Annotated in this window: 109 protein-coding genes and 5 tRNA genes (2 of these 114 only partly in view); 56 read left to right on the top strand and 58 right to left on the bottom strand. The window is 70.7% G+C overall.

Annotated elements, in window-relative coordinates:
* On the top strand, positions 1–6 hold the 3' end of the coding sequence (locus VIL67_RS17210; protein ID WP_332050134.1) for a spermidine synthase. 2283 nt of this gene lie to the left of the window's left edge; the window shows 6 of its 2289 coding nt (coding positions 2284–2289); the start codon falls outside the window, past its left edge; its stop codon occupies positions 4–6.
* Between the two features lie 24 nt (positions 7–30).
* Here VIL67_RS17210 and VIL67_RS17205 read toward each other — a convergent pair whose 3' ends face one another.
* On the bottom strand, positions 31–1176 hold the full coding sequence (locus VIL67_RS17205) for a bifunctional 2-C-methyl-D-erythritol 4-phosphate cytidylyltransferase/2-C-methyl-D-erythritol 2,4-cyclodiphosphate synthase (protein WP_332050133.1): 1146 nt from the start codon (positions 1174–1176) through the stop codon (positions 31–33).
* Between the two features lie 98 nt (positions 1177–1274).
* On the opposite strand from VIL67_RS17205, the gene dusB reads away from it, so the two are divergent.
* The 8 genes from dusB to hflX all read left to right on the top strand — a co-directional run bounded on the left by dusB (position 1275) and on the right by hflX (position 11059).
* Positions 1275–2282, top strand: a complete 1008-nt coding sequence (gene dusB / locus VIL67_RS17200; protein ID WP_332050132.1) for a tRNA dihydrouridine synthase DusB — start codon at positions 1275–1277, stop codon at positions 2280–2282.
* Positions 2279–3397, top strand: coding sequence for a two-component system sensor histidine kinase NtrB (locus VIL67_RS17195; RefSeq protein WP_332050131.1), 1119 nt, complete (start codon positions 2279–2281; stop codon positions 3395–3397). Before dusB ends, VIL67_RS17195 begins: the two co-directional genes overlap by 4 nt.
* Positions 3394–4818 carry a nitrogen regulation protein NR(I) gene (ntrC, locus tag VIL67_RS17190; protein WP_332050130.1) on the top strand — a complete coding sequence of 475 codons (1425 nt, stop codon included), beginning with the start codon at positions 3394–3396 and terminating at the stop codon, positions 4816–4818. Before VIL67_RS17195 ends, ntrC begins: the two co-directional genes overlap by 4 nt.
* 96 nt (positions 4819–4914) lie before the next feature.
* Positions 4915–7128, top strand: a complete 2214-nt coding sequence (locus VIL67_RS17185) for a sensor histidine kinase NtrY-like (RefSeq protein ID WP_332050129.1) — start codon at positions 4915–4917, stop codon at positions 7126–7128.
* Between the two features lie 8 nt (positions 7129–7136).
* Entirely contained in the window at positions 7137–8528 is a 1392-nt protein-coding gene (ntrX, locus tag VIL67_RS17180; protein WP_332050128.1) for a nitrogen assimilation response regulator NtrX, read from the top strand.
* Complete coding sequence (locus tag VIL67_RS17175; protein WP_332050127.1) at positions 8528–9391, top strand: D-amino-acid transaminase; 864 nt, start codon at positions 8528–8530, stop codon at positions 9389–9391. The genes ntrX and VIL67_RS17175 overlap by 1 nt, the downstream gene beginning before the upstream one ends.
* Positions 9392–9494: 103 nt before the next feature.
* Positions 9495–9740, top strand: a complete 246-nt coding sequence (gene hfq / locus VIL67_RS17170) for an RNA chaperone Hfq (RefSeq protein ID WP_332050126.1) — start codon at positions 9495–9497, stop codon at positions 9738–9740.
* Positions 9737–11059, top strand: coding sequence for a GTPase HflX (gene hflX, locus VIL67_RS17165; RefSeq protein ID WP_332050125.1), 1323 nt, complete (start codon positions 9737–9739; stop codon positions 11057–11059). The genes hfq and hflX overlap by 4 nt, the downstream gene beginning before the upstream one ends.
* On the opposite strand, the gene mazG is transcribed toward hflX, so the two are convergent.
* Both mazG and VIL67_RS17155 read right to left on the bottom strand, forming a co-directional pair.
* Positions 11056–11868 (bottom strand): nucleoside triphosphate pyrophosphohydrolase, encoded by an 813-nt coding sequence (gene mazG, locus VIL67_RS17160; RefSeq protein ID WP_332050124.1) that lies wholly within the window; start codon positions 11866–11868, stop codon positions 11056–11058. The genes hflX and mazG overlap by 4 nt on opposite strands.
* 85 nt (positions 11869–11953) lie before the next feature.
* On the bottom strand, positions 11954–12442 hold the full coding sequence (locus tag VIL67_RS17155) for a hypothetical protein (RefSeq protein WP_332050123.1): 489 nt from the start codon (positions 12440–12442) through the stop codon (positions 11954–11956).
* A 198-nt stretch (positions 12443–12640) separates the two neighbouring features.
* Here VIL67_RS17155 and VIL67_RS17150 point away from each other — a divergent pair, with 198 nt between their 5' ends.
* Genes VIL67_RS17150 through VIL67_RS17140 form a run of 3 tightly spaced genes read left to right on the top strand, consistent with a single transcriptional unit; the run spans position 12641 to position 15667 of the window.
* Positions 12641–13642: a LacI family DNA-binding transcriptional regulator gene (locus tag VIL67_RS17150; RefSeq protein ID WP_332050122.1), complete on the top strand. Its 1002-nt coding sequence runs from the start codon at positions 12641–12643 to the stop codon at positions 13640–13642.
* A gap of 55 nt (positions 13643–13697) precedes the next feature.
* Entirely contained in the window at positions 13698–14606 is a 909-nt protein-coding gene (locus tag VIL67_RS17145) for an aldo/keto reductase (protein ID WP_332050121.1), read from the top strand.
* On the top strand, positions 14603–15667 hold the full coding sequence (locus tag VIL67_RS17140) for an LLM class flavin-dependent oxidoreductase (protein ID WP_332050120.1): 1065 nt from the start codon (positions 14603–14605) through the stop codon (positions 15665–15667). The genes VIL67_RS17145 and VIL67_RS17140 overlap by 4 nt, the downstream gene beginning before the upstream one ends.
* A 3-nt stretch (positions 15668–15670) precedes the next feature.
* Here VIL67_RS17140 and VIL67_RS17135 read toward each other — a convergent pair whose 3' ends face one another.
* On the bottom strand, positions 15671–16924 hold the full coding sequence (locus tag VIL67_RS17135; protein ID WP_332050119.1) for an MFS transporter: 1254 nt from the start codon (positions 16922–16924) through the stop codon (positions 15671–15673).
* A gap of 155 nt (positions 16925–17079) precedes the next feature.
* On the opposite strand from VIL67_RS17135, the gene VIL67_RS17130 reads away from it, so the two are divergent.
* From VIL67_RS17130 to chrA, 4 genes are all read left to right on the top strand, one after another.
* A complete protein-coding gene (locus VIL67_RS17130; protein WP_332050118.1) occupies positions 17080–18168 on the top strand; it encodes a Gfo/Idh/MocA family protein in 1089 nt (362 codons plus the stop codon).
* Between the two features lie 86 nt (positions 18169–18254).
* Positions 18255–20507: a TonB-dependent receptor gene (locus VIL67_RS17125; protein ID WP_332050117.1), complete on the top strand. Its 2253-nt coding sequence runs from the start codon at positions 18255–18257 to the stop codon at positions 20505–20507.
* A gap of 22 nt (positions 20508–20529) precedes the next feature.
* A complete protein-coding gene (locus tag VIL67_RS17120; protein WP_332050116.1) occupies positions 20530–21663 on the top strand; it encodes a YeiH family protein in 1134 nt (377 codons plus the stop codon).
* 79 nt (positions 21664–21742) lie between these two features.
* Entirely contained in the window at positions 21743–23149 is a 1407-nt protein-coding gene (gene chrA, locus VIL67_RS17115; protein ID WP_332050115.1) for a chromate efflux transporter, read from the top strand.
* Positions 23150–23219: 70 nt separating this feature from the next.
* Here the strand turns inward: chrA and VIL67_RS17110 are convergent, their stop codons facing one another.
* The 8 genes from VIL67_RS17110 to VIL67_RS17075 all read right to left on the bottom strand — a co-directional run bounded on the left by VIL67_RS17110 (position 23220) and on the right by VIL67_RS17075 (position 29139).
* Positions 23220–23603, bottom strand: a complete 384-nt coding sequence (locus VIL67_RS17110) for a putative quinol monooxygenase (protein WP_332050114.1) — start codon at positions 23601–23603, stop codon at positions 23220–23222.
* 10 nt (positions 23604–23613) lie between these two features.
* Positions 23614–24231, bottom strand: coding sequence for a phosphoribosylglycinamide formyltransferase (gene purN / locus VIL67_RS17105; RefSeq protein ID WP_332050113.1), 618 nt, complete (start codon positions 24229–24231; stop codon positions 23614–23616).
* Positions 24231–25055: an MBL fold metallo-hydrolase gene (locus VIL67_RS17100; protein ID WP_332050112.1), complete on the bottom strand. Its 825-nt coding sequence runs from the start codon at positions 25053–25055 to the stop codon at positions 24231–24233. The genes purN and VIL67_RS17100 overlap by 1 nt, the downstream gene beginning before the upstream one ends.
* Positions 25052–25828: a TatD family hydrolase gene (locus VIL67_RS17095; protein WP_332050111.1), complete on the bottom strand. Its 777-nt coding sequence runs from the start codon at positions 25826–25828 to the stop codon at positions 25052–25054. Before VIL67_RS17095 ends, VIL67_RS17100 begins: the two co-directional genes overlap by 4 nt.
* 20 nt (positions 25829–25848) lie before the next feature.
* The gene (locus tag VIL67_RS17090) at positions 25849–26844 is read right to left on the bottom strand and encodes a DNA polymerase III subunit delta' (protein WP_332050110.1); all 996 of its coding nucleotides are present in this window, start codon (positions 26842–26844) and stop codon (positions 25849–25851) included.
* On the bottom strand, positions 26837–27472 hold the full coding sequence (gene tmk / locus VIL67_RS17085) for a dTMP kinase (RefSeq protein WP_332050109.1): 636 nt from the start codon (positions 27470–27472) through the stop codon (positions 26837–26839). Before tmk ends, VIL67_RS17090 begins: the two co-directional genes overlap by 8 nt.
* 31 nt (positions 27473–27503) lie before the next feature.
* Positions 27504–28490 carry a septal ring lytic transglycosylase RlpA family protein gene (locus tag VIL67_RS17080; protein WP_332050108.1) on the bottom strand — a complete coding sequence of 329 codons (987 nt, stop codon included), beginning with the start codon at positions 28488–28490 and terminating at the stop codon, positions 27504–27506.
* Positions 28491–28599: 109 nt separating this feature from the next.
* Positions 28600–29139 (bottom strand): septal ring lytic transglycosylase RlpA family protein, encoded by a 540-nt coding sequence (locus VIL67_RS17075; protein ID WP_332050107.1) that lies wholly within the window; start codon positions 29137–29139, stop codon positions 28600–28602.
* 129 nt (positions 29140–29268) lie between these two features.
* On the opposite strand from VIL67_RS17075, the gene VIL67_RS17070 reads away from it, so the two are divergent.
* The 9 genes from VIL67_RS17070 (at position 29269) to spt (ending at position 37412) form a co-directional block, all read left to right on the top strand.
* Positions 29269–29358 (top strand) — tRNA-Ser (locus VIL67_RS17070).
* A 46-nt stretch (positions 29359–29404) separates the two neighbouring features.
* Positions 29405–29980 carry a class I SAM-dependent methyltransferase gene (locus VIL67_RS17065; protein WP_332050106.1) on the top strand — a complete coding sequence of 192 codons (576 nt, stop codon included), beginning with the start codon at positions 29405–29407 and terminating at the stop codon, positions 29978–29980.
* A 117-nt stretch (positions 29981–30097) separates the two neighbouring features.
* Positions 30098–30307: a hypothetical protein gene (locus tag VIL67_RS17060; RefSeq protein ID WP_332050105.1), complete on the top strand. Its 210-nt coding sequence runs from the start codon at positions 30098–30100 to the stop codon at positions 30305–30307.
* Positions 30308–30492: 185 nt separating this feature from the next.
* The gene (locus VIL67_RS17055) at positions 30493–31737 is read left to right on the top strand and encodes a ferritin-like domain-containing protein (RefSeq protein WP_332050104.1); all 1245 of its coding nucleotides are present in this window, start codon (positions 30493–30495) and stop codon (positions 31735–31737) included.
* Positions 31738–31837: 100 nt separating this feature from the next.
* A complete protein-coding gene (locus tag VIL67_RS17050) occupies positions 31838–33208 on the top strand; it encodes a lipopolysaccharide biosynthesis protein (protein ID WP_332050103.1) in 1371 nt (456 codons plus the stop codon).
* The gene (locus VIL67_RS17045) at positions 33205–34914 is read left to right on the top strand and encodes a fatty acyl-AMP ligase (protein WP_332050102.1); all 1710 of its coding nucleotides are present in this window, start codon (positions 33205–33207) and stop codon (positions 34912–34914) included. Before VIL67_RS17050 ends, VIL67_RS17045 begins: the two co-directional genes overlap by 4 nt.
* 2 nt (positions 34915–34916) lie before the next feature.
* Positions 34917–35852, top strand: a complete 936-nt coding sequence (locus VIL67_RS17040) for an NAD-dependent epimerase/dehydratase family protein (protein WP_332050101.1) — start codon at positions 34917–34919, stop codon at positions 35850–35852.
* A gap of 84 nt (positions 35853–35936) precedes the next feature.
* Positions 35937–36185, top strand: coding sequence for an acyl carrier protein (locus tag VIL67_RS17035; RefSeq protein WP_332050100.1), 249 nt, complete (start codon positions 35937–35939; stop codon positions 36183–36185).
* Between the two features lie 12 nt (positions 36186–36197).
* Positions 36198–37412: a serine palmitoyltransferase gene (spt, locus tag VIL67_RS17030; RefSeq protein ID WP_332050099.1), complete on the top strand. Its 1215-nt coding sequence runs from the start codon at positions 36198–36200 to the stop codon at positions 37410–37412.
* On the opposite strand, the gene VIL67_RS17025 is transcribed toward spt, so the two are convergent.
* From VIL67_RS17025 to VIL67_RS17015, 3 genes are read right to left on the bottom strand one after another with little or no spacing between them, the layout of a single operon-like run.
* Positions 37409–38332: a hypothetical protein gene (locus VIL67_RS17025; protein WP_332050098.1), complete on the bottom strand. Its 924-nt coding sequence runs from the start codon at positions 38330–38332 to the stop codon at positions 37409–37411. The genes spt and VIL67_RS17025 overlap by 4 nt on opposite strands.
* Positions 38329–39237 carry a diacylglycerol/lipid kinase family protein gene (locus VIL67_RS17020; RefSeq protein WP_332050097.1) on the bottom strand — a complete coding sequence of 303 codons (909 nt, stop codon included), beginning with the start codon at positions 39235–39237 and terminating at the stop codon, positions 38329–38331. Before VIL67_RS17020 ends, VIL67_RS17025 begins: the two co-directional genes overlap by 4 nt.
* Complete coding sequence (locus VIL67_RS17015; protein WP_332050096.1) at positions 39237–40361, bottom strand: CDP-alcohol phosphatidyltransferase family protein; 1125 nt, start codon at positions 40359–40361, stop codon at positions 39237–39239. The genes VIL67_RS17020 and VIL67_RS17015 overlap by 1 nt, the downstream gene beginning before the upstream one ends.
* 71 nt (positions 40362–40432) lie before the next feature.
* Here VIL67_RS17015 and VIL67_RS17010 point away from each other — a divergent pair, with 71 nt between their 5' ends.
* The 6 genes from VIL67_RS17010 (at position 40433) to VIL67_RS16985 (ending at position 45995) form a co-directional block, all read left to right on the top strand.
* On the top strand, positions 40433–41332 hold the full coding sequence (locus VIL67_RS17010; protein WP_332050095.1) for a metallophosphoesterase family protein: 900 nt from the start codon (positions 40433–40435) through the stop codon (positions 41330–41332).
* Positions 41333–41423: 91 nt separating this feature from the next.
* Positions 41424–41855, top strand: a complete 432-nt coding sequence (locus tag VIL67_RS17005; RefSeq protein ID WP_332050094.1) for an HIT family protein — start codon at positions 41424–41426, stop codon at positions 41853–41855.
* Positions 41856–41864: 9 nt separating this feature from the next.
* Entirely contained in the window at positions 41865–43064 is a 1200-nt protein-coding gene (locus VIL67_RS17000) for an LptF/LptG family permease (RefSeq protein WP_332050093.1), read from the top strand.
* 2 nt (positions 43065–43066) lie between these two features.
* On the top strand, positions 43067–44119 hold the full coding sequence (locus VIL67_RS16995; RefSeq protein WP_332050212.1) for an LptF/LptG family permease: 1053 nt from the start codon (positions 43067–43069) through the stop codon (positions 44117–44119).
* The gene (locus VIL67_RS16990; protein ID WP_332050092.1) at positions 44119–45246 is read left to right on the top strand and encodes a dATP pyrophosphohydrolase; all 1128 of its coding nucleotides are present in this window, start codon (positions 44119–44121) and stop codon (positions 45244–45246) included. The genes VIL67_RS16995 and VIL67_RS16990 overlap by 1 nt, the downstream gene beginning before the upstream one ends.
* Positions 45243–45995, top strand: a complete 753-nt coding sequence (locus VIL67_RS16985) for a nucleotidyltransferase family protein (RefSeq protein ID WP_332050091.1) — start codon at positions 45243–45245, stop codon at positions 45993–45995. The genes VIL67_RS16990 and VIL67_RS16985 overlap by 4 nt, the downstream gene beginning before the upstream one ends.
* On the opposite strand, the gene VIL67_RS16980 is transcribed toward VIL67_RS16985, so the two are convergent.
* Positions 45992–46756 (bottom strand): phosphocholine cytidylyltransferase family protein, encoded by a 765-nt coding sequence (locus VIL67_RS16980; RefSeq protein WP_332050090.1) that lies wholly within the window; start codon positions 46754–46756, stop codon positions 45992–45994. The genes VIL67_RS16985 and VIL67_RS16980 overlap by 4 nt on opposite strands.
* A gap of 434 nt (positions 46757–47190) precedes the next feature.
* On the opposite strand from VIL67_RS16980, the gene VIL67_RS16975 reads away from it, so the two are divergent.
* On the top strand, positions 47191–49668 hold the full coding sequence (locus tag VIL67_RS16975) for a TonB-dependent receptor (RefSeq protein WP_332050089.1): 2478 nt from the start codon (positions 47191–47193) through the stop codon (positions 49666–49668).
* A gap of 9 nt (positions 49669–49677) precedes the next feature.
* Here the strand turns inward: VIL67_RS16975 and VIL67_RS16970 are convergent, their stop codons facing one another.
* From VIL67_RS16970 to VIL67_RS16960, 3 genes are all read right to left on the bottom strand, one after another.
* The gene (locus VIL67_RS16970; RefSeq protein WP_332050088.1) at positions 49678–51012 is read right to left on the bottom strand and encodes a L,D-transpeptidase scaffold domain-containing protein; all 1335 of its coding nucleotides are present in this window, start codon (positions 51010–51012) and stop codon (positions 49678–49680) included.
* Positions 51013–51116: 104 nt separating this feature from the next.
* Positions 51117–51491, bottom strand: a complete 375-nt coding sequence (locus VIL67_RS16965) for a hypothetical protein (protein ID WP_332050087.1) — start codon at positions 51489–51491, stop codon at positions 51117–51119.
* A gap of 107 nt (positions 51492–51598) precedes the next feature.
* The gene (locus VIL67_RS16960) at positions 51599–52045 is read right to left on the bottom strand and encodes a cupin domain-containing protein (RefSeq protein WP_332050086.1); all 447 of its coding nucleotides are present in this window, start codon (positions 52043–52045) and stop codon (positions 51599–51601) included.
* Positions 52046–52122: 77 nt separating this feature from the next.
* Here VIL67_RS16960 and VIL67_RS16955 point away from each other — a divergent pair, with 77 nt between their 5' ends.
* The 3 genes from VIL67_RS16955 to VIL67_RS16945 are packed head-to-tail and all read left to right on the top strand — an operon-like array spanning position 52123 to position 55122.
* Positions 52123–52599 (top strand): 2-oxoglutarate and iron-dependent oxygenase domain-containing protein, encoded by a 477-nt coding sequence (locus VIL67_RS16955; RefSeq protein ID WP_332050085.1) that lies wholly within the window; start codon positions 52123–52125, stop codon positions 52597–52599.
* Positions 52590–53120, top strand: coding sequence for a 2OG-Fe(II) oxygenase family protein (locus VIL67_RS16950; RefSeq protein ID WP_332050084.1), 531 nt, complete (start codon positions 52590–52592; stop codon positions 53118–53120). Before VIL67_RS16955 ends, VIL67_RS16950 begins: the two co-directional genes overlap by 10 nt.
* A gap of 28 nt (positions 53121–53148) precedes the next feature.
* Positions 53149–55122: a TonB-dependent receptor plug domain-containing protein gene (locus tag VIL67_RS16945; protein ID WP_332050083.1), complete on the top strand. Its 1974-nt coding sequence runs from the start codon at positions 53149–53151 to the stop codon at positions 55120–55122.
* Between the two features lie 29 nt (positions 55123–55151).
* Here the strand turns inward: VIL67_RS16945 and VIL67_RS16940 are convergent, their stop codons facing one another.
* From VIL67_RS16940 to VIL67_RS16930, 3 genes are read right to left on the bottom strand one after another with little or no spacing between them, the layout of a single operon-like run.
* Positions 55152–55691, bottom strand: a complete 540-nt coding sequence (locus tag VIL67_RS16940) for an MOSC domain-containing protein (protein ID WP_332050082.1) — start codon at positions 55689–55691, stop codon at positions 55152–55154.
* A complete protein-coding gene (gene fghA, locus VIL67_RS16935; protein ID WP_332050081.1) occupies positions 55688–56524 on the bottom strand; it encodes an S-formylglutathione hydrolase in 837 nt (278 codons plus the stop codon). The genes VIL67_RS16940 and fghA overlap by 4 nt, the downstream gene beginning before the upstream one ends.
* Entirely contained in the window at positions 56521–57630 is a 1110-nt protein-coding gene (locus VIL67_RS16930) for an S-(hydroxymethyl)glutathione dehydrogenase/class III alcohol dehydrogenase (RefSeq protein ID WP_332050080.1), read from the bottom strand. The genes fghA and VIL67_RS16930 overlap by 4 nt, the downstream gene beginning before the upstream one ends.
* A gap of 144 nt (positions 57631–57774) precedes the next feature.
* Between VIL67_RS16930 and VIL67_RS16925 the strand changes: the two genes are divergently transcribed.
* Both VIL67_RS16925 and VIL67_RS16920 read left to right on the top strand, forming a co-directional pair.
* Entirely contained in the window at positions 57775–58032 is a 258-nt protein-coding gene (locus VIL67_RS16925; protein WP_332050079.1) for a hypothetical protein, read from the top strand.
* 114 nt (positions 58033–58146) lie between these two features.
* Complete coding sequence (locus VIL67_RS16920) at positions 58147–58533, top strand: hypothetical protein (protein ID WP_332050078.1); 387 nt, start codon at positions 58147–58149, stop codon at positions 58531–58533.
* Positions 58534–58598: 65 nt separating this feature from the next.
* On the opposite strand, the gene VIL67_RS16915 is transcribed toward VIL67_RS16920, so the two are convergent.
* Positions 58599–60050 (bottom strand): MFS transporter, encoded by a 1452-nt coding sequence (locus VIL67_RS16915; RefSeq protein WP_332050077.1) that lies wholly within the window; start codon positions 60048–60050, stop codon positions 58599–58601.
* Between the two features lie 88 nt (positions 60051–60138).
* Between VIL67_RS16915 and VIL67_RS16910 the strand changes: the two genes are divergently transcribed.
* On the top strand, positions 60139–60369 hold the full coding sequence (locus VIL67_RS16910; RefSeq protein WP_332050076.1) for a sulfurtransferase TusA family protein: 231 nt from the start codon (positions 60139–60141) through the stop codon (positions 60367–60369).
* Here VIL67_RS16910 and VIL67_RS16905 read toward each other — a convergent pair.
* The 3 genes from VIL67_RS16905 to VIL67_RS16895 all read right to left on the bottom strand — a co-directional run bounded on the left by VIL67_RS16905 (position 60366) and on the right by VIL67_RS16895 (position 63461).
* A complete protein-coding gene (locus VIL67_RS16905; protein ID WP_332050075.1) occupies positions 60366–61271 on the bottom strand; it encodes a YihY/virulence factor BrkB family protein in 906 nt (301 codons plus the stop codon). The two genes, VIL67_RS16910 and VIL67_RS16905, sit on opposite strands and share 4 nt — an antisense overlap.
* A gap of 208 nt (positions 61272–61479) precedes the next feature.
* Positions 61480–62628, bottom strand: coding sequence for a CaiB/BaiF CoA transferase family protein (locus tag VIL67_RS16900; RefSeq protein ID WP_332050074.1), 1149 nt, complete (start codon positions 62626–62628; stop codon positions 61480–61482).
* 56 nt (positions 62629–62684) lie between these two features.
* Positions 62685–63461 carry an SDR family NAD(P)-dependent oxidoreductase gene (locus tag VIL67_RS16895; RefSeq protein ID WP_332050073.1) on the bottom strand — a complete coding sequence of 259 codons (777 nt, stop codon included), beginning with the start codon at positions 63459–63461 and terminating at the stop codon, positions 62685–62687.
* A gap of 123 nt (positions 63462–63584) precedes the next feature.
* On the opposite strand from VIL67_RS16895, the gene VIL67_RS16890 reads away from it, so the two are divergent.
* Positions 63585–64910 (top strand): diguanylate cyclase domain-containing protein, encoded by a 1326-nt coding sequence (locus VIL67_RS16890; RefSeq protein ID WP_332050072.1) that lies wholly within the window; start codon positions 63585–63587, stop codon positions 64908–64910.
* Between the two features lie 4 nt (positions 64911–64914).
* Here the strand turns inward: VIL67_RS16890 and VIL67_RS16885 are convergent, their stop codons facing one another.
* The 4 genes from VIL67_RS16885 to VIL67_RS16870 are packed head-to-tail and all read right to left on the bottom strand — an operon-like array spanning position 64915 to position 69496.
* Positions 64915–65265, bottom strand: coding sequence for a hypothetical protein (locus tag VIL67_RS16885; RefSeq protein ID WP_332050071.1), 351 nt, complete (start codon positions 65263–65265; stop codon positions 64915–64917).
* Between the two features lie 58 nt (positions 65266–65323).
* Complete coding sequence (locus tag VIL67_RS16880; RefSeq protein WP_332050070.1) at positions 65324–65686, bottom strand: hypothetical protein; 363 nt, start codon at positions 65684–65686, stop codon at positions 65324–65326.
* A gap of 35 nt (positions 65687–65721) precedes the next feature.
* Positions 65722–69216, bottom strand: a complete 3495-nt coding sequence (gene mfd, locus VIL67_RS16875; RefSeq protein ID WP_332050069.1) for a transcription-repair coupling factor — start codon at positions 69214–69216, stop codon at positions 65722–65724.
* Complete coding sequence (locus VIL67_RS16870; RefSeq protein ID WP_332050068.1) at positions 69206–69496, bottom strand: FAD assembly factor SdhE; 291 nt, start codon at positions 69494–69496, stop codon at positions 69206–69208. Before VIL67_RS16870 ends, mfd begins: the two co-directional genes overlap by 11 nt.
* Positions 69497–69590: 94 nt before the next feature.
* Between VIL67_RS16870 and VIL67_RS16865 the strand changes: the two genes are divergently transcribed.
* Positions 69591–70613 (top strand): S66 peptidase family protein, encoded by a 1023-nt coding sequence (locus VIL67_RS16865; RefSeq protein WP_332050067.1) that lies wholly within the window; start codon positions 69591–69593, stop codon positions 70611–70613.
* Positions 70614–70649: 36 nt separating this feature from the next.
* Complete coding sequence (gene recG, locus VIL67_RS16860; protein WP_332050066.1) at positions 70650–72725, top strand: ATP-dependent DNA helicase RecG; 2076 nt, start codon at positions 70650–70652, stop codon at positions 72723–72725.
* Positions 72726–72740: 15 nt separating this feature from the next.
* Here recG and VIL67_RS16855 read toward each other — a convergent pair whose 3' ends face one another.
* Genes VIL67_RS16855 through kdsA form a run of 5 tightly spaced genes read right to left on the bottom strand, consistent with a single transcriptional unit; the run spans position 72741 to position 78268 of the window.
* Positions 72741–73739 carry an NADP-dependent oxidoreductase gene (locus VIL67_RS16855; RefSeq protein WP_332050065.1) on the bottom strand — a complete coding sequence of 333 codons (999 nt, stop codon included), beginning with the start codon at positions 73737–73739 and terminating at the stop codon, positions 72741–72743.
* Between the two features lie 36 nt (positions 73740–73775).
* Positions 73776–74891: a DUF3089 domain-containing protein gene (locus VIL67_RS16850; protein ID WP_332050064.1), complete on the bottom strand. Its 1116-nt coding sequence runs from the start codon at positions 74889–74891 to the stop codon at positions 73776–73778.
* A 3-nt stretch (positions 74892–74894) separates the two neighbouring features.
* Positions 74895–75896: an ADP-glyceromanno-heptose 6-epimerase gene (rfaD, locus tag VIL67_RS16845; protein WP_332050063.1), complete on the bottom strand. Its 1002-nt coding sequence runs from the start codon at positions 75894–75896 to the stop codon at positions 74895–74897.
* On the bottom strand, positions 75893–77377 hold the full coding sequence (rfaE2, locus tag VIL67_RS16840) for a D-glycero-beta-D-manno-heptose 1-phosphate adenylyltransferase (protein WP_332050062.1): 1485 nt from the start codon (positions 77375–77377) through the stop codon (positions 75893–75895). Before rfaE2 ends, rfaD begins: the two co-directional genes overlap by 4 nt.
* A gap of 33 nt (positions 77378–77410) precedes the next feature.
* Positions 77411–78268, bottom strand: coding sequence for a 3-deoxy-8-phosphooctulonate synthase (kdsA, locus tag VIL67_RS16835; RefSeq protein WP_332050061.1), 858 nt, complete (start codon positions 78266–78268; stop codon positions 77411–77413).
* A 162-nt stretch (positions 78269–78430) separates the two neighbouring features.
* On the opposite strand from kdsA, the gene VIL67_RS16830 reads away from it, so the two are divergent.
* From VIL67_RS16830 to VIL67_RS16815, 4 genes are read left to right on the top strand one after another with little or no spacing between them, the layout of a single operon-like run.
* On the top strand, positions 78431–79687 hold the full coding sequence (locus tag VIL67_RS16830; RefSeq protein WP_332050060.1) for a cyclopropane-fatty-acyl-phospholipid synthase family protein: 1257 nt from the start codon (positions 78431–78433) through the stop codon (positions 79685–79687).
* 44 nt (positions 79688–79731) lie between these two features.
* Entirely contained in the window at positions 79732–80733 is a 1002-nt protein-coding gene (locus tag VIL67_RS16825; protein ID WP_332050059.1) for a cysteine synthase A, read from the top strand.
* Positions 80730–81560, top strand: coding sequence for a 3-mercaptopyruvate sulfurtransferase (gene sseA / locus VIL67_RS16820; RefSeq protein WP_332050058.1), 831 nt, complete (start codon positions 80730–80732; stop codon positions 81558–81560). The genes VIL67_RS16825 and sseA overlap by 4 nt, the downstream gene beginning before the upstream one ends.
* Positions 81561–81563: 3 nt before the next feature.
* A complete protein-coding gene (locus tag VIL67_RS16815) occupies positions 81564–82058 on the top strand; it encodes a GNAT family N-acetyltransferase (RefSeq protein ID WP_332050211.1) in 495 nt (164 codons plus the stop codon).
* On the opposite strand, the gene VIL67_RS16810 is transcribed toward VIL67_RS16815, so the two are convergent.
* On the bottom strand, positions 82055–83152 hold the full coding sequence (locus tag VIL67_RS16810) for an amino acid ABC transporter substrate-binding protein (RefSeq protein WP_332050057.1): 1098 nt from the start codon (positions 83150–83152) through the stop codon (positions 82055–82057). The two genes, VIL67_RS16815 and VIL67_RS16810, sit on opposite strands and share 4 nt — an antisense overlap.
* 83 nt (positions 83153–83235) lie before the next feature.
* Here VIL67_RS16810 and metC point away from each other — a divergent pair, with 83 nt between their 5' ends.
* The 4 genes from metC to VIL67_RS16790 all read left to right on the top strand — a co-directional run bounded on the left by metC (position 83236) and on the right by VIL67_RS16790 (position 87283).
* On the top strand, positions 83236–84399 hold the full coding sequence (gene metC / locus VIL67_RS16805) for a cystathionine beta-lyase (RefSeq protein WP_332050056.1): 1164 nt from the start codon (positions 83236–83238) through the stop codon (positions 84397–84399).
* Positions 84400–84454: 55 nt separating this feature from the next.
* The gene (locus VIL67_RS16800) at positions 84455–85459 is read left to right on the top strand and encodes an SDR family oxidoreductase (protein WP_332050055.1); all 1005 of its coding nucleotides are present in this window, start codon (positions 84455–84457) and stop codon (positions 85457–85459) included.
* Between the two features lie 25 nt (positions 85460–85484).
* Positions 85485–86345: a kinase gene (locus VIL67_RS16795; RefSeq protein ID WP_332050054.1), complete on the top strand. Its 861-nt coding sequence runs from the start codon at positions 85485–85487 to the stop codon at positions 86343–86345.
* A gap of 62 nt (positions 86346–86407) precedes the next feature.
* Positions 86408–87283: an HAD family hydrolase gene (locus tag VIL67_RS16790; protein ID WP_332050053.1), complete on the top strand. Its 876-nt coding sequence runs from the start codon at positions 86408–86410 to the stop codon at positions 87281–87283.
* Positions 87284–87292: 9 nt separating this feature from the next.
* Here the strand turns inward: VIL67_RS16790 and VIL67_RS16785 are convergent.
* The 12 genes from VIL67_RS16785 to VIL67_RS16730 form a co-directional block, all read right to left on the bottom strand.
* Positions 87293–87369, bottom strand: a tRNA-Arg gene (locus VIL67_RS16785).
* 16 nt (positions 87370–87385) lie between these two features.
* Positions 87386–87694 carry an ETC complex I subunit gene (locus tag VIL67_RS16780; RefSeq protein ID WP_332050052.1) on the bottom strand — a complete coding sequence of 103 codons (309 nt, stop codon included), beginning with the start codon at positions 87692–87694 and terminating at the stop codon, positions 87386–87388.
* Between the two features lie 29 nt (positions 87695–87723).
* Positions 87724–87800: transfer RNA gene (locus tag VIL67_RS16775), tRNA-Pro, on the bottom strand.
* A 66-nt stretch (positions 87801–87866) separates the two neighbouring features.
* Positions 87867–88304, bottom strand: coding sequence for a PaaI family thioesterase (locus VIL67_RS16770; protein ID WP_332050051.1), 438 nt, complete (start codon positions 88302–88304; stop codon positions 87867–87869).
* Positions 88297–88809 carry a DUF192 domain-containing protein gene (locus VIL67_RS16765; protein ID WP_332050050.1) on the bottom strand — a complete coding sequence of 171 codons (513 nt, stop codon included), beginning with the start codon at positions 88807–88809 and terminating at the stop codon, positions 88297–88299. The genes VIL67_RS16770 and VIL67_RS16765 overlap by 8 nt, the downstream gene beginning before the upstream one ends.
* A gap of 25 nt (positions 88810–88834) precedes the next feature.
* Positions 88835–89431: a cold-shock protein gene (locus tag VIL67_RS16760; RefSeq protein ID WP_332050049.1), complete on the bottom strand. Its 597-nt coding sequence runs from the start codon at positions 89429–89431 to the stop codon at positions 88835–88837.
* Between the two features lie 147 nt (positions 89432–89578).
* Positions 89579–89653, bottom strand: a tRNA-Glu gene (locus tag VIL67_RS16755).
* Positions 89654–89715: 62 nt separating this feature from the next.
* Positions 89716–91515, bottom strand: coding sequence for a single-stranded-DNA-specific exonuclease RecJ (gene recJ / locus VIL67_RS16750; protein WP_332050048.1), 1800 nt, complete (start codon positions 91513–91515; stop codon positions 89716–89718).
* 99 nt (positions 91516–91614) lie between these two features.
* The gene (glpX, locus tag VIL67_RS16745; RefSeq protein WP_332050047.1) at positions 91615–92568 is read right to left on the bottom strand and encodes a class II fructose-bisphosphatase; all 954 of its coding nucleotides are present in this window, start codon (positions 92566–92568) and stop codon (positions 91615–91617) included.
* Positions 92569–92612: 44 nt separating this feature from the next.
* Positions 92613–93902, bottom strand: coding sequence for a homoserine dehydrogenase (locus tag VIL67_RS16740; protein ID WP_332050210.1), 1290 nt, complete (start codon positions 93900–93902; stop codon positions 92613–92615).
* Positions 93903–94005: 103 nt separating this feature from the next.
* Positions 94006–95226 carry an LL-diaminopimelate aminotransferase gene (locus VIL67_RS16735; protein WP_332050046.1) on the bottom strand — a complete coding sequence of 407 codons (1221 nt, stop codon included), beginning with the start codon at positions 95224–95226 and terminating at the stop codon, positions 94006–94008.
* A gap of 122 nt (positions 95227–95348) precedes the next feature.
* On the bottom strand, positions 95349–95807 hold the full coding sequence (locus VIL67_RS16730) for a hypothetical protein (RefSeq protein ID WP_332050045.1): 459 nt from the start codon (positions 95805–95807) through the stop codon (positions 95349–95351).
* A gap of 78 nt (positions 95808–95885) precedes the next feature.
* On the opposite strand from VIL67_RS16730, the gene phaC reads away from it, so the two are divergent.
* On the top strand, positions 95886–97901 hold the full coding sequence (phaC, locus tag VIL67_RS16725) for a class I poly(R)-hydroxyalkanoic acid synthase (RefSeq protein ID WP_414696217.1): 2016 nt from the start codon (positions 95886–95888) through the stop codon (positions 97899–97901).
* A 332-nt stretch (positions 97902–98233) separates the two neighbouring features.
* On the opposite strand, the gene VIL67_RS16720 is transcribed toward phaC, so the two are convergent.
* Entirely contained in the window at positions 98234–98977 is a 744-nt protein-coding gene (locus VIL67_RS16720; RefSeq protein ID WP_332050044.1) for a hypothetical protein, read from the bottom strand.
* A gap of 100 nt (positions 98978–99077) precedes the next feature.
* On the opposite strand from VIL67_RS16720, the gene VIL67_RS16715 reads away from it, so the two are divergent.
* Genes VIL67_RS16715 through VIL67_RS16705 form a run of 3 tightly spaced genes read left to right on the top strand, consistent with a single transcriptional unit; the run spans position 99078 to position 100770 of the window.
* Positions 99078–99404 carry a PadR family transcriptional regulator gene (locus tag VIL67_RS16715; RefSeq protein WP_332050043.1) on the top strand — a complete coding sequence of 109 codons (327 nt, stop codon included), beginning with the start codon at positions 99078–99080 and terminating at the stop codon, positions 99402–99404.
* Positions 99401–99982: a DUF1700 domain-containing protein gene (locus tag VIL67_RS16710; protein ID WP_332050042.1), complete on the top strand. Its 582-nt coding sequence runs from the start codon at positions 99401–99403 to the stop codon at positions 99980–99982. Before VIL67_RS16715 ends, VIL67_RS16710 begins: the two co-directional genes overlap by 4 nt.
* On the top strand, positions 99979–100770 hold the full coding sequence (locus VIL67_RS16705; protein WP_332050041.1) for a GIN domain-containing protein: 792 nt from the start codon (positions 99979–99981) through the stop codon (positions 100768–100770). The genes VIL67_RS16710 and VIL67_RS16705 overlap by 4 nt, the downstream gene beginning before the upstream one ends.
* Here the strand turns inward: VIL67_RS16705 and msrB are convergent.
* The gene (gene msrB, locus VIL67_RS16700; protein WP_332050040.1) at positions 100767–101255 is read right to left on the bottom strand and encodes a peptide-methionine (R)-S-oxide reductase MsrB; all 489 of its coding nucleotides are present in this window, start codon (positions 101253–101255) and stop codon (positions 100767–100769) included. The two genes, VIL67_RS16705 and msrB, sit on opposite strands and share 4 nt — an antisense overlap.
* 96 nt (positions 101256–101351) lie before the next feature.
* Between msrB and VIL67_RS16695 the strand changes: the two genes are divergently transcribed.
* Positions 101352–103559: a S9 family peptidase gene (locus VIL67_RS16695; protein WP_332050039.1), complete on the top strand. Its 2208-nt coding sequence runs from the start codon at positions 101352–101354 to the stop codon at positions 103557–103559.
* Between the two features lie 180 nt (positions 103560–103739).
* Here the strand turns inward: VIL67_RS16695 and argC are convergent, their stop codons facing one another.
* The 4 genes from argC to VIL67_RS16675 form a co-directional block, all read right to left on the bottom strand.
* The gene (gene argC, locus VIL67_RS16690) at positions 103740–104717 is read right to left on the bottom strand and encodes an N-acetyl-gamma-glutamyl-phosphate reductase (RefSeq protein ID WP_332050038.1); all 978 of its coding nucleotides are present in this window, start codon (positions 104715–104717) and stop codon (positions 103740–103742) included.
* An 81-nt stretch (positions 104718–104798) separates the two neighbouring features.
* The gene (rpsI, locus tag VIL67_RS16685; protein ID WP_332050037.1) at positions 104799–105290 is read right to left on the bottom strand and encodes a 30S ribosomal protein S9; all 492 of its coding nucleotides are present in this window, start codon (positions 105288–105290) and stop codon (positions 104799–104801) included.
* The gene (rplM, locus tag VIL67_RS16680; protein ID WP_332050208.1) at positions 105290–105763 is read right to left on the bottom strand and encodes a 50S ribosomal protein L13; all 474 of its coding nucleotides are present in this window, start codon (positions 105761–105763) and stop codon (positions 105290–105292) included. Before rplM ends, rpsI begins: the two co-directional genes overlap by 1 nt.
* Before the next feature lie 169 nt (positions 105764–105932).
* A complete protein-coding gene (locus VIL67_RS16675) occupies positions 105933–106964 on the bottom strand; it encodes a COX15/CtaA family protein (RefSeq protein ID WP_332050036.1) in 1032 nt (343 codons plus the stop codon).
* A gap of 98 nt (positions 106965–107062) precedes the next feature.
* Between VIL67_RS16675 and VIL67_RS16670 the strand changes: the two genes are divergently transcribed.
* Positions 107063–107266: a DUF2842 domain-containing protein gene (locus VIL67_RS16670; RefSeq protein ID WP_332050035.1), complete on the top strand. Its 204-nt coding sequence runs from the start codon at positions 107063–107065 to the stop codon at positions 107264–107266.
* Between the two features lie 69 nt (positions 107267–107335).
* Positions 107336–107412 (top strand) — tRNA-Pro (locus VIL67_RS16665).
* A 29-nt stretch (positions 107413–107441) separates the two neighbouring features.
* Here the strand turns inward: VIL67_RS16665 and VIL67_RS16660 are convergent.
* The 4 genes from VIL67_RS16660 to plsX all read right to left on the bottom strand — a co-directional run.
* Positions 107442–107852 carry a MerR family transcriptional regulator gene (locus tag VIL67_RS16660; RefSeq protein ID WP_332050034.1) on the bottom strand — a complete coding sequence of 137 codons (411 nt, stop codon included), beginning with the start codon at positions 107850–107852 and terminating at the stop codon, positions 107442–107444.
* 16 nt (positions 107853–107868) lie between these two features.
* Positions 107869–108171 carry an integration host factor subunit alpha gene (locus tag VIL67_RS16655; RefSeq protein WP_332050033.1) on the bottom strand — a complete coding sequence of 101 codons (303 nt, stop codon included), beginning with the start codon at positions 108169–108171 and terminating at the stop codon, positions 107869–107871.
* Positions 108172–108273: 102 nt separating this feature from the next.
* The gene (locus VIL67_RS16650; RefSeq protein ID WP_332050032.1) at positions 108274–109254 is read right to left on the bottom strand and encodes a beta-ketoacyl-ACP synthase III; all 981 of its coding nucleotides are present in this window, start codon (positions 109252–109254) and stop codon (positions 108274–108276) included.
* Positions 109235–110120, bottom strand: the 3' portion of a protein-coding gene (gene plsX, locus VIL67_RS16645; RefSeq protein ID WP_332050031.1) for a phosphate acyltransferase PlsX. The gene runs 191 nt beyond the window's last position; 886 of the gene's 1077 nt are visible here — the last part of the coding sequence; its start codon lies off the right edge, out of view; the stop codon is at positions 109235–109237. Before plsX ends, VIL67_RS16650 begins: the two co-directional genes overlap by 20 nt.

Genomic DNA, 110120 nt, shown 5'->3' with positions numbered 1-110120 from the left:
GGGTGAACCCTGTCGAGCGTCATCCGCCGCCTAGAGCGGCGTCTCGACGGCGACGACCGCCTGGGCCATGAGGCCCTCCTCGCGACCGGTGAAGCCCATGCCCTCCGTGGTCGTGGCCTTCACGCTGACGCGGTGCACGGGGATCTCCAGGAGCTCGGCGATGCGCGCGCGCATCGCGTCCCGGTGCGGGCGGATCTTGGGCCGCTCACAGATCAAGGTCAGGTCTGCGTTGACGATGCGGCCGCCCTGGGCCCGCGCCAGCTTCACCGCGTGGATCAGGAACTGGTCGGACGACGCGCCCTTCCAGCGGGGATCGGACGGAGGGAAGTGCTCGCCGATATCGCCCGCCCCAATCGCGCCGAGCACGGCGTCGGTGAGGGCGTGCAGGCCGCAGTCGGCGTCGGAGTGGCCGACCAGGCCGACATCGTGCTCGATGCGGATGCCGCCCAGCCAGACGACCTCACCCGGCCCGAAGCGGTGGGCGTCGATGCCCTGGCCCATGCGCACGATCCGGCGCGAGGAGGCCAGCTGCTCCGCCATGAGGAAGTCCTCAGGGTAGGTCAGCTTCATCAGCATCGGGTCGCCGGGGACCATGGCCACGTGGCCGCCGGCCCGCTCCACCACGGCCGCATCGTCGGTGGGCTCCTCGCCCGCCGGCCAGCGGCGGTAGGCGGCCTTCAGCCGGCCGGCCTTGAAGGCCTGTGGGGTCTGGGCGCGCCAGAGGCCATCGCGCGGCACCGTCTCGTCGATCAGGCCCTCGCCGCGCTTCAGGGTGTCGGGGACGGGCAGGGCCGGGACGGCGCCGTCGGCGAGGTCGAGCGCCGCCAGCAGCCGATCCACATGCTCGCGGGTCACGAAGGGACGGGCCGCGTCATGGATCAGCACGGGCTGGTAGCGGCCGGCGGTGACGGCGGCCAGGCCCGCCTGGACGGAGTCCGCCCGGGTCTTTCCCCCGGTGACCGCCTTCCAGTTCTCGAGCCCGGTGAGCGCCTCGTCCACCGCGCCCAGGCGATCGCGCGCCACCACGACCACGACTTCCCGCGCTCCGGCGGCGAGGAGGCCCTCCACCGACCAGCGGATAACCGGCCGGGAGCCGAGCATGCGCCAGGCCTTGGGCTCTCCCGGCCCCGCCCGCAAACCCGCCCCCGCCGCGACGACAACCGCGGAAAAACTCATGCCGACTTCTTTAGGGCGCGCGTGAAACTTGTCCACTCCTGGGCTTTACGGCGCCGCAACATTATGCCTAAAACTTAGCCGATGTTCGTGAGTAAAAAATGAGCAACAAGCTTCGGGTAGGCAGCGTAGAGGTGGCGGGGCGCGCGTGGATTGCGCCGATGACCGGCGTTTCAGACCTGCCGTTCCGCCGCGCCGCCAGTCGCCTGGGCGCCCCCTATGTGGCGACAGAGATGGTCGCCTGCGCCGAGTTCTCGAAGGGTCGTCCCGACGTGGTGCGCCGCGCCGCCGTGGGCGAGGGTCTGCCGCTGATGGTCGTCCAGCTCGTCGGACGCGAACCGGCGCACGTGGCCGAGGGCGCCCGCCTGGCGGTGGAGGCCGGCGCGCAGATCATCGACCTGAACTTCGGCTGCCCCGCGAAAGAGGTGACCGGGGTGCTGTCCGGCTCGGCGCTGATGCGGGAGCCGGAGCTGGCGTGCCGCCTGGTGGACGCGGCCGTGAACGCGGTCGACGTGCCTGTGACCGTCAAGATGCGCCTGGGCTGGGACGAGACGTCAAAGAACGCGCCGGAGCTGGCGTTCCGCGCGCAGGAGATCGGGGCCGCGGCGGTGACCGTGCACGCCCGCACCCGCTGCCAGTTCTACAAGGGCCAGGCCCGCTGGGCCGAGGTGGCCCCGGTGAAGGATGCTGTGTCGATCCCGGTCATCGTCAACGGCGACATCGTCGACGGCGAGAGCGCCAGGGCCGCCCTGGCGGCCTCCGGGGCGGATGCGGTGATGGTCGGCCGCGGGGTCTACGGCAAGCCGTGGATCGCCGCCCAGATCGGGGCGGCGCTGGACGGGCGGGAGTTCGCCGAGCCCGACGCCGAGGCGCGGCTGGCCATCGCCCTGGCCCATTTCCGTGACAGCCTGGCCTTCTATGGGGAGCGCCTGGGGCTGCGGATCTTCCGCAAGCACCTCGCGGCCTACATCGAGAACGCGCCCTGGCCCGCCACCGCGCAGGCGAGGCGAGAGGCGCGAGCGGCGCTCTGCCGCCTGGAGGACCCCGGCGAGGTGGAGGACGGGCTGAGGGCGCTTTGGCGCGCTCCGGAACAAAGGCAGGCCGCATGACCGGCAGGACACGGACGCGGACCGGGGCGCTGGACGCCGATGCGCTGAGGGCCGCCGCCTTCGACCTGTCGCCCGACCCGGCGATGGTGGTCGATTCGGACGGCGCCCTGGTGGCGGTGAACGAGGCTGCCGAGGCGCTGTTCGGCCAGGGATTGGGCCTGCTCGCCCGCGGCCGGTTCCGCGCGGCCCTGCCGCCGGGCTCGGCGCTGGTGTCGCTGCTGAACCGGGCCCTGGAGGAGGGCGCCCGGGTCCGCGAACGCGGCGTGCAGATCAGCCTGTTCGGCCTGCCGCCGTTCGAGGCGGACGGCGCGGCCGCGCCGTTGGGCGACGGCTCGGTTCTCCTGACCCTGTCAGTGAAGCTGGGGCTCGGAGCGGAGCGAGGCCCAGCGGAAGCCGCAGGGCTGCGCTCGATCGTGGGCCTCGGCCGCATGCTGGCGCACGAGATCAAGAACCCGCTGGCCGGAATCCGCGGCGCGGCTCAGCTGCTGAAGTCCGGCGCCAAGGCCGAGGACGCGCCGCTCGCCCAGCTGATCGTCGATGAGACCGACCGGGTGCGCCGCCTGGTGGAGCGGATGGAGGCCTTCTCCGACGACCACCTGCCGTCGCTGACGCCGATCAACATCCACCAGATCCTGGACCGGGTGCGGGCGCTCGCCGCCAATGGGGTGGCGGACGGCCTGGTGCTGCGCGAGCAGTACGACCCCTCCCTGCCGCCGGTGATGGGCGACGAGGACCAGCTGATCCAAATCTTCCTGAACCTGGTGAAGAACGCCGCCGAGGCGGCCCACGCCCGCGGCGACGAGCGCGGCGAGCTCTGCATCACGACCGCCTACCGGCATGGCGTGCGGGTGCGGGCGGTGACCGGCCAGCCAGCGCGCGGCGCGCCGCTGGAGGTGCGCATCGTCGACAACGGCCCCGGCGTGCCGCCGCACCTGCGCGAGCACCTGTTCCAGCCCTTTGTCACCTCTAAGGCCAATGGCGCCGGCCTGGGTCTGGCCCTGGTGGCCAAGCTCGTCGCCGGCCACGGCGGCCTGATCGACTTCGAATCCGAGCCCGGACGCACCGTCTTCCGGGTCCTGCTCCCCATCGCCACCGAAGAGGATGTCGCCGGATGAATGCGGCCGCGAAGAAGATCCTGATCGCCGACGACGACTCCTCCATCCGCCTGGTGCTGTCGCAGGCCTTCACCCGCCTGGGCTACCAGGTGCGGGCCACGGGCAACGCCACGACCCTGCTGAAGTGGGTGTCGGACGGGGAGGGCGACCTGGTGGTGACCGACGTGGTCATGCCGGACGAGAATGTCTTCGACGTGCTGCCGCGCATCCGCAAGGAGCGGCCGAAGCTGCCCGTCATCGTGATGAGCGCGCAGAACAACCTGATCACGGCAGTGAATGCGGCCGAGGTCGGGGCCTTCGACTATGTGCCCAAGCCCTTCGATCTGGACGACATGACCTCGGCGGCGCGCCGAGCGCTGGCCAAGCCTGCCGATGCGGAGGCGTCGAAGGCGCAGGCGCGGGCGGTGCGCGACGATCGCCTGCCGTTGATCGGCCGCTCCGGGCCCATGCAGGACGTCTACCGGACCATCGCACGGCTGGTGGGGGCGGACCTGACGGTGCTGATCCTCGGTGAATCGGGCACCGGCAAGGAGCTCGTCGCCCGCGCCCTGCACGACATGGGGCGCCGTCGCGACGGCAAGTTCGTGGTCATCAACCTGGCTGCCGTGCCGCGCGAGCGGGTTGAGGCCGAGCTGTTCGGCAAACAGGACGGCGACTACGGCAAGCTGGTGGAGGCCGACGGGGGCACCCTGTTCCTGGACGAAATCGGCGACATGCCGCTCGATGCCCAGACGCGGCTGCTGCGGGTGATCGACGGCTCGGAGCCGGCGCTGAACCCGAAGACCAACCGCCGCCCGAACGTGCGAATCATCGCCGCCACCAACCGCGACTTGCGCGCCCTGATCCAGCAGGGGCTGTTCCGCGAGGATCTCTACTTCCGGCTGAACGTCGCGCCGGTGCGGCTCCCGCCGCTGCGCGACCGCGCCGACGACATCCCCGACCTGGCCCGGGCCTTCCTGCTGCGGGCCAACCGCGAAGGCCTGCCGGCGAAGACCATCGATTCGGGCGCCCTGGAGCGGCTGAAGCTGCACCCTTGGCCGGGCAATGTGCGCGAGCTGGAGAACCTGGTGCGCCGGATCTGCGCCCTCTACGCCGAGGACCTGATCACCGCGCGCATCGTCGAGCGCGAGCTCGCCGACCAGCAGCCGGTCGTCGAGGGGCAGGAGGGGCCAGCGACGCTCTCGCAACTCGTCGAACGCAAGCTCGCGACCTACTTCGCCGACCAGCCGGACGGCCTGCCGCCGGCGGGGCTCTACGACCGGGTGCTGGAGGAGGTGGAGCGGCCGCTGATCCAGCTGACCCTGGCCGCCACACGGGGCAACCAGGTGCGCGCCGCCGAGGTGCTGGGCCTGAACCGGAACACGCTGCGCAAGAAGATTCAGGACCTGGGCGTGGAGATGAGCCGAGGCGCACGGCGGTAGGCGGGACCGGGATGGCCGGGAGGTCGTTTCGACCTCTGCCGCAAAATAGCAACAATGCTGTTGAGTTTGGAGCACAGTCCCTTAGGCTCCGAACCAATGGCGTTGCTGGCCGACCACCTCCGAAACAGCGAGACGGCCGCCAGGCTCTGGCGGGCCCTGAACTCGCGGGTGGTGCTGGGGGTGGGCTACGGCCTGGCTGCCGCCCTGACCGGCGTCGCCATCCTGCTGGCGGCCTCGCCGCCTGAGACGGGGCCACTGGGTCCGGCGAGCCAGCTGATCCTCACCGTCCTGTCGCTGAACCTGGTGCTGATCCTGGCGATCACCACCATCGTGGCGCTGCGCTTCACCGCGCTCCTGAACGCCCGCGACAGCGACGCGGGCGCCAGGCTGCACCTGCGATTCGTCACCCTGTTCGCCCTGGCGGCCGTGGCCCCGGCCGTCGTGGTGGCGCTGTTCTACGGGGTCCTGGTCAACCGCGGCGTCGACAACTGGCTGGGCGAGCGGGTGCAGACGGTGGTCGAGAACTCGGCGACGGTGGCGCGCTCCTACGTCGAGGACCAGAAGCGCTACATCGGCGACCACGTGAGCCTGATGGGCGCGGACCTGAACCGCGCCGCGCCGGGCCTGCAGGAGAGCCCCGTCGCCTTCAGCCACTACCTGGCGGAGCAGGCCTCGTACCACGCCTTCCCGGCGGCCTACCTGATCGATCGGGAGGGCCGGGTCCTGGCGCGGGCGGAGAGCGCCGACGCCCCGCGGTTCGTGATCCCCCCGGAAAGCAGCTTCAAGGCCGCGGACGAGGGCGACATCTCGGTGCCGGCCTTTGATTCCCCCGACCTGATGCGAGCGGTCTACCGGCTGACGGCCTATCCCGAGGCCTACCTCTACATCGCCCACCCGGTGGAGAAGGGGATCATCAACCACCTCCTGGAGGCCGAGGCCTCTCTGGTCTCGTATCGGGAGGCGGCGCAGAACCGGCAGCGGATCCAGGCGATCTTCGCGCTCTCCTACACGGAGACCGCGCTTCTGGTGCTGGTGGGCGCGGTTTGGCTGGGGCTGGGCGCCGCCAACGCCATCTCCGGACCCGTGGCCCGGCTGGTGCAGGCCGCGGGCAAGGTGGCCAGCGGCGACCTGAGCGCCCGCGTCGACGCGGACGAAGATCCCGAAGAAATCGCCGTGTTGTCCCGTGCTTTCAACAGCATGACGCACGATCTTCAGGTTCAGCAGGAGGCGCTGAGACGGGCCGGGCGCGAGGCCGAGCGGCGCCGTCAGTTCATTGAGACCGTACTGGCCGAGGTCAGCGCGGGCGTGATCGGCCTCGACTCGAAGGGACGGATCTCGGCCGCCAATCGCCAGGCCGCCCTGCTGCTCGACCTGCCCGGCGACCATGGCCGCGGGCGCAAGCTCAGCGAGGTGGCCCCGGAAGTGGCTGCGGTGGTGGCCTCCGCCGGGCGCGGCGGCGCCGAGGAGGAGGTGGACGTGATCCGCGGGCGTGAGACGCGCCGGCTGCGGGTGCGGGCCAGCCACAGCGACGACGGCCCGGTGCTGACCTTCGACGATATCACCCGCCTGGTGACTGCCCAGCGCAACGCAGCCTGGCGCGACGTCGCGCGACGGATCGCGCACGAGATCAAGAACCCGCTGACGCCGATCCAGCTGTCGGCCGAGCGGCTGCGGAAGAAGTACCGCAAGGACATCGCCGAAGCCGAGCTGGAGACCTTCGACCGCTGCACCGACACCATCGTGCGGCAGGTGGGGGACATTGGCCGGATGGTGGACGAGTTCTCGGCCTTCGCCCGCATGCCCGCACCGAAGTTCGCCGAGCAGGACGCCGCCGAGCTGCTGCGCGCGGCGGTGTTCGCCCAGCGCGTGGCCAGTCCCGACCTGGAGGTGGAGCTCGAAGATCCGCCGGAGGTGGTGGTGCTGGCCGACGGCCGCATGCTGGGACAGGCCCTCACCAATGTGCTGAAGAACGCCGCCGAGGCGGTCGGGGCGCGCAAGACGAAATCGCCCAAGCTGAAGGGGCGGATCCTCGCGCGCCTGGTCACGGACGAGGCCGGGGTGGCATTCGAGGTCGAGGACAACGGAGTCGGGCTGCCGGCCAAGGACCGAGACCGGCTGACCGAGCCCTATGTGACGACTCGTGAGAAGGGCACAGGCTTGGGACTCGCGATCGTGAAGCGGATTTTGGAAGACCACGGCGGCGAGCTGGAGCTCACCGACGCGCGGGGCGGGCAGGGGGCGATGGCCATCCTGCGTCTGCCGGCCAGCGCGCGGGTGAAGGGACGGCCGGCCGAGGCCATGACGGCGTGAGGTGAACGATGGCGTCTGACGTTCTGGTGGTCGACGACGAAGCCGACATCCGCGATCTGGTGGCGGGCATCCTGACGGATGAGGGCTACGCCGTGCGCACGGCGAACGACTCGGAGTCGGCGCTCGCCGCCATCCGCGCACGTAAACCCGCCCTGCTGATCCTCGACATCTGGATGTCGGGCGGCGGCATGGACGGGCTCGAGCTGCTGGACATGGTCAAGGCCCTGGATCCCGACCTGCCGGTGGTGATGATCTCGGGCCACGGCAACATCGAGACGGCGGTGAGCGCGATCAAGCGGGGCGCCTACGACTTCCTGGAGAAGCCGTTCAAGTCGGACCGCCTGCTGCTGGTTATCGAACGCGCGCTGGAGGCGGCGAACCTGCGCCGGGAGAACCGGAGGCTGCGGGCACAGGCAATCACGCCGGAGGGCCTGCTTGGCCGCTCGGTGGCGGCCCAACAGCTGCGCCAGATGATCTCCAAGCTCGCCCCGGCCAACAGCCGGGTGCTGATTTCGGGCCCGCCGGGTTCGGGCAAGGAGACGGTGGCCCGGCTGATCCACGCGGCGAGCCCCAGGGCCCGTAACGAGTTCGTGGCGATCAGCGCCGCGGGCATGACGCCCGAGCGCATGGACGTGGAGCTGTTCGGCCAGGAAGGCGAGGGCGGACGGCCGGGCAAGATCGGCGTCTTCGAGCGCGCCCACTCAGGCACCCTCTACCTCGACGAAGTGGCGGACATGCCCAAGGAGACCCAGAGCCGCATCCTGCGGGTGCTGGTGGAGCAGCGCTTCCGCCGGGTGGGCGGGGACAACGACGTGCAGGTGGACGTGCGCGTGGTCTCCTCCACCTCGCGCGACCTGCGCGAGGAGATCGCCGCCGGCCGGTTCCGGGAGGACCTCTTCCACCGCTTGAACGTGGTGCCCGTGAACGTGCCCGGCCTGTCGGAGCGGCGCGAGGACATCCCGGAGCTGGTGGAGTACTTCATCCAGCGGATCTGCGAGGCCACGGGCATGCCGCGCCGGACGCTGGCCGACGATGCGTTGGCGACCCTGCAGGTCCGCGCCTGGCCCGGAAACCTGCGCCAGCTGCGCAACAACGTGGAGCGGATGCTGATCCTCGCCGCGGGCTCGCCGGCCGAGCCGATCACCGCGGACATGCTGCCGGCGGAAGCCACCGTGAACGACCAGCCGTCGTCCTTGGGCGCCGAGCGGATTATCGCCCTGCCGCTGCGCGAGGCGCGCGAGGTGTTCGAGCGGGAGTACCTGAACGCCCAGATGCTGCGCTTCTCCGGCAACATCTCGCGGACGGCCGCCTTCATCGGCATGGAGCGCTCGGCCCTGCACCGGAAGCTGAAGTCGCTGGGGCTTTCGGGCGGCCGGCAGCTGGAGGAAGAGGGCGTCTGATGGGGCGCATCTCCTACGTGAACGGGCGGTTCGTCCCGCACGGCGAGGCCGTCGTGCACATCGAGGACCGCGGCTACCAGCTCGCCGATGCGGTCTACGAAGTGTGGGCGCTGTTCGACGGCAAGCTGGCGGACGCCGAAGGACACTTCGCGCGCCTGGAGCGCAGCCTGTCCGAGCTGCGCATCCGCATGCCCATGAGCCGGGCGGCTCTGACGGTCGTGCTCAAGGAGGCCGTGCGGCGCAACCGGGTGCGCGACGGCCTGGTCTATCTGCAGGTCAGCCGGGGCGTCGCGCCGCGCGACCACGCCTTCCCCAACCCCGAGGTGCGGCCGGCCGTGGTGATCACGGTCAAGGGGCTCGACCGGACCGTAGTGGAGGCCAAGGCGGCCAGGGGGATCACGGTCGTGACCACCCCGGAGAACCGCTGGGGACGCTGCGACATCAAGACGGTGGGCCTGCTGCCCAACGCCATGGCCAAGCAGAAGGCCCGGGAGGCCGGGGCTGGCGAGGCCTGGTTCGTGGACGAGTTGGGCTTCGTGACGGAGGGCGCGTCCTCCAACGCCTGGATCGTCGGCGCGGACGGGCGCCTGCGGACGCGGGACACCAACGCCAATATCCTGCGGGGCGTCACCCGCCTGACCCTGCTGGATGTCATTCGGGACGCTGGCCTAGAGGTCGACGAGCGGCCCTTCACGCCGAAGGACGCCACCGAGGCTCAGGAGGCCTTCATCACCGGCGCCGGCAGCCTGGTCCTGCCGGTCACGGCCGTGGACGGCCAGCCGGTCGGAAAAGGTGAGGTCGGCCCGGTGGCGATGCGGTTGCGGCGTCTCTATATCGAGCGGGCGAGGGCCACGGCGATCTGACGTCGCCTTGACGATTGCGGCTGTCGCAATTTCAGGCCAGCGTGACTTTGCGTGTGTGGGCGGCGCGTGGCGGCCCGTTCAAAAACAAGAGGCGGAAAAGCCGATGAGCGACAAGAAGCAGAACCTGCAGGACACCTTCCTCAACAGCGTGCGCAAGTCCAAGACGCCGCTGACCATCTTCCTGGTGAACGGTGTCAAATTGCAGGGCGTGGTGAGCTGGTTCGACAACTTCTGCGTTCTGCTCCGTCGGGACGGGCAATCCCAGCTCGTCTACAAGCACGCGATTTCCACCATCATGCCGGCCCAGCCTGTGCAGCTGTATGAGCCGGCCGAAGACGAGCAAGATTGACCTCATCCTCCAAGTCCGTTGATCGCCAGGCGCCCGTGCAGGGCGCCGTTGTCATCCACCCGGACCGCGAAGGCCGCGGCTTCACGCGCGACGCGGAAACGCGTCTCGAGGAGGCCGTGGGCCTGGCCCTCGCCCTCGACCTCGAGGTCCGCGAGACCGCCGTCGCGCCGCTCCGAAAGCGCACGCCGGCAACCTTGTTCGGCTCCGGCAAGGTGGCCGAGCTCGGCCACCTGATGGAGGCCGTCGAGGCGGACGTCGCCGTGGTCGACGACAGCCTGACGCCCGTGCAGCAGCGTAATCTCGAGAAGGCCTGGGGCGTGAAGGTCATCGACCGCACGGGCCTGATCCTTGAGATCTTCGCCCGCCGGGCGCGCACCCGCGAAGGACGGCTGCAGGTGGAGCTGGCCCGGCTGACCTACGAGCGCTCACGGCTCGTGCGCACCTGGACCCACCTGGAGCGCCAGCGCGGCGGGTTCGGCGTTATGGGCGGCCCGGGCGAAACGCAGATCGAGACCGACCGCCGCCTGCTGGCCGAGAAGATCGGCAAGCTGAAGCGCGAGCTCGTCGAGGTGCGCCGAACGCGTACGCTGCAGCGCTCGGCGCGACGGCGCGTGCCTTACCCGACGGTGGCGCTGGTCGGCTACACCAACGCCGGCAAGTCGACGCTGTTCAACCGCCTGACGCAGGCCGAGGTGGTGGCCGAGGACATGCTGTTCGCAACCCTGGATCCGACCCTGCGGATGCTGAAGCTCCCCGACGGGCGACCGGCTATCCTGTCCGACACCGTGGGCTTCATCTCCGACCTGCCGCACGAACTGGTGGAGGCCTTCCGCGCCACGCTGGAAGAGGTGCGCGAGGCGGACGTGGTGCTGCACGTGCGCGACATCGCCAGCGAGGAGAGCGACGCTCAGGCGCAGGATGTGCGAGGCGTCCTCGAGCGGCTAGGGGTCGACATGGACGAGCGCCGCATCCTGGAGGTCTGGAACAAGGTCGACCTGCTGGAGGACGAGGCCAAGGCGCAGGTGGTCGGGGACGCCAAGCGCGCCCATCCGCCCGCCGTGCTGGTCTCGGCGGCCACGGGCGAGGGCTGCGACGTCCTGCTGCGCGAGGTGGCCGGGCTGGTGGACGAGGCTCCGCCCGTGGATGTCTATGCGCCGGCCGGCGAGGGCGCAGCGATCGCCTGGCTCTACCGCCACGGGCGAGTGCTGGAGCGCAACGACGGGAAGGACGGCAGCGTCCGCCTGGCGGTAAGCCTGACGGCGCAGGCGCTGGGGCAGTTCGAGCAGCTGTTCCCAACCGCGGAGGTGCGGGGCCACTAGGCCCTTTCGGCCGCCTTGGCTTCGTCCCAGAGCGCGTCCATCTCGGCGAGGTCGGATTGGTCGGCCGTCTTGCCCCGCTCGGCGAGCTTCTGCTCGATGAAGCGGAAGCGGCGGACAAACTTGGCGTTGGTGGCCCGCAGGGCGTCCTCGGGATCCACCTCCAGGGTGCGGGCCAGGTTGGCGACCACGAAGAGCACGTCGCCCATCTCCTGGCGGGCCTTCTCGACGTCGCCCCGCTCGAGCTCGGCCTTCAGTTCCCGGACCTCCTCGTCGAGCTTCTCCACCACGGCGGCGACGTCGGGCCAGACGAAACCGACGCCCGCCGCGCGCTTCGACAGCTTCACGGCGCGGGTGAGGGCAGGGAGTCCCACGGGCACGTCGTCGAGCAGGCTGGCGGCGCGCCCCTTCTTCTCGCGCTCGGCGGCCTTGAGCTCCTCCCAGCCGGCCTTCTGGTCGGCGACGGAGGCGTAGCTCTGCTGGCCGAACACATGCGGGTGGCGGCGGATCATCTTGTCGTTGATGGCGCGGGCCACGTCGTCGAAGGCGAAGGCGCCCTGTTCCTCAGCCATGCGGGAATGGAAGACCACCTGCAGCAGCAGGTCGCCGAGCTCCTCCTTGAGGTCGGCGAGGTCATTCCGCTCGATCGCGTCCGCCACTTCGTAGGCCTCCTCCACCGTGTACGGCGCGATGGTGGCGAAGGTCTGCTCGGTGTCCCACGGGCAGCCGGTGGCGGGGTCACGCAGCCTCGCCATGATGGCCAGCAGGCGATCGATGGGCCGCAGGTCGGCGGGCGGCGCGGGCGAGGTCATCGGCGGTCCTGTGAGCAGGCAAGCAAACGGCGCGCGGCCGGGCAGACCACGCGCCGTCTCATGTGCCGCAAGTGACGGCGGGCGCCTAGCGGCGGGCGAGCGCCTGGCCGCGGCCCAGCCGGCGGGCGAAACGGTCGAAGGCGTATTCCGCGTCGGTCCACACCCAGTTGGCGTAGGTGTTGCGGATGTCGCTCTCGTACCAGCTGTAGTTCAGCGGCGTCGTGCGCCCGTCGGCGGCGATCGCCTGGCCCTCGATCTTCGCGCCGCCGATGCCGAAGCTCTGCATGGAGAGCCCGGGGGTGTCGGTCATCTGCTTGAAGGTGGGACGGTTGGGGCGGGCGTCCACGAGGGTCAACTCGATGCGCGCGCCGTCGTAGGCGCCCGTGCGGGCGAGCTCGCGCTCGACGTCGCTGCGCAGCGCGTCCGCAAGGCGGGCGACGTCCTTCACGCCGTAGGTTCTTTCGGCCTTCTTCTGAAGGTCGGGGCTGATGGCGACGGTGACGCTGGCGGGCGCAGCGAGCGCCGCAGAGCCGCTGGCGATCAGGGCGGCGGCGGCCAGGGCGAGGGTTCGCATGGGAGTACTCCGGATGATGTACAGTAAGAACTAAACCACAGGACGCGGCGCCCGTCACGTCACGTCTGAGCGATGAATATAGGCGCCCGCTCAACCGCTGGTAAGATGTTGACGCTACTGTTGTTTTTGAGCGGCCGGTCTGCCGGACGGCGACGCTCGCCGTTGACTTCTCCGCCCCCGGCGCCGCAAGCAGGACCCATGCGCCCGACCATCAAGGACGTGTCGGCTATCGCGGGCGTCTCCATGAAGACGGTCTCGCGGGTGCTGAACAAGCAGCGGTATGTCTCGGAGGAGACCCGCGAGCGCGTCGAACGCGCGGTCGCCGAGCTGAACTTCAAGCCCAGCATGGCGGCGCGGATTTTGGCCGGGAAGCGCAGCTTCCAGATCGCCCTGATCTACGACAACCACAGCCCTCACTACATCCATCAGATCCAGACAGGGGTGTGGGCGAGGTGCATCGAGGAAGGGGTGAGGCTGCTCGCTCAGCCCTCCGACGTGGCGTCGTGCAATCTGGCGGCGGAGGTGGGCGGGCTGATCGACCAGACCCAGGTCGACGGGGTGATCCTGTCGTCCCCCGTGACCGACGCAGTGCCGGTGCTGGAGGAGCTGGAGCGCCGCGGGATCCCCTACGTACGGATCTCGCCAGGCACGGATCACGAGCGGAGCTCGTCGGTCTCCATGGACGACGTCCAGGCAGCCGACGACATGACCAGCCATCTGATTGCGCTCGGTCATCGACGGATCGGCTTCATCATCGGTCATCCGAACCATACGGCCAGCGACCTTCGGCTGTTCGGCTACCGCCGGGCCCTGGACCGGGCGAAGCTGCCGTTCGAGCCCCGCTATGTGCGGCCGGGCCTGTTCGACTTCGCTTCGGGCGAGGCGGCCGCCGACGTGCTGCTCGACCTGCCGCATCCGCCCACCGCGATATTCGCGAGCAACGACGACATGGCGGCCGGGGTGCTGACGGTGGCGCACAGACGCGGCCTCGCGCTGCCAAGGGACCTTAGTGTGGTCGGCTTCGACGACACGGCGCTCGCCAGCCAGCTCTGGCCGCCCCTGACGACCGTGCGGCAACCCACCCGGGACCTGGCCTACGCCGCGGCTGGGCTGCTGTTCGGCGCGGAGGACGAGGTCGTCCATCGCCGCCTGCCGCACGAGCTTGTGCTGCGGGCCTCCACTGCGCCGCCGAAGGTCTGAAGCGACCTTCTGTCCACCGTTGTCATGCCGACATGCGCTGGCTAGCATGGCCGCGATGACCGAGCTCCCTGCGCCGCCCGCAACGCGTCCCCTCTATCGGGGCGGCCCCGAGGTTTCGAGCCTCGCCTGGGGGATGTGGCGCTTCTCCGGAGACGACATCGCCGCCGCCGACCGTCGGGTGAGGGCGGCGCTCGACGCCGGCGTGACCCTGTTTGACACGGCGGATGTCTATGGGCCCGACAACGGCGAGCCGTTCGGCGCGGCCGAGGCCCTGCTGGGACGGGTGCTGGCCGCGGACCGGAGCTTGGCCCGGCGGATGGTGCTGGCCACCAAGGGCGGCATCAATCCGGGCACGCCCTACGATTCGAGCGCCGGCTACCTGGCCTCGGCGATCGACGCCTCGCTGCAGCGGATCGGCGTCGAGCGGGTCGACCTGTGGCAGGTGCACCGGCCCGACATCCTGACCCATCCGGCCGAGGTGGCGCGGGCGCTGGAGGACGCGCATCGCGCAGGCAAGATCGGGGCGGTGGGCGTCTCCAATTTCACCACTTGGCAGGTGGAGGCGCTGGCCGCTCACCTGACCCTGCCGGTGGTCTCCTGCCAGCCGGAGTTCTCACCACTAGCGATCGGGCCCCTGACCGACGGTGTGATGGACCAGGCGACGGCCCGCGGCATGGCCGTGCTGGCTTGGTCGCCCTTCGCCGGCGGACGGCTGGCCGAGCCGACGGACGAGCGCAGCCGGGCCGTGGCGGCGGCGCTGGACGCCAAGGCGCAGGCCTACGGCGTGTCGCGCGCGGCGGCCGCCTGCAGCTGGATCATGGTCCATCCGGCCCGCCCGATCCCGATCGTAGGGACCCAGACGCCGGCCCGCATCGCCGAAATCCCCGACGCCTACCGGCCGCGCTGGACGCGGAGCGAGTGGTACGGCGTCCTCGTCGCCGCCCGCGGAGAGCCTCTGCCATGACCCAACCGCCCTGCGAGATCAGCTGGTTCTCGGCGCTCTGCGATGACGACTACGAGTTCCTGGGCGTGCCGGATCCCAAGCTGAAGTCCAGCTGGGAGCATTGCCGCGACATCGTCCTGCAGGCGGAGTCCGGCGGCTTCGACAACATCCTGCTCCCGTCGGGCTATGAGCTCGGCGTCGACACCACCGCCTTTGCGGCCGGGATCGCGCCCATGCTGAAGCGCATGCGGCTGCTGATGGCCACCCGGATTGGCGAGATGTGGCCGCCGCAACTGGCGCGCCAGATCGCCACCATCGACCAGATGCTGGGCGGGCGGCTGACGGTGAACATCATCTCCTCTGACATGCCTGGCGAGAAGCTGGCCTCGGGGCCGCGCTACGCGCGCACGACGGAGGCGATGAGCATCCTGAAGACGCTGCTCAACGGCGAGCCGCTGGATCATGACGGCGAGTTCTGGAAGCTGAAGCTGGATCCGCCGCGCATCCGAACCGTCTCGGGCAAGGCGCCGCTGCTCTACTTCGGCGGCCTGTCGGAGGACGCCCGGGAGGCGGCGGCGAAGGGCTGCGACGTCTACCTGATGTGGCCCGACCGCAGGGAAGCCGTGGCCGAGATCATCAGCGACATGAAGACCCGGGCGGCGCGCCACGGTCGCACGCTGCGGTTCGGCTATCGCGTGCACGTCGTGGTCCGCGACACCGAGGCCGAGGCGCGGGCGGCCGCCGACCGCCTGCTCTCGAAGCTCGACGACGCGACCGGGGCGGCGATCCGGGCCAAGTCGCTGGATTCCACGTCCGCCGGCGTTCAGGCGCAGGCGGCGCTGCGAGAGAGCGCGTCCGACGACGGCTATGCGGAGGCCAATCTGTGGACCGGCATCGGGCGAGCGCGCTCCGGCTGCGGGGCGGCGATCGTGGGCGATCCCGACCAGGTGCTGGCGAAGCTGAACGAATACCGGGCCATGGGCATCGAGGCCTTCATCCTTTCCGGATACCCTCACGCGGCCGAGGCGGACCTGTTCGCCCGCCACGTCCTGCCGCGGATCGAGCACGGGCCGCTTGCCTGAGCCTCAGTGGCGGAGCGCGGGCTCCGCCGCCGCATCGTCCACCTGGGTGAGCTTCGGCAGCAGCAGCTGGATCCATCCGAGGGCCGCCAGGTACGACACGCATGCGAAGGCGAACAGCGGGGCGTAGCCAAGGCCGGCGGTGAGCACGATGCCGGCGGCCTTGATGATCCCCATGCCGCCGATGTTGCCGCAGAAGGCGCCGAAGCTCGTCACCCGCCCGACCTTTGACCGCTCCGTGACGTCGGTGATCAGGGCGAAGAGGTTGGTGGAGAAGCCCTGGTGGGCGGCCAGCACGACGGCCAGGATCGCCGCCGCCGTCCAGGGGCTGTCGGCGCCGTTGGCGAGCGGCAGGACCAGCACCATGAGGGCGCAGACCAGCATGGCTGTCTTGCGGACCCGGTTCACAGGCACGCCGCGCCTCAGGAAGTGGGTGGCGAGCGCGCCGCTCACGAGGGAGCCCAGCGCCCCGCCCGCGTAGGCCAGCGCCAGGGGAGGGCCGATCGCCACGCCCGAGAGGCCGAACTGGCGGTTCAGGAAGTCCGGCATCCAGAACAGCAGCAGCCACCAGGTGGAATCGCTGAGGATCTTCGCGCCGGCCACCGCCCAGGTGGCGCGGTCGCGCAGGATGCTGCGCGCCGGGGGCGCTCCCGCGTCCACGGGGGCGGTGGCGGGCGTGTCGTTGAAGGGAACCTTCCGGGTCATCACCACCCAGACAAGCGTCCAGACCACGCCGGCGACGCCGGCGATGACGAAGGCGCCGCGCCAGCCGAAAGGCTGCGCCAGAAAAGGGATCAGGATCGGCGCCGAGATCGCTCCGACGCTGCTCACCGCATTGATCAGGCCGAAGCCGATGGATCGCAGGTTGGACGGCAGGATGGCGGCGACGGTCTTGATCGCCGACGGGGTCCCCATGGATTCCGTCGCGCCCAGGCCGATCCGGCAGAGCGTGAACTGAGTCAGGCTGTGGGCCAGGCCGTGGAACATGGCCGCCAGGCTCCAGGTGAAGACGCCGACGGTGTTGGCCCAGCGCGTGCCGATGCGGTCCACGAGCGGGCCGGCGAACAGCAGGCCGACGGCCATCGCCCCCTGAAACCAGGCGCCGAGCGTCCCATAGTCGTTGTCGGTCCAGCCGAGCTCGGCCGCCATGTCGGGCTTAAGCACGGCGATGATCTGACGGTCGACCAGGTTTAGCACGCCCGCCACGGTGAGCAGGGCGAAGATCAGCCAGCGGTTGAAGGTCGGGGCAGGGGCGTTCATGCGGCGCGTTCCGGCCGGCTGACATCGGCGGTCATGGTTGTTCCTCCCCGGCGGCTGCGCCGCGCTTTCGTGCGCCACTTTCGGCTTGCGGGCGGCGCCTTTCGAGAGAATGCTCGAAATAGGTCAGCGCTGTCATATCGAATCTGGAGGACCTGTTGGCGGACACCGTGCGCTACGGCCTGGTCGGCACCGGCATGATGGGGGTCGAGCACATCCAGAACCTTGCCGTGACGCCCGGGGCGGTGGTCACGGCGCTCGCCGATCCGGTGGAGCGGTCGCTGGGCTGGGCCAGGAAGGCGCTCGGCCCGGCGGCGGACCGGGTGGCGGTCTTCGCCGACAGCAGGAGCCTCGCGCGCAGCGGCCTGGTGGATGCCGTGATCGTGGCCAGCCCGAACCACACCCACCGCAGCGTGCTCGAGCCGCTGTTTGAGGCCGGACTGCCGATCCTGTGCGAGAAGCCGCTCGCCACCACGATCGCGGACGCCCGCTGGATCGTCGAGCAGGCGGAGCGCGCAACCGCGCCCTTCTGGACGGCCATGGAGTACCGCTACATGCCCCCGGCGGCGGCGTTTATCGCGGACGTGCACGGCGGCCGCATCGGCGAGCTGCGGATGCTGTCGATCCGCGAGCACCGCTTCCCGTTCCTGGAAAAGGTGGGCGACTGGAACCGGTTCAGCCGCAACACCGGCGGCACCATGGTGGAGAAGTGCTGCCACTTCTTCGACCTGATGCGGCTGATCGTGCGGTCCGAGGCGGTGCGGGTCTACTGCTCCGGCGCCATGGACGTGAACCATCTTGACGAGCGCTACGGCGGGGAGACGCCGGACATCCTCGACAACAGCTATACCGTGGTGGACTTCGCCAACGGCGTCCGCGCCATGCTCGACCTCTGCATGTTCGCCGACGGCGCCGAGCAGCAGGAGGAGATCACCGCGGTGGGCGACCAGGCGCGGCTGGATGTCTTCATTCCGTCCGGCGAGCTGGTGTTCTCGCCCAGGGTCGGCTTCCGAAACCCGAAGCGCGTGGAGCGGCGGACCGTCGGCGTCGACGAGACGGCGCTGAAGGCGGGCAGCCACCATGGCTCGACCTTCTACGAACACCAGAGGTTCAACGCCGCCGTCCGGGGCGAGGGGCCTGTGGAGGTCACCGCGCGAGACGGGCTGATGGCGGTTGCCATCGGCGCGGCGGCGGAGCTCAGCGCCCGCGAGAAGCGCGTCGTCGAGATGCATGAGTTGGGAATCTAACAGAGGCTCCTGAAAATCTCTACTGCACAGCTAGGATTATGACAGCGTAAGACACAACGAGCTCGAACTCGGAAGGGGGAAACACCATGTCCAAGGCTTACCTGGCCGGCGGCGTCGCCGTCGCAGCCCTGATCGCCGCCTCGCCCGTCCTGGCGCAGGCCAGCGACCCCGCGAACGTCTCTGAAATCGTCGTCACGGCCCAGAAGCGCGAGGAGCGGCTGCAGGACGTCCCGGTGGCGGTCTCCGTCGTCTCCGGCGAGACGATCGCCGCCAGCGGCGCCGTCAATCTCGAGGGCGCACAGTACCTCGTGCCCACGCTCAACTTCCGCAAGTCGGGCACCACCATCAACCAGACGCTGTTCCTGCGCGGGGTCGGCACGTCGACCTTCTCCATCGCCGGGGAGCCGTCGATCTCCACCGTGGTCGACGGGGTGGTCTACAGCCGATCGGGCGAGGCCTTCAGCGACCTGATCGACGTGGATCGGATCGAGGTGTTGCGCGGGCCGCAGGGCACCCTGTTCGGCAAGAACACGTCCGCGGGCGTGATCAACATCGTCACCCGCAGGCCGGGCGACGAGTTCAGCGGCTACGGCGAGGCGGCCTACTTCTCCAACGGCGGCGAGTACCGCCTGCGCGGCGCCGTGGACCTGCCGCTGGCCGAGACGGTGAAGAGCCGGCTCACCGCCTTCTACGGGACCTACGACGGCAATCTGCGCAACCGGGCGACCGGTGGTCGGGTGAACGGCTACGAGCACTGGGGCGTGCGCGGGGTGGTGGTGGCGGACCCCACGCCCGACCTTTCGCTGACCCTGATCGCCGACTATCGCGAGAGCGACGACGATTGCTGCGCCGAGGTGATCGGCACCGTCCCGAACAATCTGACCGCCACCGTCCTCCCGATGCCGCGGGGGAACCGCACCCGCGAGGTCAACCAGGACCTGGTCACCCGCACGACAGAGAAGAGCGGCGGCGTCTCTCTCCAGGCCGACTGGTCCGTCGCCAGCCACGTGCTGACGTACATCGGTTCGTACCGCGAGTACGACAACACGGAGATCCGTGACGGCGACTGGCTGCCCCAGGCCTATGTGGGCTTCAACCAGCTGCACGACGTGGGGCCCCAGACCAGCGATACGATCACCCACGAACTGCGGCTGACGTCTCCGGCCGACCAGTTTCTGACCTATGTGGTGGGCGCCTACTATTCCCGGGCGGAGACCGAGCGGACCTTCACCCGCAACGATCTGGTCTGCACACTCACGCCCGCGCCGACGACCCTGACCCCGTGCACTACGGCGGGGGCGGTGATCACGCGTCCGACGGGCACGGCCACCTTCGGCTCCACGTTCAAGAATCTCGCGGCGTTCGGCCAGGCCACGGCGAACCTCACTGAACGAGTGCGGCTGATTGCGGGCCTGCGCTACACCTCGGACGAGCTGGAGGTCTTCCACCAGCGGGTCACCGCGCTCGCCGGGCCGGGCATCAACCCGAGCTTCGGTCCCTTCGAGAGCAGCACCGACAATGACAACTGGTCGGGCAGGGTAGGGGTGCAGTACGACCTCGTCCCCGAGGCCACGGCCTACGCCACCTACTCGCGGGGCTACAAGGGCCCGGCCTACAACGTCTTCTTCAACCTGACGGCCACCGGGACCAACATCATCGAGCCGGAGACGGCGGACAGCTACGAGATCGGGCTCAAGAACACCCTTCTGGACGGCCGACTGGTGCTGAACCTCGCGGCCTTCTACGCCGAGTACCACAACTTTCAGGCCAACAACCCGGACATCGTGGCGGGGGTTCTCGTCACCCGCTTCACCAACGCTGGCGAGATCTCCACCCGGGGGGCCGAGCTCGACCTGCTGTTCCGCCCGATCCAGGACCTGAACATCTCGGGCGGGGTGGCCTACACCGACGCCCACGTGGACCAGTTCCGGATCCCCACCAACGGCAACGTCACGGGCGTGGTGCCGTCCGGCACGCCCCTGGCCTTCGCACCCAAGTGGAAGGCGTCGCTGGGCTTCGACTACCGGATCCGCACCGAGGGTTCGTTCGACGTCCTGCTGGCGGCCCAGGGCGCCTACCAGTCGGACCAGATCAGCCAGCCGGACGCGGTCCTCGCCAACCGGATCAATACCGTGATCAAGGGCTATGGCCTGCTGGACCTGTCGGCGGGGATCACCGACCGTGACGATCGTTACCGCCTGACGTTGCAGGTCAAGAACGCCTTCGACAGGAGCTTCGCCTCGTCGATCGTCAGCGGCGGGCCGGGCGGCAGCTATCGCTACATCATCCCGCGCGAGGCGGACCGGTACTATGGGCTGACGGCGCGGGTGAACTTCTGATTCCTGCGAGAAGCGAGGTGGGATGGCAGGTCGGAAAGACGGAGCCAGGCCGCGCAGGGGCGGCGGGATCGCGAGCATCATCGACACCGATGCCGCCGCCGCCCACGAGGTGTTCCAGTCCTATGCGGGCATGGAAGGCCTCCCGGCCGCGCCGCCGCGGCCGCGGATCACGGCGCGGGAGTTCTTCCTCTCCGTCTATCCGGGGCTGCTGGCGGCCGCGACCATCGCGCTCGCAGCGTCCTGGCTCTCGCAGCACTACGGCGCTCCGGTGATGCTGTTCGCCCTGCTGTTCGGCATGGCCTTCCACTTCCTCCACGAGGAGGGGCGCTGCGTCGGCGGGATCGAGTTCGCGTCGAAGGCGGTTCTGCGGACGGGGGTGGCGCTTCTGGGCGCCCGGATCACCCTGGACCAGATCCTGGGGCTGGGCTGGGCGCCGATCGCCATTGTCGTGGCCGGCGTCAGCAGCACTTTGGCTCTCGGATACATGCTCGGTCGCGCCATGGGACTGACGCGCGGCTTCGGCCTGCTGTCGGGCGGCTCGGTGGGCATCTGCGGGGCCTCCGCGGCCCTCGCCATCGCCTCGGTGCTGCCGAAGACCCGGGAAAGCGAGCGCGACGTGATCCTTGTGGTGGTGGTGGTCACCGCGCTCTCCACGGTGGCGATGATCGTCTATCCGCTGCTCGTGACAGCGCTCGGGCTCGGCGAGACGCGGGGCGGTCTGTTCCTCGGCGGCACCATCCACGACGTCGCCCAGGTGGTCGGCGCCGGCTACATGATCTCGCCGGGGACAGGCGAGGTGGCGACCTATGTGAAGCTGCTGCGCGTGGCGCTGCTGCTGCCCGCCGTCTTCGCCATCGCCCTGGTGATCGCCCGCAAGGGCGAGGGGCCGGCGCAGTTGGCCGCGCCGCTGCCGCTGTTCCTGCTGGCCTTTGCAGCGCTCGTGCTGGTCAACAGCCTGGGCTTCGTGCCGGCCGCAGCCGCGGCCGCGGCGGGTGAGGCGTCGCGCTGGTGCCTGGTGGTGGCGATCTCCGCGCTCGGCATGAAGACGTCGTTCCGCGCTTTGGCCCAGGCCGGCTGGCGCCCTGTGGCGGTGATCGTGCTCGAGACGCTCTGGATTGCCGGTCTCGTTCTGGCGGGAGTCGAGCTGCTGACCTGAGAGGAGGGGGCTCGGATTGGACCCGTCCGGCGACGCCGCGGGTTTGGGTCTGCGAAGGAAAGCTGAGAGGAGGGCCGGCGTGGCTTGGGCGACGGACAACCACCAGCCGCGCCCGGAGCCGGTCAGCTTGGCGGAAGCGGCGCAGGTGTGGGCGCGCATCGCTGCGCTGAGCTTCGGCGGTCCTGCCGGGCAGATCGCAGTGATGCACCGCATCCTGGTCGAGGAGAAGCGCTGGCTGGGGGAGCGTCGCTTCCTGCACGCCCTCAACTACTGCATGCTGCTGCCCGGCCCCGAGGCGCAGCAGCTGGCGATCTATGTCGGGTGGCTGATGCACCGCACAGCCGGCGGCCTCATCGCGGGCCTGCTGTTCGTCCTGCCCGGCTTGGTCGCCATCATGGGGCTGAGCGTCGTCTACGCCTTGTTCGGGCAGGTGGGCCCTGTGGCGGCCCTCTTCTTCGGGCTCAAGGCGGCCGTCCTCGTGGTGGTGGTCCAGGCGGTGCTGAGGGTAGGTCGACGCTCCCTCAAGAACCCCCTCATGGTCAGCCTGGCCGTCGCCGCCTTCCTCGCGCTGTTTGTGTTCAAGGTGTCGTTTCCCTGGGTGATTGCGGCCGCGGGGCTGTTCGGCTTCATCGCCGCCAAGCTGGGCGTGCGCCAGGTGCTGGCCGGCGACGGGCACGGCGTCTCGGCCGGAGATCATGTCGCGGACGCGCAGACGCTGCTCGGGGAGGGGACGCCGGCCCATGCCCGGGCCAACCTGCGCTGGTCGCTCACCGTGGCGGGCGTCCTGCTGGCGCTCTGGTGGGGGCCGGTGCTCGGCCTTTTGGCCTGGCTCGGGCCGGACCACGTGTTCAGCGACATCGCCCTGTTCTTCTCGAAGATGGCGGTCGTCACCTTCGGTGGCGCCTATGCCGTCCTGGCCTATGTGGCGCAGGAGGCCGTCGGCTCCTACGGCTGGCTCGCTCCGGGGGAAATGCTCGATGGCTTAGGCATGGCCGAGACCACGCCGGGCCCGCTGATCATGGTCACCCAGTTCGTGGGGTTCATGGGGGCGTTCCGCCAGGCGGGCGGCCTGGATCCGCTCCTCGCGGGCGTGCTCGGCGGCCTTCTCACGACCTGGGTGACCTTCACGCCTTGCTTTCTCTGGATCTTCCTCGGCGCCCCGTTCGTGGAACGCCTGCGCGAGGCGCGCGCCCTCAATGCGGCCCTGGCGGCGATCAGCGCCGCCGTCGTGGGCGTGATCATGAACCTGGCGCTCTGGTTCGGGCTGCACGTGCTGTTCGCACGCATGGTCGATCTTCGTGCGCCCGGCGTTGAGCTGCAGCTGCCGGTCTTGGCGTCCTTGAACCTGCCCACAGCGGGCGTGGCGCTCTGCGCCGCCGTGGCCGCGTTTCGCTTCAAGGTCGGCATGATCCCGCTGCTGCTGAGCTGTGCGGCGGCGGGCGTTCTGTTCTATCTCGCGACCGGCGCGATCCCGGGCCGAGCCTGACAGGGGACCTCCACGGAACCGCGCCGTCGGCTGTTAGATGTTCTTCGCCTAAGGAAGATTATCGGAAATATCAGGCAGGCAGACCGTGGCCACCGACGGGCTGGGTTTCGAAGCGCTCGCCAAATCCGGCGATGATCGAACGCGCCCGAGCGATGGCCTTTTGGACGCCCGGCAGCTGCAGCGAGGCCTGATGGCTGGCCTGGCTATCCCAAACCTCGGTGACCCAGATGGCGTCCGGATGAGTTGGGTCCCGGGCGATCACGTAGCTCAGGCAGCCCGGCATGGCGCCGGTCCCGTCCATCAGGATCGCGATCAGCGCGTCGCGCTCGCCGGGCTTCGCCAGCATCTTGCCGATCAGGCCGTACATCCCGCGCGCCTCCTTCGCCTCCACAGCGCCGCCCAGCGCCACGGCCGCCATCGCGCCGACCATCAGTTCGCGCCGCTCGATATCCACGGCGGCCAGCCTAGCCGTTAACAGCCGCGTCGGGCAGCTGGAGCTCGCCAGCCTCGATCCGCCGCAGCGTCTCGACGAAGAACTGCGGCTCCAGCCCGGTCACCCGGGCCTCCAGGCTCTCGGCGGTGTCGCCGGGCCGCACCTCCACGGCGCGTCGGGCCACGACGGGCCCGCGGTCGTACTCCTCGTCGACCAGATGGATGCAGATGCCGCTGGCCGAAGCGCCGGAGGCGATCACCGCCTCGTGGACGCGACGGCCGTACATGCCGTGCCCACCGAAGTCCGGCAGCGGCCCTGGATGGATGTTGAGGATCCGCCCGCGGTAGCGTCGCAGCGTTGCTGGGCCCAGGCGGCGCAGATATCCCGACAGCACGATCAGCTCGACCCCGTGCGCCACCATCTCCGCCGCCAGGCTCTGGTCGGCGCCCTCCGGGTCGGTCTGCGTCGGAATGCACAAGCCGGCCAGGCCCGCCTCCGCAGCCCAGTGCAGCGCCGGCGCCTTACGGTTGTTGCTGACCAGCAGCCGGGCCTGAGCGGTCAGCTGGCCGGCCTTGATGGCGCCCACGATGGCGCGCGCGCTGGTGCCGTTGGCGGACGCGAGGAAACCCAGCTTGAGGCCTTGAGACATCACGGGAATTCGGCCCGCAGCTCATGTTCGAAGCGCATGCCGTCGAACGCGGGCACGACACCGTCGGGCAGCTCGCGGCGGAGCGTCTCGTAGTCCAGATCGATGTGCAGGTTGGTGAGGATCGCGAGCCGCGGCCGCGCGCGGGCGATCCATGCCAGCGTCCGTTCCACATGCGCGTGGGTCGGGTGCGGCCGGTACCTCAGGGCGTCGACGATCCAGACGTCGAGGCCGCGCAGGGCCTCGAACGCCGCATCATCCAGATCGACCACGTCGCTGGAATAGGCGACGTCGCCGAACCGGTAGCCCACCGAGCGGATCTCCCCGTGGTCCTGGTCGAAGGTGGTCACCGGGATGACGCCGGAAGGCCCCCTCACCGCCCAGGCTTCGCCGTGCGGCGGCAGCGGCCGGGCGTCGCAGATCGCAGGATAGCCCCCCTGCCCCTCGAACACATAGCCGAAGCGCCGCATAGCGCTCTCGGTGGTCGCCTCATCCATGAACACGGGCAGCCGCGCCCGCTGGCGGAGGAAGAAGGCGCGCACGTCGTCGAGGCCATGCATCTGGTCGGCGTGGTCGTGGGTCAGCAGGACCGCGTCCAGGCGCTTGGCGCCCGCCATGGCGGTCTGGATGCGGAGGTCGGGCGAGGTGTCGACGATGAGGGTCGTCTCCGCCTCGGCCGCCGAGCCTCGCCGGCGCACCAGCATGGAGCAGCGCGAGCGCAGGTTTTTCGGGTTCGCCGGGTCGCAGGCGCCCCACTCCCCGTCGGCCCGCGGCACGCCCCCGGATGAGCCCGAGCCGAGGATGGTGAACTCGAGAACCCCGCTCACGGCCGGGGTATCCGATCGAACAGGGCGAAGAAGGCGTCTTCGGTTCGCCGCTCCGCGTCCTTGAGATCCCAGCCGCGGACCTCCGCGAGCCTGGCGAGCACGTGGGGCAGCATGGCGGGTTCGTTGCGGCGGCCGCGGTACGGCACGGGGGCCAGGTAGGGACAGTCGGTCTCCACAATGATCCGGTCTTCGGGCATGTCTCGGATCACCGCACGCACGTCTTCGGCCGCCTTGAAGGTGGCGATGCCCGACACCGAGAACCAGGCACCGAGGGCGGCGGCCCGGCGGGCGAGCTCCGCGCCCGAGGTGTAGCAATGCATCAGCAGGCGGAACGGCCCGCGAGCGAACTCCTCCTCGAGGATCTGGCCCATGACCTCGTCGGCCTCACGGGTGTGGACGACCAGGGGCAGACCTGTCTCGCGCGCGGCGGCGACGTGGGCGCGGAACACCTTGGCCTGCACGTCGCGAGGGCTCAGGTCGTAGTGGAAGTCGAGGCCGCATTCGCCGATCCCGACCACGCGAGGGTCCTTGGCCAGCCGCACCAGCGTCTCGGCGGCCAGGTCGGGATCCTCCTTGGCTTCATGCGGATGGGTGCCGACCGTGCACCAGATGTCGGGGTGCTGCGCCACATGGCGCACCTTGTCGAAGTTCGAGACCCTGTCCGAGATGTTGACCATCAGCCGAACGCCGGCCGCCAAGGCGCGGCTGATCACCGCCTCGCGGTCCTCGTCGAATTGCGGGGCGTGCAGGTTGACGTGGCTGTCGATCAGCATCGGGTCCGAGGTCTCGCCGCTCAGGCTTGCGCGGCCTGACAAAGCTCGCGAAGCGCGGTGAATAGCGCGTCCGTGCGGTCGAGGTTGAGAGCCTCGACCTCGCGCGGCAGGCGCTGCAGCGTCTCCCACGCCTGGGCCCAGTGATCAAGCGGACCGATCCCTTCGCGGGCGCGGTCCAGCGTCATGGTGTGGACCCGCTCCGCGAGGCGGTCGAGCAGGAGGTTGAACTGCGCCTGCCCCTCCCCGCCCCGAAAACGGTCGGCGAGCGACAAGGCGAACGCGTCGTCCACCCGCGGCAGCTCGCCCAGCAGGTGGCGGGCCGCATCGTCCATGGCGATAGCGTCGCCCGCGGCCAGCGCCAGGGCCCGGCCCGGGGCTCCGCCGGCCATCCGCGACAGCCGAAGGGCCTCTTCCTCGGTGACCTCGGCGCGCGTCCTGACGAACTGCGCGGCATGCTCAAGGTCGTAGGGATGGAACGCCAGCCGCCGGCACCGCGACCGGATAGTGGCCAGCAGCCGCCCTGGGGAATGGGCCACCATCAGCAGCACGCCGCGGGGCGGCGGCTCTTCCAGCGTCTTCAGCAGCGCGTTGGCGGCGTTCACGTTGAGGTCGTCGGCGGCGTCCACGATGGCCACCCGGTGGGGCGCGCTCGCCGGCGATTTGGAGAAGAACTCGGCGAGCCTGCGAACGTCGTCCACCGGGATCACCTTGCGGGGCTTGCCGTCCGGGCCCTCGCGTTCGAGCACCAGGATGTCCGGGTGCGAGCGCGCGGCGACCTGGCGGCTGACCGGGTGCTCGGGGTCGGAGCCCAGCAGCCCGTAGCGCGCGTCGGCGGGAGCGCCCAGAAGCCGCCGGGCGGCGCGGTAGGCGAAGGTCGCCTTGCCGACGCCTTCCGGCCCGGTCAACAGCCAGGCGTGGTGCAGGCGGCCCCGGGCGCGCGCCGCCTCGAAGGCCTCCTCCGCCTGCGCCTGGCCTTCCAGGCTGAAGACCTCGCGCGGGTGCGGGACGTCAGGCATCGACGCCCAGACGGCCGCTCACCGCCGCCCAGACCTGCGCTTCGACGGCCTCCAGGCTGCCGGTGGCGTCGATCATGGCGCAGCGGTCCGGCTCGGCCGCGGCGATGGCCTGGAAGCCGTCGCGCAGCCGCTGGTGGAAGGCCATACCCTTGGATTCGAAGCGCATCTCGGAGCCCGCCCGCGCATGCGCCCGCTCCAGGCCCACGTCCGGCGGCAGGTCGAAGACGAGGGTGAGGTCCGGACGCGTTCCTTCCAGGATGTGGCGCTCGAGCGCCGAAATCAGGTCGGGCGCCGTGCCCCCAGCGGCGCCTTGGTAGGCGCGCGTGGAGTCGGCGAAGCGGTCGCACACCACCCAGGCGCCGCGCTCAAGGGCCGGGCGGATGACGCGCTCAATGTGGTCGCGCCGGGCGGCGTACATCAGCAGGGTTTCGGTGACGGGGCTCCAGCGGTCCGCGGAACCCTTCAGCACCAGTTCGCGGATGCTCTCGGCGCCGGGCGAGCCGCCGGGCTCCCGGGTGGCGACCACGTCGTGACCCGAAGCCTGCAAGCGGGCGACAAGCCGCTTGAGCTGGGTGGATTTCCCAGCCCCCTCGCCGCCCTCGAAAGTGATGAACCGCCCGCGCGTCACCGGCCCAAATTGGCCGCTTCGCGGCGGATGTCTAGAAGGTCCGTATGACGCGCGCGTCCGCGAAGCCGGCCTCCGCCACCCGCGCCCGGAGCGCGTCGGCCTTGGCGGCGTCGGACGGACCCGCGACCAGCACGCGGTAGAGGGTGACGCCATCGCGGTCGACCTGCTCGATGGCGGCGGGTCCCGCCGTCTTCAGCAGGCTCACGGCGCGCCGGGCGTTGTCGGGGTTGGCGAACGAACCCGCCTGGACGCGGTAGGGGGCGCTGGCGGCCACCGTGGCGGCCGCGGGCCTGGCGGCGAGCGGCGCTGCGGCCGGCGCCTCGGCCAGGAGCACCGGGGCAGGCTCCGTTTGCAGTTGCAGCCTGGCGGGCGGCCGGGTGAGCCGTGCGGTCGCCACGGGCGGATCAACCCGCTCGGTGAGCAGGGTCAGTGGCTCCGGCGCGGGCCGGTCGGTCCTGCGGCTCTTTGGATGGCTCTGAGCGATGTGTCGGCCGGAGGCGTGCCAGACCATCCCGGGCCCGACGTATTGCACCCGCGCCCGAGCGACGCCGGCGCGGTCGAACCCCAGCTGGCGGGCCGCCTCGCGGCTCACGTCCATGATGCGGCTTTTCACGAACGGCCCGCGCTCATTGACCCGCACCCGCAGGGTGCGGCCATTGTCGAGGTTGGTGACGTCGACGATCGACGGCAGCGGCAAGGTCGGATGCGCGCCGCTGACGGCGTCCCGATCGAAGCGCTCGCCGTTGGCCGTCTTCTTCAGGTGGAAGTCGTCGCCGTACCAGGAGATCACGCCCACTTCGTCCAGATCCCACTGCTCGCGTGGCACATAGCGGACGCCCTCCACTTCATAGGGCTTGCCGATCACGTAGGCGCCGCCCTCCCCCGGCGTCGCCGCCGTGACGGTGGCGGCCACCACAGGGAACCTTGGTCGGGCGGTGGCGCAGGCGGTGAGCGCGAGCGCTGCGGCGAGAACGACGACGGCGCGGAAGCGCGCGCCCCAAGCATCACTAACGGCCATTCTGGCCTCCCCGTCCGCGCTTCACCGCGCGTATCGGGCCAATTTGCCGCAGCCATGGTTTCCGACGCCTTAACTACGTTGAAAAGACGTGGAAATCGGCGACTCGACGTTATTCCAGGCTGACCTGGATGGTCGCGGTCCGGATCCCGGCGTCGCCCACGTAGCGCACCCGCACCCGCGCCAGCCCCTTGCCCTCGAAGCCGAGCCGGCGCGCCGCCTCCTGCGACAGGTCGATGATCCGGCCGTCAACGAACGGGCCGCGATCGTTCACCCGCACACGGATGCGCTTGCCGTTGTCCAGGTTGGTGACTTCGACCACCGAGGGCAGCGGCAGGGTCTTGTGCGCGGCGGTGATGGCGGCCTTGTCGAAGCGCTCGCCGTTGGCGGTGGGCCTGCCCTGGTGGTGGCCGCCGTACCAGGAGGCGACGCCGACCTCGTCATAGTCCGGCTGTTCGCGGGGCACGTACCACTTGCCGTTCACCTGGTAGGGCTTCCAGGTCCCGCCGCGCTTGGCGGTGGCGGGCGGCGCTTTCGGCGGACGAGCGGCCCCGTCTTCGCCCACGGCATAGCGCGGCCCGCCGCTGGCGCAGGCGGCCAGCGAGGCGGCGGCGGCCACACTGGAGGCGCGCAGGAACTTACCGACTTGCATGGCGAGGCCCCCATGTGCGGCTCGCCCCCCGAACGGAGGCATGGTTAAGCCTGCCTTAGGAAACTTGCCCTGCGGTTAAGCGCCACGCCGGTGGAGCCGCCGGCCGCGTCCTGCTAAGAGGCGCCCTCCGGACAGGTGGCCGAGTGGTTTAAGGCAGCGGTCTTGAAAACCGCCGTGGGTTCACGCCCACCGTGGGTTCGAATCCCACCCTGTCCGCCAGGCCTGGGGCTACGCGCAGGGCGCCAGGCTGTGGTACGGGCGCGCCATGAAGTTCAACATGGGCTGCGGCCAGAACCGCATCGCGGGCTACGTCAACGTCGACGCCTATGCGGCCTGCGAGCCGGACGAGGTCTGGAACCTGGAGCAGACGCCCTGGCCGTGGCCGGACAGCTGCGCCACGGAAGTGCTCTTCAACCACTCGCTCGAGCACATGGGGGCGGACCCCCAGGTGTTCCTCGCCCTGATGCAGGAGCTCTACAGGATCGCCAAGGACGGCTGCCTGATCACCATTCGGGTCCCGCACCCCAGGCACGACCATTTTCTGAACGATCCCACTCACGTCCGGGCGATCACGCCGGAGCTCCTGACCCTGTTCGATTGGGAGGCGAACGAACGCGCTCGCGCGCTCGGCGCAGCCAACACGCCCCTGGCGTTCTATACGGGGGTCGACTTCAAGCTCGTCGAGCGGTCATCCGTCCTCGATGAGCCCTATGCCGGACGGCTGCGCACGGGACAGATCAGCCGAGCGGAGCTGGATGAGCTCATCCGCGAACGTAACAACGTGGTGGCGGAGTACCGGCTGAAGATCATGGCGCGAAAGCCTGGCCCAGCGGGCGCCTGACGCCGGCGTAGCGGGCGCCGTCGAAGGTCCCCGGTACGGCCAAGCGCTGATTCGTCACACGGCGGTTGGCGGCTGGAAGGGATAGACGCCCGGCTCCCTTCCGATGGTCTCGCCCACATGCGTACGTTCCGCGCCTACCTCCTGAACCCCGCCGGCCGCATCACCTGGGGAGAGTGGATCCAGGCTCACGATCTGGCGGAGGCCGAAGCAAAGGCGCGCGAGCTCTGCAACGCAGGCGTGCCGGTGGTGGAGCTTTGGGAGGGCGCCACGCCCGTCTCCGACGTTCCCTGCGACCCTCAAGAGCCTGTGCGTAGGCTGGCGAGCTAAGCGCCTCGCGCCTGCCAGCCGTCAGGGGCGCTGCGACGCGGCCATTGCGACCACCGGTATTCGGCTCTCGGCGAATGTTACGCCCGTGAGGCGCTGAGCGAACCGGCCCGGCTGCAAACACGGCCGGCAGGGATCGCCATGGCCGGGCCGTTCGTTTGGGCCTGCCGCAGCCAGCCGGACCCACGATGATCGAGACCCGCGAGCACCTGATCCACGTCCTCACCGAGGCCGCGCAGATCGAGCACAATCTGCTCTGCTCGTACCTCTATGCCGCCTTCAGCCTGAAGCGCCCCGGCGAGCCTGGCCTAAGTCCCCGTCAGGAAGCTGCGGTGGAGCGCTGGCGCAAGACCATCGTCACGGTGGCGCTGGAGGAGATGGCCCACCTGGCCACCGTGAACAACCTGCTGGTGGCGGTCGGCGGCGCCCCGCACTTCGATCGCGCCAACCTGCCCCTGGCGCCCGGCTACCATCCGGCAGGCGTGATCGTCCGGCTCACGCCGTTCACGATGGAAACCCTCGACCACTTCATCTTTCTGGAACGCGCCGATCACCACCGCCTGCAGGACGCGCCCGGCTTCGAGCCTGTGGACGTCGAGCGCAAGCCCAGGCGCGGCGGCCTGACCCCGTCCGCCGCGGACTACCTGACGGTCGGGGCGCTCTACGACTCGATCGGCGAGGGCCTGACGCGCCTTGTCGAGCGGCACGGCGAGGCGAAGATGATCGATGACACGGGTTCACGCCAGCTGGATACCGAGGTCGCCCGGCTGCCGAATGTGGCGCGACTGACCAGCCTCGCCTCCGCCCATGCGGCGATCGCATGGATCAAGGAAGAAGGAGAAGGCTCCACCGGCTCGGCGAGCGGCCAGGAGAGCCACTTCGACCGCTTCTGCGCCATCAAGGCGGAATGGCTGCAGTTCACCGGCGAGGACCCCGCTTTCGAACCGGCCTGGCCCGCGGCGCATGACCCGGTGATGCGTAAGCCGCTGGAGGGGCTCGACCGCGTCTGGGTGACCGCGGAGCCCGCGGCCAGCCTGCTCGACCTCGGCAATGCGCTCTACGGCTTCATGCTGCAGCTGCTCAGCCAGGCTTACGCCTGTGACGAACCCGCCGACCAGGCGCGCCTCATGAACGCCGCGGTCGAACTGATGGAGGGCTGCGCGGCGGCCGCCACCGGGCTCGCTCGCCTCCCCGCCAGCGAGGCCCGTCCGGGCGTCCATGCGGGCCTCACCTTCGCGGTGCCGCGCAACCTCGGCTTTCGTCCGGTCGGGATCGCGCGCCGCACGATCTTCCTCGAACGCGCCCTTGAACTCCACAGGGGCGCCGAGCGGCTGTTCCCGACGCTCGACAACAGCATCAGCGAGAAGCTGGATCGCCGCCTGGGCGCCGTGGTGGAGATACTCGGGAGCGAGATCAGCACGGGTCGACGATAGGCCACCCATCGGCGTGTTTGCGGTAAACCGGCGGCAGACAGACTGAACCGCCAGCGGCCGCAGTGGCGCGCGCGACAGATTCCCCGCAACTTGCGCGGCGATGAGTCCGACCGCCCAGGAGATCCCCAGGACCGCCGCGCTCCGGCGGGTAGTGACGAACGCCGGGAAGCTGCTGGGCGGGCGGTCGCTCAACGCCGTGCTCAGCCTGGCCTATCTGGCGGTGGCGGCGCGGGGACTGGGCGTCGCCGAGTTCGGCGTGCTCGTGCTGATCCACGCCTTCGCGCAGTTCCTCGGCGAAGTGGTCAAATTCCAGTCCTGGCAGACCCTGATCCACTACGGCGCAGGCCCGCTGCAGGCGGGCGAGACCGGCCGCTTCCAGCAGGTCCTGCGTTTCACCGTGGCGCTGGACGCCGGCAGCACGCTCGTCGGCCTGGGCCTTGGGGTCGCGGGGGCCATCTTGCTCGCCGGCCGGCTGGGGTGGGACGCGGAGCACGCGCCCCTGGCGGCTGGGTATGTGCTGTCGGCGGCCTTCATGGTCTCGGCGACGCCGCTCGGCCTCCTGCGGCTGTTCGACCGGTTCGACGTGCTCGCCGGACAGGCGGCGGTGGTTTCGTTGGTTCGGCTGGCCGGCTGCGGCCTCGCCTGGGCGGCGGACGCTACCCTGGGGACATATCTTCTTATCTGGGCGCTCGGGACCGGCGCCGGCTTCCTCTACCTGGTGACCGCCTCCCTGGTGGAGCTGCGCCGACGGCGGCTGCTCGACGGCTTCGTATGGCGCGGGCCGCTGGCGCAGGGCCTGCCCGGCGTCTGGCAGTTCGCCTGGTCCACCAACCTGAACTCCACCCTGGACGTGGCCTTCACCCACGTGGTGACCCTGGTGGTCGGCGGCCTGGTGGGTCCCGCTCAGGCCGGCTTCTGGCGGATGGGTCGCCAGGTGGCGGACGCGATCGCCAAGCCCGCCAAGTTGCTGACGCCCGCGCTCTATCCCGAACTCGCCCGCCTGCGCATCGCCGAGGGCGAGGCGCAGATGGCCAGGCTGGCCGTGCAGGTGGGATTGATGACGGGCGGCTTCAGCCTGGCCATCGTCGCTGTGGCGACCTTCGCGGGCGGACCGCTGCTCACCCTGGTCATGGGCAAAGCCTTTGCGCCCGCCGCCGAACTGATGACCTGGCAGGTGGCCGCAGCCGCGATCAGCATCTTCGCCCTTCCCCTTGAGCCCATGCTTGTGTCACAGGGGCGCCCCGGCGCGGCGCTGCGCGTCCGCCTCGTGGTCAGCTTGGCGTTCCTGGCGGTCCTCGGCTTCCTGGTGGAGGCTTGGGGCGCGCGGGGTGCGGCCATCGGCCTCGTGGCGGCGGCCGCCGCCATGGCGCTGGGTAACCTGGGGATGCTGCTGCGAAGGCCCGCCGTGGCCCGCAGCCCACAACAAGCCGCTTGCGGGGACTCAAGTCCCGGCGCGAAAGACGAACCGTGACTCCGACACCGACCGCTCCCGACCGCGAACTCCGCCTCGGCTTCGCCACCCTGATCGAAGCCCTCGAGTTCGCCGCGACCCGCCCAACCGGCGTGAACCTCTACGACCAGCGCGGGCGTATGGCGCTGGCGCTGCCTTACGCGACGCTGCGCGACGAGGCGCAAGCGCTCGCGGGCCGCCTTTTGGCGTCCGGCCTCTCCCGCGGCGACCGAGTGGGTCTCGTGGCCGATACGGACGCCGACTTCGTCCGCCTGTTCTTCGCCTGCCAGTACGCGGGCCTGATCCCGGCCCCCCTGCCCCTCCCTGCGCCGCTCGCTGGGCGGCAGGCTTGGATCGAGCAGATCGCCCGCCTCCTGACCTCCGCGGGCGCGGCGGCGGTGTTCGGACCCGACACCCTCCTGCCCTGGCTGGCTGACGCCGCCGCCGAAGCCGGGCTACGCGCGCCCATTCCGGCCGCCGAGCTGCCCCAGGCGGCCAACGCCGCCTTGCCGGAGATCAGCCCTGAGGACGCCTGCTATGTGCAGTTCTCGTCCGGCAGCACACGCACACCCACCGGCGTGCTGGTCACCCACAAGGCGCTGATGGCCAACGCGCTGGCGATCACCCGCGACGGCCTGCAGGTGCGGCCCGAGGATCGGGCGGTCTCATGGCTGCCTCTCTACCACGACATGGGCCTGATCGGCTTCTTGCTCAGCCCGCTGGCCAGCCAGATGACTGTCGACCTGCTCCCCACGGCCGCCTTCGTGCGCCGGCCGCTGATCTGGCTCGACCTGATCACCAAGAACGGCGGCACGATCTCCTACAGCCCGACCTTCGGCTACGAACTCTGCGCCCGCCGCGCGGACACGGCCGACATCTCGGCCTACGATCTGTCCGGCTGGCGCATCGCTGGGAGCGGCGGCGACATGGTGCGCCCGGGCCCCCTGCGGGCCTTTGCGGCGCGCTTCGCCGAGGTGGGCTTCCGCGAGACCGCCTTCGTGGCGAGCTACGGCATGGCCGAGGCCACCCTGGCGCTCACCATGGCCCCGTTGGGGCGGGGCATCAGCTCGGCTCCGGTGGATGTGGAGCGGATGGAGAACGAGGGGATCGTCGCACCTGCGGACGGCCGCCGCGCCCGCGAATTCGTCAGCTGCGGCCCCGTCCTGCCGAACCATGAGCTCGAGGTGCGCGACACCGACGGCCGCCTTCTGCCGGAACGGCGGGTCGGCCGCGTCTTCGTCCGCGGCCCCAGCATCATGACGGGCTACCTCAACCAGCCAGAGGCCACGGCCGCCGTGCTCCACAAGGACGGCTGGCTGGACACCGGAGACCTCGGCTTCCTGGACGGCGGGGCGTTCACGCCCACCGGCCGGGCCAAGGACCTGATCCTGCTGAACGGCCGCAACATCTGGCCGCAGGACCTGGAGTGGACGGCGGAGGCGGAGGTGGAGCGCCTGCGCAGCGGAGACGTGGCCGCCTTTGCGGTGGAGCGCGACGGCGACGACGAAGTTGTGGTTCTGGTCCAGGCGCGCTCCAGCGACCCGGTCGTACGCCAGGCCTTGATCGACGACGTCGCCGCCGTGCTCCGCGCCCGCCATGCCGTGGAGGCGCGAGTCGAACTGGTCGGGGCGCACGCCCTGCCCCAGACCTCCTCGGGCAAGCTGAGCCGCTCCAAGGCCCGGACGCTCTATCTGGCCGGCGCGTTCCGCTCGGTCGAGCCTGCCTGACGGTGGAGCGCGGGCTCGCGGCGCTGACTGGCGCCACCGGCTTCCTCGGACGGCATCTGGTTCGCGCGTTGGCCGGCCGCGGCTGGCGTGTCCGCATCCTCACGCGCCGCGACCCCATCGACCCGCTCTGGCGCGACCTCGAGCCCGAGGTGGTGGTCGGCGATCTGTTCGACGCCGCGGCGCTGCGCGCCCTCGTTCGCGACGCGGAGGTGGTGATCCACGCCGCCGGCCTCGTGAAGGCCCGTCGCGTCCAGGACTTCACGCGTGTGAACCGCGACGGCGCCCGCGCCGTGGCTGTGGCGGCGGACGGCGCGCACCTTCTGCTGGTCTCCAGCCTGGCGGCCCGCGAACCGCACCTATCCCCCTACGCGGCTAGCAAGCGGGCCGGCGAGGACGCCGCGCGCGAGGTGGCGGGCGGGCGACTGACCGTGGTGCGACCGCCGGCGATCTATGGCCCCGGCGACCGGGAGATCCTGCCGCTGTTCAAGGCCGCGGCGGGTCCGGTCCTGCCGATCTTCGCGGAACACGCGCGCACCGCCCTTGTGCACGTGGCCGACGCCGCCCGACAGGTCGCTGCGCTGGCGGAACGGGCTCCGGAGGGCCGCACCTGGGCGCTGAGCGATTCGCGCCCGGAGGGCTATGCCTGGCGTGAGATCATGCAGGCGGCCGCCGCGGCGGCGGGGGGCAGGCCGCGACTCATCCGCGCGCCAGACGGCGTCGTCCGCGCCCTTGCGGCGGCCTCCGTCCTGCAGCGGCTGCGGGGCGGCGCCCCCATATTCACCCCAGGGAAGGCCCGCGAGTTCCTCCACCCCGACTGGAGCGTCTCGGCGGAGGAGGTCGCGCCCGGGCTTCCGTCATCAGAGTTTGACCTTTCGACCGGTCTGGCGCACACGGCGGACTGGTATCGCGCAGCCGGCTGGCTCCCGCACAATTTGTGACCGCGACGTTACAAACGGTGGAAATGCCGGGCCATCGTGATTAGCTACCGTCCAGGGGACTTGCCAGAGGGGGCAGGCACAAGCATGGCCGAAGTCGTCACCGATCTTACGGTGCGTGAAATCGAGCGCGCCGTCACGACCGTGCTCGGTCGCGCGGTGCGCCTGCAAGACAAGACCGACATCGCCCGTGATCTGTCGGTCGATTCCCTGGCGCTGATGAACATCGTGATGGAGCTCGAGGACAGGTTCGATATTTCGATCCCGCTCGATCGTCTTGCAGACATCCAGACGATCGGCGACCTCAGCGCCCTGATTACCGAGCTGCGGGCTTAAGGCGACTATCGAATGGGACTGCTCGACAAGCACCTGGGCTACAGCCAGGCCTATGAAGGCATCCGCAGCCTCGGCGCGGATCCGTTCAACGTCCGCTTCGACGCCGTGCGCTCGCCCACCGAGGCCGAGCTAAACGGCCGGCGGGTCATCCTCCTGGGCACCAACAACTACCTGGGCCTGACCTTCGACCCGGAGTGCATCGACGCCTCGGCCGAGGCGGTCCGCACCTGGGGCACCGGCACGACCGGCTCGCGCATCGCCAACGGCAGCTTCGGCGGCCACCTGGCGATGGAGACCGAGCTCGCCAAGTTCTACGGCCGCAAGCACGCCATGGTCTTCACGACCGGCTACCAGGCGAACCTGGGCGTGCTGTCCGCCCTGGTCGGGCGCGGCGACCACCTGATCCTCGACGCCGACAGCCACGCGTCCATCTACGACGGCGCCCGGCTGGGCCACTCGGAGGTGATCCGCTTCCGCCACAATGACCCGGAAGACCTCGCCAAGCGGCTCCGCCGCCTGAAGGACGTCCCCGGCGAGCGTCTGATCGTCGTCGAGGGGATCTACTCGATGATGGGCGATGTCGCCCCGCTGAAGGAGATCGTCGCGGTCAAGCGCGAGATGGGCGGCTACCTGCTCGTGGACGAGGCCCATTCCATGGGCGTGCTCGGCGAGAAAGGCCGCGGCCTGGCCGAAGCGGCGGGCGTGGAAGCCGACGTGGACTTCATCGTCGGCACCTTCTCCAAGAGCCTGGGCGCAATCGGCGGCTTCTGCGTGTCCGACGACGACGCTTTCGACATCCTGCGCGTCGTTTCGCGCCCCTACATGTTCACCGCCTCCCTGCCCCCCGCCGTCGTCGCCTCGACGCTGGCGGCGCTGAAGCGGGTTGAGGAGGAGCCGGGCCTTCGGGGGCGCCTGCAGGCCAATTCCAAGCGCCTGTTCGATGGCTTGCGCGCCATGGGCTTCACCACGGGCGAGACGGTCAGCCCCATCGTCGCCGTGGTCATGCCCGACCTGCCGACGGCGCTAACCGCCTGGAATGCGCTCCTCGCCAACGGCGTCTACCTGAACCTGGCGATGCCGCCGGCGACGCCGGACAACCGGCCGCTGCTGCGCTCCAGCGTCAGCGCCGCCCACACCTTCGAGCAGATCGACGAGGTGCTGGGCGTGTTCGAGGCCGTCGGCAAGCAGATCGGCCTGCTTCCGTCTGAGCAGCGCGCCCTCGGCTAGGCCTGAGGGCCCGGCCTGCGGGCCCTCAGCAGCTTCCAGAGCACGCCCGGCGCCGCCAGCAGCGGGTGTCGCTCGCGGAACGGCGTGACCTCGATGGGCAAGCCGGTGTGCCGCTCAATCTTCCACGCCGCGTAACGCGCCGCGCCTTCGAAGGTGAAGGCGGCCTTGCCGATGCGCGCCAGGTTCAGCGGCTTGCCCATGGCCCGCCGCAGTCGCCAGCCCCGGCGCAGGCTCCGCGCCAGCGCAGGTGAGGGCGTGGGGCGCAGGTCATCGCCGACGCGTTCGAAAGGGATCGCGCCGTCGCGCCAGGCCGCGGGAAGCAGGCGGCCCCAGCGCTCAGGGGCCACGCGCAGCAGCTCGTCGGCCCGACCGGCGTCCTCGACCCGGAACTCAGCCTGGTAGGTCTGCCGGAACAATCCCCGCCAGAACTCCAACGCCACCCCGCGCTCGGGTCCAAGCACGGCGGCGTAGCAGGCGGCAGTGACGATGGCGCGCTCCACGCCGGCCTGCACCTGCGCTTCAGCCCCCGCATCGCGCGCCCAGACCAGGGCCGCGGGCTGGACGAACCGCGTCCAGATGGTGGTGTCCAGCCGCTCGCCGCGTGCCGCGGACTGGAACGTTTCGAGCGGCATGGTAGCCACCTTGGCGCGCAGCCGTCCCTGGGAGGTGTCGGCCTCGCGGTAGCTGACCTCCGGCCAGAGCGCGGCCTCAACCATGCGGCGCAGCCCGCGCCGGCCGCGGCCATCGGTGAGGACGTAGAAGTCGAGGAGGCCGCTAAGGTCGCCGGTGCGTAGGGTGGAGCCGTAGTAGAGCACCGCCAGGGCATGGGGGTCCTGGGCGAGGTCGCGCACGAACTCCGCTACAGGTTTCGGCGGCAAGGCCGACAACTCGCGTTGCACGTGGCTGCGCAGCGTCGTCACGTGACGAACTCCAGGCGCGGTCCCGGGCGGACGATGAGGTCGCCGGCGGGATAGGCTTCGCCGTCGAGCACGTAGTGGCCGTCGAACGCCACCTCGAGCGACCCATCGCGACGGACGTAGCCGGCGGGCTCCAGCCAGGCGGGGGCCTCCCCCTTCCAGAGGGGAGCCATCGCCGCGACCAGCCGGCGCGGCGGCGCGTCGATGGCGAGCGCCTTGAGCCCCGGCCGCTCGGCTCCGAACGGCTTGAGGCCGAGCGGCAGGCGCTCGAGGGTGGAGGCGATCACCAGGAAGCGCGACTTCTCGCTCGCGGCCTGGTCGCCCAGGCGCAGGCGGAGCGGCTCGCCGGCCCGCCAGCCGCGATCGGCCCGCCCCGCAACGCTCTGTACAACGGAAGCGGCCAGGGTGAGCGCCACGGCCAGGGTGCCGAACGCCCCCATCCTATGGGTCGACTGCGCCAGGCGCGTCGCGCGCACATAGGCTCCCGTCCCGAAGATGAAGCCCCGGCGCTGTTCCGAACCATCCCTGCGGGCGACCTCCACGCAATGCCGGACCTGACGTGGAGCGGCCTGGTCCAGCCCCCGCTGCAGCGCTGCCTCCACGGTCCAGTCTGGCGGGACGCCGAGATCCTCGGCCAGAACATTGGTCTTGCCGGAGGGCACAACCGCCAGACGGGGATGGCGCGGGCCAAACGCGGCCGGGATGCGGGTCAGCACGTCCCGCACGGTGCCGTCGCCGCCGTCCACCACCACCAGGTCCACGTCGTTGGCCGCGAACTCCTTCAGGGCCTCGACCAGAGCGTCCTTCGTGCGGGGCTTGGCGAACAGGGTGCCTTCCGGCGCCTGCGCCCACTCCATGTTGCGCCGGTTGCGGTAGCTCTTCGGATTGCGGATGACGCCGGCGCGCATCAGCGCGAGAGCCAGGAGACGACCTGCTCGCGCGGCGTCACCAAGGCGCGGACGAGTTGCACCGCGTGAACGGCCAGCGAGATCGCCGTCCAGGCGCCGACGAGCCAGAAGCCCAGCCCCGGCGCGCCGAGCAGAGCCGCCGGCGTCAGGATCAGCAGGTTCGGGTTCCGCCGAGCGGTGATCAGCCGGAAGAAGCTGTCGAACGGCCGCCAGGAATGCACGTGGAAGCCATAGCGGCGCATGAACACGCCCTCGATCGCCCGCTGCACCCAGTAGCCGATCAGGATCACGCCCAGCATCAAGCCGGCCTGGTCCGGCAGCTGCCCGGTGTGCTCCAGGCCCACGTACCAGGCCCACCACCAGAACGGCGGGTGGATGAGGTCGATGCCGTGATCGAAGATGTTGCCGAACTTGGACGAGGTGAGCGTCACGCGGGCGAGCTTGCCGTCCACCGTGTCCAGGAAGGTCATGATCCAGGCGCAGGCCAGGCCCCAGCCGTACTCGCCGATCCAGAACAGCCAGAACGCCGCCAGCACCAGCAGGAAGCCCGCGAAGGTCACCTGATTGGGCGTCATGCGGGCGAGCGCGCACCACCGGGTCACGATCCGGGCCGGCAGCGGCCAGGCGTATTTGGTGACGATGTCGGTCACGCCCTTGTAGGAGCCCTTGAAGGTGCGCGCCTCGACGGCGCGGACGTTCGCCTCCGTCAGCGGCTCCAGTACGGGCGGTTCCTTCTTCCGGAGCGCCTCGTTGTAGGACAGGGCATCCAGGTCGAGCACCTCCAGGCCGGGGCCCGGCGCCTGGCCGGTGCGGACCATCTCGGCGACCGCCGGCCCCTGTCCGGCCGGCGCATGCGCCGCGACCGGTATGCCGCCCGGCGCCACCAGCACGCTGCCGGGACGCTGGACGACCGTCTTCAGCAGCGGCTCGTCGAGAACCCAGTCGCCGCGGGCGACCACGGCCGCGCGGTCCGGGGCCGGCGTCTGCGCCAGCTCCAGGCCGGCGCGCAGGAGCATCCGGCGCAGCCGTTCGGCCCCCGTCATGCCCCAGATTCGGGCGTCGCCGCTGCCCACGACGACGCCGAGGGGCCGTTCGCCCGCTGCCTTGTCGCTCAAAACCGCCACCACCCCTTTGCAAATTCGCCGGACTTGATAGCCAGATTGCCCCGCGCCTGACCAGAATCCGTTCGTCCCCGTTGTCGCAGATCCGCCTCGCCCACTTTTCCGATCCGCACCTGCCGCCGCCGCCCATGCGGCTCGGCCTTGCCGACGCCATCTCCAAACGGGCGCTGAGCCGGTTTGCCTGGCGGCGCAAGCGGAAGACGCACCGGCCGGAGGTTCTGGCCGCCCTCGTGGCCGACATCCACGCGCACGCCCCCGACCATCTCGTGCTCACAGGGGACCTGACCAACTTCTCGACAGTGGAGGAGTATGCCGCCGCAACCCGCTGGCTCGAAAGCCTAGGTCCCGCCGAATCAGTGACGGTCAGCCCCGGCAATCACGACGCCCTCATCGGCGCGCGGGCGGGCGATCCGCTGCAGGCGTGGGGTCCTTGGCTGGGCGATGCGGCGGACGGGACGTTCCCAGGCGTGCGGGTCCGCGGACCGGTGGCGCTGGTGAACCTCTGCACCGCCGCGCCCACGGCGCTGCACCTGGCGCAGGGTCGGCTGGGCGCAGACCAGTTGCGCCGCCTCGGCGAGCTGCTGCGCACCCTGCGCGACGCCGGCCTTTATCGCCTCGTGATGCTGCACCACCCCATCGCGGAAGGTGCGGTCTCCAGCCGCAAGGCGCTCACGGACGCAGCCGCCCTGCGCGAGCTGCTTGCGCAGGAGGGCGCCGAACTGGTGGTGCACGGCCATGCGCACCTATCGCTGGTCACCCACGTCCCGGGGCGGGGCGGGCCGATTCCGGTGCTCGGGGTGGCCTCAGCCTCGGCTGCACCCCGTCGCCACAGCGAACCCGCCCGGTGGCATGAGCTGACCATCACGCGGACGCCCGACGGATTCGACACGCGGGTGGCGGCGCGCAGGATCAACGTGGCCGGGGCGTTCGAACCGCTGGGGGCCTACCGTCTGACCTCCACCGCCCGGCGGTAGCGAGGCATCTCGGCCTTTCGGGCTTTCATCGATCAGACCCCCTCCCTATGATGCACCCGACAGCGCCACCGGCCTGTTTCTCCGGCGGAAGATGACCAACCCGACAGCCCAGAAGTTCGGCCATCCCAGGACACTCGTCGCGGAAACCGACCAGTGGCTGGTCCTCGTGCGCCCACAACAGCCGACGCTTGGCTCCCTGGTGCTCGTCTGCAAGGAGCCGGCCGGCGCGTTCTCGGAGCTGAGCCCGGCCGCCTTCAGCGACCTGAAGACGGCGGTGAATGGGATCGAGCGCCTGCTCACCGGCTTCGTGGGCTATGCCCGCATCAACTACCTGATGCTGATGATGGTGGACCGGGATGTGCACTTCCACGTGATCCCCCGCTACGAGGGAAGCCGCGAGCACGCCGGCCTGTCGTTTCCCGACGCCGGATGGCCGGGCCAACCGGACCTCGGCGCGCATGTGGCGTTGGACGACGGCCAGGCCCAGGCGCTCGCCGCCCATCTCGCCGGCCGCTGGGCCTGACGTTCGACGGTGAACGGTTTGCGCCTGATCGACCGCTACGCCCTGAAGCTCATGCTTTGGCCTCTGGTCGGGGCGATCCTGGTGACCCTTACCGGCCTGCTTCTCGAGCGCGTGCTCCGCCTGCTCGACGTGCTCTCAGGCAGCAGCAACCGATTCGGCTTTCTCACCGAGCTGACCGCAAACCTGGTGCCGCACTACCTGGGCCTCACCCTGCCCGCGGCCTTCTTCATCGCGCTGTTCGTCGTGATCTCGCGGCTGAACCAGGACTCCGAGATCGACGCGCTGCTGGCCAGCGGGGTCTCCTTCAGCCGGATCGTCGTGCCCTACGTCGGCCTGGGGCTGGTGCTGATGACCATCAGCCTCGCCCTGTTCGGCTATCTGCAGCCTTACTCCCGCTACGCGTACCGCGCCGTCCTACATGCCGCGGAGAACGCCGGGTGGAGCGGCTCCGTCCAGGGCGGGATGATCGTCTCGCCCAACGACAAGCTGACCATGACCACCAACTTCGCCGACGCAGCGGGGCGGCGCCTCACCGGCGTCTTCATCCGGCAGATCGACGACGCCGGCCGGGAGCAGGTCATCACCGCCCGCACGGGGCAGTTGCGCACCAATGCCGACGGCCAAAGCGCCACCCTGCTGCTCGACCGCGGCCTGCAGCTTGGCACGGATAAGCGCGGGGACCCGCAGGTGCTGAGCTTCCAGACCTTCAGCATGCGCGTTCCATTGGCCGGCGCCGCGCGGCTGCTGCGGGCCCGGGGCGGCGACGAACGCGAACTGACGCTTGGCGAGCTGATCAGCGAGTCCCGCCGCGCAGACTCGCTGATTCCACGCGAGACCCTGATGGCGGAGTTCCTGGCCAGGATCAGCCGGGCGCTCTCCCTGCCACTGCTGCCGCTGCTGGCGCTGCCGCTGGGACTGGCGGCCAAGCGGCGTGGCGCGGCGCCCGGCATGGTGATCGCCGGCCTGCTGCTGCTCACCTTCAACCAGCTCCTGCAGTTCGGCCAGGGGTTAGCCGCTAACGGCAAGGCGCCGGCGGCGCTCAGCGTCGGCGGGCCGTTCGTGCTCTTCGCCGCCCTCTGCGCCGCCACCTTCGTCACCAGCCGCAAGCGGCCGGGCGACACGCCCGCCACGGTGGCTGTGGAGCATGTCGCCGATGTGCTTGCCCGGGGCCGCAAGCGCCTGAAGATGCGTCGGAGGGCTCCGGCGTGACCATGACGGGGCACATCACGAAGGTCGTGGGGTTCCAGATCCTGGCCGCCCTGCTCGTACTTGTGGGCGTGTTGCAGGTGCTGGACCTGCTGGACGTCACGACCGAGATCGTCCAGCGCCAGCTAGGGCCGGGCGGCGTGGCCTGGTACAGCCTTCTGCGCCTGCCCCGGCTCGTCGAGCAGTCTGCGCCCCTGGCGGTGCTCGCCGGCGCGCTCTTCGGCTTCACGCGCCTCGCCCGCAACAGCGAGGTCACGGCCATGCGCGCCGCTGGCATGAGCGGCTATCGCCTGACCGCCATGGCGCTGCCGTTGGCTGGGGCGATGATGCTGGCCCAGCTGCTGATGAGCACGCTCGTCGCGCCGGCAGCCGATCAGACGCTGGCGAGATGGTGGCGCGACACCGCCCCCGCGGCCCAGCGCGCGGCGACCGAGCCCCGCACCTTCCGCATCGGGACGGATATCGTGGTCGCCACCCCCTCTCCCACCGGCGCGGAGCGCCTGGACGGCGTCACCATCTATCGCCGCACGCCAGACGGGCAGCTGATCCAGACCATCGCCGCCCGCACGGCCGTATACAGGGACGGAGCCTGGGCGCTGGCGCAGCCCCAGGTGCGCACCGTGGCGCCTGGCCAGGTGCAGACCGGCTCCGCGAGCGAGCTGCTCTGGCGCACCGACCTGGCCCCGGCCGAGGTCGAGGCCATCTTCTCGCAGACGCAGATCAGCCCCGGGGTGGCGGTGGCGGCCCTGGAGGGCGCGGGCTCGGTGAGACCACGGAGTTACTACCAGACCCAGCTGCAACGTTTCGCGGCTGACCCGATCGCCTGCGTCGTCATGCTCCTGCTCGCCGTGCCGGTGGCGCTGGCGAACTTCCGCAGCGGCCGCGGCGGCGTCACCCTGGTGATCTGCCTGGCGGCGGGCCTGCTGTTCCTGGTGATCGATGGGGTGTTCACCGCCATCGGCGAGAGCGGCCTCGCGCCCGCCTGGCTGGCGGCTTGGGCGGCGCCGGTGCTGTTCTCCGCCGCCGGCGTGTCGGCCCTGCTGAATCTGGAGGGATGATGCTCGCCGTCGTCCCGGTGGCCACGCCCGCCGAGCTGGACCGCTTCATCCGCCTGCCCATGCGCCTCAACGCCGGCGATCCGAACTACATCGCCCCGCTCCTCATGGAGCGGCGCGAGGCGCTGACGCCCAAGACCAACCCGTTCTTCGCCCACGCAGAGGTGCAGCTCTGGCTCGCGACCCGCGACGGACGCGACGTCGGCCGCATCAGCGCCCAGATCGACCACCTGATGCCCGACAACCTCGGCCGGGCCGGCCACTTCGGGATGATCGCCGCCGAGGACGACCCGGAGGTGTTCGCCGCCCTCTTCGCCACCGCCGAAGCCTGGCTGCGGGCTCGTGGCCGCGACCGGGCGCTTGGGCCCTTCAATCTCTCGATCAACGAGGAGGTCGGCCTGCTGGTGGACGGGTTCGACAGCCCGCCCATGGTGCTGATGGGCCACGATCCGCCCTACGCCGGCGAGCGCATCGAGGCGCTGGGCTACCGCAAGACGCAGGATCTTTACGCCTACATGGCGGACAACACGCGGGACGCGCCGGAAGGCGTCCTGAAGCGGGTCCGGCGTGGCCCGCCGGAGGGGGTCGTGCTGCGGGAACTGGACATGTCCCGGTACGACGAAGAGGTCCGCACGCTCACTCAGATCCTCAACGACGCCTGGTCCGACAACTGGGGCTTCACGCCGACCACGGAGGCGGAGACCGCCCAGCTCGCCAAGTCGCTGAGGCCAGTAATCGACAAGCGCCTCGCGTTCTTTGCGGAGATCGACGGCGAGACGGCGGGCTTCATCGTCTTCCTGCCGAACATCAACGAAGCGATCCGCGATCTGAACGGCCGTCTGTTCCCCTTCGGCTGGGCCAAGCTGCTCTGGCGGTTGAAGGTGACCGGGCTGAAGACGGCCCGGTGCCCGCTGATGGGCGTCCGCAAGAAGTTCAGCCGCACCCCGCGCGGCGTCCTCCTCCCGTTCCTGCTGATGCACGCCGGCGCAAGCGCCACGCGGCGGCTGGGCTACGACCGGGCTGAGCTGTCGTGGATCCTGGAAGACAACCGGGCAATGAACCACATCCTCCAGGCGGCGGGCGCGGAGGTCTACAAGACCTACAGGATCTACGAGAAGAGCCTGGCATGACGCCATTCCACGCCCTGGTCCTGGCGGGGTCCCGCGGGGGCGCGGACCCGGTGGCCGAGGCGGCCGGCGTGGCTCACAAGGCGCTCATCCGCCTGCAGGGGCGCACCTTGCTGGAGCGGGTGGTGACGACGCTGCGGGCCGCGGGCGCGCAGCGGATCGCCGTCTCGGCCAACGACCCGCAGGTCCGGGAAGCCGCGATCGCGTTGGGCGCGGAGGTGCTGCAGGCGGCGGGTGGGCCCAGCCTCAGTGTGGAACAGGGGGCGCAGGCGCTGGGCTTCCCGCTTCTGGTCACCACATGCGACCACGCCCTGCTCGAGCCGGCCTGGGTCCAACAGTTCCTCGCCGACGCGCCGCGGGATGCGGAGATCTGCGCCCTCCTCGCCGAGAGGGCGGTGGTGGAGAGCGCAGCTCCATCGACCAAGCGGACCTATCTGCGGCTAGCCGATGGCTGGTGGTCGGGGTGCAACCTGTTCTGGCTGGCGACGCCGACCGCCCTTCGCGCCGTGGACTTCTGGAAGCGGCTGGAGGCCGAGCGCAAGCGGCCCTGGCGCATGGCGGCGATCCTTGGGCCGGGGATGCTGATGGCCTTCCTCGCCCGGCGGCTGACGCTGACGGTGGCGGTCGCCAGGCTGGGCCGGATCGCCGGCGTGAAGGCGGCGGCCGTGTCGTCGCCTTACGGCCTCGCGGCCGTCGATGTGGACAAGCCCGCCGACCTCGAGCTGGTCCGGCGGATCGTCGGCGACCCCTAGGCGGCGGACTGGGCCGAAGGACGGGCCAGCCAGCCGGCGGTCATGGCCTGGTTGGAGTCGTAGTCGGCGGGGAAATCCATCTCGCCCCACTCGAGCCCCTCGATGGACTGGACGGTGACCACGCCGCTGTCGCGGGCGATCTCGTCGATGGCCGAGAGGTACCAGCGCTTCAGCCCGCCCGGCGAGCGGATCACGCCGTCGATGGTCTCGACAAAGCGGGCGGCGCCGGCGGGGGAGAAGCGGAGGAAGCCGATGGACTCGGCGTTGTACTCGGTGATGACCTTGCCGATGGACTGGAGGCGACCGTCCACTTCCAGGACTTTCATGTCGTCCGCGTCGTAGGACGACTTGCGGTCGACGGTGACGGTGATCTCGGCGGGCGGCGCGGCGACCAGGCGCTGGGCGATGGCGGGCTCGAAGACGGTGTCGCCATTCAGAAGCAGGAGGTCGCGATCGAACAGGTCCTTGGCCATCCAGCAGGAGGCCAGGTTATCGGCCACGTCGAAGAAGGGGTTGAACAGGGTCCTGACGGAGAGGCCCGGCAGGTCCGTGGCGGCGAGTTCGGCGTCCACCGCCTCGGCCTTGAAGCCGGTGACCACCACCACCTCCTGCACCCCGGCGGCGCGCAGGCCCTCGAGCTGCCAGCGCAGCAGGCTCTTGCCCGACAGCTCAATCAGGCACTTGGGCCGGGCGGTGGTCAGCGGCAGAAGGCGCTTGCCCTGGCCGGCGCTGAGGATGATGGCGCGAGTCACGGTCGGCATCCGGCTTCCCTCGCAGAAGATCGAGCCCTCGGGAAGGCGCCGGTTAGCCGCGGGCGGACCCCACGTGCGGCGAAGGGCCCGCCCCGCGGCGGCTTCGACGGCCGAAGGCCGCCGTCACCAGCTCCGGTGTGGGCATGACGGAGCGTCACCGTGGTAGCAGGTCGCACGCGCCTCGGTTGCAGCAAACGGCGACTCGCGACGTTCCGACGCACGTATGTGATCTCTGTTCACTGATCACGAGTCCGTCAAAAACGGCGGCAATAGGGCGAAGCTTGCCCTCTCGCGGCCCAATCCGTGGCCTTCGCGCAACAGGTCGCACCTACCTGTGGTAGGCGCCGGCGTGCGGTTTGTGTGCGCGCGAGTCAGACCCTAGGTGCCGGCCACTTTGAGCCGGAGCCTGCGTCTCCCCACGCCGGCGGCTCGGGAGGATCTATATGCGAATCCAAAAGCTTCTCCGCAGCGCGGCCCTCGCGCCCGTGCTGCTCGCCGTCGGCGCCGCCGCCGCCCAGGCCCAAGAGGCCGGCAGCGAGACGGGCGACCGTGCGGTCGAGGAGATCGTCGTCACCGCCCAGAAGCGCGAGCAGAGCCTGCAGGACGTGCCGATCGTCGTGACCTCGGTGTCCGGCGAGCTGATGCGCGACGCCGGCGTGCGCGACATCCGCGAACTGACGGTGCTGACGCCCGGCCTGACGGTGACCTCCACCTCGAACGAGACCTATGTGACCGCCCGCGTGCGCGGCGTCGGCACCGTGGGCGACAACCCCGGCCTGGAGTCCTCCGTCGGCATCGTGATCGACGGCGTCTACCGCCCCCGGAACGGCGTGAGCTTCGGCGACCTAGGCGAAGTCACCCGCATCGAAGTGCTGAAGGGCCCGCAAGGCACCCTGTTCGGCAAGAACACCTCGGCGGGCGTGATCAACATCATCACCGCCGGCCCGACCCGCGACCTGACCGCCGAGTCCGAGGCGACCGTCGGCAACCACGGCCAGTTCGGCTTCACGGGCGCGATCAGCGGCCCGATCACCGAGACCCTGTCCGGCCGCCTGTTCGCCGGCGCCCGCGCGCGTGAGGGCTATCAGGACATCGTCACGGGCCAGGGCCCGCGCGGCTCCACCGACGACAACAACCAGAACTTCTACACCACCCGCGGCCAGCTGCTGTGGGAGCCGAGCGAGGACCTCTCCGTCCGCGTGATCGGCGACTACACCAAGCGCGACGAGGACTGCTGCGTCGGCACCCAGCTGTTCGTCGGCCAGGCGCCCAACAGCCGCGGCAACTTCGTCAACGCGGTGCGGCCCGGCTCGCTCGACCTGACCAACACGCCGTTCGACCGCGTGGGCTACGCCAACCGCTCCACGGCCCAGCGCGTCGAGGACAAGGGCCTGTCCGCCGAGGTGAACTACGACCTGACGCCCGACGTCCAGGTCACCTCGATCACGGCGGTCCGCGACTGGCGCGCCGAGACGGGCCAGGACGCCGACTTCACGGCCGCAGACCTGGTCTACCGTCCGGCCGACGGCTCCAACTACATCGAGTTCACCCAGTTCTCGCAGGAGCTGCGGCTGGCCGGCCAGGCGGTCGACAACCGGCTGAACTGGCTGGTCGGCGGCTTCTTCTCGAAGGAAGACCTGAACAGCCGGTCGATCCTGCGCTTCGGCGCCGACTACTACCCCTACTTCGCCGGCCGCGTGCTGAGCGGCGCGCCGAGCCTGATCGGCTTGACCCAGGGCACCATCCTGCAGGCGGGCACGGGCACGGACGACCGCTACAACCAGGACGGCAAGACCTTCGCGGTCTTCACCAACAACTCGTTCGCGATCACCGACGCGCTGGAGCTCACGCTGGGCCTGCGCTGGACGCGTGACGAGAAGGAGGTGGTCACCGACTACAACACGACCGGCGCCTCCTGCGACCAGGCGGAGGCGGCTTTCGGCGCCCTCGCCCGCGTGGCCGGCGCGGCCACCGCCACCTCGGTGGTGGGCGGCCTGTGCCTGAACGGCCAGAACAACGACTTCGACGACCTCGGCCTGCTCGTCCAGGAGCGGACGGAGGAAGAGTGGTCGGGCACGGCCAAGCTGTCGTACCGCTGGTCGCCGGACGTGATGACCTACGCGTCCTACTCGCGCGGCTACAAGGCGGGCGGGTTCAACCTCGACCGTGAACAGCAGATCGTCGTCGCTGGCGGGCTGCCGAACTTCACCGCGGACCCGGACACCTCGTTCAAGGGCGAGTTCGTGGACAGCTACGAGCTGGGCGCGAAGACCAGCTGGTTCGGCAACAGCCTGCTGCTGAACGGCGCGGTGTTCTACCAGGAGTTCAAGGACTTCCAGCTGAACACCTTTGTGGGCACCGCCTTCGTGGTCGAGACCATCCCCGAGGTGATCTCGCGCGGCGTCGACCTGGACTTCATCTACGTCCCGCCGGTCGAAGGCCTGACCTTCCAGGGCGGCGTCACCTACGCCGAGACCGAGATCCAGCCGTTCACGGCTTCGGACCTGATCAACCCGACCCGCTTCAACAGCCTGCGTCGCCTGCCCGGCGCCCAGCTGTCGTTCGCGCCGCGCTGGTCGGGCTCGCTAGCCGGCACCTACGAGCGTGACGTGCTGGACGGCCTGAAGCTGAAGACCAACGTCTCGGCCAAGTACACCTCGCGGTACAACACCGGCTCGGACCTGCACCCGTCCAAGGTGCAGGACGAGATGGTGCTGGTGAACGCCCGCGTGGGCCTGGGCGCCCAGGACGAGTCCTGGACGGTCGAGCTGTGGGCCAACAACCTGTTCGACAAGGACTACCTGCAGGTCGGCTTCAACGGCCCCTACCAGGTGGACGAGAACAACGACGCGGTCAGCGTCTACAACGCGTTCCTCGGCGCCCCGCGCACCGTCGGCGCGACGCTGCGCTTCAAGTACTAGTCTCCCGCTTCAGGAGACGGCGGAACGGCCCGGAGCACTCCGGGCCGTTTTCGTTTGCCCGATCGCCGCCAGCAGCTTTCCGTCGCGGCCGTACGGGTCCGGCCGCTCGACGACCGCCCCGCCCGGCGCCGGCGAAAGAGTGAAGTAGGTGATGTAGACCGGCACGGGCTCGGGCAGGTCGACGCGCGCCTCCACCCCCTCCCCCGCCCTGCGGCCCTGCAAGAGCCACGCAGCCAGGCGGTGGGCGTCCTCCAGCCGGACACAGCCGTTGCTGACCAGACGCAGGTCGCGGGCGAACGCCGCCCGGTCCGGCGTGTCGTGCAGGTAGATCCCCAGACGGTTCGGCAGCATCAGCTTGACGCCGCCCATGAGGTTGAACGGACCCGGCCGCATGCGCAGCCTGGCCTTGATCGATCCGTTGCGAACGGCCTGCCAGTCGACGGTCTCCGGCGCGACGACCTGAGGGTCAGGCGTCCAGTCGGAGAGCACGTCGATACCGAGGGCGTCGATAGCGGCGGGGCCGCCTCGCAGGGCTTCCGGGGCATAGGTGTAGCGGGCCAGATCGACCGGAATGTTCCAGTACGGGTTGTAGACGGCGAAACGGATCAGCCCCGCCATCTCGGGCGTGGGGGCGGTGGGCTTGCCGATCACCACGGCCATGGTGTCCACTAGGCCCCCCTCCTCGAAGGCCCACAGCCGCCCGGCTGGGGCATCGACGATGATGAACCGCCGGCCGAGGTCCACCGGCAGCGCCCGCGCGCGCTCGAGATTGGCGAGCAGGCGCTGTTCGCGGTCGGCATCGCCACCGTTGCGACGGATCTCGGCCAGGGCGGCGCGGAAATGGGCGTAAATCGGATTGGCGCGCCGCAGACCGGCCACATGGGCGGCCAGCGACGGGGCGGCGGCCGCGGCGGCGAGCGTCTGGCCTGGGGTCGGCGGGTCCAGCCGCAGCGCCGGATCGCTCCAGGCGAGGCGCGCCATCTCGATGGGGGTGCGCAGGTCGGCGGCGTAGCGGGCGTAAGCGCGCGAGACGGCCACCTCCGCCTCGGCCAAGGCGGACGGATCGCCGCTTTCCGCCGCTGCGAGCCGTCCGGCCAGCGCCTCGGGCGCGTAGCGCGCCGGGATCAGGCCGTCCTCGGGCGCGCTGCGTACAAGCGCAAGCACCGTCTGCGCCTCCGGACGCGGGCCCTCGCCCGTCATCCAGAGCGGCCGGAACGCCCGCGCACGATAGACCGCGGCCAGGTCGGCGTCTGCGGCGGGAAGCCGTGCGACGACCGCCTCCAGCCGCAGGGCGACCGGCTGGTCACGGACCTCCGCCGCCTTGCTCCTCGCGGCCTGCGCCACCGGCGGGCCGAACGTGGCCGCGGCGGCGAGACAGCTGGCCAGGAATACGATCCCAACCAGCCGTTCCAGCCGCCGGACGGCGACAGGGTCTTTCGGCGTTCGCGTCAGCCGCGTTCGCCGGCCATCATGGTGTCGGTCCCGCCGGCGCCGCCCTGCGAAGCCGCGTCAGCGCCGAACGAACCGGCTCCGCTCGCGCCCGCGTCGGCGCTGGAGCCGCCCGAAGCGCCGCCACCGGTGGCTCCCATCGAAGAGCCGCCAGCTCCACCCGCGCCCGTCGCGCCCATGTTGGAGCCGCCAGCCCCGGTGGCGCCCATCGAAGAGCCGCCAGCTCCGCCCGCGCCCGTGGCCCCCATGCTGGAGCCACCGGCGCCCGTGGCCGAGCCGCTGGTCCCACCGGCGCCGCCGGAGGTCTGCGCGATGGCGACAGTGCCGAGCAGCAACGCGGAGGCGGCGCCGAGCACCGCAATTTTCTTGTTCATAGGTGGTCTCCTGACCGGGTTTGCTTAGAGAAGCAGAAGCGGAACCGCGGTTCGGAGAACGCGTTCCGCTTTATTCCTTTAAGCAAGTCGGTTCAGAGTGCGCGCGCTCAAGCCTCCTGCGGCAGGCCGAGTGGGCCGCTCGGCGCGGGCTGCCGCTTCAGCCGGCGCTTGGCGGCGCGGACGAGTTGCACGAGCTTCAGCACGGGCCGCGGCAGGGGATCGCGGCAGAAAGCGACCTTGCGGACGTAGCGCGGCACGGTCCACCTGGCCCACGTCCCCGCGGGGAACAGGGCCACGTCGCCGGGCCGAAGGGTGCGCACGCCGGCCTCGTCCTCCACGATGACCTCGCCCTCAACGATATGGACAGTCTCGTCGCCGGCGAAGAACCAGTTGAAGGCGCCCGCGGTGCAGTCCCAGAGCGCTGTCATCGCCGTGCCGTCTGGCGAGCGCGACAGTTCGGCGGAGCGGGCGAGCGGCGCGCCCTCCAGGATCCACTCGGGGCGGATCGGCGCGGGCTGCAGCCGCGCGGGATCGGTCGTCGCGAACACGATCATGGGTAGCCTCCCAGCCTAGCCGTGGCAGAACCCGGTCAAGCTTTCCCGGTTCCGCCGGCGGGATGTACGGTGGCGGCATGACCGAGCGCCTGCCGATCATCGACATGGAGCCGCTGTTCGACGCAGGCGACGCCGCGGGGCGCGAGCGCGTCGCTGGGGCCATTGCAGCCGCCTGCACCGCGCATGGCTTCTTCTACCTTACGGGCCACCGCGTGCGGCCCGAGCGTTTCGAGGCGCTGGAGGCCGCCAGCCGGCGGTTCTTCGCCCTGCCCCTCGAGGCCAAGCAGGCGATCGCCATGAACCGCGGCGGGCGGGCATGGCGGGGCTGGTTTCCGCTGGGGGGCGAGCTCACCTCCGGCAAGCCGGACCTGAAGGAAGGCCTCTACCTGGGGGCGGAGCTGCCGGCGGAACATCCGCGCGTGCTGGCGCGGCTTCCGATGCACGGCGCCAACGTGTGGCCGGCCGAGCTGCCCGAGCTGAAGCCCGCGGTGCTGGCCTATATGGACGCCGCCACCCGCGCCGCCGGCGTCCTGATGGAGGGGTTGTGTCCCTGAGCCTCGGGCTGGACGCCGGCTGGTTCGCCCGCACCTACCTGGCGGAGCCCACCGTGCTGTTCCGCATCTTCCACTACCCGGCTGGCGGCGCGGATGACTCCTGGGGCGTGGGCGAACACACCGACTATGGCCTGCTGACGCTGCTCGCCCAGGATCGCCACGGCGGATTGCAGGTGAAGACGCCGAGCGGCTGGATCGAGGCGCCGCCCATCGAGGGAGCCCTGGTCTGCAACATCGGCGACATGCTGGAGCGGCTGACCGGCGGCCGGTTCAAGTCGACGCCGCACCGGGTGCGCAACGTCAGCGGCCACGACCGCCTGTCCTTCCCGTTGTTCTTCGACCCCGACTTCACGGCCCCCATGCAGCCCCTGCCGAACGCGGCCCTGACCGACGCCGAACGCGACCGGGCGGAGCGCTGGGATGGCGCCAGCGTCCATGAGTTCCAGGGGACCTACGGCGACTATCTGCTGGGCAAGGTGGCCAAGGTCTTTCCCCAGCTGGTGGACGAGGCGCTGGGCTAGCTGCGAGACCCGATGCATAGAACGCCGCATGTCCAGTGATGAGCTACGCCGCGGCGCAGCGCTCCCCCTCCTTGCGCTCGCCTTGGCCTGCGGCGGCGCCCTGCCCGCCCAGGCCGCACCGGCGACGCCCGACGAGGGCGAGGAGGTCGAGGAAGTGATCGTCCAGGCGACCCGCTCCGGCCGTCGGGTGCAGGACGAGCCGATCCGGGTGGAGGTGATCGGGCGCGAGGAGATCGAGGAGAAGATCGCCATGCGGCCCGGCAACATCGCCATGCTGCTGAGCGAGACCGGCGGGCTGCGGGTGCAGGTCACCTCCCCGGCGCTGGGCGCCTCGAACATCCGTGTCCAGGGGATGCGCGGCCGCTATACACAGCTGCTGAGCGACGGCCTGCCCCTGCACGGCGGACAGGCCTCCTCCATCGGCCTGCTGCAGATCCCGCCGACGGACCTCGGCCAGGTGGAGGTCATCAAGGGAGCGGCCTCGGCGCTCTACGGCCCCTCCGCCCTGGGCGGGGTGATCAACCTGGTCTCGCGCCGGCCGGGCGCTGCGGCGCTGGGCGAACTCCTGCTGAACGCCACCAGCCGGGAGGGACTGGACCTCACCGCCTACGCCGCCTCGCCGCTGGCGGCCGCCTGGAGCGCCTCGCTGACCGGCGGCCTGCACCACCAGTCCCGGCAGGACCTGGACAGCGATGGGTGGGCCGACATGCCGGGCTACGCGCGCTGGACCCTCCGCCCGCGGCTGTTCTGGGCCGGCGAAGGCGGCGGCACGGCTCTGTTCACCCTGGGCGCGATGCGCGAAGAGCGCGCCGGGGGCACGCTGCGGGGCCACACTGTGCCCGACGGCACGGCCTTCCGCGAGACGCAGGACAGCCGGCGCTTCGACGCCGGCCTGGTGGTGGAGCGTCCGCTGGAGGGCTTCGGCAAGCTCCATCTCCGCGCCTCGGCCATGCGCCAGGACCACGACCACCGCTTCGGCGAGGTGATCGAGGAGGATCGCCACGACACCGTGTTCGCCGAGGCGGCGCTGTCGGCCGGCGGCGGCGGGACCTCCTGGCTCGGCGGCATGGCCGTCCAGCGCGACGCCTATCGGTCGGAGACCTTCCCGGCTTTCGACTACACCCACACGGTCCCAGCCGTGTTCGGCCAGCTCGAGCACGACCTGGGCGAGGATTTGACGGTGGCGGCGAGCGGACGCGTGGACTTCCACAACGTCTACGGGACGCGTTTCAGCCCACGCCTGTCGGCGCTCTACCGCCCGGGACCCTGGACGCTGCGGGCCTCCGCAGGACGCGGCTTCTACGCGCCGACCCCGTTCGTGGAGGAGATCGAGGCGACCGGCCTCTCCCGGCTCGAACCCGTCAGCGGCCTGAGGGCGGAGGTGGCGGAGAACGCGTCGCTGGAGGGCGGCTATGCGGCCGGCCCTCTGGAGGCGACCCTCACCGTCTTCGCCTCGCAGATCCACGACGCGGTGCAGCTGGTCCCCTCGACCACGCCGGGTCGCGTCCGGCTGATCAACGCGGAGGGCCGGAGCCGCACGCGGGGGGCGGAGGTCCTGCTGCGCTACCGCTGGGACGCCTTCACCGTGACCGGCAGCTATGTCCACGTGGACGCCACCGAACCGGATCCGTCCGGCGTCGGCCGGCGCGCCGTTCCGCTGACGCCGCGACATACCGCCGGCCTGGTGGCCATGTGGGAGGAGCACGACGTGGGCCGCGTCGGCTTCGAGGCCTACTACACAGGCCGCCAGCCGCTGGAGGACAACCCCTATCGAAGGACATCGAAGCCCTACTTCGAGCTGGGCTTCATGGCAGAGCGTCGCCTAGGGCCCGTCAGCGTCTTCCTGAACCTCGAGAACCTCCTGAACGTGCGGCAGACGAAGTACGACCGCCTCGTGCGGCCTCAGCGGGCGCCGGACGGGCGCTGGACCGTCGACGCCTGGGCGCCCACCGAAGGCTTCACCGCCAACGGCGGGGTGCGGATCCGCTTCGGCGGCGACTGAGCGGCGCTGCGGCCACGGCCGGACTCGCGCTAGACCGGTTTCAGCGCCTGGTGGGGGCTGGCGGGAAGCTCGACGGTTACGGCGTCCCCCGCCCTCACCTCGCCGCCGGCCAGGACGACCGACATGACGCCAGCCTTGCGAATAAGGAGGCCGCCACGGTCCTCCAGGCAGGCCTGCATGAGGCCCGCCTGCAGGCGCTCCAGCTGGATGCAGGGGTTGCGCAGCCCCGTGACCTCGACCACGGCGTCGCGGCCCAGACGTAGGCGGGCGCCGCGGGGCAAGGCGAGCAGGTCCAGATGGCGGGTGGTGACGTTCTCGCCGAGATAGCCGGGCGCGACGGCGAAGCCTTTCGCCGCCAGCTCGTCGAGAAGTTCGTGATGGATCAGGTGGACCTGGCGCAGGTTCGGCAGGCCCGGGTTGAAGCGGGCCCGGCTGCGGTGCTTCACGCGGGGGCCGCAGTGGGCGTCGCCCTCCACCCCTTGTCCCTCCAGCAGGCGGATGAACAGCTGGGGCGTCTTGTCGGGGCCGTGGCGGCGCTTGGCGCTGACCGCCACGACCTCGCCGCTCAACCCAGGCGCTCGGCGTGCCAGGCCAGGTGGTCGGCCATGAAGCTGGAGATGAAGTAGTAGCTGTGGTCGTAGCCGGGCTGGCGGCGCAGGGTGAGCGGGATTCCCGCCTCGCGGCAGGCGGCCTCGAGGAGCTCGGGCTTCAGCTGGTCTGCGAGGAAGTTGTCGGCCTCGCCTTGGTCGACCAGAAGTTCCGGCAGCCGGGCGCCGTCTTCGATCAGAGTGGTGGCGTCGTAGCGCCGCCAGGCGGCGCGGTCTTCGCCAAGGTAGCCGGCCAGCGCCTTCTCGCCCCACGGGCAGCGCATCGGCGAGGCGATTGGGGCGAAGGCCGAGACGCTTTTCCAGCGGCCGGGGTTCTTCAACGCGAGCGTCAGCGCCCCGTGGCCGCCCATCGAGTGGCCGGTGAGACCCTGGCGGGCCATGTCGGCCGGGAAGTTGGCGGCGAGGATCTCCGCCAGCTCGGAGGCGACGTAGCTCTCCATGCGGAAGTGCTGCGCCCACGGCGCCTCGGTGGCGTCCACATAGAAGCCGGCGCCCTGTCCGAAGTCGTAGGCCGGGTCGTCGGGGACGCCCTCTCCCCGAGGGCTGGTGTCCGGGGCCACGAAGACCAGGCCGAGCTCGGCGCAGGCGCGGCGGTACTCGCCCTTCTCGGTGACGTTGGCGTGGGTGCAGGTCAGGCCCGAGAGGTACCAGACCACGGGACAGGGCCGGTCCTGCGCCTGGGGCGGCGTGAAGACGCTGAACACCATCGGCGTGCCGGTCTCCCGGCTCTGATGCCGGTAGACGCCCTGGACGCCGCCGAACGCCCGGGTGGTGGAGAGGGTCTCGAGGCTCAATAGACCACCACGCTGCGGATGCTTTCGCCGGCGTGCATCAGGTCGAAGGCCTTGTTGATCTCCTCCAGGCTGAGGCGATGGGTGATCATCGGGTCGATCTCGATCTTCCCGTCCATGTACCAGTCGACGATCTTCGGCGTGTCGGTGCGGCCGCGCGCCCCGCCGAAGGCGGTGCCCTTCCACACGCGACCGGTGACCAGCTGGAACGGCCGGGTGGCGATCTCCTTGCCGGCCTCGGCCACGCCGATGATGATGCTCTCGCCCCAGCCGCGATGGCAGGCCTCGAGCGCCTGACGCATGACCTCGGTGTTTCCGGTGGCGTCGAAGGTGTAGTCGGCCCCGCCGTCGGTGAGCGCCACCAGGTGCTGGACGAGGTCGCCGTCCACCTGCTTCGGGTTCACGAAGTCCGTCATGCCGAAGCGGCGGCCCCATTCCTCCCGGGCGGGGTTGATGTCGACGCCGACGATCTGGGCGGCGCCCACCATCTTCAGGCCCTGGATGACGTTGAGGCCGATGCCGCCGAGGCCGAACACGATGCAGCGGCTTCCAGCCTCCACATGGGCGGTGTTGACCACGGCCCCGACGCCGGTGGTGACGCCGCAGCCCACGTAGCAGGCGGTCTCGAAGGGGGCGTCCTTGCGGATCTTGGCCACCGCGATCTCGGGCAGGACCGTGTAGTTCGAGAACGTGGAGCAGCCCATGTAGTGGTAGATGGTCTGCCCCTTGTAGGAGAAGCGGCTGGTGCCATCGGGCATCAGGCCCTTGCCCTGGGTGGCGCGGATCGCCGTGCAGAGGTTGGTCTTGCGCGACAGGCAGCTTTTGCACTGCCGGCATTCGGGCGTGTAGAGCGGGATCACGTGGTCGCCCGGCTGGACCGAGGTGACGCCCGCGCCGACCTCGACCACCACGCCTGCGCCCTCGTGCCCGAGGATCGAGGGGAACAGGCCCTCGGAGTCCAGGCCGTCCAGGGTGTAGGCGTCGGTGTGGCAGACGCCCGTGGCCTTGATCTCCACCAGCACCTCGCCGGGGCGGGGGCCTTCCAGGTCCAGCTCCACGATCTCCAGCGGCTTCTTGGCTTCGAACGCCACGGCGGCGCGGGTCTTCATGGGCGGCCCCTGCTTACTTCGGAACGGTCGGAGCAATCCCAGATGCCGCGGCCGATGTGAAGCCCCGGGGGCTCGCGGCAACGTGATTTGCGCCGCAGGGGTCCTGGCTCGCAACGCCCGGCGCGGGACGGCGTTAGGGCCTTCATGCAACCGGGCCTCGAACTCACCGCCGAAGAACGCCACGTCCTGATGCAGGCGCTCGAGGCGCCGCTCATCGACAAGGACCCTGTCGTGCTGGGGATCTGCCTCAGGCTGTGCGGCCGGCGGCTGCTGCAGCGGGCAGGCACCACGGCGGTGATGAACGGCTGGCGCGGCTCGCCGCACGCCTTCGTCCTGACCCGGGAGGGCTGGGGCGTCGTGAAGGCGCAGCGCCGCTACGGGCCTCTGCGCCGGGCCGGCTAGGCGATTGTGAATACGAATATTTCAGCCGATCACATTTTCGGAACCGAGGCTCTCCCGGCCAGTTGCTGAGGCGGGCTGGCCGTCGCGGCCGCCGACTTGAGGGAGACCCACCACATGAACTTCCGCACACTGGGCGCCGCTGCGCTCATGACCAGCGCTGCGCTCGCGCTCGCCGCCTGCGGCGGCGGCGACAAGGCCGGCACGGAAACCACGGACGCCGCGGCGACCGCGACGGCTCCGGCCGCCGGCGACGCCGGCATGGCCGCCTCCGGCACGGCGACCGATCCGGCCGCCACCGGCGCCATGACCACGGATCCGAACGCCACCACCAGCTCGGGCGCGGCGGGCGCTGGGATGAACTCCGGCTCGGCCGGCGCCACGTCGGGCGGCGCCATGGGCGGCACCGGCACGACCGGCGGGACCACCGGCGGCGCGGCTGGCACGACGGGCACCACCGGCACGACCGGCGGGACCACGGGCGGCGGCACGACGAACCCGTAAGCTCTCCACGGAATGCGAAATGGACGCGGGTCCGGCGAAAGCCGGGCCCGCGTTTTTCGTGCCCGTCAGTCGCGGGCGAGCGACAGCGGGGGCGCGAGCGCTTCCAGGGGCTTCTTCTCGGCCTTGACGCCCAGCACAAGGGTGACGCCCGCCGCGAGCAGCATCAGGCCGCCGCCGAGCAGATAGCCCAGCAGGATCTGACCCCGCTCGCCGGTGTCGATCAGCGCCCCGAATAGCCACGGCCCGGCGACGCCGCCCAGCAGGGTGCCGATGGCGTAGAACAGCGAGATGGTGAGCGCCCGCAGCTCCAGCGGGAAGAGCTCGCCGACTGTGAGATAGGCCGCGCTGGCGCCCGCAGAGGCGAAGAAGAAGATCACCGTCCAGGCCAGCGTCTGGGTCTCGGCGGTGAGCGCCCCTTGCGCGAAGAGCGCCCCCGTGAGGCAGAGAAGCGCGCCGGCCAAGGCATAGGTGCCGGCGATCATCGGCTTGCGCCCGACGCTGTCGAACAGGCGGCCGAGCAGCAGGGGCCCGGTGAAGTTGCCGAGCGCGAACGGCAGCATGAACCAGCCGATATTGCGCGCCGGGATGTCATAGAACCGCGTGAGGATCAGGGCGTAGGTGAAGAAGATCGCGTTGTAGCAGAAGGCCTGGGTGGCCATCAGGACGAGGCCCAGGATTGTGCGGCGCGGATAGGTGCGGAACAGGGCGACGCCCAGCTCCCCCCAGCTTGTCCGCGTCCGGTGGACGAGGCGGATGGTCGGCGGCGGGGCGAAGATCGGCGGCATCGCCGTGTGGCGCTCGACCCGCCGCTCGATTTCCCGGACCACCGCCTCGGCCTCCTCGGGCCGACCGTGGGTCATCAGCCAGCGCGGGCTCTCCGGGATGTAGCGGCGGATCCAGATCACGATCAGGGCGAGCAGGCCGCCCACCACGAAGGCCAGGCGCCAGCCGATCTCCGGATCGATCACGGCCGGATCGAGGACCACCAGCGAGCCGACCGCGCCGAGCGCCGCGCCCACCCAGAAGCTGCCGTTGATCGCCAGGTCGGTGTAGCCGCGGCGCCTGGCGGGGATCAGCTCCTGGATGGCGGAGTTCACGGCCCCGTACTCGCCGCCGATGCCGGCCCCGGTCAGGAACCGGAAGACCAGGAAGGAGCCGAAGTCCCACGAGAAGCCGGTGGCCACGGTGGCGAGCAGGTAGACCAGGACGGTGACGGTGAAGAGCCGACGGCGGCCGAAGGTGTCCGTCAGGCGCCCGAACAGCAGCGCGCCGACCACCGCGCCCAGGATGTAGGCGCTGCCGGCCAGGCCGATCTGCTCGGCGTTGAGCTTCAGGCCGGCCGCGATGGCGGGCGACAGCGAGCCCACCAGGGTGACTTCCAGCCCGTCTAGGATCCAGGTGATCCCCAGCGCCGCGACCACGAGCCAGTGGAAGCGGCTCCACGGCAGGCGGTCCAGCCTGGCCGGCACGTCCGTGACGAAGACGTGCGGCGCTGTTCCCGGGCGTTCGGCGTCCATCCCCTCCCCGTCCATCTACCGTGGCGTGCGGCCTCAACGCGCGAATGCGAAGCTTGGGTCCCGCGTCGGCCCGTTGTATGGCGCGGCCATGGCCGACGAGGAGATCCTGGTGGACGCGCGCGGGCACCGCTGCCCGGTGCCGACGCTGCGCCTGCGCCGCGCCCTGGAGGCGGCGCCCGCCGGCGCGCGGGTGCGGCTGCTGGCCGACGACCCGCTGGCCCGGATCGACGTGCCGCATTTTTTGGGTGAGACCGGCCACACGCTCGCCGAATGCCGCGAGGAGGCCGGCGCACTGAGCTTCCTGGTGGTGAAGGCCTAGCGCCGCAGGAACGGCTGGTGGGCGTCCAGCGCCACCTCAACCTCGGTCGCCAAGGCGCCGCCGAAGAAGACGGCGTTCACGTTCCACGACAGCCAGATCAGGAAAATGACCACCGTGGCGACGGAGCCGTAGGTGGCGCCCAGGTGGGCGATCTGCTCGACGTAGAAGCCGAGCGCCCAGGAGGCGAAGATGCACAGCGCCGCCGCCGCCGCCCCGCCCAGCAGCGAAGCGCGCCAGTCCACCGGCCGCCGCGACATGGCCCAGCGATAGATCAGCATCATGCCCAGTGTCATGCCGACGCTGGCCCAGGTCCACTCGCTGTAGAGCCAGGGCGCCCCCCGCAAGGGGCGAAGCTCGAACGTCTCGCCGACGATGCGGAAGCCGAAGAACACCGCCGAGAGCACGCCCAGGGCGACGAAGGTGGCCACCAGCACGGCGAGGGCCAGCAGGTTGAAGCCCACGAAGCCGCGCGGATCGTCCTCGTCGTGGATGAAGGACAGTCCCGCCAGCAGCGCCTTGAAGCCGCGGTGGGCGGCATAGCCGCCGACCACCAGGGCGACGCCGCTCTGGAAGGAGACGGCGTCCAGCGGCGCGTGCGAGAGCCGCATCAGCTCGTTCTGGAAGATCAGCCGCGCCGCGGACGGCATCAGGCGCGCCAGCGCCTCGCCCTGCTGGGCCACCTGGCTGGGATCGGAAAGCAGGCTGTAGAGACCCATGCCGATCGCCAGCGCCGGGAAGATCGCCAGCATGACGAAGAACGAGACGCCGCCCGTGTAGAGCATCACGTCACGGCCCCAGAGGCGGGCGAGCGCACGCCCGAGCACGATCACCCCCAACCGCAGCCAGTGCAGCGGATCCCATTCCGCGGCGCGGAGACGGTCGAAGGCGCGGCGGAGCGGCATCGGGGCGGAGGCTGGCGAAAGCCGGAGAGTCTGGCAAGCGCCCGCCCCGCCTCCAAATGGAAACGGCGCGCCACCGGTTGGGTGGCGCGCCGCCGATGGGCGTGTCGTTCCATCAGGTGGACCGCCGCTTCGAGGGACGGGAGAGCGCGACGGCCAACCTGCGATTGGGTTTAAGGCTCGGCGGCTGAACCCAACCTGAATGGATCGGTCAGGAAACGCGGGTGTCGGCGATCGCCCCGGCGTCGGCGAGTTGGTCGATCTCGGGGCCGGTGAAGCCCCAGTCCAGCAGGGCCTCCCGGTCGTGGCCGCCGATCTTGGGCGGCGGGCCCTGGATCTGGCCCGGCGTGGCCGAGAAGCGCGGCGCAGGCGCGGGCTGGGTGACGCCGGCGACCTCCACGAAGGTCTGGCGGGCGACGTTGTGCGGGTGCCTGGGGGCCTCGTCGAGGTCGAGCACCGGGGCGAAGCAGACATCCGTCCCGCCCATGATCTCGGTCCACTCGGCCCGGGTCTTGGTCGCGATCACTTCAGCGAGCCGGTCGTGGAGGTCCGGCCAGGCGTTGCGGTCCATCTGCGCCTGGAAGGCTTGATCCTGAATGCCGGTCTTCTCCAGCAGCAGGGCGTAGAACTGCGGCTCGATGGAGCCAATGGAGACCCACTTGCCGTCGGCGCACTGGTAGGTGTCGTAGAAGTGGGCGCCGCCATCGAGCATGTTGGCCCGGCGCTCGTCCTTCCACATGCCCGCGGCCTTGAAGCCGTAGAACATGGCCATCAGCGAGGCGGCGCCGTCGCTCATGGCGCAGTCCACCACCTGGCCCTTGCCCGTCTCGCGGGCGTGGATGACGCCGGCCAGCAGCCCGAATGCGAGGTAGAGGGCCCCGCCGCCGAAGTCGCCCACCAGATTGAGCGGCGGGATCGGCTTGTCGGTGGTCCCGATGGCGTGCAGGGCGCCGGTGATGGCGATGTAGTTCATGTCGTGGCCAGCGGCGTGGGCGTAGGGCCCCGTCTGCCCCCAGCCGGTCATCCGGCCGTAGACCAGCTTCGGGTTGCGAGCGAGCGCCACGTCCGGCCCGAGGCCGAGACGCTCCATCACGCCGGGCCGGAAGCCCTCGATGACGCCATCGGCCTTTTCCATCAGCTTCAGGCAGGTCTCCACGGCGGCCGGGCTCTTCAGGTCCAGGGCCACCGACCGGCGCCCGCGCGACGTGACGTCGGACGGGGCGCCGCCCCGGCCGCCGCCCTTCCGGTCTATCCGCACCACGTCAGCGCCGAGGTCGCTCAGCAGCATGCCGCAGAAGGGCCCGGGGCCGATGCCCGCGAACTCGACGATCTTCAGACCCGAAAGCGGTCCCTGGCCCATGTGTCTTGCTCCCTTTGCCGCCGATCTAAGCGCGATGACCCTCGGTCAGCCAACCCTCAGCCGCCCCCAGGCAGCGACTGGCCGTCATCCACGGTGACCACGCTGCCGGTGATGGCGCGGGCGGCCGGGCCCACCAGCATCAGGAAGGCGGCGTCCAGGTCCGACGCATCCATCAGGCGGCGGCGGGGGAAGCCCTTGAGCTGTTTCTGACCGCCTTCCGTGGGCCACCAGTCGGCGTTGATGTCGGTCTCGATGTAGCCCGGGCACAGGGCGTTGACCGCGATGCCGCGCCTTGCCCATTCGCGGGCCAGGCTCTTGGTGAGCATGGCGGCGGCCGCCTTCGAGCTGCAGTAGGCCGAGAGCCCCGGCAACACCGTGTGGCTGGCGATGGAGGCGATGTTGAGGATCCGCGCCTCGCCGCGCTCCGCCACGCCGGAGGCGATCATCCGCTTCGCTGCGGCCTGGGCGGCGAAGAAGGTCCCGCGAACGTTCACCGCGAAGGTGTTGTCGAACTCCTCCACCGTGAGGTCCAGAGCCAGCCCCTCCCCGCCCACACCTGCGTTGTTCACCAGCACGCCGACGGGCCCAAGTCGCGCCTCCACCTCCTCGAAAGCGGGGGCGATGGACGCCGCATCCGCCACGTCGAGCCGCAGGGCGAGCGCCCGGCCGCCGGCCGCGTTCAGCGCCTCCGCCAGCGCCTGGACCTTCTCCAGCCGCCTTGCGGTGACCGCCACCGCGGCCCCTTCTCGGGCCAGCAGCCGCGCGAAATGCTCGCCCAGCCCGCCGGACGCGCCGGTCACAATCGCCACCTGTCCCGCCAGGATTCCGGTCATCCCATTTCCTCCCCGCGACCGAGGGCCGCTGCCGCAACCGAGGCGCGCAGGCTATGGTGCCTATTCGCGCCGCGCCGATTCCGTGCTTAGCACGTCGCCGGGTCACGTCAGGGAATGGGGGATATGGCAGGCGTCCAGGCGCGGGTCCTGATCGTTGCGCGCGACGACGTGCTGGCCGGCCCGCTGGCCGACGGGCTGGACCGGCTCGGCTGGCGCACCGTGACGGCGCGCGGACCCTATTCGGCCATCGCCAGCCTGAACGACCTTCAGATCGAAGCCGCCATCGTCGACCTGCGCGGCGGCGACGAGTTCGTGACGCTCGCGCGGCGCCTGCAGCTCGCCTGCGCGCCGCGCAGGCTGCCCGTGGTGGCGATGGGCGAGCCGGATCCCTCGCTCGCCGCCCAGGGCTTCGACCTGACCCTGGCGGCGCCCCTGCACCCCGCTCAGGCCGCCATGCGGCTGGAAACCCTGGTGCGGGTGGCCGTGTCCGAGGAGGAGTTCGAGCTTCGGCAGGAGACCTTCGCCGACCGCGGCCGTCCGCTCGACCTGCCGGAGGCCGACACCAGCCCGTTCAGGGTGCTGGCGATCGGTGAGCCGGCGCCGCAGTTCTTGGCGCTGTCCAACGCCCTGAAGCAAAACGGTGCGGACGTGGTGGGCGCGTTCACCGCCTACACGGCGTTCGACTACCTGCACGAGCGCACTTTCGACGCCGTCGTGCTGTGGGCCGGGGAGAACCCGCAGGAGGCGATGTCGATCGCCGCCGGCCTGCGCCGGAACACCCGCCTCTACCATACGCCTGCCCTGCTCTACATGCAGCGGGAGGCGCCCGTGACCATCGCGGAGGCCTACCACCGCGGCATCTCCGACGTGGCCTCGCCCGAAACGCCGGAGAGCGAGACGGCGCGGCGCGTCGCCGAACTGGCCCGAAGCTTCCGGAGAGGCGTGACGGTCCGCCAGTCGCTGGAGCAGGCGCGCAGCTCCGGGCTGATGGACGCCGCGACCGGCCTTTTCACCCGCGACCTGTTCGCCGCCCACCTGGCGCGCCTGGCGCAGGCGGCCCGAGTCCGCAACCGCCCGCTCAGCGTCTGCGTCCTCAAAGTGGCGGATAAGGCGGAAGTCACCGCCGCCCGCGCCGGCGGATGGCTGGACCGCGCGGTCCCGCAGATCGGCTCGATGATCGGCCGCCTGGTGCGCGTGGAGGACACGGCCGCGCGCCTGGCGCCGGAGGTCTTCGCGCTCGCCCTGCCCGCCACCCCGCATGCGGCCGCCCGCGCGGCCGGCGAGCGGATCAGCGCCGTGATCGGCTGCACCGCCTTCGAAGCCGGCGAAGGCAAGTCGCCGTTCGTCGTCGACTTCGATATCGGCGTCGCCGAGGTGGCCTCGCCCGAGGGCGTCGGGCGCGCCCTGGAAGAGGCCGCCTTGCAGGCGCACGGCCGGAGGGCGAGCTGAAGGGCTACTTCTTGGCGGCGGCGCTGAGCCGGGCGCCGATCTCCTGAAGCCTGGTTCCCCGGGACATCAGGTGCGCGCCGCAACGCTTACCCTCCGCCGCCATGTCCTTCGGCGCGAAACGTCCTGTCTCCTGGATCAGGCGCGCTTCGAGGTCGAGGGCGGGCGTGCGGCCGTCGATCCGGCCCAGGTAGTAGAGGGCCGCCATCATAGCCGAGCTTTGCTGCTCCGGGCTCGCGCTCGCCATTGCGCTGACGACCACCAGGCACCGCACGTCCGCTGTCGTGTCGGCCTCGTTGGCTGAAGCCGCGCCTGCCGCCCCCAGGGCGAGCGCGACCATGATGGCGAGCCGGGACATGCAGAACCTCCTCCGATGAGGCCGCGAGTCTCGCACCTGGCGGGGGAGCTGGCTACGCTCAGTCGCCGGACCGCTTCATCGCCTTGAGGATGTCCGGCAGGGCCGCCTCAAGATCGGTGGCGCCCTTCACATAGAGTTCGGCGCAGCGGTTGATCTCGGGGACCGCCTTGGCGGGTTCGAGGCCGGCGATCTCCTTCACCAGCCTCGCGCGGAACTCGCCGCCGGCGTGGGCCTGGGCCCGACCCAGGAAGTACATCACGGCGTTGAAGCCCTCGTCGCTCGGCTTCTCGTCCGTAGCGTACATGTAATAGGCCACCGCCGCGCAGCGCAGGTCGCCGTCGGCGTCCACGGCCTGCGCCCCCGCCGGCGCCGCGGCCGCGGAAAGCCCCAAGGCCATCAGGCCCAGCGTCATCGTCTTCATGATCGTCCCTCGGGGCCCCGCCGGGGGCGAGGTCATCAGGCGGCGAGCTTCGCCAATTCCGCGAGAACCTTCTCCGCGGCATTGAGCCGCTGCTCCGGCGTCTCCCACTCGCCCTTCACGACGATCTTGTGGTCCGGCCGCAGTTTCCACGCCATCTGGTTCTTCGCCACGAAGCCGATGAGCGCACCGGGGTTCTTGAACTCGTCGTTGCGGAAGGTGACCACCGCCCCCTTCGGGCCGACGTCGATCTTCGACACGTTGGCCTGCCGGCAGAGGCCCTTGATGGCCACGACCTTGAGCAGCTGACCGGCTTCCGGGGGCAGTGGTCCGAACCGGTCGATGAGCTCCGCGGCCAGAGCCTCGCGATCCGCCGCCTTCTCGGCCTCGGAGAGCCGGCGATAGAGCGCCAGGCGGACGTTGAGGTCCGGGACGTATTCCTCGGGAATCAGGACGGCGGCGCCGGTGTTAATCTGCGGCGACCAGCCTCGATCATGGTCGAGACCCTCCGCGCCCGCTCGGGTCTTCAGCTCGTTGACCGCATCCTCCAGCATTTGCTGGTAGAGCTCGACGCCGATCTCCTTGATGTGGCCCGACTGCTCCTCGCCCAGCAGATTGCCGCCGCCGCGGATATCCAGGTCGTGGCTGGCCAGCTGGAAGCCGGCGCCCAGGCTGTCCAGCGACTGCAGCACCTTCAGCCGCTTCTCGGCCGAGAGCGTGATCTGCTTCTCAGCCGGCGTGGTCATGTAGGCATAGGCGCGACTCTTGGAGCGGCCCACCCGGCCGCGCAGCTGGTAGAGCTGGGCTAGGCCGAACATGTCCGCCCGGTGGATGATCAGGGTGTTGGCGGTGGGGATGTCGAGGCCGCTCTCCACGATGGTGGTCGACAGCAGCACGTCGTACTGGCCGTCGTAGAAGGCGGTCATCACCTCTTCGAGCTGGGTCGGCGACATCTGGCCGTGCCCGACCACGAACTTCACCTCCGGGACCTGTTCGCGCAGGAAGCGCTGCAGGTCCGGCAGGTCGGCGACACGAGGCGCCACGTAGTAGGCCTGGCCGCCACGGTACTTTTCGCGCAGCAGGGCCTCGCGGACGACCACCGGATCCCAGGGCGTGATGTAGGTGCGCACCGCCAGGCGATCCACGGGCGGGGTGGCGATGATCGACATCTCGCGGATGCCCGACAGCGACATCTGCAGGGTGCGCGGGATAGGCGTGGCCGTGAGCGTCAGCATGTGCACGTCGGCGCGAAGCTCCTTGAGCTTCTCCTTGTGCTTCACCCCGAAGTGCTGCTCCTCGTCGACGATCACCAGGCCAAGGTTCTTGAACTCGACCTGTTTCGACAGCACCGCGTGGGTGCCGACGATGATCTCCACCTCGCCCTTCCGCAGGCCCTCGCGGGTCTCGGCGGCCTCCTTGGCCGGCACCAGCCGCGACAGGCGACGCACCTTCACGGGCCAGCCCTCGAAGCGCTCGGAGAAGGTCTTGAAGTGCTGGCGCGCGAGCAAAGTCGTCGGGGCCACGACCGCCACCTGCTGGCCGCTCATGGCGACCACGAAAGCGGCCCGCAGAGCGACTTCCGTTTTGCCGAAGCCCACGTCGCCGCAGATCAGCCGGTCCATGGGCTTGCCGGCGGAGAGGTCCTCCAGCACGTCGCCGATAGCCAGCAGCTGGTCGTCCGTCTCCTCGTAGGGGAAGCGGGCGCAGAACTCGTCGAACACCCCGTGCGGCGGCTCCACGCTGTCTGTCTGCTTGGTCGCCCGTTCAGCCGCGATGCGGATGAGGCCCTCGGCCATCTCCCGCAGGCGCTCCTTGGCCCGGGCGCGGCGGGCCTGCCAGGCGGCGCCGCCCAGCCTGTCCAGCTGCACGCCCTCCGAGTCGGCGCCGTAGCGGGTGAGCAGGTCGATGTTCTCGACAGGGAGGTAGAGCTTGGCCTCGCCGCCGTACTGCAGTTCGAGCGTGTCGTGCGGGGCGCCCTGGACGTCGAGGGTCTTCAGGCCCGCGTAGCGGCCGATGCCGTGGTCGATGTGGACGACGAGGTCGCCGGGCGTCAGCGAGGAGGCCTCGGCCAGGAAGTTGGACGCGCGGCGACGGCGCTTCGGCCGCGCGAGCCGGTCGCCGAGGATGTCCGTCTCGGAGATGACCGCCAGCGCGTCCGTCTCGAAACCCGCCTCGAGGGGGAGGACCACGCGTTGCGGCTTCTTCGGATCGGCGGCCTTGGCCGCATCCCAGTAGGCGGCGAAGGGCACATCCTTCAGGCCGTGGTCGGCCAGCATGGAGCCCAGGCGGTCGGACGAGCCCTCCGACCAGGAGGCGAACAACACCCGCTTGCCAGCAGCCGCCAGGGCCTTGGCGTGGTCGGCGGTGGCTTCGAACAGGTTCACCGAGTCCATCTTGCGCTCGGCGGCGAAGCTGCGGCCCGCGCGAGCGCCCATGTCGACCACCACCTCGCCCTCGGCCTCGTTGAAGGCGGAGAACCGGCGGGTGGGCCGGCGCGCCAGACGCTCCTCCCATTCCTGGGCGTCCAGGTAGAGGCGCGTGGGCTCCAGCGGGTGGTAGTGCATCCGCCGCTCGGTCTGGCTGCGGGCGTCGAAGGCGTCCTCGATGAGCGCCATCCGCTCCTCGCGCGCCTCGCGGGCCAGGTGGTCGAGCGCCACCAGGGCGTCGGGCGGAAGGTAGTCGAAGAGGCTGGCCATCTCCGGATAGAAGAGCGGCAGGTAGTGCTCCATGCCCGCCCGGCGGCCGCCTTCGGAGATAGCGGCGTAGAGCGGATCGTCGCCAGGGGCCCCGAAGCTCTCCAGGTAGCCGGTGCGGAAGCGGCTGATGGCGTCCTTGTCGAGCAGGGCCTCGCTGACGGGCAGCAGGCTGACGTCCTTCAGCTGCTTGGTGGAGCGCTGGGTCTCGGGATCGAAGGCGCGGATGCTCTCGAGCGTGTCGCCGAACAGGTCCAGGCGGACCGGCTCGTCGGCCGACGGCGGGAAGACGTCGATGACGCCGCCGCGGATGGCGAACTCGCCCCGCTCGGAGACGGTGGAGGCCCGCTGGTAGCCGTTGATGGCGAAGTAGCGCTCCAGGTCCTCGATCTGCACCACGTTGCCGACCCGGGCGGAATAGCCGGCCCGCCTGACAATGCTCTGCGGCGGCACGCGCTGGATAAGCGCGGGCACGGAGGTCACCAGCAGCGCCGGCTTCTTCGGGTCCAACCCTTCGGAGAGGCGCGACAGGGTGGTCATCCGCTGGGCGGAGACGGCCGCGGAAGGGCCGATGCGGTCGTAGGGCAGGCAGTCCCAGGCCGGGAAGGTCAGGACCTCGACGCTCTCGGCGAAGAAGCGGAAGGCGTCCACGAAGGCGGAGATGCGGCCGGCGTCGCGAGCGACGAAGACGGCAAGTCCCTTCCGGGCCTTGACGATGTCGGCCATGACCATGGCGTCGAAGCCCTCGGGGGCGCCGACGAGGTCGAGCCGGCCGGGGTCGTCCGCCACCCGGCGGAGCTGGGCGGCGGTCGCGCCGCGGGAGCCGCCGTCAGCCGCCAAGATCGTCGCCCCTGTTCGCATGAACTTCGAACCGGAAGGCCTTGATCCGGTTCATGATCTCGGTGTCGAATTCAGGCGGTATCGGCAGGGTGCCGATGATCCAGGCGTAGAGGTCCTGGTCGGGCTGGTCGAGCAGCCGTTCGAACCCGTCGAGCTGGGCTTCGGAGAAGCTTTCGACGTGGGTGTCCGCGAACGGCCCGAGGATCAGGTCCGCCTCCCGGAAGCCCCGCCGCCAGGCGCGGAACTTCAGCTTCTTCAGCCGTGAATTGTCGCTCGTCATGAGGAGGTGGCCATATAGAGGGCGCAGGCCCGCCGCGCCAGATGCACGGCGGCCTCCGAGCCGCTATCCATGGGGCGCGGGAGGGACTCGGACCATGCACAGACGCGCATTCCTAGGCGCTGCGGGCGCGACGGCGCTGGCTGGACCGGCGCTAGGCCAGACGAAGGGCGCGCTGCTCCGCCCGCCGATGCTGCGGCCGGGCGACCGGGTGGCGGTGGTGAACCCCAGCACGGCGGCCTACGACCCCGCCGCCCGTGATCGGGCGCAGGCGCTGATCGAGGTCATGGGCCTCGTCCCCGTGTTCTCAAAGAGCTTCCTGGAGCGGCCGCGCGACTTCCGAGGCTCGGTGCGCCACCGACTGGACGAGCTGCACGGGGCCTTCGCCGACCGCACGATCAGCGGCGTGTTCTGCGGACGCGGCGGCTATGGGGTGAGCGAGATCGTCGACCAGGTCGACTACGCCCTGATCCGCCGACACCCCAAGGTGCTGCTGGGCTTCAGCGACATCACCCTGCTGCAGCTGGCGGTCCGCAATCGCGCGGGCCTTGTCACCTTCCACGGCCGCATGCCGTCGCTGGGCCGCTTCCCGGACTATTCGCTGCAGGCCCTGACCCGGGCGGTGATGCGGCCGGAGCCGCTGGGGCTGCTGCCGAACCCGCCGGGCGACGCCCTTCGGCCACCCTACCCGCTCAGGACCATTGCGCCTGGCGCGGCGGAGGGACCCCTGGTGGGCGGCAACCTGTCCATGATCATGGCGGCCATGGGGACGCCTTGGGAGATCGACACCCGCGGCGCGATCTTCTTCTTCGAGGACGTGGACGAGCCGCCCTACTCCATGGCCCGGATGCTGTGGACCCTGAAGCAGGCCGGCAAGCTTCAGCAGGCGGCCGGGATCCTGGTGGGCGCCTGCAACAACTGCGACGGTCCGCTGGAGGTCTCGCCCTACACCCTGAACGAGGTGTTCGACCTCACGCTCGGCGACCTGAAGATCCCGGTGTTCAGCGGCCTGCCCATTGGCCACACAGCCGACCAGCTCACCTTGCCGATCGGCGCCAGGGCTCGGCTGGACGCGACGGCACGGACGCTGAGCGTGCTGGAAGCCGGCGTCGTCGCCTAGCCGCGACGCGGCGGGCGTTCACGCTATATTCCCCCGATGCGGCCGGAGATTCTGTTCCCGCTCTATGCGCCTGTCACCTCGCTCAAGGGGGTGGGCCCGCGCGTCGCGCCGCTGCTGGAGCGGCTAGCGGGCACCATCGTGCGCGACGTGCTGTTCCTGAAGCCGCACTCGGTCGTGGTGCGCACCCCGGCGGAGCTGGCGGCGGCGGTGGACGGCCAGATCATGACCTTCGAGGTGACCGTCGAGGCGCACGAGCGGCCGCGGTCGAACGCCCAGCCCTGGCGCATGCGGGTCTCGGACCCGACCGGTTACCTGACGCTGGTGTTCTTCGGCCGCTTCGCCGACCAGCTGGAGCGGCGCCACCCCGTTGGCGCTCAGCGGATCATCTCGGGCAAGGTCGAGGACCAGAAGTTCGGCCGCCAGATGGTGCACCCGGACTACATGGTCGAGCCGGGCAAGGCGGACGAGATCCCCGAGCTCGAGCCGATCTATCCAGCCACGGAGGGCCTGCCCGCCCGACGGGTGCGGAGCTTCGTCCTGGAGGCCCTGGAACGCGCACCGGACCTGCCGGAGTGGCAGGACGCCGCCTGGCTGGCGCGCGAACGCTTCCCTGCGTGGCGCGCGGCGCTGGAGCGGCTGCATGGGCCTGAGAGCGAGGCCGACCTCTCGCCGCTCTCCCCTCACCTGCGCCGCCTGGCCTTCGACGAGCTGCTGGCCCACCAGCTGGCCATGGGTCAGCGGCGCGCCGAGCGGCGGCGCGACCCCGGCGCACGGATCGCCCCCAGCGAGACGGCGGAGCAGATCCGCGCCGACCTGCCGTTCGCCTTCACCGGCGCCCAGGAGCGGGCCTTGGGCGAGATCCGCCACGACCTCGGCGCCGGCGAGCGGATGAGCCGGCTGATCCAAGGGGACGTCGGGTCGGGCAAGACCGTGGTGGCCATGTGCGCCATGGCCGACGTGGCGGCGGCGGGCGGCCAGACGGCCCTGATGGCGCCGACCGAGATCCTGGCCCGACAGCACTATGAGACGATCGCCAAGCCCCTCACCGACCACGGCATCGGCGTGATCCTGCTCACCGGGCGCGACAAGGGCGCGGCGCGGGCCGAGAAGCTGCGGGCCCTGGCCACGGGCGCGGTGCAGGTTGCGGTGGGCACCCACGCCCTCTTCCAGGACGACGTGGCCTTCCACCGGCTGCAGATGGCGGTGATCGACGAGCAGCACCGGTTCGGCGTCGCCGAGCGCCAGCGGCTGCAGGCCAAGGGCGAGGCCGTCCACCTGCTGGCCATGTCGGCGACGCCGATCCCGCGCACCCTGGAGCTGACCGTATTTGGCGACCTGGACGTCAGCCGGATCGACGAGAAGCCGCCCGGGCGGACGCCGGTGGCCACCCGCGCCGTTCCGTCGGCGCGTATCGCCGAGGTCGAGGCGCGCCTGCGCGAGGCGGTGGCCGGCGGCGCCCAGGCTTTCTGGATCTGTCCCCTGGTGTCGGAGTCCGAGATCGTCGACCTGAAGGCGGCCGAGGTGCGCGCGGCCGAGCTCCTGGAGCGCATCGGGCCCGGCGTCGGCCTGGTGCACGGCAAGATGACGCCGCAGGCCAAGGACGCCGTGATGGCCGACTTCGCCGACGGCAAGCTGTCGGTGCTGGTGGCGACCACGGTCGTCGAGGTGGGCGTGAACGTGCCCAACGCCACCATCATGGTGATCGAGCACTCCGAACGCTTCGGCCTGGCCCAGCTGCACCAGCTCCGCGGCCGGGTCGGCCGTGGACGGCGGGAAAGCGCCTGCGTGCTGCTCTACGACCCCCCGCTGTCGGAGACCGCGCAGAAGCGGCTGGACATCCTGCGGCGCACCGACGACGGCTTCCTGATCGCCGAAACCGACCTGGAGCTGCGAGGCGGCGGCGACGCGCTCGGCCTGCGGCAGTCCGGCTTTCCCGACTACGTCTTCGCCGACCCCATCGTGCACCGGGACCTGATCGGCGCGGCCGGCGACGACGCCCGGATGATCCTGGCCCGCGACCCGGAGCTGACCAGCGAGCGCGGGCGCGCGCTGCGGGTGCTGCAGGAACTGTTCGACTGGAAGGCGGGCATGGCCCTCAAGGCGGCGGGGTAAGGCAGTCCCTCCTCGCTATACCTTCACCATGCGCTTGCCACGGTTCTCGCCGGCGAGCAGGCCCACAAGGGCTTGGGGGAGCTTCTCGAAGCCGTCGATGACGTCTTCCTGGACCTTGAGCTTGCCCTCGGCCACCCACTGCTGGAGGTCCTTCAGCGCCTGGTCGCGCTGGGCGTCGAAGTCCGAGACGATGAAGCCCCGGAGCGTCAGGCGCTTGGTGACGATCAGGCCGGGCACGCCGCGGGGACCGTGCTGGGGCGCGGCGCCGTCGTAGGCGGAGACCGCCCCGCAACAGGCGATGCGCCCGAAGGTGTTCATGGCGAACAGGCAGGCCTCAAACACGTCGCCGCCGACGTTGTCGAAGTAGACGTCGATACCGTTCGGCACGTGCTCTCGGAACTGCTGGCGCAGATTGCCGGCCTTGTAATCGACGGCGGCGTCGAACCCGAGTTCGTCCACGAGCCAGCGGCCCTTCTCCTCGCCCCCGGCGATGCCAACGACGCGGCAGCCCTTCAGCTTGGCGATCTGGCCGACGATGGAGCCCACAGAGCCCGCAGCGGCGGAAACGACGACGGTCTCGCCCGCCTTGGGCTGGCCGCACTCCAGCAGGCCGAAGTAGGCCGTGAGTCCCGCCACGCCATAGACGCTGAGCAGGTGGGTCATGGGCTCGAGCTTCGGCAGCTTCTGCAGCTTCTTCGCCGGCAGGACGGCGTAGTCCTGCCAGCCGGTGTCGGCGAAGACGAGGTCGCCGGGCGCCAGGTCGGAACCGCTGGCTTCCACCACCTCGGCCAGCGCGCCGCCGGCCATCACCTGCCCAGCATTCAGCGCCGAGCGGTAGGTGGCGCCCTGCATCCAGGCGCGATTGGCGGCGTCGAGGGAGACGTAACGGGTCCGCAGCAGGGCCTCGCCCTGGCCCGCGGTGGGGCGCGCGCTCTCGGTCAGCCGGAAGTGGTCGGCGCTCAGCCGGCCCTGCGGCAGCTGGTCGAGCACGTACTGGCGGTTGGTCTCGGACATGGCGGCCTCCCTCTTTGGCGGCGCGACCATGGAGCCTCAGGGCGGCGAAGCCAAGGGCGGCCGCCAGGCGTCGAGCCGGCCCTCGGCGTCGGCCTCCAGATCGGCGTAGAACAGATTGTAGCCTGGCGCCTTGCGGCGATCGGCCCAGGAGCCGGAGCGCTTCAGGGCCGCCGATCGGGGGACCGAAACCCGCAGCACGCCGCCTTCGCACTGGGCCGAGACCTGGCGGGCCATGAAGGCGGGCCTTGCGCCCCACTCCAGGTCGGTGGCGTTCGCAGCCCCGCGATGCAGGCGGGCGGGCGCAGGCTCGCCGTTCGCCGCACCCAGGATCGGGTTGAAGCACAGGGCCGGCCGGCCGCCGAGGTTCTCGAGTTCGCCGCCTGGCGCCCAGACGAGCGCCCGGTCCAGCAGCAGCCTCGCCCGATCGTTCTGGTCCGCCAGGACGCTCGCCCAGGCGGCGAGGCAGCCCGTCTGCCCCGGGCCCTGGCACGCCGGCAGCGGCGTGACATCGGCCCGGACGACGGTCTCCTGCAGGTAGGCGGCGACCAGCCGGCCCCGCAGCGCCGGGTCCAGTGCCACCTCCTCCATCAACAGGCGAGCGGCGAGCGTGCCGCCCTGCTCCACGCCCACGATGATGAAGGGCCGTCCGCGATTGTGGCGGGTCACATAGGTCCGAAACGCCTGGGCCACGTCCCCGTAGGCGAAGCGGCGCGCCTCGCGGGCGTCCTCCCGGAGCGTCAGGAGGCTGTAGAGGCTGGCCTGGCGGTAACGGGGCGCGAAGATCCGGCCTAGCCGGAGAAAGGGTCCGGCGTAATTGGGGGCCATGCGGCGGCGGAACATCGCCTCGGCATCCGGATGGTCAAGCGGCGCGTTCCAGTGCTCCCCGCCGTCATACACCGTCGGCCCGATGAAGAAGACGTCGGCCGGCGGGTCGCCCCGCGCGGGACTACGGGCCGGGATCAGCCACCAGGCGTCCGGCCGGCGGTAGTCCGGCGCGGGCGGCGGGTCATAGGTCTGGAACGGCACCTTCGGGTCGAGCGCGGTGCGGCGCAGGTCCTCCCAGAACACCCCGGTGGCCAGCCCCAGCAGCAGGGTGACGACCACCACGAAGGCGGCGAGCCAGCGGGTCCGGCGGGGCAGCGGACCAGCCATGGCTCAGCGGTAGGGATCCGGCTGAGTAAGGTAGCCCCCGACGTAGTCGGCGATGCCCTCCTCCAGCGAGGTCATGGGCTTGGGGTAACCGGCCGCGAAGAGGCGGTCCATGCGGGCCTCGGTGAAGTACTGGTACTTGTCCCGGATCGCCGGCGGCATGGGCGTGTACTCGATCTGGGCGTTCTTGCCGGCCGCCTGGAAGACCTGTCGGGCCATGTCCTCGAAGGTCCGCGCCTGGCCCGAGCCCAGGTTGTAGACGCCATTGACCTGCGGGTTCTCATAGAGCCAGCGGGTCACGTCGGCGGCGTCGCGGACGTAGACGAAGTCGCGCTTCTGGCCGCCGTCCGGCACGTCCGGACGGTAGCTCTTGAAGAGCTGGACCGAGTGGCCCTCGCGGACCTTCGGCCAGATCTGCGCGGCCACCGACTTCATGGAATGCTTGTGCTCTTCGTTGGGCCCGTAGACGTTGAAGAACTTCAGCCCCACCCACTGGGGCGGCGCGTAGTCGCGGGCCGCCTGCCGGGCGGCGAAGATGTCGAACAGCGCCTTGGACCAGCCGTAGGTGTTCAGCGGCCGCAGGCGGGTCAGAGCCTCGAAGCTGTCGTCGTCGTCGAAGCCGTGCTCGCCCGCCCCATAGGTCGCCGCCGAGGACGCATAGACGAACCGCCGCTGGCGGTCGGCGCACCAGCGGAAGAGGTCCCGGCTGAGGGTGAAGTTGGAGTGGATGATCTTGTCGGCGTCCGGTTCGGTGGTGGACGACACCGCCGCCATGTGGACGACGATCTCCACGTCGCGCCAGCGCTTCTCCAGCCAGTCGAACATGGCGTCGGGCGCCACGAAGTCGCCGATCGGGTGCTTGGCGATGTTGCGCCACTTGCCGAGGTCGGCTTCGCGCAGACGGTCACAGACCACCACGTCCAGCCCGCGGTCCTCGGCCAGCCGGGCCACGATGTTGGAGCCGATGAAGCCGGCCCCGCCGGTGACGAAGGCGATGCGGCGGGTCATGCCTGTTCCCTATCGGACTGCGGACGGCTCATTCGCCGGATCGCGGCGGTCGTGGAATAGCCGTCGACGATCTCGGCGAGCTTCACCTCGCCGCCCCAGGCGCGGACCTCGGCGGCGCCCACCACCTGGGCCTCGGTGTAGTCTGCGCCCTTGACCAGCACATCGGGGCGGGCGGCGCGGATCAGCTCGATGGGAGTCTCGGTGTCGAAGGGCACCACGAGGTCGACGCTGCCCAGGCCGGCCAGCACCAGGGCGCGGCTCTCCAGGTCGTTGACCGGGCGGCCCTCGCCCTTCAGCGCGCGCACCGAGCCGTCCGAGTTCAGGCCCACGATCAGCCGGTCGCACCAGGCCCGCGCCTGGCCGAGGTAGGCCACGTGGCCCTTGTGCAGGATGTCGAAGCAGCCGTTGGTGAAGCCCACGCGCAGGCCCTTGGCGCGCCAGCGCGCGACCTCGTCGACCATGCGCTGCACGGTAGCCACCTTGGCCTCGGCCGGCGCCATGTGGGCGGTGATCGCCGCCTCCACCAGCTCCTCCGGACTGACCGTGGCGGTGCCGACCTTCCCCACGGCCACGCCGGCCGCGAGCTGGGCGAAGGCGATCGCCTCGTCGAGCGGGGCTTCGGCGGCCATGGCCAAGCCCAGGGCCGCCAGCGTGGTGTCGCCGGCCCCGGAGACGTCGAAAACCTCGCGCGAGACGGTGGGGAAGTGGCGCACCGGCTCGCCCCGGACCGCGAGCGAGATGCCCTTGGCGGCGCGGGTGACCAGCACGGCGCGGGCGTCCCAGAGCTCCAGGGCCCTGGCCAGCGCCGCCTCCACCTCCGCCTCCGTGCCGGTGGGCAGGTCGGTGGCGTGCGACAGCTCGAGCGCGTTGGGCTTGATCAGGTCGACAGCGCCGTAGCGGGCGAAGGAGCGGGCCTTGGAGTCCACCACCACCTTGGCGCCCGCGGCTCGGGCGGCGTCCAGGCAGGCGGCGATCACCGCCTCGGTGACCACGCCCTTGCCGTAGTCGGAAAGCAGGATCACGCCTGCGCCGTCGGCGGCGTCGCGGATGGTGCGCACCAGGCGGTGCTCGCAGTCGCCAGCGACCGGGCGGCTCTCCTCCAGGTCGACCCGCAGGAGCTGCTGCTGGCCGGAGACATAGCGGGTCTTCAGCGTGGTCGGGCGGCCGGGATCGGTGACGAGGTAGCCCTCAATGCCGGCTTCCTCGCCCACCAGCCGCATGGCCTCGTGGCCCTCGGCGTCGCCGCCGATCAGACCCACCAGTGCGACGGATCCCCCCAGGGCCGCGACGTTGCGGGCGACGTTGCCGGCCGCGCCCAGCATGACGCTTTCGCGGGTGCGGGCCAGCACAGGAATCGGCGCCTCGGGCGAGATCCGGCTGACGTCCCCGTAGACGAAGCGGTCCACCATCACGTCGCCGACGCAGACGACCCGGCGTCCGGGGGCGAGGCCCAGGAGGTGCTGGAGGGCGGAAAGGTCCATCGGCCTAGCCTGTGCGGCGCGTCGGTGGGCCGGTCAAGCGGCGGCGGCGCGCCGCTTGGCCAGGGCGTCGTACTCCAGGAGCTCGGCCACCAGCCCTTCGAACTGGCTCATGGAGACCATGTTCGGGCCGTCCGAGGGGGCGTTGTCCGGGTCCGGGTGGGTCTCCATGAAGACGCAGGCCACGCCGACGGCCACGGCGGCCCGCGCCAGCACGGGCACGAACTCGCGCTGTCCGCCCGAGGTGGCCCCCTGCCCGCCCGGCTGCTGGACCGAGTGGGTGGCGTCGAACACCACGGGACAGCCGGTCTGCGCCAGGATCGGCAGGGCGCGCATGTCGGAAACGAGGGTGTTGTAGCCGAACGAGACGCCGCGCTCGCAGGCCATGACGTTCGGGTTGCCGGTGCTGAGCACCTTGCCGACCACGTTCTTCATGTCCCAGGGGGCAAGGAACTGGCCCTTCTTGACGTTCACCGCCTTGCCGGTGCGGCCCGCGGCCAGCAGCAGGTCCGTCTGGCGCGACAGGAAGGCGGGGATCTGCAGCACGTCCACGGCTTCCGCGGCCTCGGCGCACTGGTCGATCTCGTGCACGTCGGTGAGCGTCGGAAGGCCCGTGGCCTCGCGGATTTCGGCGAACACCGGCAGGGCCTCGCGCAGGCCCAGACCGCGGGCGGTGTTCACCGAGGTGCGGTTCGCCTTGTCGAAGGAGGTCTTGTAGATCAGGCCGATCCCCAGGCGGTCGGCGGTCTCGCGCAGCGCGTGGGCGGTCTCCAGCGCGTGCTGGCGGCTCTCCATCTGGCAGGGCCCGGCGATGATCGACAGGCGCTCGGCGTTGCCGATCCGCACGGTGCGGTTGGCGGTCTTGATCTCGATGACGGCGTTCGGCTGGGTCACGGGCTTCGTCCGGTGGTGCGTTTCGGGGCTAAGTGGCGCGCTGAGGGCGGCTTCACAAGCGGCAATGCCGCCGCGCCCCTGTGGCGAGCCTCCGCAAGGTTGACCTCACACGTTCGGCGACCTGTGTTATGGTGGCGCTGTTCGGCAGGGGGACGTTCAGAGATGACGCTGGCCCACGAGACCTCGCTGACGGCGCTGGCCCGCAATGCGCGCGCGTTCCACCGGCTGCCCGCCCTGCGCGGCGCGCCGCAGCCCTTCCGGTTCGCGCTTCGGCTGATCGCCAAGGACTGGCAGGTGGGCCAGCTCACCTTCGTGCTGCCGAGCGGGCGCGAGGTGGTGCTGCAGGGGCAGGAAGACGGGCCGAGCGCGCGCCTGGCGGTCTGCGACTTCCGGTTCATGCGCCGGGTCATCGCCGCCGGCGACATCGGCTTCGCCGAAGGCTACATGGCGCAGGAGTGGGACACGCCGGACCTGGCGGCGCTGCTCACCCTCTTCGCCCTCAACGCCGAGCGGCTGGCCCACGTGATCCGCGGCGGCGCGCTCATGCGGCTGGTGAACGGCGTGCAGCACGCGCTGAACGGCAACAGCCGGGCGGGCTCGCGACGCAACATCCACGCCCACTACGACCTAGGCAACGCCTTCTACAGCCGCTGGCTGGACCACAGCATGACCTATTCGTCGGCGCGGTTTGAACGGCCCCGCCAGTCGCTCGCGGCCGCCCAGCGCAACAAGTACCGCACGCTGGCCCAGAGCATGGACCTGAGGCCCGGCCACAGGGTGCTGGAGATCGGCTGCGGCTGGGGCGGGTTCGCCGAGTACGCGGCGCAGGAGGTGGGCGCCCAGGTCACGGGCATCACCATCTCGCGCGAGCAGTACGACCTCGCCCGCCGACGGCTCTTCGAGCAAGGCCTGGCCGAGCGGGCCGAGATCCGCCTCGTGGACTACCGCGATGTGGACGGCCGCTACGACCGCGTGGCGTCCATCGAAATGTTCGAAGCGGTGGGCGAGCGCTACTGGCCAGCCTACTTCGGCCAGATCCGCGACCGTCTGGTCCCCGGCGGGCGGGCGGGGCTGCAGATCATCACCATCCGGGACGACGTGTTCGACCGTTATCGGCGGCGCGCCGACTTCATCCAGAAGTACGTCTTCCCGGGCGGCATGCTGCCCTCCGAGCAGCGGCTGAGGGCCGAGACGGACCGGGCGGGGCTCGGCTGGACCGGGATCAGCCGGTTCGGCCAGCACTATGCCGACACCCTCGCCGCCTGGACGCAACGGTTCGACGCCGCCTGGGACGAGATCCGTGGGCTGGGGTTCGACGAGCGGTTCCGGCGGCTCTGGCGCTTCTACCTGGCCTACTGCGAGGCGGGATTTCGCACCGGACGGACCAATGTGGTGCAGCTGGGCCTCGCCAAGCCCTGACCGCCCCCCTGTTCGGGCGCGCCTGCGCCCCTTAAGTAGCGCCCATGCAAGTCGCCAGAAGCGTCCTGGACGCCATCGGAAACACGCCGCTCATCCGCCTGCAGCGCGCGAGCGAGGCCACGGGCTGCGAAATCCTCGCCAAGGCCGAGTTCATGAACCCGGGCCAATCGGTGAAGGACCGCGCCGCGCTGTGGATCATCCGCGACGCGGAGGCGAGCGGCCGGCTGCGCCCGGGCGGGCGGATCGTGGAGGGCACGGCGGGCAACACCGGCATCGGCCTGGCGATGGTGGGCAAGGCGCTGGGCTACAGGTGCACCATCGTGATCCCGCGCACCCAGAGCCAGGAGAAGAAGGACGCCATCCGGCTCTACGGCGCGGAACTGGTGGAAGTGGACGCGGTCCCCTACGCCAATCCGAACAACTATGTGAAATATTCCGGCCGCTTGGCGGAAGAACTTGATGCGAAGGAGCCCGCCGGCGCGGTCTGGGCCAACCAGTTCGACAACGTGGCCAACCGCCAGGCCCACGTGCATGGCACCGGCCCGGAGATCTGGCGGCAGACCGACGGCAAGGTGGACGGCTTCATCTGTGCGGTCGGCTCCGGCGGCACGCTGGCCGGGGTGGCGGAGGCGCTGCGGGCGCACAAGCCCGAGGTGCGCATCGGCCTGGCCGACCCGCATGGCGCGTCGCTGTTCTCCTACTACACGGACGGCGAGCTGAAGGCGGAAGGCAGCTCGATCAGCGAGGGGATCGGACAGGGCCGGATCACCGCCAACCTCCAGGACCTGAAGATCGACCACGCCTATCGCATCTCGGACGAGGAGATGCTGCTCGCCATCTACGACCTCGTGGAGCACGAAGGCCTGGTGATGGGCGGCTCGACGGGGGTGAACGTGGCGGGCGCCATCCGCATGGCCAAGGACATGGGCCCCGGGCACACCATCGTCACCGTGCTCTGCGACCACGGCCAGCGCTACCAATCGAAGATCTACAATCCGGCCTTCCTGTCAGAGAAGGGCCTGCCGATCCCCACGTGGCTGGAATGACCAGTCCGCTCGTCTCGACGGAATGGCTGGCGGCCCGGCTGGGCGAGGTCCAGGTGGTGGACGCCACCTGGTTCATGCCGGGCGAAGGCGTCGGCCGCGAGAGCTACGAAGCCGGCCACATCCCCGGCGCGGTGTTCTTCGACATCGACGACCTCTCGGACAAGGCGGTCGACCTGCCGCACATGCTGCCCGCCCCCGCCGCCTTCGCCGAAGCGGCGGGCGCGCTCGGCCTGACGCGCGAGCGCCCGGTGGTGGTCTACGACGCGCACGGGATCTTCTCGGCCCCCCGGGCCTGGTGGACGCTGCGGGTCATGGGCTTCCCGGAGGTCTTCGTGCTGGACGGAGGCCTCAAGACATGGCGCGCCGAAGCCCGGCCGGTGGAGACCGGCCCGGGTGCGCCGAGACCAGCCGCGCTGGAGCCGGCGTTCCGGCCCGAGCTGGTGCGTGATGTGGAACAGGTGCGCGACGCGCTGGCCGGCGCGGCGCAGGTGGTGGACGCCCGCGCCGCCGCGCGCTTCCGCGGGGAGGCGCCCGAACCGAGGGCTGGATTGCGCTCGGGCCACATGCCGGGCGCGCGCAACGTGCCCTGGAGCGGCCTCGTGGCGGCGGACGGCACGCTGAAGCCTTCCGGCGAGCTGCGGCAGGCGTTCACGGCGGCGGGCGTGGACCTCAACCGGCCGGTGGTCACCACCTGCGGCTCGGGCGTCAGCGCGGCCATACTCTCCCTGGCGCTCACGCAGCTGGGCTGCGCCGACGCCCCGGTCTATGACGGCTCCTGGGCCGAATGGGGCGGCCGCGCCGACACTCCGGTCGCCACGGGAGACTGACCCATCGAGATCCGGCTGGCCCGCCCCGACGACCTGCCCCACCTGCCGCACATCGAGCAGTCGGCGGCGCAGGCCTTCCGGCCGCTGGACGTCGCGTACTTCGACCAGATCAGCCAGCTCGGCCCGGCCGAGACCTGGCGGCCGCATCTCGAAGCCGGAACGCTCTGGGTCGCCGACGAAGGGGGCCCAATCGGGTTCCTGGCGGCCACCCGCCACGGCGAGCGGCTGCACGTGGACGAGTTCGACATCGACCAGCGATGGCAGGGCCGCGGCGTCGGGCGGCGGATGATGGACGAGGTGATCGCCTGGGCGCGGCGCGAAGGGTTTGCGAGCGTCACCCTCACCACCTTCGCGAACATCCCGTGGAACGCGCCGTTCTACGCCTCATTCGGCTTCGTACCGCTCGGCGAGGACGCGCCCGAGCCGCTGCGCGCGATCCTCGCCAGAGAGACCGCCCGCGGCCTGCCCGACCGCGTGGGCATGCGGCTGACGCTTTAGCGCAGCGGCGGCGCGTACATCAGCCCCGGGCGCGGCGCGTTCCACAGCGCGTTGAGACCACGGTCGAGGTTGAGGGCCGAATCGGCGCCGACATCGCGGCGGAAGATCTCATGGTAGGCGCCGACCTGCCGGACCACTTGGTAGCCCCAGTCGTCCGAGAGCCCGAGCAGCGGGCCGAGCCCGCCTTCCAGGCCTAGCAGGCGGCGGGTCTGCGGGTCGGTGGCGGTCTCGCGGGCGGCGTCCACGGTGCGCGAGGTGAGCCCGAGCTCCTCGGCCAGCACAGTGGCGTGCACGGTCCAGCGGACGATGTCGGTCCAGGCGGGGTCGCCGGAGCGGACCACGGGCCCCAGGGGCTCCTTGGAGATGACGTTTGGCAGGATCACATGGGCGCCGGGGTTGCTGAGCACCGAACGCGAGGCGGCGAGCGCCGAAACGTCAGCGCTGAACACGTCGCAGGCTTCGGACTCGTAGAGCCGGCGCGCCTCGTCCTCGGAGGCGGCGACCACCGGCCGGAAGCGCAGGCCCCGGACATTGAACCATTCCGCCAGATTGGCCTCGCTGGCGGTGCCGGCCTGCACGCAGATGCGCGCGCCGGAGAGCTCCTCGGCGCTGGCCACACCCAACGAGCGCGGCGCCAGGAAGCCCTGGCCGTCGTAGTAGGTCACCGCCGCGAAATCGAGGCCCAGGCCGGCGTCGCGTGCGAAGGTCCAGCTCGTGTTGCGGGCCAGCAGGTCCACCTGGCCCTTCTGCAAGGCGCTGAAGCGGTCCTGCGCCTGGATCGGGATGAACCGCACCTTGGCCGCGTCGCCCAGGGCGGCGGCGGCCACGGCCCGGCAGACGTCGACGTCGAAGCCGCGCCAGACCCCGCGAGCGTCCGGGAAGGCGAAGCCCGGCAGGCCCGGGTGCACCCCGCACGCCAGCCAGCCGCGCTGGCGCACCGCCGCCAGGGTCGGGCTCTCCGCGGCCTGGTAGCCGGGCGCGGCGCTGGCCGACACCGCCGGCCGCGGCGGCTCGGGCTGGGGCGCCGCCTCCTGCCGCTGGCACCCCGCCAGGGAGAGGCCGAGCAGGGCCGTCGCCGCGAGGCGCCTGATCATCCGTGCTCCTTGATCGCGGAAACCCATGAGGCTCTAAGTGCCGCCGGCACTTTCGCCAGCGCAGCCTGGACCCGCAACCCCGCATGGACGACGAAACCCGCCTGATCCGCGCCGGGGCCGCGCCTGCGAAGCTGGTGAAGACCGTCGGCCCGCCGATCCAGAAAGGCTCCACTGTCCTGCTGCCCAACGCCGCGGCGCTGTACGACGACGACAATCACGTCACCTACGGCCGCCAGGGCCTCGCCGCCCAGACGGCGCTGCAGGACGCGCTGGCGGCGATGGAAGGCGCGGCCGGCGTCGCCCTCTACCCGTCCGGCCTTTCCGCCCTCGCCGGCGCCCTGCTGGCGGTGCTGAAGGCAGGCGACGAGGTGCTGGTCAGCGACGGCATCTACAAGCCGACGCGCCGGTTCTGCGACCAGGTCCTGAAGCGCTTCGGCGTCGCCACCACCTACTACGAGCCGGACCTCGCGCCAGACGCCCTGATGGCCCTGGCCACCGACGCGACCCGGCTGATCCTGATGGAGAGCCCGGCTTCCCTGACCTTCGAGATGCAGGACCAGCGACGCATCGCCGAGCTGGCGCGCGCCCGCGGCGTCCTTACCGCCTCGGACAATACCTGGGGCGCGGGCTACCTCTACAAGCCGCTCGAGCACGGCGTCGACATCTCCATCCAGGCGCTCACCAAGTACGTGGGCGGCCACTCCGACGTCTTCATGGGCTCCGCGGCGGCCCGTGACCCTGCCCTGGTTCGAAGATTGGCCGACGGGGTGCTTCACCTGGGCTGGGCGGTCTCGGGCGAGGACGCCTACCAGATGCTCCGCGGCCTAAGGACCCTGCCGACGCGGCTGGACAAGCATGGGGGAAGCGCCGTGCGCCTGGCCGCGTGGCTGGAGGGCCGGCCCGAGGTGGCCCGGGTCTACCACCCCGCCCTGCCCGGCACCCCTGGCCATGAGCTGTTCGCGCGGGACTACCGCGGCGGCTGCGGGCTCTTCGCCTTCTCCCTTCAGCCGGCCCCCGACTCTGCGGTGGACGCCTTCCTCGACGCGCTGAAGCTGTTCGGCCTGGGCTTCTCCTGGGGCGGCTTCGAGAGCCTGGCGATCTCCTGCGACCCGCAGCTGCGCACGCGCCGGTTCCGGCGCGACTACGGGGGGCCGCTGATCCGGCTGCATGTGGGGCTCGAAAACCCCGACGACCTCGTCGCGGACCTGGAGGCGGGGCTGGCCGCCTACGCCGCGGCCGCGCGCTAGGAACCTCCGGCGTCCGGGCGAATTGCCCGCTCGGACGAACCGAGGGACACCCGCCATGAGCGAGAACACCGACCGCTTCAGCGAGCAGGCGGAACGCGCCGCCGAGCAGGAACGCAAGATCCAGGGCGAGATCGACGCCGCCGAGCAGCGCTCCTTCGGAGACGGCGGCGAAGACGAGGACAAGCCCATGCAGGCGGGCGCGCGGGAGTATCCCGCCGGCCCGCTTCCCAAGCAGCACCTGGAGAAGCCCGGCCTGGAAGCCGACCTCGAGCTGCAGCCGATGTGGGACGCGCCCTTCTACAAGGGCTCGGGCAAGCTGCAGGACAAGGTCGCGATCATCACCGGCGCGGACAGCGGCATCGGCCGCTCGGTGGCCGTGCTGTTCGCCCGCGAGGGCGCGGACGTGGCCATCGCCTACCTCAACGAACACGAGGATGCGGAGCTGACGAAGCAGGCGGTGGAGAAGGAGGGCCGGCGCGCCATCCTGATCCCTGGTGACGTGGCCGACCCAGGCTATGCCGACCATGCGGTCCAGCGGACGATCGCCGAACTCGGCAAGCTGGACGTGCTGGTCAACAACGCCGCCTTCCAGGAGCACGTGAACGACCTGTCCGAGCTGACGCTGGAGCACTTCGACCGGACGCTGAAGACCAACCTCTACGGCTACTTCTTCATGGCCCAGGCCGCCGTGCCCCACATGAAGCCGGGCTCCTCGATCGTCATGGTGGGCTCGGTCACCGGCATCATGGGCAACAAGGACCTGCTCGACTATTCGATGACCAAGGGCGGGATCCACGCCTTCGCCCGGTCCCTGTCCACCCACCTGATCCCGAAGGGCATCCGGGTGAACGTGGTCGCCCCCGGTCCCGTCTGGACCCCGCTGAACCCTGCCGACAAGGACGCCGAGAGCATCTCGAAGTTCGGCCAGAGCACGCAGATGAAGCGCCCGGCCCAGCCGGAAGAGATCGCTCCGGCCGTGGTCTTCCTCGCTTCGCCGCAGACCTCCAGCTACATCACAGGCGAGATCCTGCCGATCATCGGCGGATACGGCGGAGGCTGACCGAGCCTCCGGGCGAGGAGGCGGCTTGCGCGACGATCATTGGCTGGACGGGTTCCTGGCGGCTGAAGGTCTGCCGGACAGCTTCCGCACCACGGTGGAATGGATCTGCCGGCCACTGGCCGACCGGGCGGCGCGGCTGCGGCAGGTGCGCCGCCGCACGGCCACCATCGGGCTCTGCGGCGCCCAGGGGTTGGGGAAGTCCACCATCGCCGCCGGGACGGTTCAGCTGCTGCGGGCCCGCGGCCTGACCGCCGTGGCCGTCGCCCTGGACGACTTCTACCTGCCCAGGAGCGCGCGCGAACAGCTGGCCAAGGAGGTGCACCCCCTGCTCGTCACCCGCGGCCCCCCCGGGACCCACGACGTGGCCATGGCGGGCGCGACGCTGGACCACCTGCGGGGGCCGGGCCGGGTGACGCTGCCCCAGTTCGACAAGGCCGCCGACACGCGCGCCCCCCGCGGCCGCTGGGAGACGGTGGCCACCCCCGTGGATGTGGTGATCTTCGAAGGCTGGTGCGTCGGCGCGCGCGGCCAGGGCCAGGCGGCGCTCGCCAATCCGGTAAACGAGCTCGAGCGCATCGAGGACCCGGACCGCCGCTGGCGCACATGGGTCAACGACCAGCTGGACGGGCCCTACCAGGAGCTGTTCGCCAAGCTGAACAGCCTGGTGCTGCTGCAGGCGCCCGACTTCGAGGTGGTGCGGGACTGGCGCGCCGAGCAGGAAGCCAAGCTCCGGGCGCGCAGCGGTCGCGGCATGGAGGACGCCGAGATCGCCCGTTTCGTCGCCCACTACGAGCGCCTGACCCGGTGGATCCTGGCCGAGATGCCCGAGCGCGCCGACTGGACGGTGCGCCTCGACGCCCGGCGCATGCCGGTAGACGAGCGCTAGGCCGCTCGCCTGCGCCGCGGGCTTGTCGTAGAACCCGCTCCCTTCAGGACGGACCTAAGACGATGAACTTCGAGCGGCCCCGGGTGGTCTTCGCCTACGACTTCGACGGCACGCTGGCGCCCGGCTTCATGCAGAACCACGCCTTCATCCCCGAGGAGCTGGGGATGGACCGGCAGGAGTTCTGGACGGCGGTGGACGCCCTGGCCAAGCAGCAGCGCGGCGACACCATCTTGGCCTACATGCACATGATGCTGGTGAAGGCCCGCGAGAAGGGGCTGGAGCTGTCCCTGGAAAGCTGGCGCCGGCGCGGCGCGGACCTGCGGCTGTTCCCGGGCGTGGAGGGCTGGTTCGAGCGCCAGAACGCGCGGGCCGCCGAACTCGGCCTCGACCTGCACCACTTCATCATCTCGTCGGGCAATCGCGAACTGATCGAGGGCTCGCCCATCGCGAAGCATTTCGAGCGGATCTACGCCTCGGCCTTCATGTTCGACGAGAACCAGGAGGCGATCGGGGTGGCGCTGGGCGTCAACTACACCTCCAAGACCCAGTACCTGTTCCGCATCAACAAGTGGACGCTGGAGGAGTGGGACAACTACGCCATCAACCGGGCGCAGGAGAAGCAGGAGCGCCCGGTGCCGTTCGACCGGATCGCGTTCTTCGGCGACGGCTTCACCGACGTGCCCACCATGCGCCTGGTCACCGACCAGGGCGGCTATGCGGTGGCGGTCTACGAAGAGGGCAATCCCTTCACCGAGCGCGCCGCCGTGGACCTGCGCAAGGACGGCCGCGCCCACCTGGCGGGCCCCGGCGACTATCGGGAAGGCGCGCCGCTGGACCAGATCGCGCAGGCCATGCTGACCGAGATGGCCGCCCGCGCCCACCTGCCGAACCTGGTCCGCTGGCCCGACGCCGAGACCCAGCCGAAGCTGCCGCTTTAGCGCCGCCCTTGGCGCGCCCGGCAGGACTCGAACCTGCAACCGTCCGCTTAGAAGGCGGATGCTCTATCCGGTTGAGCTACGGGCGCCCGGCGGCCACTGGGCTCAGTGGGTCCAGGGGATCTTGCGGCCGAAGGCGAAGTTGTCGGCGTAGGCCTTGATGATCTTCTTGGCCGGCTTGGGGTCGATCAGCTGGAAGGCGATGCCGTGCGCCTCGGCGTAGCGGACGGCGTCCTCCTTGGTGTCGAAGGTCAGCCGCACCTGGCTGGACGCCGTGTCGCTGGTCTGGGTCCAGCCCATCAGCGGATCGGGCCGGCGCGCCGCGCTGGGCTCGAACTCCAGCACCCAGTCATAGGTCTTCTGCTTGCCCGACTGCATGGCGGTCTTGGACGGGCGGAAGATGCGCGCGAGCATGGGGGTCCTCGAAACTCCAATCGCCGGCGTGGTCGGGGCGGTGTGATTCGAACACACGACCCTCTGCTCCCAAAGCAGATGCGCTACCAGGCTGCGCTACGCCCCGGAAACGCCGGCGCCCCTGCAATATGGGCGTTTTCGGCTTTCCGCAAACGCGAACAGCCGCTTGCGGTCAGCCGCCCATCAGCTTGAAGACGCCGGACGCCCGAACCACGTCGCGGCCGCCCACATAGGCGCGGCCCTCGGCGAAGGCCACGTCACGGGTGGCCCGGGTGAGCTTCGCCTCCCCGATGATCCACTCGCCGGCGCGGGCCATGTGCAGGAAGTCGATGGACAGGTGGATGGTCACCGCCCGCTTGCGCGCCCCACGCCAGACCGCGCCGGCCAGCACCCCGTCCATGAAGGCCGACAGCATGCCGCCGTGGACGATCCCCACGCCGTTGGTGTGGCGGGCGAGCGCGTAGAAAGCCTGCTCCACGCGCCCGTCGTCGTTCGGCCGGTGGAAGTAGGGCCCATTGTGAGTGGAGAAGGCCCCTCGCCCCTCGGACAGGACGAAGCCCGCCGGCGGATCTGGGATCCGCTCGTCCTCGGCCGCCCCGGCCTCAGCCACCGGGGAAGATCCGGTGGACCACCCGATCGCCGGGCAGCATGCCAAGTTGTGCGGCGCGACCGCCGGGGATCTCCAGCACGGCCTTGGCGACGCCGTTGGACGGCAGGGGCCGCTCGTCCAGCGGCCGAGCGTTGGCGACGATCGACAGCACCGTGCCGTCGGCCCGAATGTAGACGATGTCCAGCGGGATGAGCGTGTTGCGCATCCAGAAGGCGAGCTCCTGGGGCCTGGGGAAGACGAACAGCATGCCGCGGTCGGGCGCCATGGTCCGGCGGCACATCATGCCGTACTGCCGCTCGCGCTCGCTGTCGGCGACCTCCACCTGGAAGCGGGCGGGCCCACGCTGGGTGACCACCTGAAGCGGCTGCAGCGGCTTCAGCTCGGGCTGGCCCTGGCAGCGGGCAGGGTCCTGGCGCGGAATGTCCTGCGCCCCGGCGGCGGGTGCGAGCCAAGCGGACAAGGCCAGTGCGAGCAGGCCACGCCGGCCGATCGGGGACTTCAGCAACTTGAGGGAACTCCAGGCTTGCAGGTCAGCCTAGAGTGGACTCGATCTCGGCGACAACAAGACCCTTCGGGCCTTCGGCGAACCGGACCATGACGTCGTCGCCGGGCTGAAGATCCTCCATGCCCGAACGCCGCAGCGTCTCGATGTGCACGAAGATGTCGCCGGGCTCGGCGTCGCGCACCACGAATCCATAGCCCTTTGTGCGGTTGAACCATTTCACCTTGGCCCGCTGCAGCGGACCGGTGGCCTCGACCGGCCGGCGCGGCGGGCGCCCCAGGAGCCCGGCGCCCAGGCCGTCCACCCGACGGAAGCCGTCGTCGCGGGCCCGGCGCTCGGCGGGCGGCGGGGCGCAGGTCTCGTCGATCTCCAGCACCTCGGCGACCTGCCAGCCCTTGGGGCGGCGGACGACCTCGCAGGTGATGGCGGAGCCTTCCAGGGCGTTGTCGCGGCCCGAACTCCTGAGGGACGTGACGTGCAGCAGCACGTCCTTGAGGTCGGTCTGGCTGGGATCGTCCGGAACGATGAAGCCATACCCCTTGCCGGCGTCGAACCATTTCACGCGCCCGGTGATCCGCACGGCCTCCGCCTGCACGTCCACCTGATCGAACTCTAGACCAGCCATTTCGCCCCTCGGCCCCGATACCCCCCATCCCTACATGGATTGGAGCCAGCTATAACACTGTTCGCCTAAGGGGTGTGGCGTCAACGTGATTCTGCGCACAGCCGCCCGCAAGGCGCGAAAAAACAGTGCTTTGCGAGGAAGGTGCGATGGCAGTCCCTAGGGGAGTCGAACCCCTCTTTTCAGGTTGAAAACCTGACGTCCTAACCGATAGACGAAGGGACCGCGGTCGCGAGGCCGGGTCTATATAAGCCCTGTTACGGCCGCGCAAGCCCCCTCCCGCAACATCATGTGCGTCTCGGGTCGGCGATATCCTCGATCTCGAATTCGACGCCCTGGCGGCCCTGCCAATCGTCCGGCTTCAGACGGCCCACCACGTGGATCGCGCCGCCTTCCGCGAGCAGGCGGCGACCGGCCTCGGTGTCCTCGCAGCGCCAGGAGACGGCCTTCAGCTTCCCGCCCGACGAATCAGTGAGGGTGCAGCGCACGTGTCCGCCGCGAAGCGCCATCGGCCGCTCCACCCGAACATTGGCGCAGGCGAACACCGGCTCCGGGTTGCCCGGCCCGAAGGGCGCCAGGCGTTGGAAGTCCTGCCAGAGCGAACGGCCGCAGCCGGCGGTGGCCACCAGGGCGTCCACGTCCAGGCAGTCGTCGGCCGCGGCGGCCGCCGATTCGGCGGCCAGGCGGGCGTTCAGGAAGGCCCGCAGCTCGGGGATGGTGTCGGGGCGAACGGACAGGCCCGCGGCCATGGCGTGGCCGCCGCCCGCCAACAGCAGGCCCTCGTCGAAGGCGGCCTGAACCGCGCGGCCGAGGTTGACCCCCGGCTGCGAGCGGCCCGAGCCCTTGCCGACGTTCGCCGCACGGTCGATGCCGACCACCACCACAGGCTTGCGGAAGCGTTCGCGCAGGCGGCCGGCGGCGATGCCGATGACGCCGGGGTGCCAGCCGTCGGCGGCGACCAGCAGGCAGGCCTCGTCCTCGACGTTCATGCCGCGCTCGATCAAGGCCACGGCCGCCTCGACGACCTCGCGCTCCACCTCCTTGCGGGAGGCGTTCAGCCCATCCAGTTCCTCGGCCAGTTCGCGGACCAAGTTGGCGCCGTCGGAAGACAACAGCTGGGCGCCCAGGTCCGAACGGCCGATGCGGCCGCCGGCGTTGATCCGGGGCCCCAGCAGGAAGCCCACGTGGAAGGCGGTGGCCGGGCCCTGCCCCTTGGCGAGGTCCATGAGCGCCTTGAGGCCGGGATTGCGCCAGGCGCTCATGACCTTCAGCCCCTGGGCCGCGATGGCGCGGTTGAAGCCGGTGAGCTGGGTCACGTCGCAGATGGCGCCCATGCAGGCCAGGTCCAGCCACTGGCGCAGGTCGGGCTCGGCGCGGTCGCCGAACAGACCGCGACGGCGGGCCTCGCGGTTGAGGGCGGCGAGGAGCACGAAGGTGACACCCGCGGCGGCCAGGTGCCCCTGCCCCGAGCCGCAGTCGGGCCGGTTGGGGTTCACCAGGGCGGCCACCTTGGGGATCTCGTCGCCGCGCATCAGGTGGTGGTCGACCACGACCACGTCGAGGCCGATCTCGGCGGCGCACTGCAGGGCGTCGTGGGCGGCGGCCCCGCAGTCGACGGTGATCACCAGCTCCGCGCCCTCGGCCTTCAGGCGGCGGAAGGCGGCGGGCGACGGGCCATAGCCCTCGGTGATGCGGTCGGGGACGTAGATCGGCAGCTCGTGGCCCATGGCGCGGAACCAGCGGACCAGCTGGGCGGCGGAGGAGGCGCCGTCCACGTCGTAGTCGGCGAACACCACCATCGGCCGCCGGCGCTCGAGCGCGTCCACCAGCACCTCGGCGGCGCGGTCCATGTCGGCGAAGGACGAGGGGTCCGGGAAGAGCGCCTTCAGGGTGGGGTTGAGGAACACCTCGCCCTCCCCGTCCCGCACGCCCCGGGCGGCCAGGGCGCGAGCCAGGGGCTCGGCGAGGCCGAGGCTCAGCTGGTGGCGGCGGACGGTCTCGGCGTCGGCCGCGCGCTCGCGCCACCGGCGGCCGGAAAGCGACCGGGTGACGCCGAGGAAGCCGATGGTGCCAGCGCCGTCCGCCAAGCCCTACTCCTGTCCGCTGACCGGCCACTATCGGCCGGCCTGGCGTGAGTCGCCAGCCGACGGGTAGCCGCAGCCGGCGTCAGAAGCGGTCGCAGGCGATCAGACGGGGCGCTTCATCCGCACTTCGCGCACGGTGTGGGTGGCGGAGTTCATCACCAGGGTGTGGGTGTGCACGAAGCCGCGCTCGAGCCGCACGCCCTCCAGCAGGGCGCCGCTGGTGACGCCGGTGGCGGCGAAGATGGCGTCGGCCTGGACCATCTCGTGCAGGTCGTACTTCTTGTCGAAGTCGGTGAGGCCCAGGCGCTGGGCGCGGGCCCGCTCGTCGGGACTGCGGAACAGCAGCCGGCCCTGGAACTGGCCGCCGACGCACTTCAGCGCCGCGCAGGCCAGCACGCCCTCCGGCGCTCCGCCCGAGCCGAGGTAGAGATCGATCCCCGTGGCGGGATCGGCGGTGTTGATGACGCCCGCGATGTCGCCGTCGCCGATCAGGTGCACCCGGGCGCCGATCTCGCGCAGGGAGCCGATGATGTCGGCATGGCGCGGCCGGTCGAGGACGCAGACGGTGACCTGGTCGGGGGTGACGCCCTTGGACTCGGCCAGGGCCTGGACGTTCTCGGCCGGAGTGCGGTCGAGGTCGATCACGCCTGCCGGATAGCCCGGCCCGCAGGCGATCTTGTCCATGTAGGTGTCGGGGGCGTGCAGCAGGGTCCCCTTGGGCGCCCAGGCCATGACCGCCAGCGCATTGGGCATGGCCTTGGCGGTGAGCGTGGTGCCCTCCAGCGGGTCGAGGGCGATGTCGATCTTCAGCTTGCCGCCGCGCCCCACCTTCTCGCCGATGTAGAGCATGGGCGCCTCGTCGCGCTCGCCCTCCCCGATGACGATCTCGCCGTCGATGTCGATCTCGTTGAGCGCCGTGCGCATGGCGTCGACGGCCGCCTGGTCGGCGGCCATCTCGTCGCCGCGGCCCGCCAGCCGCCAGGCGGCGATGGCGGCGGCCTCGGTGACGCGGACCGCGTCGAGCACCAGCCCGCGGTCCAGAACCTGGGAAGCCATTCTGGTTACGTCTCCAACCCTTGGGAGCCGTTTAGCACGCGATGTCAGATGCGCGCGATGCGCAACAGCCTGGGCCGTTCCAGCACGGCGGGAAGCTCGGCGATGCGCTCCACGGCCGCCGTGAGCACCGATTCGGCCACCGCGTGGGTGGTGAGCACGATCGGCACGCCGCCGGCGTCCTCCACCGGCTTCTGCAGGAAGCTCTCGATGGAGACGCCCGCCTCGGCCAGGGTCTCGGACACGGCGGCGATCACCCCCGGCTCGTCCTTCACCAGGAAGCGTAGGTAGGCGCGGCCCATCATCTTGGAGGGATCCACGGGGTCGAAGGGCGCGAGCGTCTGCGCCTCGGCCTGGAACACCGGCCGGCGCGCGCCGGCGATCACGTCGGCGATGTCGGCCGCCACGGCCGCGGCGGTGGGGGCGGCCCCCGCGCCGGGACCCTGCAGGAAGATGCGGCCGGTCTGCTCGCCTTCGATGAACAGCGCATTGAGCGCCCCGCCGGCGCGCGCCAGCGGGTGGTCGAGCGGCGCCAGCGTCGGGTGGACCCTGACGAGCGCGCCGTGGATCGAGCGCTCGGCCGAGGCCACCAGCTTGATCCGGTAGCCGAGGTCCTTGGCCATACGGATGTCGAGCAGGGCCACCTGGTCGATGCCCTCGATCTCGGCGGCGGCGAAGTTCGGCGCGCAGCCGAAGGCGAGCGCCGCCAGGATGGTGATCTTGTGGGCCGCGTCGAAGCCGCCCACGTCCATGGTGGGATCGGCCTCGGCGTAGCCCAGGCGCTGGGCCTCGGCGAGCACCTCCTCGAAGGAGCGGCCGGTGGCCTCCATCTCGGTCAGGATGTAGTTGCAGGTGCCGTTGAGGATGCCGCTGATCGAGTGGATCTCGCTGCCGACCAGGGCCTCGCGGACCAGCTTCACCGCCGGCACGCCGCCCATCACCGCCGCCTCGAACAGCAGCGGGACGTCCATCTCCTCGGCCAGCGCCGCAAGCTCGGCGCCGTGCTCGGCGATCAGCGCCTTGTTGGCGGTGACCACCGGCTTGCCCGCGCGCAGGGCCGCCTCGACCGCGGCCTTGGCCGGGCCGTCGGAGCCGCCGATCAGCTCGACGAAGATGTCGGTGGCGTCGGCCTTGGCCAGCTCCACCGGATCGTCGAACCAGGGCACGTCCGAGATGTCGACGGGCCGCGGGCGCGAGCGCGACCGGGCCGAGACGCCGCTGACGTAGCAGAGGCCGCCGGCCGGGGCGAACTCGGGGTTCTGGTTCAGGAAGGTCAGCAGCCCCGCGCCGACGGTGCCCAGCCCGGCGACGCCGACGCCCCAGGGCTTCCGGTCCATGGGTTCGCTCATCCTTCTTCGCTCCTGCGGCGCTTCGAAGGAAAGGTCCTCCGGCTCGTCGGTTCGGTCACGGCCCGCGATGAGAGGCCTCGGCCAAGCAGGGTCATTGCGCCGCCAGGGTGTTGTGGGCCCGCGCCAGGATGTCGTCGGCGTTGGCCAGGAACTTCTTCACGTTGCGCGCCGCCTGGCGGATGCGCTGCTCGTTCTCCACGAGGCCGACGCGGACCCAGCCCTCGCCGTACTCGCCGAAGCCGGTGCCGGGGGCGACGGCGACGCCCGCCTCCTCCACCAGCAGCTTGGAGAACAGCAGCGAGCCCGCCTCGCGGAACTTCTCGGGCACGGGGGCCCAGGCGAACATCGAGGCCGGCGGCGCGGGAATGTCCCAGCCCGCCCGGCGCATGCTCTCCACCAAGCAGTCGCGCCGGGCCTTGTAGATGCCGCGGATCTCGTCGACGCAGTCCTGCGGCCCGTTCAGGGCGGTGGCGGCGGCCACCTGGATCGGGGTGTAGGCCCCGTAGTCGAGGTAGGACTTCACCCGCGCCAGGGCCGCGCAGATCCGCTCGTTGCCCACCACCATGCCCACGCGCCAGCCGGCCATGGCGTAGGTCTTGGACAGCGAATTGACCTCGACGGCGATCTCCTTGGCGCCCTCCACCTGCAGGACGGACGGCGGCGGATTGTCGTCGAAGTAGATCTCGGAATAGGCGATGTCCGAGATGACCAGCATCTCGTGCTTCTTCGCCAGCGCGACGGCGTCCTTGTAGAACTCGAGGTCGACGCACTGGGCGGTCGGGTTCGAGGGGTAGGACAGGATCAGCACGGTGGGCGGCGGCGCAGAGTGCTTCACCGCGCGGCTGACGCCAGCCAGGTACTCCTCGGGCGAGTGCGCCGGCACGTGGCGGATCACCCCGCCGGCCATGATGAAGCCGTAGGCGTGGATCGGATAGGCCGGGTTCGGGCAGACGATCACGTCGCCCGGGGCGGTGAGCGCCTGGGCGAGGTTGGCGAAGCCTTCCTTGGAGCCCAGGGTGGCGATCACCTCGGTGTCGGGGTTCAGCTTCACCCCAAAGCGGCGGCCGTAGTAGCCGGCCATGGCCTTGCGCAGGCCCGGGATGCCCTTGGAGGCCGAGTAGCGGCCGGCCTTCGGGTCGCGGGCCGTCTCGATCAGCTTTTCGACGATGTGCTTGGGGGTCGGCATGTCGGGATTGCCCATGCCGAAGTCGATGATGTCGGTCCCCTGCGCGCGCAGGCGGGCCTTGATGCGGTTCACCTCCTCGAGAACATACGGAGGAAGGCGACGGATACGGTGAAACTCGGGGGTCATTGCGAAGCTCTTGGCCGCAGGCTGCCCATGTGCGGCGTTCCGGGAGCTGAGGTCGGGCATGGATAGACTCCGGGCCGGAGTCCGCCAAGCCATGGTTTGGAAGATTTTGCCCCCGCAGGCCCCTATTTCTTAGGCGGCGGGGGCGGTGTAGCTCGCTGACGGAGCTCTTCCGCAAAAGCTTCGCTGCCGCGGGCGGCTGCCGGGGCGTCGTCGGAACCGGCGGCGCGGCGCGCGCCGGCGGCAAAGCTGTCGGTGCTCTGCAGGGTCCAGGTTCCCGGCGCCGTGTCGCGGTCGAGCGCGGCCTGGGCCTGCTTCACCTCCGCCGCAGCCTCGCCATAGAGGCGCTTGGGCCGCAGATCCTTGGGGGCGGCCGGGATCTCGCGGAAGCTGGGATAGTCGTCGCCCAGCTTCGAAACCCGGCTGACTTCCGCGGCGACAGGCGAGCTCGGGTCCACGGTCGTGTCGGAAAAAACGTCGCCCGCACAGGCGGTGAGCAGCCCCGCGGCGCCGGCGCACGCCATCAGGCGCGCAGCCGTAGAGCTTCGAACGGCGTTCACATAATGGCGGGCGAGCGGTGTCATCTCCGCTATGGTTCTTATGCGATGATGTTTGGCGGTGGAAGGGCGGTGAGCGCCTTCGCCGCGGGAAGGAAACGTCAGATGAGCGAGCAGACGGTCGATCCCAAGGCGCTGAACGGCGGCAAGGGCGGTGCGGGCGACGGGGCGGTCCCGCCCGAGCCGGCGAGCTTCGAAAAGCCGCCCCTGCCGGAAGACGCCTCGGCGGAGATTCGCGCCATGGACGCGCCGCGGTCGGAGACCCGGCCGGCGGGCGCCACCGTGGCGCCGGCAGCGCCGCCGCCAGCGTCCGGCGCAGCCCCTGGCTTCGACATCGCCGCCCTGAGCGCCGACCAGCGGGGCCAGCTGGAGAAGCTGTCCTCGAACCTGGCCCGCGCCGCCGTGGCGGCTCAGGGCGTCATCGCCGAGATGGCGCTGCGCAACGCCGAGCGGCCGCCCGCCCTCACCGCTGATCCCTTCCATGTGGGGCCCGCCCTGACCGAGGTGATGGGGCGCCTGGCCGCCCAGCCGGACAAGCTGATGCGGGCCCAGGCCGACCTCTTCACCCGCTACATGGACCTGTGGCAGGCCACCGCGCGCCGGCTGCACGACGGCAAGGCCGAGCCCGTGGCCGCCCCGCCGAAGGGGGACAAGCGCTTCGCCGACCCCGAGTGGAGCGAAAACCCCGCGTTCGACGCCATCAAGCAGTCGTACCTGATCACCTCGGACTGGCTGAACAGCCTGGTCGCCCAGGTGGACGGGGTCGATCCCATGGAGAAGCGGCGCGCCGAATTCTTCATGAAGATGCTGACGGACGCCTTCTCGCCCTCCAACTTCCTGACCTCCAACCCGACGGCGATCCGCGAGCTGCTGGCCTCCGGCGGCGAAAGCCTGGTGCGGGGCATCGAGAACTTCGCCGCCGACCTTGAGCGCGGCGGCGGCCAGCTGGCCATCGCCCAGACCGACTACGAGCTGTTCAGGATCGGCGAGAACGTCGCCACCGCCCCCGGCAAGGTGGTGTTCCGCAACGAGCTCATCGAGCTGATCCAGTACGCGCCCACCACCGAGCAGGTGCACGAGATCCCGCTGGTGATCTTCCCGCCGTGGATCAACAAGTTCTACATCCTGGACCTGCGGCCCGAGAACTCCATGATCCGCTGGCTGGCGGACCAGGGGATCACGGTGTTCGTCGCCTCCTGGGTGAACCCCGACCAGAGCCTCGCGGGCAAGACCTTCGACGACTACATGCGCGATGGCATCTACGCCGGCACGGCGGCGGCCATGGAGCAGTGCGGCGTCCCGCATGTGAACACCGTGGGCTACTGCATCGGCGGCACCCTGCTGGGCTCCAGCCTCGCCCACATGGCGGCCAAGGGCGTGCGGCCGATCAATTCCGCCACCTTCTTCGCCGCCCAGCTGGACTTCGCCGAGGCGGGGGACCTCCTGCTGTTCACCAACGAGAACTGGCTGAAGACCCTCGAGCAGAAGATGGACGAGGGCGGCGGCGTGCTGTCGGGCCAGGCCATGGCCGACACCTTCAACATGCTGCGGGCCAACGACCTGATCTGGTCGTTCTTCGTGAACAACTACCTGCTGGGCCGCGAGCCGAAGCCGTTCGACCTGCTGTTCTGGAACTCCGACCAGACGCGGATGCCCAAGACCCTGCACATGTTCTACCTGCGCCGGTTCTACGGCGACAACGCGCTCTCCAAGGGCGAGCTGGTGCTGGACGGGACGAAGCTGGACCTCGGGGCGGTGACCATCCCGATCTACATGCAGTCGTCGAAGGAGGACCACATCGCGCCTGCGCGGTCGGTCTATCGCAGCGCCAAGCTGTTCGGCGGGCCGGTCACCTTCACCATGGCCGGGTCCGGCCACATCGCCGGCGTGATCAACGCCCCGGTGGCCAAGAAGTACCAGCACTGGACCGCCGACGAGCTGCCGCCGTCGCTGGAGGAATGGCAGGCCCAGGCTAAGGAGACGCCCGGCAGCTGGTGGCCGCACTGGGCGGCGTGGCTGAAGGCGCGCTCGGGCGAGATGGTCGCCGCCCGCGATCCGGCCGCAGGTCCGCTGCCGGCGCTCGGCGATGCGCCGGGGACCTATGTGAAGGTGAAGAGCTAGGTGGACCTCCCTCTCCCGCGAACGGGAGAGGGTTGGGGTGAGGGCGGCGCTGGCGGCGGGCGCGCGCCGCCGTTGGATCCGTGCGCGCGGGTCCAACCGGAGCGCTGGACCAGACTCCTCCACCGCCCTCACCCTACCCTCTCCCGCAAGCGGGAGAGGAGAATGGTCCGTGCCAGCTCCCTCTCCCGCACAGCGGGAGAGGGTTGGGGTGAGGGCGGCGCTGGAGGTCGGCGTGCGCCGCCGTTGGATCTGTGCGCACGGGTCCAACTGGAGCGCTGGACCAGACTCCTCCACCGCCCTCACCCTACCCTCTCCCGCAGGCGGGAGAGGGGCTAGGCCAGCCGGCGTTCCTTCAGCGTGGCCAGCCTGGCCAGCACGAGCAGGGCGCCTGCGGGCAGGGAGAAGCGGATCAGCCAGGGGGAGATGTCTGTGTCGCGGCCGAAGCCGACGTTGACCAGGCTGAGGGCCGCGAAGCTGAAGCCGCCCTCCCCGGTGGTCCAGTTGAACCAGGCCTCGCCGACGCCCACCAGGGCGAGCGCCATCCAGGCGAGCTTGAAGCGCAGCCCACGGGCCATGGCGGCCATGGCGGCCACCGCGACCATGATCAGCGGGCTGAGGAGGGCCGTGGCGAGGAAGCTGTAGTGCCGGGGCGTCTTGCCGGCGAAGGTGAACCGGTTGGCCTCCACCTGGCCCAGGGGCTGGCGCTGAGCCACGAAGCTGGCCACCCGCAGGTTTCCGCCGTGGGGCCGGAGCGTGGTGCGGACCACCACGTCGCTGTGGGCGAAGCGGTAGAGGTGGACCGCCTGCAGGCCGCCCTCGCCTGCCCGGCTCCAGCCCACCGCTCGCGCCTCCCGAGCGCCGCCGCGCGGCAGGGCGGCGCGCAGCCGCTGGAAGCCCGCCCGGCCCTGGGCGGTGCGCGCCAGCTCCGGCGCCAGCGCGGCCTCCACCCGGGCCCAGTCTCCGGCCTCCACCGCGGCATAGAAGTCGCGGGCGGCGCGATCCGCCCGCGGCTCCAGCGGCGCACGGGCGCAGGCGGAGACCAGCAGCAGGGCGAGCAGCGCGAACCAGGCCTTCATGGCGCGAGCTTAGCCGCTCCGCTGGAGCTTACTAACTTGTAATGCACACTACCTTGCAGCGCGCACTACCTTGCCATAACTAAAGGGCAAGGAGGCGCTCGTGCCCGAAGCCATCGAGATCCAGCTGAAGAAGGGAGCTCTCGAGCTCTGCGTCCTGGCCCTGCTGTCGCAGCACGACAGCTACGCCTACGAGATCGCCAGCCGCCTGGCCGACGCCATCGGCATGGGCGAAGGCACCATCTATCCGCTGATGCGGCGCCTGCAGACCGACGGCCTGGTGGAGACCTACCTGGTCGAGAGCACCGCCGGCCCGCCGCGCAAATACTACCGGCTGACCGACGCCGGAAAGCGGAGTTTCACGTCGCAAAAGGCGTCCTGGCGGTCGTTCGCCGGGGCCGTCGACGACATCCTGGGAGAGGCGCAATGACCCGTCAGGCGTTCCTGGCGCGGCTACGTGAGGGACTGGCGGGCCTTCCGGCCCACACGATCACCGACATCGTCGCCGACTACGAGACCCACTTCGCCGACGGCGCCGCCGCCGGCCGCAGCGAGGCCGAGGTGGCCGACGCGCTCGGCGATCCGTCGCGGCTGGCCCGCGAGCTGCGCGCCGAACACGGCCTGAGGCGCTGGGAGCAGGAGCGCAACGCCTCTTCCGCCGGCGCCGCGGTGTTCGCGGTGCTGGGGCTCGGCGCCATCGACATCATCATCCTGCTGCCCATCCTGATGGGCCTGTTCGGCGCCATCTTCGGCATCGGGGTGGCGGTGCTCGCCGTCTTCTTCACCGGAGGCGTGGTGTTCGCCGCGGGGCCGTTCACGGATCCGCCCGGCGGCACGGCGGCGGCCCTGCTGGCCGGCATCGGCATGATGTCCGGCGCGGCCTCGGTCGGCGCCCTGCTGACCATCGTCGTCATCGGCCTCGTCAACGCGCTGGTCTGGTACGGGCGGCTGCACTACCGCCTGCTGAAGCCGGCGCTCGAACCGCAAAGCCAGGGAGTCGCGCAATGATCCGCCCCCTTCTGATGATCGCCGGAGCCGGCTTCCTGCTCTCGGTGGTGACCCTGTCCACGGCCGTGGCGATCGGCGGGCCCGAGGCGCTGGCCCGCGGGGCCTGGAGCGACTGGAACTGGGACTGGGACTGGGACGAGCACCACGGCGCCTCCAACGACCAATGGTCCGGCGAAGAGGCGACGCGCGAGCTCGCCTGGACCGGCGGCGAAAGCCTGGAGATCGATGTGCCGGCCGAGGTGACCTACACCCAGGGCGATGGCCCGGCGCGGCTGGTCATCACCGGCCCGGCGCGGGCGGTGTCCCGCGTGGAGCTGGAGGACGGCCGGATCGGCTTCCGCCACGGCCGCAGCCACAGCCGGGGGCGGCTGCAGATCGTCATGAGCGCGCCCAACGTCACCCGCTTCGAGCTGAACGGCGCCGACCGGCTGGTGATCAACGGCTACCGACAGGACCGGCTGACGCTGGAGCTCACCGGCAGGTCGGAGGTGCAGGCGAACGGGGAGACGGGGCAGCTGGCGCTCGACATCTCCGGGGCCGGCGAGGCCGACCTGGCGGCGCTGAAGACGCGCGAGGCCCGGGTGGAGATCTCCGGCAAGGGCGAGGCGCGCATCGCCCCCACGGAGGCGGCGGACCTGGACATCTCGGGCGCCGGCGAGATCACCCTCACCACCCGCCCGCCGAGGCTCGACACCGACATCTCGGGCGCCGGCACGATCCGCCAGGAAGGCGGCGCGGCCGACACGGGCGCCGACGCCCGCCCGGCCTCGGTGATCACCCCGACCTAGGCGGCCTTGAAGGTCAGGGACAGGCCGTTGTTGCAGTAGCGAAGGCCGGTGGGCCTCGGCCCATCGGGGAACAGGTGGCCGTGGTGGCCCAGGCACTGGGCGCAGTGGTACTCGGTCCGGCGCATGCCGAGCGTGTTGTCCACCTTGGTGCCGATGGCGCCGGGGATCACCCGGAAGAAGCTCGGCCAGCCGGTGCCGCTCTCGAACTTCCAGTCGGACTTGAAGATCGCCAGGCCGCAGCCGGCGCAGTGGAAGGTCCCTCGACGCTTCTCCCTGTTGAGCGGGCTGGAGCCGGGCCGCTCCGTCGCCTCGTGACGGAGGACCCGGTAGGCGTCCGGGGCGAGGCGCTTGCGCCACTCCGCGTCGCTGATTTTGCGGAACGGCGAGGCGGCGTAGGGGTCGGCGGCGGCGAGCGCCGGCGCGGCGGGCGCGGCGCAGGCCCCGGCGGAGATCAGCAGGAAGCGGCGGCGGTCGAGCGTATCCATGATCGCGATTAGGTGGCCCTGCGCCGGCGCGATGCAAGCGCCGCCGCCCGCCGCCGGGGCGTTGCCAAGCGCGGGCCTTGGCTGTTCAAGGAAGCCATGAAGCTCCTCGCCGCGGCCCTGGCCGCCACGCTCTCCGCCGCCCCTGCCCTCGCCCAGACCCAGCCGCTGACGCCTGAGCGGGTGTTCGCCAGCCCCGACCTCTCCGGCCCCCGCGCCCGGGGCGTGAAGTTCTCGCCGGACGGGCGGACGGTGACCTACCTGAAGGACCGGGCCGACGACCTGACGGTCACCGACCTGTGGGCCGCGGACGTGGCTGGCGGCGCGCCGCGGATGCTGCTGGACGGGCGCAAGCTCGCGCCGGACGGGCGCGAGCTCTCCGAGGCCGAGAAGGCGCGGCGCGAGCGCGCCGGCGTGAAGACCCGCGGGGTGATCGAATACGACTGGGACGAACAGGGCCGGTTCATCCTGGCGCCCGTGGAGGGCGACCTGTGGCTCTACGAGCTGGGCTCCGGGCAGGCGCGGCAGCTGACCCGCACGTCGGGCGACGAGATCGACGCCAAGGTCTCGCCCAAGGGCCGCTTCGTCTCCTACGTCCGCGACGACAACCTCTATATGACGCCGACGGATGGCGGGCCTGAGCGGGCGCTGACGGAGGGCGGCACGGAGCTGAAGAGCTGGGCCACCGCCGAGTTCATCGCCCAGGAGGAGATGGACCGCTCCACCGGCTACTGGTGGAGCCCCGACGATGCGCGGGTGGCGATCGCCTTCGTGGACCAGAGCGGCGTCGACGTGGTCGACCGGCCGGAGGTGGGCGCCACGGGGGCCAGCGTCGTGGCCCAGCGCTATCCGCGCGTCGGGCGGCCGAACGCCCGGGTGGACCTTTACGTGCAGGACGTGGTGAGCGGCCGGCGGACCAGGGTCGACCTGGGACCGGACACTGACATCTACCTGGCCCGCGTGGCCTGGGCGAAGGACGGGCGCACGCTCTATGTCCAGCGCCAGACCCGCGACCAGCGGCGCCTCGACCTGCTGGCGGTGGATCCGGCGACCGGCGCCGCACGGGTGCTGCTCACCGAGACCAGCCCGCACTGGGTGGACCTGACCGACGACTTCAGGCCGCTGAAGGACGGCGGCTTCCTGTGGAGCTCGGAGCGGTCGGGCTTCCGGCACCTCTACCTCTACGACCGTGGCGGCAAGCTGGTTCGCCAGGTGACCCGCGGCGCCTGGCCGGTGGACCGGATCGAGGCGGTGGACGAGGCGTCCGGCATGGTGGTCTTCGCCGCCAACCGCGACCGGCCCAACGAGCGGCGGATCTGGCGGGTGAGCTACCGCAGGCCCGGCGAGCCGCAGGCGCTGACCCCGGCCGGCGGCTGGTGGACGGCCAGCGTCGGCAAGTCGGGGGCCTTCGTGGGGACCTACGCCGATCCGGTGACCCCGCCGCGCACGGGCCTCTACACCGCCGACGGCCGCTTCGTGCGCTGGATAGAGGAGAACCGGCTGGGCGCCGGCCATCCGTTCGCACCCTACGCCGGCCGCTTCGCGCCGACGCAGTACGGGACCATCAAGGCCGCCGACGGCCAGGACCTGGTCTGGTGGATGCGCGTTCCGCCCGGCTTCGACCCGGCGCGGAAATACCCGGTGATCGTGCAGGTCTATGGCGGCCCGGGCTCGGCGCGGACGCAGAAGACCTGGAGCGACCCCGAGGACCTGCTCTACCTGGAGGCCGGCTACGTCCTCTTCCGGCTGGACAATCGCGGCACGCCGAACCGCTCCGTGCCCTTCAAGACCGCCATCGACCGGCGCCTGGGCCAGGTGGAGGTCGAGGACCAGCTGGCCGGAGCCCGCTACCTGCAGACCCTGCCCTTCGTGGACGCCGCGCGGATCGGCGTCACCGGCTGGTCCTACGGCGGCTACATGACGCTTCTGCTGCTGACCGCGCCGGACAGCCCGTTCAAGGCGGGGGTCTCGGGCGCGCCGGTCACCGACTGGACGCTCTACGACACCCACTACACCGAGCGGTACATGGGCACGCCGGCGGACAACGCCGCCGGCTACGCGGCCTCGCAGGTGCTGCCGAGGCTCGGGCGGCTGAAGCCGGACTCGCTGCTGATCCTCCACGGCATGGCCGACGACAACGTCACCTTCGACCACACCACGCGCGTGCTCTACGCCCTCCAGGCGCAGGGCAAGCCGTTCGAGACCATGGTCTACCCCGGCCTGCGCCACCGCGGCGGCTGGACGCCCGCCAACCGGCTGCACCGGCTGCGGACGACCCTGGCCTTCTTCGACCGCAAGCTGAAATAGGTCCTTCCTCTCCCGCCGCGGAGCGGGGGGAGAGGGCGGGGTGAGGGCCGGCTCGTGAAGCAGGCTCGCACCGGATCGGTGGGCGAGGGCCCTCGGGGTGGCATCGGGTGCTGGGGAGGGGTCCCAGCCGCCCCTCACCCTACCCTCTCCCCTCGGGCTTCGCTCCGGGGGAGAGGAGATTTAGAGCCCGGCGCCCTCGTCTAGGCCCAGCATCAGGTTGAGGTTCTGCACCGCGGCGCCGGACGCCCCCTTGCCGAGGTTGTCCAGCTGGGCGGCCAGCCGGGCCTGACGGGCGTCGGCGGAGCCGAACACATAGAGCCGCATGCGGTTGGTGCCGTTCAGGGCCTCCGGGTCCAGCGCCGCCACATAGCCGCCGGCCCCCGCGCGGGTCTTCTGCAGCTCGGCGCATTCCGCGCCGCTGGCCACCTCCACGAAGCGCTCGCCGGCGTAGGCCGCCTCCAGCGCCACGTGCAGGTCGGCGGGGGACGGCCTGCCCGGCAGGGCCCACAGCTGCAGCGGCACGTCCACGAGCATGCCCTGGGCGTAGCGGCCGACCGCGGGCGCGAACAGCGGCGGGTGGGTGAGCCCCCCGTGCAGCTGCATCTCGGGCAGGTGCTTGTGGGCCAGCGTGAGGCCGTAGGTGCGGAAGGCGTCGTTCGTGCCGGCCGGCGCCTCAGCCTCGAACTCGGCGATCAGCCCCTTGCCGCCTCCGGAATAGCCGGAGATGGCGTTGACCGTCAGCGGGAAGTCGGGGGGGATGAGGCCCGCCTCCACCAGCGGCCGCACCAGGCCGATGAAGCCGGTGGGATAGCAGCCGGGGTTGGAGACCCGCAGCGACCGGCGGATCTGGTCGCGCTGGCCACGGTCCATCTCCGGGAAGCCGTAGGCCCAGCTCCGCGCCGTCCGGTGCGCCGTCGAGGCGTCCACCACCCGCACCCGGTTCGACGTGATCATGTCCACCGCCTCGACCGCCGCCTCGTCGGGCAGGCAGAGCACTACGGCGTCGACGCCGTTCAGCAGCTCGCGGCGGGCGTCCGGGTCCTTTCGGCGGGCCGGATCGATGGAGACGATCTCGAGGTCCCGGCGGCTCTCCAGCCGCTGGCGGATCTGCAGGCCGGTGGTGCCGGCTTCGCCGTCGATGAAGACCGTGTGGGCCATGGCGTGGACTCCCGGACAAAGAGAAAGGGCGCTCCGGTCTCCCGAAGCGCCCTCCAAACTCGTGCGAACTCCGCGCGAGACTTAGCGCTTCGAGAACTGGAAGCTGCGGCGGGCCTTGGCCTTGCCGTACTTCTTCCGCTCGACGACGCGCGGGTCGCGGGTCAGCAGGCCGTGCGGCTTCAGCACGGCGCGCAGGCCCGGCTCGTAGTAGGTCAGGGCCTTGGAGATGGCGTGACGCACGGCGCCGGCCTGGCCGGAGAGGCCCGAGCCTTCCACGGTGCAGATCACGTCGAACTGGCCGGCGCGGTCCGACAGCTCGAACGGCTGGGCGATCATCATGCGCAGCACGGGACGGGCGAAGTAGATCGCCTGGTCGCGGCCGTTGATGGTGATCTGGCCCTTGCCCGGCTTGATCCAGACGCGGGCGATGGCGTTCTTCCGCTTGCCGGTCGCATAGGAGCGCCCCTGGGCGTCGATCTTCGGCTCGCGGACGACGGCGTCTTCGCCGGCCTGGGTGCCGAGGCCCTTCAGGGCGTCGAAGCCGGTGGCTTCGGTCGTGTTGGCTTCGCTCATTACGCGCTCCGCACGTTCTTGGCGTTCAGGTCGGCGAACGCGATGGTCTCGGGGTTCTGCGCCTCATGCGGATGCTCGCCGCTGTTGTAGATGCGCAGGTGCGTCAGCTGCTTGCGGGCCAGCGGGCTTTCCTTCGGCAGCATGCGCTCGACGGCCTTCTCCAGCACGCGCTCGGGGTACTTGCCGCCGAGGATCTGGCCGGCGGTGCGCTGCTTCACGCCGCCCGGGTGGCCGGTGTGCCAGTAGAAGACCTTGTCGGTCAGCTTCTTGCCGGTGAACCGGACTTTGTCGGCGTTGATCACGACGACGTAGTCGCCGCAGTCGACGTGCGGGGTGTAGTCGGGCCGATGCTTGCCGCGAAGACGCATGGCGATGAACGAAGCCAGGCGGCCGACCACGGCGTCCTGGGCGTCGATCACGATCCACTTCTTCTCGACCTCGGCCGGCTTCAGCGAAGCCGTGGTGCTCTTCAGCATGAGGGTGCGATCCGTAAGTCTAAGTGCGCGGGACCGTTACGCGCCCCGACGTGAGGCGGGGCATATGCGGGAGGCGGCCGGCGTTGTCAACAGAGTGAAAAATCCCGCCCCGGCAAAAACATTAGTGAAATCCGCGCACTAGCCGCAGCGGTATCATCATACCGCGCTAAATGCGACGAACCCGCCAGGCGAACGCCACCGAAACGCAGAGGGTGATCGCCGCCAGCAGCTGGTGGGCGATGCCCAGGGAGATCGGCACCCGCGCCATCAGGGTCGCCACCCCGAGCGCCACCTGGGCCCAGACCGCGCCGGCTGTCGTCACCGCCAGCAGCTTGGTGTCCTGAGCCAGGTAGCGCGACCGCCAGGCGCTCCAGCCGACCAGCAGGGCGACGATCGCCACCACATAGGCGAACACCCGGTGATGGGCCTGCACCGCGCCCTGGCTGTGCGCCAGCGTCGCCCAGACGCCGCCCGCCAGGTAGTCCTCGGGCCAGAGCTTGCCCGCGAACAGCGGGAAGTCGTTGTAGACCAGGCCGGCGTCGTTGCCGGCCACCAGGGCGCCCAGCAGGATCTGCACGAAGATCAGGCCGGTGAGGACGAGGGCGCGGCGGCCCCAGGGGCTGGGCAGGGTCTGGCGCGCCCAGCCCGCCCAGGCGTCCAGCGCCGTCCAGACGAGCGCGCCCAGCAGGGCGAAGGCCAGGCCCAGGTGGACCATCAGCCGTTCCGGGGCCACCGACACCCGTTCGGAGAGGCCGCTGGCCACCATCCACCAGCCGATCGCGCCCTGCAGGCCCCCAAGGACGAACAGCAGCGCCAGGCGGATGTAGAGCCGGCTGGGGATCTGGCGGCGCAGGGCGAAGACCATGAACGGCACGAAGAAGGCCAGGCCCACGATGCGGCCCAGCAGCCGGTGGGACCACTCCCACCAGTAGATCTCCTTGAACTCGCCGAGGCTCATGCCGCGGTTGACCTGCTGGTACTGCGGGATCTCGCGGTACTCGGCGAACTCGCGCGCCCAGTCGGCGTCGGACAGCGGCGGGATCGCCCCGGTGACCGGCCGCCACTCGGTGATCGACAGGCCGGAGTCGGTCAGCCGCGTCGCCCCGCCCACCACCACCATGGCCAACACGAGGGCGGCCACGGCGAAGAGCCAGATGGCGACGGCTTGGGACCGGTCGGAACGCAGGAACGAGGTCATGGAGCGGAAATTGCGCCGCTTTCAGGCTGAACTTTGGCGCGCCCCCTAGCCGGAAACTCGGGTTCCGTCCACGGCCGCGGCCGGTTATGACCCCCGCCATGCTCGAAACCGCCCGCGCCCGGAAGCTCGTCGGCCTGTTCGCCCTGCTCGCGTTCATGATGGGCTACATCGCGCTGGTCGCGACGATCGGCGACCACATCCCGCGCCACTGGGCGGCCCAGCTGGTCTATTACGTGCTCGCCGGCGTGCTCTGGGGCGTGCCGGTCCTGCCCCTGTTCCGCTGGATGAACGCCGGCCGCTAGGCGCGACGCTTTGGGGATTGCCGCCCCGCCCCGGCCCTGCCTATAAGGCCCGCCTCGCCGACCGGCCTGCGGAGCGTAGCGCAGCCTGGTAGCGCACTTGACTGGGGGTCAAGGGGTCGCAGGTTCGAATCCTGTCGCTCCGACCATCGGCCGGCGGCGAGTTTTCCTCTTCAGGTCAGCCCTTCAGCAGGCCATCGAGCCGGGCCTTTAGGGCTTCCAGCTCGTCCAGCGTGCTGAGCAGGCCCGCGCGCGTCTCCGGAGCCAGGTCCGCAACCGGAGCCTCGGCATCCTCGGCCAAGGGCGTGTCGACGCCCTCCCCCTCGCCCGCCGCCATCAGCCGCTTCAGGCCGTGCTCCCGGTGCAGGCGCTGGACGCCCTTGATGGTGTAGCCCTCGTCGTGCAGCAGGCGGCGCACGCCCTTCAGAACGGCGATGTCCTGCGGCCGGTAGAACCGGCGCCCGCCGGCCCGCTTCATTGGGCGGATGAAGGAGAACTTGGTCTCCCAGAACCGCAGCACGTGCTGCGGCACGTTCAGCTCCTCGGCCGCCTCGGAGATCGTCCGAAAGGCTTCCGGGCTCTTGGCCATGGGGCCTAAGCCGTTCTCACTGCGACAGCGCGCGGTCGACGCGGGCCTTCATCACCTGCGACGCGCGGAAGCCGATGACGCGGCGGGGCTCAATGGCGGCCGGCTCGCCCGTCTTTGGATTGCGCCCCATCCGCGCGCGCTTGGCGCGGACCTGGAAGACGCCGAAGCCCGACAGCTTGACCTGCTCGCCCTGCTCGAGGGCCTGGCACATCAGCTCGAGCACCCGTTCGACCATCTCGCTGCAATCTTGGCGTGTGAGGCCCACCTCCTCGTGGACCGCCTCGCACAGGTCGGCCCGGGTCACCGTCGCGCCCTTCATTCGAACCCCGTTTCCTGCAGCGATGCTGTTCATGGCCTTTTGATAGTCTTGGTAGGTCAACGACTTCAAGGGCCAGATTATGTGACGCGGTTAAGGGCCGCCCTAGAGCCTCACCACGCAGGCGCCCCAGGTCAGCCCGCCGCCCATGGCTTCGAGCAGCAGGAGGTGCCCAGGTTGTATGCGGCCGTCCTCGACGGCGGCGTTCATGGCCAGGGGGATCGACGCCGCCGAGGTGTTGGCGTGGCGCATCACCGTGGTGACCACCTTGTCCTCGTCGATGCCGCACCGATGGGCGACACCCTGCAGGATCCGCAGGTTTGCCTGGTGCGGGATGAACCAGTCGACGCTCGAAACCTCGACGCCGGCGTCGGCGGCGGCCGCGTTGATGGCCTCGGAGATGTTCACCACGGCGTGGCGGAAAACCTGGTTGCCCTGCATCCGCAGGTGGCCGATGCGACCGTCGGTGGAAGCGCCGCCGTCCACGTAGAGCAGGTCCTGCTTGGTCCCGTCGCAGCGCAGGGCGAAGCCGATCAGCCCGCGGTCGTCGGGGGTCCCCTCGCCTTCCACCGGCTCCACCACGACCGCCCCGGCCCCGTCGCCGAACAGCACGCAGGTGCCGCGGTCGGTCCAGTCCATCAGCCGGGTCATGGCGTCGGCCCCGATCACCAGGGCGCACTTCGAGCGGCCGCGGGCGACGAAGCCGTCCGCCACCGACAGCGCATAGACGAAGCCCGAGCACACGGCCTGGACGTCGAAGGCGATGCCCACGGGACAGCCGAGCTTGCGCTGCACGATGGCGGCGGTGGCCGGGAAGGTCAGGTCGGGCGTGGTGGTGGCCACGACGATCAGGTCGACGTCCTCGGGCGTGCGGCCGGCGCGCTCCAGCGCCTGGCGGGCGGCGGCCACGGCGAGGTCGGACACCGGCTGGTCGTCTCGCACCTTGTGCCGCTGTTCGATGCCGGTCCGCTCGCGGATCCACTCGTCGGAGGTGTCGACAATCTTGGCCAGCTCGTCGTTGGTGACCACCTGCTCGGGCAGGTAGCCGCCGACGGCGGTGACGACGCTACGCAGGACCTTGGGCACTCACAGCTCCATCGGCGGCGGGCCCAGGGCTCGTCTCTGCGAGCGCGGCGGGCAGCCTCGTCATATTCCGTTCGATCTCGGCCGCGAAGTCGCTTTGGGCCAGATCGCGTGCGACACGGAGCGCCTCGGCCACGTCCTTGGCGGCCGCGCCGCCGTGGCACTTCAGCACGATGCCGTTCAGACCCAGCAGCGGCGCGGCGCCAGGCGGGCTCATGCGGTCGCGGAACTTGCGCAGGGAGCCCTGGGCGAGCAAGGCGCCGGCGCTGGCCAGGGGCGAGCCGGTGAGCGCGCCCTTGAGCTCGCCGTTCACGAAGCGGGCGACGCCCTCCATGGCCTTCAAGGCCACGTTGCCGGTGAAGCCGTCGGTGACCACGACGTCCACGACGCCCTTGGTGATGTCGTCGCCTTCCACGAACCCCTTGTAGGCCAGGTCCAGGCCGCCCTCGCGCAGCACGCGGTGCGCCTCGCGAACCTCCTCGTGGCCCTTCATGTCCTCGGAGCCGACGTTGAGAACGCCCACCGTCGGCTTGGCCGCCTTGTGCACGGCGCGGTGGTAGGCCTCGCCCATGATCGCGAACTCCACCAGCCGCTCGGCGTCGCAGTCGACGTTGGCGCCCACGTCCAGAAAGGTCGTGACGCCCCGCGGCGTCGGGATCCCGGCCACCAGCGCCGGCCGGTCGAGGTCGGCGCGCATGCGCAGGATCAGCTTGGAGATGGCCATGAGCGCGCCGGTGTTGCCGCAGGAGACGGCGGCGATCGCCTCGCCCTCGCGCACCGCTTCAACGGCGTTCCACATGGACGTGCCCTTGGCCCGGCGGAGCGCCTGGGCCGGCTTCTCGTCCATGGCCACGACCTTGTCGGTGTGG

The organism is Phenylobacterium sp. (assembly GCF_036563385.1).
Taxonomy (GTDB): Bacteria; Pseudomonadota; Alphaproteobacteria; order Caulobacterales; family Caulobacteraceae; genus Phenylobacterium.
Note: the sequence above shows the minus strand (reverse complement) of the source record. Positions and strands in the feature narration are given on the sequence as shown.

What these genes read in the sequence shown, in the direction of transcription:
- VIL67_RS17205 (WP_332050133.1), bottom strand. Translation starts at nt 1,176, where the DNA reads ATGAGTTTTTCCGCGGTTGTCGTCGCGGCGGGGGCGGGTTTGCGGGCG.
- dusB (WP_332050132.1), top strand. Translation starts at nt 1,275, where the DNA reads ATGAGCAACAAGCTTCGGGTAGGCAGCGTAGAGGTGGCGGGGCGCGCG.
- VIL67_RS17195 (WP_332050131.1), top strand. Translation starts at nt 2,279, where the DNA reads ATGACCGGCAGGACACGGACGCGGACCGGGGCGCTGGACGCCGATGCG.
- ntrC (WP_332050130.1), top strand. Translation starts at nt 3,394, where the DNA reads ATGAATGCGGCCGCGAAGAAGATCCTGATCGCCGACGACGACTCCTCC.
- VIL67_RS17185 (WP_332050129.1), top strand. Translation starts at nt 4,915, where the DNA reads ATGGCGTTGCTGGCCGACCACCTCCGAAACAGCGAGACGGCCGCCAGG.
- ntrX (WP_332050128.1), top strand. Translation starts at nt 7,137, where the DNA reads ATGGCGTCTGACGTTCTGGTGGTCGACGACGAAGCCGACATCCGCGAT.
- VIL67_RS17175 (WP_332050127.1), top strand. Translation starts at nt 8,528, where the DNA reads ATGGGGCGCATCTCCTACGTGAACGGGCGGTTCGTCCCGCACGGCGAG.
- hfq (WP_332050126.1), top strand. Translation starts at nt 9,495, where the DNA reads ATGAGCGACAAGAAGCAGAACCTGCAGGACACCTTCCTCAACAGCGTG.
- mazG (WP_332050124.1), bottom strand. Translation starts at nt 11,868, where the DNA reads ATGACCTCGCCCGCGCCGCCCGCCGACCTGCGGCCCATCGATCGCCTG.
- VIL67_RS17155 (WP_332050123.1), bottom strand. Translation starts at nt 12,442, where the DNA reads ATGCGAACCCTCGCCCTGGCCGCCGCCGCCCTGATCGCCAGCGGCTCT.
- VIL67_RS17150 (WP_332050122.1), top strand. Translation starts at nt 12,641, where the DNA reads ATGCGCCCGACCATCAAGGACGTGTCGGCTATCGCGGGCGTCTCCATG.
- VIL67_RS17145 (WP_332050121.1), top strand. Translation starts at nt 13,698, where the DNA reads ATGACCGAGCTCCCTGCGCCGCCCGCAACGCGTCCCCTCTATCGGGGC.
- VIL67_RS17140 (WP_332050120.1), top strand. Translation starts at nt 14,603, where the DNA reads ATGACCCAACCGCCCTGCGAGATCAGCTGGTTCTCGGCGCTCTGCGAT.
- VIL67_RS17135 (WP_332050119.1), bottom strand. Translation starts at nt 16,924, where the DNA reads ATGAACGCCCCTGCCCCGACCTTCAACCGCTGGCTGATCTTCGCCCTG.
- VIL67_RS17125 (WP_332050117.1), top strand. Translation starts at nt 18,255, where the DNA reads ATGTCCAAGGCTTACCTGGCCGGCGGCGTCGCCGTCGCAGCCCTGATC.
- VIL67_RS17120 (WP_332050116.1), top strand. Translation starts at nt 20,530, where the DNA reads ATGGCAGGTCGGAAAGACGGAGCCAGGCCGCGCAGGGGCGGCGGGATC.
- purN (WP_332050113.1), bottom strand. Translation starts at nt 24,231, where the DNA reads ATGTCTCAAGGCCTCAAGCTGGGTTTCCTCGCGTCCGCCAACGGCACC.
- VIL67_RS17095 (WP_332050111.1), bottom strand. Translation starts at nt 25,828, where the DNA reads ATGCTGATCGACAGCCACGTCAACCTGCACGCCCCGCAATTCGACGAG.
- VIL67_RS17090 (WP_332050110.1), bottom strand. Translation starts at nt 26,844, where the DNA reads ATGCCTGACGTCCCGCACCCGCGCGAGGTCTTCAGCCTGGAAGGCCAG.
- VIL67_RS17080 (WP_332050108.1), bottom strand. Translation starts at nt 28,490, where the DNA reads ATGGCCGTTAGTGATGCTTGGGGCGCGCGCTTCCGCGCCGTCGTCGTT.
- VIL67_RS17075 (WP_332050107.1), bottom strand. Translation starts at nt 29,139, where the DNA reads ATGCAAGTCGGTAAGTTCCTGCGCGCCTCCAGTGTGGCCGCCGCCGCC.
- VIL67_RS17065 (WP_332050106.1), top strand. Translation starts at nt 29,405, where the DNA reads ATGAAGTTCAACATGGGCTGCGGCCAGAACCGCATCGCGGGCTACGTC.
- VIL67_RS17060 (WP_332050105.1), top strand. Translation starts at nt 30,098, where the DNA reads ATGCGTACGTTCCGCGCCTACCTCCTGAACCCCGCCGGCCGCATCACC.
- VIL67_RS17055 (WP_332050104.1), top strand. Translation starts at nt 30,493, where the DNA reads ATGATCGAGACCCGCGAGCACCTGATCCACGTCCTCACCGAGGCCGCG.
- VIL67_RS17050 (WP_332050103.1), top strand. Translation starts at nt 31,838, where the DNA reads ATGAGTCCGACCGCCCAGGAGATCCCCAGGACCGCCGCGCTCCGGCGG.
- VIL67_RS17035 (WP_332050100.1), top strand. Translation starts at nt 35,937, where the DNA reads ATGGCCGAAGTCGTCACCGATCTTACGGTGCGTGAAATCGAGCGCGCC.
- spt (WP_332050099.1), top strand. Translation starts at nt 36,198, where the DNA reads ATGGGACTGCTCGACAAGCACCTGGGCTACAGCCAGGCCTATGAAGGC.
- VIL67_RS17020 (WP_332050097.1), bottom strand. Translation starts at nt 39,237, where the DNA reads ATGCGCGCCGGCGTCATCCGCAATCCGAAGAGCTACCGCAACCGGCGC.
- VIL67_RS17005 (WP_332050094.1), top strand. Translation starts at nt 41,424, where the DNA reads ATGACCAACCCGACAGCCCAGAAGTTCGGCCATCCCAGGACACTCGTC.
- VIL67_RS16995 (WP_332050212.1), top strand. Translation starts at nt 43,067, where the DNA reads ATGACGGGGCACATCACGAAGGTCGTGGGGTTCCAGATCCTGGCCGCC.
- VIL67_RS16990 (WP_332050092.1), top strand. Translation starts at nt 44,119, where the DNA reads ATGCTCGCCGTCGTCCCGGTGGCCACGCCCGCCGAGCTGGACCGCTTC.
- VIL67_RS16985 (WP_332050091.1), top strand. Translation starts at nt 45,243, where the DNA reads ATGACGCCATTCCACGCCCTGGTCCTGGCGGGGTCCCGCGGGGGCGCG.
- VIL67_RS16980 (WP_332050090.1), bottom strand. Translation starts at nt 46,756, where the DNA reads ATGCCGACCGTGACTCGCGCCATCATCCTCAGCGCCGGCCAGGGCAAG.
- VIL67_RS16975 (WP_332050089.1), top strand. Translation starts at nt 47,191, where the DNA reads ATGCGAATCCAAAAGCTTCTCCGCAGCGCGGCCCTCGCGCCCGTGCTG.
- VIL67_RS16965 (WP_332050087.1), bottom strand. Translation starts at nt 51,491, where the DNA reads ATGAACAAGAAAATTGCGGTGCTCGGCGCCGCCTCCGCGTTGCTGCTC.
- VIL67_RS16960 (WP_332050086.1), bottom strand. Translation starts at nt 52,045, where the DNA reads ATGATCGTGTTCGCGACGACCGATCCCGCGCGGCTGCAGCCCGCGCCG.
- VIL67_RS16955 (WP_332050085.1), top strand. Translation starts at nt 52,123, where the DNA reads ATGACCGAGCGCCTGCCGATCATCGACATGGAGCCGCTGTTCGACGCA.
- VIL67_RS16945 (WP_332050083.1), top strand. Translation starts at nt 53,149, where the DNA reads ATGTCCAGTGATGAGCTACGCCGCGGCGCAGCGCTCCCCCTCCTTGCG.
- VIL67_RS16930 (WP_332050080.1), bottom strand. Translation starts at nt 57,630, where the DNA reads ATGAAGACCCGCGCCGCCGTGGCGTTCGAAGCCAAGAAGCCGCTGGAG.
- VIL67_RS16925 (WP_332050079.1), top strand. Translation starts at nt 57,775, where the DNA reads ATGCAACCGGGCCTCGAACTCACCGCCGAAGAACGCCACGTCCTGATG.
- VIL67_RS16920 (WP_332050078.1), top strand. Translation starts at nt 58,147, where the DNA reads ATGAACTTCCGCACACTGGGCGCCGCTGCGCTCATGACCAGCGCTGCG.
- VIL67_RS16915 (WP_332050077.1), bottom strand. Translation starts at nt 60,050, where the DNA reads ATGGACGCCGAACGCCCGGGAACAGCGCCGCACGTCTTCGTCACGGAC.
- VIL67_RS16910 (WP_332050076.1), top strand. Translation starts at nt 60,139, where the DNA reads ATGGCCGACGAGGAGATCCTGGTGGACGCGCGCGGGCACCGCTGCCCG.
- VIL67_RS16905 (WP_332050075.1), bottom strand. Translation starts at nt 61,271, where the DNA reads ATGCCGCTCCGCCGCGCCTTCGACCGTCTCCGCGCCGCGGAATGGGAT.
- VIL67_RS16900 (WP_332050074.1), bottom strand. Translation starts at nt 62,628, where the DNA reads ATGGGCCAGGGACCGCTTTCGGGTCTGAAGATCGTCGAGTTCGCGGGC.
- VIL67_RS16895 (WP_332050073.1), bottom strand. Translation starts at nt 63,461, where the DNA reads ATGACCGGAATCCTGGCGGGACAGGTGGCGATTGTGACCGGCGCGTCC.
- VIL67_RS16890 (WP_332050072.1), top strand. Translation starts at nt 63,585, where the DNA reads ATGGCAGGCGTCCAGGCGCGGGTCCTGATCGTTGCGCGCGACGACGTG.
- VIL67_RS16885 (WP_332050071.1), bottom strand. Translation starts at nt 65,265, where the DNA reads ATGTCCCGGCTCGCCATCATGGTCGCGCTCGCCCTGGGGGCGGCAGGC.
- VIL67_RS16880 (WP_332050070.1), bottom strand. Translation starts at nt 65,686, where the DNA reads ATGAAGACGATGACGCTGGGCCTGATGGCCTTGGGGCTTTCCGCGGCC.
- VIL67_RS16870 (WP_332050068.1), bottom strand. Translation starts at nt 69,496, where the DNA reads ATGACGAGCGACAATTCACGGCTGAAGAAGCTGAAGTTCCGCGCCTGG.
- VIL67_RS16865 (WP_332050067.1), top strand. Translation starts at nt 69,591, where the DNA reads ATGCACAGACGCGCATTCCTAGGCGCTGCGGGCGCGACGGCGCTGGCT.
- recG (WP_332050066.1), top strand. Translation starts at nt 70,650, where the DNA reads ATGCGGCCGGAGATTCTGTTCCCGCTCTATGCGCCTGTCACCTCGCTC.
- VIL67_RS16855 (WP_332050065.1), bottom strand. Translation starts at nt 73,739, where the DNA reads ATGTCCGAGACCAACCGCCAGTACGTGCTCGACCAGCTGCCGCAGGGC.
- VIL67_RS16850 (WP_332050064.1), bottom strand. Translation starts at nt 74,891, where the DNA reads ATGGCTGGTCCGCTGCCCCGCCGGACCCGCTGGCTCGCCGCCTTCGTG.
- rfaD (WP_332050063.1), bottom strand. Translation starts at nt 75,896, where the DNA reads ATGACCCGCCGCATCGCCTTCGTCACCGGCGGGGCCGGCTTCATCGGC.
- rfaE2 (WP_332050062.1), bottom strand. Translation starts at nt 77,377, where the DNA reads ATGGACCTTTCCGCCCTCCAGCACCTCCTGGGCCTCGCCCCCGGACGC.
- VIL67_RS16830 (WP_332050060.1), top strand. Translation starts at nt 78,431, where the DNA reads ATGACGCTGGCCCACGAGACCTCGCTGACGGCGCTGGCCCGCAATGCG.
- VIL67_RS16825 (WP_332050059.1), top strand. Translation starts at nt 79,732, where the DNA reads ATGCAAGTCGCCAGAAGCGTCCTGGACGCCATCGGAAACACGCCGCTC.
- sseA (WP_332050058.1), top strand. Translation starts at nt 80,730, where the DNA reads ATGACCAGTCCGCTCGTCTCGACGGAATGGCTGGCGGCCCGGCTGGGC.
- VIL67_RS16810 (WP_332050057.1), bottom strand. Translation starts at nt 83,152, where the DNA reads ATGATCAGGCGCCTCGCGGCGACGGCCCTGCTCGGCCTCTCCCTGGCG.
- metC (WP_332050056.1), top strand. Translation starts at nt 83,236, where the DNA reads ATGGACGACGAAACCCGCCTGATCCGCGCCGGGGCCGCGCCTGCGAAG.
- VIL67_RS16800 (WP_332050055.1), top strand. Translation starts at nt 84,455, where the DNA reads ATGAGCGAGAACACCGACCGCTTCAGCGAGCAGGCGGAACGCGCCGCC.
- VIL67_RS16790 (WP_332050053.1), top strand. Translation starts at nt 86,408, where the DNA reads ATGAACTTCGAGCGGCCCCGGGTGGTCTTCGCCTACGACTTCGACGGC.
- VIL67_RS16780 (WP_332050052.1), bottom strand. Translation starts at nt 87,694, where the DNA reads ATGCTCGCGCGCATCTTCCGCCCGTCCAAGACCGCCATGCAGTCGGGC.
- VIL67_RS16760 (WP_332050049.1), bottom strand. Translation starts at nt 89,431, where the DNA reads ATGGCTGGTCTAGAGTTCGATCAGGTGGACGTGCAGGCGGAGGCCGTG.
- glpX (WP_332050047.1), bottom strand. Translation starts at nt 92,568, where the DNA reads ATGGCTTCCCAGGTTCTGGACCGCGGGCTGGTGCTCGACGCGGTCCGC.
- VIL67_RS16740 (WP_332050210.1), bottom strand. Translation starts at nt 93,902, where the DNA reads ATGGACCGGAAGCCCTGGGGCGTCGGCGTCGCCGGGCTGGGCACCGTC.
- VIL67_RS16735 (WP_332050046.1), bottom strand. Translation starts at nt 95,226, where the DNA reads ATGACCCCCGAGTTTCACCGTATCCGTCGCCTTCCTCCGTATGTTCTC.
- VIL67_RS16730 (WP_332050045.1), bottom strand. Translation starts at nt 95,807, where the DNA reads ATGACACCGCTCGCCCGCCATTATGTGAACGCCGTTCGAAGCTCTACG.
- phaC (WP_414696217.1), top strand. Translation starts at nt 95,886, where the DNA reads ATGAGCGAGCAGACGGTCGATCCCAAGGCGCTGAACGGCGGCAAGGGC.
- VIL67_RS16720 (WP_332050044.1), bottom strand. Translation starts at nt 98,977, where the DNA reads ATGAAGGCCTGGTTCGCGCTGCTCGCCCTGCTGCTGGTCTCCGCCTGC.
- VIL67_RS16710 (WP_332050042.1), top strand. Translation starts at nt 99,401, where the DNA reads ATGACCCGTCAGGCGTTCCTGGCGCGGCTACGTGAGGGACTGGCGGGC.
- VIL67_RS16705 (WP_332050041.1), top strand. Translation starts at nt 99,979, where the DNA reads ATGATCCGCCCCCTTCTGATGATCGCCGGAGCCGGCTTCCTGCTCTCG.
- msrB (WP_332050040.1), bottom strand. Translation starts at nt 101,255, where the DNA reads ATGGATACGCTCGACCGCCGCCGCTTCCTGCTGATCTCCGCCGGGGCC.
- VIL67_RS16695 (WP_332050039.1), top strand. Translation starts at nt 101,352, where the DNA reads ATGAAGCTCCTCGCCGCGGCCCTGGCCGCCACGCTCTCCGCCGCCCCT.
- argC (WP_332050038.1), bottom strand. Translation starts at nt 104,717, where the DNA reads ATGGCCCACACGGTCTTCATCGACGGCGAAGCCGGCACCACCGGCCTG.
- rpsI (WP_332050037.1), bottom strand. Translation starts at nt 105,290, where the DNA reads ATGAGCGAAGCCAACACGACCGAAGCCACCGGCTTCGACGCCCTGAAG.
- VIL67_RS16675 (WP_332050036.1), bottom strand. Translation starts at nt 106,964, where the DNA reads ATGACCTCGTTCCTGCGTTCCGACCGGTCCCAAGCCGTCGCCATCTGG.
- VIL67_RS16670 (WP_332050035.1), top strand. Translation starts at nt 107,063, where the DNA reads ATGCTCGAAACCGCCCGCGCCCGGAAGCTCGTCGGCCTGTTCGCCCTG.
- VIL67_RS16660 (WP_332050034.1), bottom strand. Translation starts at nt 107,852, where the DNA reads ATGGCCAAGAGCCCGGAAGCCTTTCGGACGATCTCCGAGGCGGCCGAG.
- VIL67_RS16655 (WP_332050033.1), bottom strand. Translation starts at nt 108,171, where the DNA reads ATGAAGGGCGCGACGGTGACCCGGGCCGACCTGTGCGAGGCGGTCCAC.